This is a genomic window from Leptonema illini DSM 21528, from assembly GCF_000243335.1.
GTDB classification, from domain to species: domain Bacteria; phylum Spirochaetota; class Leptospiria; order Leptospirales; family Leptonemataceae; genus Leptonema; species Leptonema illini.
Map to the genome: position 1 here is coordinate 2703583 of NZ_JH597773.1, position 89300 is coordinate 2792882.

The 89300-nt window shown below is 54.5% G+C and carries 70 protein-coding genes (1 of these 70 running past the window's edge); 27 read left to right on the plus strand and 43 right to left on the minus strand.

Annotated elements, in window-relative coordinates; all coding sequences use genetic code 11:
- From amt to LEPIL_RS12420, 3 genes are all read right to left on the minus strand, one after another.
- A protein-coding gene (gene amt / locus LEPIL_RS12410) for an ammonium transporter (RefSeq protein WP_002772869.1) crosses the window boundary here: on the minus strand, positions 1 to 1542 show its 5' portion. 504 nt of this gene lie to the left of the window's left edge; the window shows 1542 of its 2046 coding nt (coding positions 1–1542); its start codon is at positions 1540 to 1542; its stop codon lies off the left edge, out of view.
- Positions 1543 to 1686: 144 nt separating this feature from the next.
- Entirely contained in the window at positions 1687 to 3129 is a 1443-nt protein-coding gene (gene glnA, locus LEPIL_RS12415) for a type I glutamate--ammonia ligase (protein WP_002772870.1), read from the minus strand.
- Between the two features lie 215 nt (positions 3130 to 3344).
- On the minus strand, positions 3345 to 3926 hold the full coding sequence (locus LEPIL_RS12420; RefSeq protein WP_002772871.1) for an LURP-one-related family protein: 582 nt from the start codon (positions 3924 to 3926) through the stop codon (positions 3345 to 3347).
- A 137-nt stretch (positions 3927 to 4063) separates the two neighbouring features.
- Between LEPIL_RS12420 and LEPIL_RS12425 the strand changes: the two genes are divergently transcribed.
- Positions 4064 to 4456: a CoA-binding protein gene (locus LEPIL_RS12425; RefSeq protein ID WP_143464781.1), complete on the plus strand. Its 393-nt coding sequence runs from the start codon at positions 4064 to 4066 to the stop codon at positions 4454 to 4456.
- A 91-nt stretch (positions 4457 to 4547) separates the two neighbouring features.
- Here LEPIL_RS12425 and LEPIL_RS12430 read toward each other — a convergent pair whose 3' ends face one another.
- Complete coding sequence (locus LEPIL_RS12430; protein WP_002772873.1) at positions 4548 to 6146, minus strand: hypothetical protein; 1599 nt, start codon at positions 6144 to 6146, stop codon at positions 4548 to 4550.
- Between the two features lie 115 nt (positions 6147 to 6261).
- The gene (locus tag LEPIL_RS12435) at positions 6262 to 7257 is read right to left on the minus strand and encodes a hypothetical protein (protein WP_002772874.1); all 996 of its coding nucleotides are present in this window, start codon (positions 7255 to 7257) and stop codon (positions 6262 to 6264) included.
- A 183-nt stretch (positions 7258 to 7440) separates the two neighbouring features.
- Here LEPIL_RS12435 and LEPIL_RS23485 point away from each other — a divergent pair, with 183 nt between their 5' ends.
- The 5 genes from LEPIL_RS23485 (at position 7441) to LEPIL_RS12455 (ending at position 14947) form a co-directional block, all read left to right on the plus strand.
- Positions 7441 to 7587 (plus strand): hypothetical protein, encoded by a 147-nt coding sequence (locus tag LEPIL_RS23485; protein WP_002772875.1) that lies wholly within the window; start codon positions 7441 to 7443, stop codon positions 7585 to 7587.
- Between the two features lie 61 nt (positions 7588 to 7648).
- Positions 7649 to 8421, plus strand: a protein-coding gene (locus LEPIL_RS23000) for an IS5 family transposase (protein WP_086004574.1) whose coding sequence is annotated in 2 segments (ribosomal slippage) — positions 7649 to 7997 and positions 7997 to 8421 — 774 coding nt in all. Because the reading frame shifts where the segments join, the coding sequence is not laid out codon by codon here.
- Positions 8418 to 9785 (plus strand): Lcl C-terminal domain-containing protein, encoded by a 1368-nt coding sequence (locus LEPIL_RS12445; protein WP_143464794.1) that lies wholly within the window; start codon positions 8418 to 8420, stop codon positions 9783 to 9785. Before LEPIL_RS23000 ends, LEPIL_RS12445 begins: the two co-directional genes overlap by 4 nt.
- Before the next feature lie 76 nt (positions 9786 to 9861).
- Positions 9862 to 12597, plus strand: coding sequence for a beta strand repeat-containing protein (locus tag LEPIL_RS12450; protein ID WP_281251507.1), 2736 nt, complete (start codon positions 9862 to 9864; stop codon positions 12595 to 12597).
- A gap of 196 nt (positions 12598 to 12793) precedes the next feature.
- Positions 12794 to 14947 (plus strand): ATP-dependent helicase, encoded by a 2154-nt coding sequence (locus LEPIL_RS12455; protein WP_002772878.1) that lies wholly within the window; start codon positions 12794 to 12796, stop codon positions 14945 to 14947.
- A 52-nt stretch (positions 14948 to 14999) separates the two neighbouring features.
- Here the strand turns inward: LEPIL_RS12455 and LEPIL_RS22145 are convergent, their stop codons facing one another.
- Positions 15000 to 15524, minus strand: a complete 525-nt coding sequence (locus LEPIL_RS22145; protein WP_002772879.1) for a PaaI family thioesterase — start codon at positions 15522 to 15524, stop codon at positions 15000 to 15002.
- A 36-nt stretch (positions 15525 to 15560) separates the two neighbouring features.
- On the minus strand, positions 15561 to 15974 hold the full coding sequence (locus LEPIL_RS12465) for a hypothetical protein (protein WP_002772880.1): 414 nt from the start codon (positions 15972 to 15974) through the stop codon (positions 15561 to 15563).
- Between the two features lie 182 nt (positions 15975 to 16156).
- Between LEPIL_RS12465 and LEPIL_RS22150 the strand changes: the two genes are divergently transcribed.
- From LEPIL_RS22150 to LEPIL_RS12500, 7 genes are read left to right on the plus strand one after another with little or no spacing between them, the layout of a single operon-like run.
- A complete protein-coding gene (locus tag LEPIL_RS22150) occupies positions 16157 to 16687 on the plus strand; it encodes a MarR family winged helix-turn-helix transcriptional regulator (protein WP_002772881.1) in 531 nt (176 codons plus the stop codon).
- 1 nt (position 16688) lies between these two features.
- Complete coding sequence (locus LEPIL_RS12475; RefSeq protein WP_002772882.1) at positions 16689 to 19796, plus strand: efflux RND transporter permease subunit; 3108 nt, start codon at positions 16689 to 16691, stop codon at positions 19794 to 19796.
- 1 nt (position 19797) lies between these two features.
- Positions 19798 to 20769, plus strand: coding sequence for an ABC transporter ATP-binding protein (locus LEPIL_RS12480; RefSeq protein ID WP_002772883.1), 972 nt, complete (start codon positions 19798 to 19800; stop codon positions 20767 to 20769).
- Between the two features lie 42 nt (positions 20770 to 20811).
- On the plus strand, positions 20812 to 21276 hold the full coding sequence (locus tag LEPIL_RS12485; protein WP_002772885.1) for a C40 family peptidase: 465 nt from the start codon (positions 20812 to 20814) through the stop codon (positions 21274 to 21276).
- A 46-nt stretch (positions 21277 to 21322) separates the two neighbouring features.
- Positions 21323 to 21772, plus strand: a complete 450-nt coding sequence (locus LEPIL_RS12490) for a RidA family protein (protein ID WP_002772887.1) — start codon at positions 21323 to 21325, stop codon at positions 21770 to 21772.
- Positions 21769 to 22371, plus strand: coding sequence for a hypothetical protein (locus tag LEPIL_RS12495; protein WP_002772888.1), 603 nt, complete (start codon positions 21769 to 21771; stop codon positions 22369 to 22371). The genes LEPIL_RS12490 and LEPIL_RS12495 overlap by 4 nt, the downstream gene beginning before the upstream one ends.
- Positions 22350 to 24416 (plus strand): hypothetical protein, encoded by a 2067-nt coding sequence (locus LEPIL_RS12500; RefSeq protein WP_002772891.1) that lies wholly within the window; start codon positions 22350 to 22352, stop codon positions 24414 to 24416. Before LEPIL_RS12495 ends, LEPIL_RS12500 begins: the two co-directional genes overlap by 22 nt.
- Before the next feature lie 53 nt (positions 24417 to 24469).
- Here the strand turns inward: LEPIL_RS12500 and LEPIL_RS12505 are convergent, their stop codons facing one another.
- Positions 24470 to 25108, minus strand: a complete 639-nt coding sequence (locus LEPIL_RS12505) for a histidine phosphatase family protein (RefSeq protein WP_002772892.1) — start codon at positions 25106 to 25108, stop codon at positions 24470 to 24472.
- Between the two features lie 332 nt (positions 25109 to 25440).
- Between LEPIL_RS12505 and LEPIL_RS12510 the strand changes: the two genes are divergently transcribed.
- Complete coding sequence (locus LEPIL_RS12510; protein ID WP_002772894.1) at positions 25441 to 26427, plus strand: Lcl C-terminal domain-containing protein; 987 nt, start codon at positions 25441 to 25443, stop codon at positions 26425 to 26427.
- A gap of 32 nt (positions 26428 to 26459) precedes the next feature.
- Here the strand turns inward: LEPIL_RS12510 and LEPIL_RS12515 are convergent, their stop codons facing one another.
- Both LEPIL_RS12515 and lpdA read right to left on the minus strand, forming a co-directional pair.
- Positions 26460 to 30503 carry a LamG-like jellyroll fold domain-containing protein gene (locus tag LEPIL_RS12515; RefSeq protein ID WP_002772895.1) on the minus strand — a complete coding sequence of 1348 codons (4044 nt, stop codon included), beginning with the start codon at positions 30501 to 30503 and terminating at the stop codon, positions 26460 to 26462.
- 243 nt (positions 30504 to 30746) lie between these two features.
- Positions 30747 to 32180: a dihydrolipoyl dehydrogenase gene (gene lpdA / locus LEPIL_RS12520; RefSeq protein WP_002772896.1), complete on the minus strand. Its 1434-nt coding sequence runs from the start codon at positions 32178 to 32180 to the stop codon at positions 30747 to 30749.
- A gap of 318 nt (positions 32181 to 32498) precedes the next feature.
- Between lpdA and LEPIL_RS12525 the strand changes: the two genes are divergently transcribed.
- From LEPIL_RS12525 to LEPIL_RS12535, 3 genes are read left to right on the plus strand one after another with little or no spacing between them, the layout of a single operon-like run.
- Positions 32499 to 34685, plus strand: coding sequence for a PP2C family protein-serine/threonine phosphatase (locus tag LEPIL_RS12525; protein ID WP_002772897.1), 2187 nt, complete (start codon positions 32499 to 32501; stop codon positions 34683 to 34685).
- Positions 34686 to 34727: 42 nt separating this feature from the next.
- Positions 34728 to 35609: a prolipoprotein diacylglyceryl transferase gene (gene lgt, locus LEPIL_RS12530; protein WP_002772898.1), complete on the plus strand. Its 882-nt coding sequence runs from the start codon at positions 34728 to 34730 to the stop codon at positions 35607 to 35609.
- Positions 35610 to 36899, plus strand: coding sequence for an aminotransferase class I/II-fold pyridoxal phosphate-dependent enzyme (locus tag LEPIL_RS12535; RefSeq protein ID WP_002772899.1), 1290 nt, complete (start codon positions 35610 to 35612; stop codon positions 36897 to 36899).
- Here LEPIL_RS12535 and LEPIL_RS12540 read toward each other — a convergent pair.
- The 12 genes from LEPIL_RS12540 to LEPIL_RS12595 form a co-directional block, all read right to left on the minus strand.
- Complete coding sequence (locus LEPIL_RS12540; protein ID WP_002772901.1) at positions 36866 to 38941, minus strand: putative bifunctional diguanylate cyclase/phosphodiesterase; 2076 nt, start codon at positions 38939 to 38941, stop codon at positions 36866 to 36868. The genes LEPIL_RS12535 and LEPIL_RS12540 overlap by 34 nt on opposite strands.
- 118 nt (positions 38942 to 39059) lie before the next feature.
- Positions 39060 to 39905, minus strand: a complete 846-nt coding sequence (locus LEPIL_RS12545) for a transglutaminase family protein (RefSeq protein ID WP_002772902.1) — start codon at positions 39903 to 39905, stop codon at positions 39060 to 39062.
- Positions 39898 to 42306 carry a circularly permuted type 2 ATP-grasp protein gene (locus tag LEPIL_RS12550; protein WP_002772903.1) on the minus strand — a complete coding sequence of 803 codons (2409 nt, stop codon included), beginning with the start codon at positions 42304 to 42306 and terminating at the stop codon, positions 39898 to 39900. The genes LEPIL_RS12545 and LEPIL_RS12550 overlap by 8 nt, the downstream gene beginning before the upstream one ends.
- A complete protein-coding gene (locus LEPIL_RS12555; protein WP_002772904.1) occupies positions 42303 to 44480 on the minus strand; it encodes a transglutaminase family protein in 2178 nt (725 codons plus the stop codon). The genes LEPIL_RS12550 and LEPIL_RS12555 overlap by 4 nt, the downstream gene beginning before the upstream one ends.
- A 1-nt stretch (position 44481) precedes the next feature.
- Positions 44482 to 45414: an alpha-E domain-containing protein gene (locus LEPIL_RS12560; RefSeq protein ID WP_002772905.1), complete on the minus strand. Its 933-nt coding sequence runs from the start codon at positions 45412 to 45414 to the stop codon at positions 44482 to 44484.
- On the minus strand, positions 45408 to 46844 hold the full coding sequence (locus LEPIL_RS12565; RefSeq protein ID WP_002772906.1) for a circularly permuted type 2 ATP-grasp protein: 1437 nt from the start codon (positions 46842 to 46844) through the stop codon (positions 45408 to 45410). Before LEPIL_RS12565 ends, LEPIL_RS12560 begins: the two co-directional genes overlap by 7 nt.
- A 119-nt stretch (positions 46845 to 46963) precedes the next feature.
- The gene (locus LEPIL_RS12570; protein WP_002772908.1) at positions 46964 to 47683 is read right to left on the minus strand and encodes a M24 family metallopeptidase; all 720 of its coding nucleotides are present in this window, start codon (positions 47681 to 47683) and stop codon (positions 46964 to 46966) included.
- A gap of 6 nt (positions 47684 to 47689) precedes the next feature.
- Positions 47690 to 48187 carry an Hsp20/alpha crystallin family protein gene (locus tag LEPIL_RS12575; RefSeq protein ID WP_002772909.1) on the minus strand — a complete coding sequence of 166 codons (498 nt, stop codon included), beginning with the start codon at positions 48185 to 48187 and terminating at the stop codon, positions 47690 to 47692.
- Positions 48188 to 48325: 138 nt separating this feature from the next.
- On the minus strand, positions 48326 to 49924 hold the full coding sequence (locus LEPIL_RS12580; RefSeq protein WP_211208645.1) for an Ig-like domain-containing protein: 1599 nt from the start codon (positions 49922 to 49924) through the stop codon (positions 48326 to 48328).
- A 203-nt stretch (positions 49925 to 50127) separates the two neighbouring features.
- Entirely contained in the window at positions 50128 to 51081 is a 954-nt protein-coding gene (gene corA / locus LEPIL_RS12585; protein WP_002772913.1) for a magnesium/cobalt transporter CorA, read from the minus strand.
- 39 nt (positions 51082 to 51120) lie between these two features.
- Positions 51121 to 52146 carry an SAM-dependent methyltransferase gene (locus LEPIL_RS12590; protein ID WP_002772915.1) on the minus strand — a complete coding sequence of 342 codons (1026 nt, stop codon included), beginning with the start codon at positions 52144 to 52146 and terminating at the stop codon, positions 51121 to 51123.
- Positions 52147 to 52241: 95 nt separating this feature from the next.
- Complete coding sequence (locus tag LEPIL_RS12595; RefSeq protein WP_002772916.1) at positions 52242 to 53060, minus strand: DUF1295 domain-containing protein; 819 nt, start codon at positions 53058 to 53060, stop codon at positions 52242 to 52244.
- A gap of 408 nt (positions 53061 to 53468) precedes the next feature.
- Between LEPIL_RS12595 and LEPIL_RS12600 the strand changes: the two genes are divergently transcribed.
- Positions 53469 to 54476 carry an IS5-like element ISLil2 family transposase gene (locus tag LEPIL_RS12600; protein WP_002769088.1) on the plus strand — a complete coding sequence of 336 codons (1008 nt, stop codon included), beginning with the start codon at positions 53469 to 53471 and terminating at the stop codon, positions 54474 to 54476.
- A gap of 756 nt (positions 54477 to 55232) precedes the next feature.
- Here the strand turns inward: LEPIL_RS12600 and LEPIL_RS23490 are convergent.
- Complete coding sequence (locus LEPIL_RS23490; protein WP_143464751.1) at positions 55233 to 55889, minus strand: hypothetical protein; 657 nt, start codon at positions 55887 to 55889, stop codon at positions 55233 to 55235.
- Positions 55876 to 56454: an NUDIX hydrolase gene (locus tag LEPIL_RS12615; protein WP_002772919.1), complete on the minus strand. Its 579-nt coding sequence runs from the start codon at positions 56452 to 56454 to the stop codon at positions 55876 to 55878. The genes LEPIL_RS23490 and LEPIL_RS12615 overlap by 14 nt, the downstream gene beginning before the upstream one ends.
- A gap of 137 nt (positions 56455 to 56591) precedes the next feature.
- On the opposite strand from LEPIL_RS12615, the gene LEPIL_RS12620 reads away from it, so the two are divergent.
- A complete protein-coding gene (locus LEPIL_RS12620) occupies positions 56592 to 56987 on the plus strand; it encodes a zf-TFIIB domain-containing protein (protein WP_002772920.1) in 396 nt (131 codons plus the stop codon).
- 91 nt (positions 56988 to 57078) lie between these two features.
- On the opposite strand, the gene LEPIL_RS12625 is transcribed toward LEPIL_RS12620, so the two are convergent.
- The 4 genes from LEPIL_RS12625 to LEPIL_RS12640 are packed head-to-tail and all read right to left on the minus strand — an operon-like array spanning position 57079 to position 62586.
- Positions 57079 to 59553, minus strand: a complete 2475-nt coding sequence (locus LEPIL_RS12625; protein ID WP_002772921.1) for a transglycosylase domain-containing protein — start codon at positions 59551 to 59553, stop codon at positions 57079 to 57081.
- A complete protein-coding gene (locus LEPIL_RS12630) occupies positions 59550 to 60881 on the minus strand; it encodes an oligosaccharide flippase family protein (protein WP_002772922.1) in 1332 nt (443 codons plus the stop codon). The genes LEPIL_RS12625 and LEPIL_RS12630 overlap by 4 nt, the downstream gene beginning before the upstream one ends.
- Positions 60878 to 61933, minus strand: coding sequence for a fructose-bisphosphatase class II (locus LEPIL_RS12635; RefSeq protein ID WP_078123466.1), 1056 nt, complete (start codon positions 61931 to 61933; stop codon positions 60878 to 60880). Before LEPIL_RS12635 ends, LEPIL_RS12630 begins: the two co-directional genes overlap by 4 nt.
- Complete coding sequence (locus tag LEPIL_RS12640; protein ID WP_002772924.1) at positions 61933 to 62586, minus strand: hypothetical protein; 654 nt, start codon at positions 62584 to 62586, stop codon at positions 61933 to 61935. Before LEPIL_RS12640 ends, LEPIL_RS12635 begins: the two co-directional genes overlap by 1 nt.
- A 66-nt stretch (positions 62587 to 62652) precedes the next feature.
- On the opposite strand from LEPIL_RS12640, the gene LEPIL_RS12645 reads away from it, so the two are divergent.
- Both LEPIL_RS12645 and LEPIL_RS12650 read left to right on the plus strand, forming a co-directional pair.
- Complete coding sequence (locus LEPIL_RS12645; protein WP_002772925.1) at positions 62653 to 63507, plus strand: lysophospholipid acyltransferase family protein; 855 nt, start codon at positions 62653 to 62655, stop codon at positions 63505 to 63507.
- Positions 63508 to 63538: 31 nt separating this feature from the next.
- Complete coding sequence (locus LEPIL_RS12650) at positions 63539 to 66070, plus strand: U32 family peptidase (RefSeq protein ID WP_143464750.1); 2532 nt, start codon at positions 63539 to 63541, stop codon at positions 66068 to 66070.
- 119 nt (positions 66071 to 66189) lie between these two features.
- Here LEPIL_RS12650 and LEPIL_RS12655 read toward each other — a convergent pair whose 3' ends face one another.
- Positions 66190 to 67020 carry a hypothetical protein gene (locus tag LEPIL_RS12655; RefSeq protein WP_002772927.1) on the minus strand — a complete coding sequence of 277 codons (831 nt, stop codon included), beginning with the start codon at positions 67018 to 67020 and terminating at the stop codon, positions 66190 to 66192.
- A gap of 100 nt (positions 67021 to 67120) precedes the next feature.
- Here LEPIL_RS12655 and LEPIL_RS22155 point away from each other — a divergent pair, with 100 nt between their 5' ends.
- A complete protein-coding gene (locus LEPIL_RS22155) occupies positions 67121 to 67921 on the plus strand; it encodes a hypothetical protein (RefSeq protein WP_002772928.1) in 801 nt (266 codons plus the stop codon).
- A 62-nt stretch (positions 67922 to 67983) separates the two neighbouring features.
- Here LEPIL_RS22155 and LEPIL_RS12665 read toward each other — a convergent pair whose 3' ends face one another.
- Both LEPIL_RS12665 and LEPIL_RS12670 read right to left on the minus strand, forming a co-directional pair.
- Positions 67984 to 68769, minus strand: a complete 786-nt coding sequence (locus LEPIL_RS12665; protein ID WP_157135072.1) for a hypothetical protein — start codon at positions 68767 to 68769, stop codon at positions 67984 to 67986.
- 111 nt (positions 68770 to 68880) lie between these two features.
- On the minus strand, positions 68881 to 69570 hold the full coding sequence (locus LEPIL_RS12670; RefSeq protein ID WP_157135073.1) for an SIMPL domain-containing protein: 690 nt from the start codon (positions 69568 to 69570) through the stop codon (positions 68881 to 68883).
- 127 nt (positions 69571 to 69697) lie between these two features.
- Between LEPIL_RS12670 and LEPIL_RS22160 the strand changes: the two genes are divergently transcribed.
- Entirely contained in the window at positions 69698 to 73372 is a 3675-nt protein-coding gene (locus tag LEPIL_RS22160) for a hypothetical protein (protein WP_002772931.1), read from the plus strand.
- A 75-nt stretch (positions 73373 to 73447) separates the two neighbouring features.
- Here the strand turns inward: LEPIL_RS22160 and LEPIL_RS12685 are convergent, their stop codons facing one another.
- A complete protein-coding gene (locus LEPIL_RS12685) occupies positions 73448 to 74275 on the minus strand; it encodes a hypothetical protein (RefSeq protein ID WP_002772932.1) in 828 nt (275 codons plus the stop codon).
- 495 nt (positions 74276 to 74770) lie between these two features.
- Here LEPIL_RS12685 and LEPIL_RS12690 point away from each other — a divergent pair, with 495 nt between their 5' ends.
- The 3 genes from LEPIL_RS12690 to LEPIL_RS12700 all read left to right on the plus strand — a co-directional run bounded on the left by LEPIL_RS12690 (position 74771) and on the right by LEPIL_RS12700 (position 77388).
- Positions 74771 to 75616 carry a flagellin N-terminal helical domain-containing protein gene (locus tag LEPIL_RS12690; protein WP_002772933.1) on the plus strand — a complete coding sequence of 282 codons (846 nt, stop codon included), beginning with the start codon at positions 74771 to 74773 and terminating at the stop codon, positions 75614 to 75616.
- A 142-nt stretch (positions 75617 to 75758) separates the two neighbouring features.
- On the plus strand, positions 75759 to 76604 hold the full coding sequence (locus LEPIL_RS12695; RefSeq protein ID WP_002772934.1) for a flagellin N-terminal helical domain-containing protein: 846 nt from the start codon (positions 75759 to 75761) through the stop codon (positions 76602 to 76604).
- A gap of 253 nt (positions 76605 to 76857) precedes the next feature.
- On the plus strand, positions 76858 to 77388 hold the full coding sequence (locus LEPIL_RS12700) for an LA_3696 family protein (RefSeq protein WP_245826888.1): 531 nt from the start codon (positions 76858 to 76860) through the stop codon (positions 77386 to 77388).
- 99 nt (positions 77389 to 77487) lie between these two features.
- Here LEPIL_RS12700 and LEPIL_RS23805 read toward each other — a convergent pair whose 3' ends face one another.
- The 11 genes from LEPIL_RS23805 to LEPIL_RS22165 form a co-directional block, all read right to left on the minus strand.
- Positions 77488 to 78216, minus strand: coding sequence for a TPM domain-containing protein (locus LEPIL_RS23805; RefSeq protein WP_078123465.1), 729 nt, complete (start codon positions 78214 to 78216; stop codon positions 77488 to 77490).
- A 5-nt stretch (positions 78217 to 78221) separates the two neighbouring features.
- Positions 78222 to 80162, minus strand: a complete 1941-nt coding sequence (locus LEPIL_RS12710; RefSeq protein ID WP_002772936.1) for an AAA domain-containing protein — start codon at positions 80160 to 80162, stop codon at positions 78222 to 78224.
- 40 nt (positions 80163 to 80202) lie between these two features.
- Entirely contained in the window at positions 80203 to 82206 is a 2004-nt protein-coding gene (gene asnB, locus LEPIL_RS12715) for an asparagine synthase (glutamine-hydrolyzing) (protein ID WP_002772938.1), read from the minus strand.
- Positions 82206 to 83297 (minus strand): aspartate/ornithine carbamoyltransferase family protein, encoded by a 1092-nt coding sequence (locus LEPIL_RS12720; RefSeq protein ID WP_002772940.1) that lies wholly within the window; start codon positions 83295 to 83297, stop codon positions 82206 to 82208. Before LEPIL_RS12720 ends, asnB begins: the two co-directional genes overlap by 1 nt.
- Positions 83298 to 83314: 17 nt before the next feature.
- Entirely contained in the window at positions 83315 to 83437 is a 123-nt protein-coding gene (locus tag LEPIL_RS24045; RefSeq protein WP_002772941.1) for a hypothetical protein, read from the minus strand.
- Positions 83427 to 84866: a sodium:solute symporter family protein gene (locus tag LEPIL_RS12725; RefSeq protein ID WP_143464752.1), complete on the minus strand. Its 1440-nt coding sequence runs from the start codon at positions 84864 to 84866 to the stop codon at positions 83427 to 83429. The genes LEPIL_RS24045 and LEPIL_RS12725 overlap by 11 nt, the downstream gene beginning before the upstream one ends.
- A gap of 20 nt (positions 84867 to 84886) precedes the next feature.
- A complete protein-coding gene (locus LEPIL_RS12730; RefSeq protein ID WP_002772943.1) occupies positions 84887 to 85318 on the minus strand; it encodes a hypothetical protein in 432 nt (143 codons plus the stop codon).
- Positions 85315 to 85635, minus strand: a complete 321-nt coding sequence (locus tag LEPIL_RS12735; protein WP_002772944.1) for a P-II family nitrogen regulator — start codon at positions 85633 to 85635, stop codon at positions 85315 to 85317. The genes LEPIL_RS12730 and LEPIL_RS12735 overlap by 4 nt, the downstream gene beginning before the upstream one ends.
- A gap of 261 nt (positions 85636 to 85896) precedes the next feature.
- Complete coding sequence (gene dinB, locus LEPIL_RS12740) at positions 85897 to 86961, minus strand: DNA polymerase IV (RefSeq protein WP_425435255.1); 1065 nt, start codon at positions 86959 to 86961, stop codon at positions 85897 to 85899.
- Positions 86962 to 86977: 16 nt separating this feature from the next.
- Positions 86978 to 88315, minus strand: a complete 1338-nt coding sequence (locus LEPIL_RS12745; RefSeq protein WP_002772946.1) for an MgtC/SapB family protein — start codon at positions 88313 to 88315, stop codon at positions 86978 to 86980.
- Positions 88308 to 88889: a helix-turn-helix transcriptional regulator gene (locus tag LEPIL_RS22165; protein WP_002772947.1), complete on the minus strand. Its 582-nt coding sequence runs from the start codon at positions 88887 to 88889 to the stop codon at positions 88308 to 88310. The genes LEPIL_RS12745 and LEPIL_RS22165 overlap by 8 nt, the downstream gene beginning before the upstream one ends.
- 164 nt (positions 88890 to 89053) lie before the next feature.
- Here LEPIL_RS22165 and LEPIL_RS23810 point away from each other — a divergent pair.
- Positions 89054 to 89300 (plus strand): hypothetical protein (locus LEPIL_RS23810; RefSeq protein WP_040918778.1); only part of this gene is annotated, 247 nt, incomplete at its 3' end.

Sequence of the window (89300 nt, forward strand, 5' to 3'; positions counted from 1 at the left end):
GAAGCCGACGATGTCGGCAAATAGCACCGTAGCGCTGCTGAAGCTGTTCGCGATAATACCGCTTCTCGACTTTAACTGCTCTGCAATCGTCGGAGGCAGGATATTCAAGAGCAGGCTTTCGGCCCGCTTATGCTCTTCCTGAGCCTTTTCATACGCCTTCCCGATTTCGAGACGAGCCTCTTCATTTTCCTGAAGCGTCGAACGTACGCGATGCAGAACCGAGTTATACATCTCGGCGATCTGGCCCACTTCAGTAAAGGGCTCGACCGGAACGCCGCTGCTCAGATCTCCGGAATGCTTCTGTTGCTCCATGACGACCAGAAGATCGACAAGATCGGTGGAGGCTCGATGCTCCGATATATTGAGGCCGGCTTTTTCATCTTCAAGCGTTACACGAAGCGGAAAGAAACGATCGATGCCCTTCAATAGCAGATAAGAAAACCCGAAGGCCCAGACTCCGATGGCGACGATACCGGTGAGCTGCACTGCGATCTGTTCAAGACGACCGAGTCCCGTTCCCAGAGCCGCAGCGTCGCCGAATAGACCGACGGCAAGCGTTCCCCATATGCCCGATATCAGGTGAACGGGAACGGCGCCTACGGCATCATCGATGCGAAGCCGTTCAAGCAGACTGATCGTCGGCATAACGAGAAGGCCGGCGACGGCCCCAACAAACAGAGCGGAGACCGGCGACAGAGCATGCGCTCCGGCGGTGACGGCGACTAAACCAGCCAGCGATCCGTTCAGCGGTGCCGTGGCCTCTGCGAATCCAAGGCGCAGCCAGGTGAGCAGCAACGACGTAACCAGGCCGGCGCCGAGGGCAAGCACGGTGTTCGCGATGATACCCGCGATGCGGACATCGAGAGCGAGCGTGCTGCCGCCGTTAAAACCGACCCAGCCCACCCAGAGGATGATCCCGCCAAGCATGGCCATCGGCAGGTTGCTACCGTTGATGATGCGCGGCGGTTGTCCCTCGACAAAGCGGCCCGAGCGAGGGCCTGTTACAAGCAGGGCGGCTAACGAAACCCATCCGCCGACGCTGTGCACGATCGTCGAGCCGGCGAAATCGACGAATCCGAGCGATTCAAGCCAGCCCGGCGTCGAAGGGCCGTAGGCGCTGCCCCAGGCCCAGTGACCGGCAAGAGGATAGATAACGCACGATATAAGGGCGGTCGTAATGATATAAGCCTGAAACCGAAAGCGTTCGGCGACGGCGCCCGAAACGATCGTTGCGGACGTGCCGGCAAAGGCAAGTTGAAAGACGAAGAAGGCCGGCGTCCACATATCAGAAGGCGACCAGGACAGTAAAAAGTGATCGGAGCCGAAAAGGCCTGCGACGGATGTTCCAAACATCAGGGCGAAGCCTGCCACCCAGAAGAAGATGGCGGCGACGCCAAAGTCGGTGATGTTCTTGATCGCGACGTTGATCGAGTTCTTGCTTCGCGTAAGACCCGATTCAATGGCGAGAAATCCGGCCTGCATGAGAAGAACAAGCCCGGCACTGATGAGAATCCAGAGTATATCTGCAGCGGATCGGTCCATCCTACCTCCTCTGCGCGATGCAGGAGCTATTTGCGGTATATAAGTTATCTCAAGAACCGACACGGATGTGGATTCTTAAGATAGCTTGAAAAGAAGCCGTTCTTATGGGCGAAAAAAAACCGGCCTTTCGGCCGGCTTTCTTGATCAGCAGTCGTAGTAGAGAACGAACTCGTAAGGGTGCGGTCTCATGTTCACGATATTCTCAACTTCGGCTCGTTTGTAAGAGATGTAGTTTTCGATGAAATCGTCGTCGAAAACGCCACCCACTTTCAGCCAGGCGTTATCCTGTTCGAGAGCGTCCAGAACCTTCGTGAGGTTAGCCGGAACAGAACGAATCTTCTTCTTCTGTTCTTCCGTCGCCTCATACAGGTTGAAGTCGGCCGGAGCGCCCGGGTCGATCTTATTCTGAATACCGTCAAGACCGGCGAGGATCATCGCAGCAAAAGCCATGTAGGGGTTCGCTGCCGGGTCCGGAGTACGGAACTCGATACGACGGGCCTTCTCGCCGTGAACGGCTACAGGGATACGGATCGAAGCGGAGCGGTTACGTGCCGAATAAACAAGCGATACAGGAGCTTCATATCCCGGAACAAGACGCTTGAAGGAGTTCGTCGTCGGGTTGGTGAAGGCCAGCAGCGCCGGTCCGTGGTGCAGAATACCGCCGATAAAGTACTTCGCCATCTCTGAAAGACCGGCATACCAATCGCCGGCGAACAGATTACGTCCGTCCTTCCACAGCGAGATATGCGTATGCATACCCGAACCGTTATCGCCGAACAGAGGCTTCGGCATAAACGTGGCCGAGTAGCCGTTCTTGCGAGCGACGTTCTTAACGACGTATTTAAAAAGCTGCACCTTATCGGCCTGCTTCAGCGACTCGTCAAGCTTGAAGTTGATCTCAGCCTGACCGGCTGCCGAAACCTCATGGTGATGACGCTCGGGCGGAATACCCATCTTGTTCAGCATCTCGGTCATCTCGGCGCGAAGATCCTGGAACTGATCGTTCGGAGGAAGCGGAAAGTAGCCTTCTTTCTTGCGCATCTTGAAGCCGAGGTTCGGGCTTTCTTCAGCGCCCATACGCCACTGAGCGTCCACAGCGTCGATGAAGTAGAAGCCCTGGTTCATCTCCTGATCGTAGCGGACGTCGCTGAATACGAAGAATTCCGCCTCGGGGCCCATATAACAGGTGTCGGTAAGGCCGGTTGATTTCATATGCTCAACAGCGCGGCGCAGGATCTGGCGCGGATCGCGGCTGTAGGTCTTCGGAACCTCGCCTTTTGCGCGAGCAGGCTCGTAGATGTCGGCGATTACAGCAAGCGTCTTATGCTCGAAAAAGGGGTCCACATAGGCGCTGGTCGGGTCCAGCTTGGCAAGCATGTCGGATTCGTTGATGGCCTTCCATCCGCGAATTGACGAACCGTCGAAACCGATACCATCGGTGAAAGCATCCACATCCATCGCATCGATGTGCATGGTTACGTGATGCATCATGCCCAGAATGTCAGTAAAACGAACGTCGACGTAGTCGATCTTGTTGTCTCTGCAATACTTCAGCAGAGCTTCGGGCGATGTAGGCAGTTTTTCCATTCCAATCTCCTTCGATCTACGCCCTGCGCAGATCCGATTTGTTATTCTTTTAGCAATATCTATGCCAGGGAATACGGGGAGAAATTGGCCTGGAAAGAGGCCTGAGGGAGGCAATCAGCGTACGAAATAAGCAAGATGCCTCAGCAGACCGGTCGATTGAAGGCCTGCAAGCTGGGTTTCCCCGAAAACCGCTCAGGCCTCCGGGGAAGTATCTATCAGGACTGTTGTTTGCCCTCGATGATCTGAAGCAGTACAACGGTGGCGATGCCAAGGCGTCGATCCAGCTTACCGGCCTGATCCATCGAGAAATCGATGCGGAAGGTCGGCACAAATGGGTTGAAGGTTTGCTTCAATGCTCCAACGATCGCATCGCCCACCTGAATATGGAAGGACTGCGGCACCAGAGCGCTTACAAATCGGCGAAAGAGCGCCATGACCATGCTGTCTTCCGTCACGGAACCGATAACCTGCTCCTGAGCATCAAGCAGCTCCCAGGAATCGCGAAGCAGGGACTTCAGGCCCTTGCGTCGGATGGTGCCCACGCGCTGATTCGTTGTGGCGTCAGTTACGTCATAAGAAGCGCTGAAGTCGATGACGCTACGAGCGCCAATATGAAGCAGCTCCTTGCTTGCCGATTCGTCAGAAAAAACGCGGATGTCTTCTTTCAGTTTGAAGGCCTTCTGCTTCACGAAAAAGAGCAGCTCTTTCTGCTCACCGTCAAAAATGCGGATCTCGCCGCCAAAAAGCTTCCAGAATTTCTTCCGGGCAAAGTATGTCGTCAGTTGATAGGGATTCATGCGATCATGACGCTTTCAGAGCGTCCGCGAATGCAAAGTCTTTTCTTCAGTCTTTCTGGAAAAAACGCGACATGCCGGGCGGCGACGGGACTCATTTCGCGCTGGCTACCCTCCGCTTTCCTCGCTTTGCTGACTCTATGGAACTCGATTTAGTATCACATCTTCGCAGCAACCCCGGCATCGCCCTTGTCGGCGCTACGAACGATTCGACAAAATACGGGAATATCATCTTTCGCGATCTGCGGAAGAAGAACTATACCGTGTATCCCGTCAACCCCCGGGCGACGACGGTGGAAGGCGAAGCGGCCTATAAGAATCTCGAAAGCCTGATCGCCGAAAAATCGGTCGGATTGGTCGTCTACGTCATTCCTCCGAAGCTCACGCTTGAAGGTCTGAAGATAGCCGAATCTCTCGGATTAAAGAAGGTATGGGTGCAGCCCGGCGCCGGCGACGAGACGGTGCGCGCCTATCTTGACGAGCATGGTTTTGAATACCTGATGGATGCCTGTGTGATGGTGCAGACGCGCTGACGCCCGCTCCGCGACAGGAAGAAAACAATTCGAGGGTGAAAAGGGAAAGAAAAAGCCGCCCTTTTGAGGGCGGCAGAGTGGAGCCGCAATTTCAGTATTTATAGACCATACGGACGAAAGTCTGACGGTCGTAGTTCTTTTCGCCGATCAGGTCGTTATCGGTAACGATCGTACCTGGAGCTACGACGCCGGCGAAGGAATCTGCCGTATAGGTATTGATACCGGACAGCTTGTTCGCCTTATAAGAGTCGCCGCTGCCGGCCTGGCCGGTGATGTGAGAGACGCCCATCGTAGCCGAGAAACGAGCGTTCGGGCTGTAGGTTACGCCGAACAGGGTTTTCGTGAAACGAGATCTGCCCTGATCGAAGTTGCGTATAGCGGTGGCGCTCAGGTTCCCATCAATACCGTTACCGGCCTTGATGTCTTCAATGATCATGCGCTCAGCCGTGTCCACACCGTTAGCCACTCCGATCCTTTCGTTCAAAGTGTTTGCTCCCGTTCCCGTCGAGTAACGAGCGACCAGGCCGAACTTTCCAAACGCTGCATGAGCGAACATGTAGTTCGCCTGACCGCGAGAATCTGCGGCACGAGCGTAGTTTGTCGTGAAGAACGTATCAAGGTCGGCGTTGTTATTCGGATCAAGATTTCCGACAGTGTCGTTAAACAAGAGGGCATCTGCACGACGATCGACCTTGATCACCGTTCCACCACCGACCGTCAGTTTCATGATATCGGTTTTGAAGTGCAGATCGACCTCTGTTCCATAGGCGTAGTCCTGGAGAGCCTTCTTCTGACCCGAGATCGCCGTGAACGTGCCGGCTACTGGATCGAAGGCCGTTACGTTGTCGTATTCTTTTCGCTGAACGCCGACAACGTTCTGAAAGCGAAACGGGAAGGCGATCGTCAGCAGGCCCTTGTCTTTCTCGTCTTTTGCAAGAGGAGTAAGGGAGATCATGCCATAAAGGTCAAGGCCGTAGGACTTTGAATCGCCATTGGCCACCGTTGAAAGGCTGGTCTGTCCTTTCGAAGAAAGGCCGTTACCGTTACCCGTTGATTTGTAGCTCTCGCCGTTACCGAGCAGCAGGTGCACGTTAAACAGCTTGTTCTGATGAATCAGAGCGACACCAAGGTCGGTGGAGCTGTTCACGCCGAGCTCTTCCCACATCGCCTTTCCGTCGTCATCCAGATAACGGTGTCCCCAGATGCTCTGAAGAGACGTTCCGGCCTGTCCGTCGACCGTCGGGATGTGCTGCTGGCCGATACGCAGGAAAGTGCCCTTTGCAATCGGAGCCTGGATGTAGGCATACTTGAGGAAGATCGCTGATGCGTTATTGGAAGCCTGGCTTCCCGTTTCGGAATCAAGTGTAATGCGATAGCCCCAGCCCTTCATCTCGCCTTCTTTTACGTCGCCGCGGATGTTCACATACGAGCGACCAACACGAAATCCGTTGGCGGTGTCGATTTCGCCGCTGGGCTTTTTGTCGGCCATCTCGTAGGCTCCCCAGATCTCGCCATCAACGCGAAAAAGGCTATTGGGTACCTTTTCGCCGTCCTTTTCAACCGGGTCGCCGGCCTTCTTATCGTTCCATTTTTCTTCATAGGCAGACAGTGACGATACGCCGAACAGCATGGAAGCTGCCGTAACAATCGCCGCCGTCGTGCGGAAAGATTTCGATTTGTTGAGAGACATTCGCTCTTACTCCTGTAATCAGTGAGGTTAAAACCTTTTGCGATTTCAGGATGATTATTTACGAGCGAAGGTTACGGAAATATGACAGCCGGGTGGCGATCCCGGAATTCGCAGGCTATTCGTTCAGCAGAAAATAAGAACTCCAGAGTCGCTCATTGAAAGCCGGCTTTCCCGCACACTGCACGTTAAGCGTGCTTTCATAGTTAAGAATGAACGGCTTTGCGAAGAAAGTGCGCAATATCCATCTCAGAAAAGGCGAAACGCTCTGTAGTATGTACATCCCACCTCGAAACTCGCCGCGACGGATTTCGTAGCTACAGCCCGACTCGCCTTTAATCTTCCACACGCGGGCAAGCACGTATCCGGAAAAGGGTTCCGTCTCTTCTGCCTCTGACGTCAGACTGACGATACGGTCTTCGCGACGATCCGCTCCATTTCCATAGTAGAGCTTGAGCTTATAACTCTTTTCTTTATCAAGATAGCCGGTCATCTGAAACTGGCCGGAAGGGCCGCGAAATAGATACAGCCGCTTTGCATATTCATGTGGAAGCGTATTGGCGATGATGGAGTCCATACTTGCAACGCCCGTCAGTTCCACCGTCTGGCCATCCATCTGCAACGTCAGTCGCGCCGGACTGCGTAGAATGGGCAGGCCTATGCGAAAGAACTCCACTCCGCGCAGCTTCCAGTCGGGCATGAGCATACCGCTGCTGCCGGGTTGAATCTCCAGCTGTACGTTCGCCTGATCGAATTCCGCCCGCGCCTCAACACGGCCGGCGTTCATTTTCAACTCTCCGCTTCTATTGCTCATACCAAACTGGCCGACAACGACTCGAAGCGATTCATCGGTATGTTCTCTTGTAAAGGAACGGCTCTGCCCCCCGGAGTAAACAAGCATTGAGATGCCGTTGTTCAGCGTTCCGGGACCTACATTGCTGATCATATAGATCAGATCAATATGATAGCCCTTCCCCGAAAAATTGATATTCCAGATTTGAACGTATCCATCATCTTTCAAAGGCTGGAAGGGCTGATATACAGAAGGGACGGCCTGGGCGAACAAGGGAACAGAAAGCAGTATCAGGCCAACAAAGACAATTTTGCGAATCATCTGCCCTCCTGCCGAGCGAGACTGAAGAGAAGCAAGGCTGACATGAATGTCAAGCGAATATCCGAACTTGATTCAGAACCGAGATACTTCTTGCTCGACTTTTCTTTTTCCGTGTTTAAGACGAACGGCAAAAAGCATTGACCGTTGCCAATCGAATCCGTCTACTCTATGAGAGCATCTGTCATGAGAAGATTCAAGATAATCCTGTCTGTGGCCATGCGCCTGGCCATTCCGGGCTCCATGCTGCTTGCCAGCCACTGCCTGCCGGCGCTTGATGCGCCTGATTCACAATCACAGCTTCTAGAAGCCATCTCAAATATAAACTACTGACAAGTACTTTTTGCTTGTACTGCCGAGGGGTTCGTACAAGGATAGCTCCTATAGGAGCTCTATCATGGATATCACAGATGCCCAATGGAAGATCATAAAGCCTCTTATCAAAGAACCAAAGCCACGAGAAGACGGGAGGGGACGGGAGAGAATTGATCCGCGAAGTATTCTAAATGGAATCTTGTGGATTTTGAAAACTGGAGCCCGCTGGCAGGATCTACCGGATAGGTATCCTTCCTATCAGAGTTGTCATCGTCGCTTTCAGGAGTGGACTCGTAACGGCACAATTGAAAAGATTCTCCTGGCTCTGGCGAGAGACCTTGAAGAACGTGGTGGAATTGACATTGAAGAGAGCTTCATAGACGGAACATTCGTTTCGGCTAAAAAAGGGGGCTCAAAATCGGGAAAACAAAGCGTGGCAAAGGGACCAAGATCATGGCAATGGCAGACGCTTCCGGTCTTCCTATCGCCTGCTGGATTGAAAGCGCTTCGCCACATGAAGTCACTCTCGTAGAGAAGACTATTGATCATAAGTTCACAAGAAAAACTCCTCGAAGGATTATCGGTGACCGAGCTTATGATTCCGATAAATTGGATAAACAACTTCGAAAGAGAAAAATCAAGATGATCGCCCCGCATAGACGGGGCCGGAAAAAGGAGAGCACACAGGATGGGCGGGAGCTGCGTCGATATAAACGCAGATGGAAGGTCGAAAGACTCTTTGCCTGGCTCCAGAATTTTCGCAGAATACTCAATCGATTCGAGAGGTACTGGGAGAACTACCTTTCGTTTGTCCGGTTAGGTTGTATCGTTATCCTCCTCAGGCATTTTTGAGATGGCTTGTAAACTCTTCACTGCTCTGTACAATAACGGGAAGCTGTAACTCATCGACAGGGATTACCTTTAACACTACATCGACGCGCTCCCTTTCGTTCGCGCAGGCGATGGATACGTCTGTCACTCCCACGCTACTTGCCGAGGCCTATGACGGGGCGACCTATAATACGATCCCTTCGGCGGGTTCACAAATCAGCTGGAGCGACGACAGAACTCTCCTGATTACGATTAGCTGGGGTCGGTTTCCCGAGCAGACAGATCTGCGGTTCACCGTGTCTGGACTTCTTGATTCGTCGGGCACCCCCGTCGCCGATGCAATCGATAATTTTACGGGGCCTGCGGCGAATCGCGTCTCTCCTGTCGTGGAAGCCGGACAGATGGCATGCTCTTATTTCGATGGAGCGGCCTGGGTGGCCGACGGCGCATGTGCGCAGGTGTATACAGTCGGCGATGCAAACTATCCTTTCGGCCAGGATTCTCACTATACGAACGTTCCTGTGGCCCGTAGCTATTCAGGACCGACCGCTCACGCAGTCTTCACGACGGACTATACGACGACGGATAACGTAACGGGCCTCGTATGGAAGACCTGTAACGAGGGAAAAACCGGCGCCGCATGCGCCGGTGTGGCCACCACGTATACATGGTACGATTCGATCAATGCCTGCAGCGGCTTAAACGCAGCCAATGCAGGATCGGGCTATGCCGGAAGAACCGACTGGCGATTGCCGACCATCCAAGAGTTAAAAAGCCTGCCGCATTACGGAGTTGCAGCCCCTTCCATCGAGGCAGCGTACTTCCCGGCAACCCAGTCAGCGAACCACTGGACGGCCACAACGAACGTCGCGAACATTGCCAATGCCTGGTTCGTGAGCTTCTCCACCGGCGGCTTCATCGATGCCACGGCGAAAACATCGGCCATGGCCGTTCGTTGTGTCTCGGGAAATCTACCGAATACGCGAAGCCTTACCGATAACGGCAACGGAACGATCACAGATAGCGCGACGGGGCTCATCTGGCAGAAGTGCAGCATGGGTCAGGCCAACGACGCCACCTGTAGCGGCGCCGTAACGACGGCTGCCTGGGCGGCGGCAATGTCTTATTGCGAGAATCTGACGCTTGGCGGACGATCGGACTGGAGGCTTCCTTCGGCGACTGAATTGCGCGGCCTTGTCGATGAAACCCGCTTCAACCCTGTCGTAAATCCCGTCTTCTTTCCATCAACTGCCGTAAGCTATTACAACACGGCAACATCAAGCACGACAGGACCGACTAGCATGGTATACATATCGATGGGCAGCGGTCGCATGAATGCCCAGAACAAGAACAGCCCGTACGCCGTTCGCTGTGTGACGAACTGAAAAACACGGAGTAAATGCTATGCAAAAATATTTTAAAAGCCTGGCAGAGTTGAAAAAAATTCGTCCTATCATGACGATGCTCTGGCGGAGTAAAAATAAATCCGTCGTTCTATCCGTTCGCAGGGTCCACAGATTCAATCCTGTGGCTGCGCTTTTTCATCTGTTCCCGATTCTTGCATTCGCTTCCCTGTCGGCTTGTCTTCCGACTCTTCAGAGCCCCGATTCTGGCGAAGCTCTCTTTCATCCCTCTTTGCTCTGCAATCTCACCGGGGATTGCGCCTCACATAACGGACTGTCCACGCCCGCGTTCACACCCGCTGCCGGTCTCTACAATTCATCTCAGAACGTGACAATCAGCTCAGCCAGCTCAGGCGTGCTTCTCTGCTATACGACGGACGGCTCTGATCCGACATGTGATACGACTCCGACCTGCACAACAGGAGCGGCCTATGCAGCTGCCATACCTGTGTCGGCTACGACGACGCTCAAGGCCATCGCCTGTAAGGCCGAGACGGCCAGCTCATCCATCCGCACCGGACTGTATACAATCGACACGACCGCACCGGGAGCGGTTGCGCCACTGAACGCCGTCGCCGGAGACACGCAGATTAATCTATCGTGGACGAACCCCGCAGACGCCGACCTCGCAGGTGTCCGTCTTCTAAGAAAGATAGGCGGATTCTCGGTTGATGAGAACGATGGTACGGTCGTTTACAACGGGCTTTCCACGACGGCCGTCAATACCGGACTGGTTAACGGAACGACATACTACTACACCGCCTTCGCCTATGATACGGCAGCGAATTTTTCGACCGGAACACAGGCATCTGCGACGCCGATGGCCGGAACGGCTAACGCTCCCTCTTACACTCCGGCTGCCGGGCTTTTTAATGCAGCACAGAACGTCGCAATATCATCGACGACGGCCTCAGTCACCATCTGCTACACGACCGACGGATCGGCCCCGGCCTGCGATGCGACGGCTACGTGCACCAATGGCTCAGCCTACGGCGGTCCCGTGGCCGTTTCGGCGACGACGACGCTGCGAGCGCTGGCCTGCCGTGTCGGCTACTTTAACTCAGGTATATCAGACGGGACCTTTTCTATCGATGTGACCGCACCCGGTAACGCCGCCTCTTTCGTGGCCACTCCCGGGAACGGATATGTCGATCTTTCCTGGACGAATCCGGGCGATGCTGATCTTGCCGGCGTTCGCATTCTCAGAAAGACCGGAGGTTATCCGACCGATGCGAACGATGCGGGGGCGACGATCGTTCACAGCGGCCCCGGTACGTCGGCAACGGATTCGGGATTGACCAACGGCACACAGTATTACTACGCCGCCTACGCCTATGACACGGCGGGCAATTTTGCATCGGGCGTGCAGGACACGGCAACTCCCGACATCCCCCCCGGTACAGGACTCTGGGCGCGCACCGTTACAGGAGGCGGCGGAGATAGCGAATTCACTGCAGTAGTATTTGATCCTGTAAGCAATGCCATTTACGCCGCAGGATACATCAAAGGATCCGGCGTCTTCGACTTCGGTAACGGAGTCACTATTAGCGGCTTTTCAGCAACGGGAACGCATCCGGTAATCGTGAAATATGCGTTAGACGGCTCGGCACTCTGGGCGCGCACCATAGTGTCGGGCCCTACTATGACATCGGCTCGATATCAGGCTCTCGCCGTTAACTCATCGGGCGACGTATTCGCGGCGGGAATGATACAACAGACGTCACCGGTGGATTTCGGAGGCGTTTCAGCAACGGGAATTGTGGCAGGAACCACGGCCGTCCTTGTAAAGTACGATTCCTCGGGAACGGTTCTCTGGGCAAGAACTCCCATCAGTGGAACGCAGTCGACGTCATTCGATGCGATCACGATAGACGCTTCGGATAACATCATGTTAACCGGCAACCAACAGTCCACATCCGCAGTGGATTACGGAGCGGGCGTGACCATAAGCGGAGGCACGACAAACGGCAACACACTCGTCGTAAAATATGATAACACCGGTATGCCGCTCTGGGGACGCACCACCCTCAGTGGAATGACTGCAAATCAATCGCGCGGCATCGCCGTTGATCCCATGACGGGAGATATCTACGTGGCCGGCTCGCAAATGGATACGGGCACCTATGATTATGGCGGCGGAGTCACGTTAACCGGCCTTTTTACGACATTCAATCTCTTTGTGTTACGTTATGACGCAGCGGGCTCTATTCAATGGGGCCGCACTACCGTTGCCGGACTGCAAAACACTATCTTCTACGGTGTCGCCGTCGACGCCTCCGGAAACGCCTGTGCCGTCGGTCAGCAGACAAACACCGTAACCTACGATTTTGGCGGCGTCACGTCGACAGGTGCCGGTACAGGCGCTAACTCTGCGCTTGTATGCTATAACTCCTCCGGCGTGCCCCTGTGGGCTCGTACCACAACAGTGGCCGGTGGAAGCAGCAGCCCCTTTAAATCCGTTACTATTGATTCTGCCGGCAATATACTGACGGCCGGCTATCAGTACGGCTCCGGATCATACAGCTATGGAGCGGGAGCCAGCGCAACGGGGTCATATATCGGATACAATCCGAACCTCGTTAAATATGACAGCGCGGGAACGCCTCTCTGGGCCCGGTCGACGATCGTCGGTGCGAACTCCAGCCAGTTTTATTCCGTTACGACGGACGGAACGAACCACGTCTACGCTGTGGGAGCACAGACAGGAGCTACGGGCTACACCTATAGCCCCGGCGTAACGGCGACAGGCGATCATACGGGCGTGAATGCGGTGATCGTGAAGTACAGTCCCTGATCCCGAGAAAGTTGTGGCCTCTATCATCCTGAGGCCACAATTGAGGGCTATCGCCAGTCCCGCAAAAAGGCTACCTGATCCTGTAAGGCGACATAATAATATTATTGTCACGTTACCCGAATCTTTCCATCAGGAACATCATCAGGAACATACTCTTTTCAGTTGACCTTGCCCGCCTTCTGTCCGCTGTGGAATTATGTCCCTTAATCCCCAGCAGGCCGAGGCCGTGATGCAGATTCACGGGCCGCTTCTCGTCTTTGCCGGGGCCGGAAGCGGCAAGACACGCGTCATCACGCACCGCATCCGCAACATGATCTACAAAGGGATCGCGCCCTCCTCGATTGTGGCCGTCAGTTTCACGTCCAAAAGCGCTAAAGAGATGCGCGAACGTCTGATCCACATGATGGGCCGCAAAGAAAGCCGCGGCATCGTTGTCTCTACATTTCATGCACTGGGCAACCGCATCCTGCAAGGTGATATTCGCCTGCTCGGATACAGAGATCCGTTTACGATTCTCGACGGCGACGATCAGTTGAGTATTTTCAGAGATCTCTATCGCTCGTTAAAGATGGATCCGGACGATGCGAAGAAGGAGGGAGCGGCCTTCCTCGTTTCTCTCTGCAAGAACTCGGGCATGTCGCCCGAGGAATGGGCGCTTCAAAGGGCGCTTCCGTTTAACGATCAGATTTTTCTTGAACTGTATACCGGCTATCATCGTACGCTGAAATCGCTGAACGCCGTTGATTTCGACGACCTCATCCTTCTGCCGCAAAAACTGTTTCGCGAACATCCGGAGGTACTCGAACGCTATCATCGACGTTTTCGATACTTTTTGATCGACGAGTTTCAGGATACGAACCCATCACAGTATTCGCTGCTGCTACAGCTTGCCGGCCATACGAGAAACCTCTGTGTCGTTGGCGACGACGATCAGTCCATCTACGGATGGCGAGGCGCCGACGTCGGCATCATCCGTAACTTCGAAAAAGACTTCCCAGAGGCGAAGACGATCCGGCTTGAGCTGAACTATCGTTCCACGCAGCAGATTTTAATGGCGGCTAACGCCGTCGTAAAAAACAACACAAAGCGCGTGCTCAAAGAGCTGAAACCGACGATTGCAGGCGGCGTGCCGTTGCGACTGATGCTTGCCGAGAACGAAGAGATGGAGGCGGAGCGAGTCGCTTCGGTTATCAAAGACAAGATCCTGCGTGAGAACCGCACGCCGGGTGACTTTGCCATTCTCTATAGAACGAACTTCCAGTCGCGCGCCTTCGAGCAGGAGCTGCGCAAACAAAATATTCCTCTGCACGTCGTCGGCGGCTATCGCTTCTTTGACCGCAAAGAAGTGAAAGATACCATCAGCTATCTGCGCGTTCTTGCAAACCCATCCGACGAGGTGAGTCTTCTGCGCGTCATCAATACTCCGAAGCGCGGCATCGGCGAGGGAACGATTAAGAAAATCGGCGAGTATATCGAAAGTCAGTCGGCGAAAGAAGGCCACCGCATTCCCTTCTACGAGGTTCTTCAGCGTATGGAAGGCGGTCCCGGTCTGATCGAGGGAATTCCGTCCAAACAGGCGGCGACGCTACATGAATTTAAAGAGCTGATCGAGCACTACCGGCGCGAATTCTCAAGAGCCCGGAAGATGGCGCCCGTTCTTGCCGCTCTGATTCGCGATCTTAAATTCGAGGCCGAGTTTTTACGAGAGGGCGATAACGATGCGGCGGCGAAGGCGCGCATGCTTAACCTTTCAGAGATCGTGAACATGCTTTCCTATTTCGAAGATCAGTGGGATGAATCGAAGCCGCCCGGCCTCTTTGATTTTCTCGCACGGATCAGCCTGCAGGCGTCGGATCAGGACGACGATAATCCGCGCGGACGCGTTCAGCTGCTTACGCTCCATCTGTCGAAAGGCCTTGAGTATAACGTCGTTTTCCTGAGCGGCATGAACGAGGGCATATTTCCGGCAGGACGATCGCTTTCGGAGGCGGGCGACCAGGACGAAGCTCTTGAAGAGGAGCGACGTCTGTGCTATGTGGGCATCACGCGGGCCCGGCAGGAACTCATACTGACGCATTCGCAGGTGCGGCGGCGCTTCGGCGAAGAAGAGGTGCTTGAACCCTCGCGCTTCCTGTCAGAGATTCCGCCGGAGCTGCTTGAAATCGACGAAGGCCCTTCTGAAGAAGAACTCGCCAGCAGAGAGAAGATGTTTCTCGACGACTTAAAGGCCATCTCGGCCGAGGCCGCTGAAGAAGCAGAAATCCGCGAAGCCGAGAAAGGCCGCGAGGCCGAAAACGAAGCGAACCGGCGCGAAGAAGAACGTGTGCGGGCCCTGCTTTACGGGAAATAAGGCCGCATTAAAAGCAAATGCCTCCCTCCGCCGCAGAAAGCCACACCGTGTGCTAACCTTTTTCAGATTGAAGAGCGGCAAAGGCGGCGCCGACGCCCTTGCCCTGACGTCGCAGCTCATGAAAATCATGAAAGACCCTGTATTCGTCGGGGATGTCGCCGAGACGGGCAAAGTCGATAATAAAGAACTCGCCACGGGCTCCGGTTAATACATTCCCTTCATCGTCAAAAAGCGACGATTCGGTGATGATGCGTCTTTTCTGTTTTTCGGCGACTGTCGATCTAACGGTATGCCTCTTCTTCAGCGGAACAGGCTTTCTATATTCCATATGCAGACGATGGGTAACGACGGTGAATCCGTTCAGCCAGGCGACAGAGCCCATGGCCTCGTCCATTAAAGTTGCAAGAAACCCACCGTGCACATGGTGCGGAGGCCCCTCGACCTTCTTGCCGGGATGAAAGCGAAACCAGAAGGTCTCATGCTTTTCATCATAGTATTGTTCGAGCTTCCTATCAAGAGAGAGAAGCAGCCGCGAAGGCGCAAACGGTAACGTGATGGCATCGGCAGGAATCTGCATATTGACATTTCAATCAATCTCCATGCCCGGTCCAGCCTATTCCGCCTGCTCGCGAAGCACAGACGCTACCAACGCCCATACGACTGTGCGCATCAACATCGCTCCGATACTTTTGACGGCTACAGTTCCATCCGTAAAGTAGATGAATACGAGAGCAAGCAAAACAACAGCGTGGGCAAGTGCAATAATGCCGGCGGGCCACGAAATCTTGAATCGCTTCCAGAGCCGAGCAAAGACGGATGAGAAACGAAACAGTACGGCGAGCAGGAAGGTCAAACCCGCGAAAGCGGCTACCACATTATAGGTAACCAACCAGCGTAGTACGATCTGCTCCGGCTGACTGGCGCCTGTCAGAACGGCCGTCCCCTCGAAGATTGTGGCAACGGAAATTAGAAGAGCCACGGCGACCACCACCCATCGGCTCCACTTTTGCAACGTATATGATTTCATGATGTTTTTCCTTATTAAGAGGTTTATCAGAAGCCAGACATGCGCTCCCGGGAACCGTCCTGCTCCTTTCTCGCCGACCTTCTATTCTTCGTTTTTTCTTGCCCGCCATTAAAATGTTGTCGAAAGATCGTTTATGGCCTAATATTTAGGTACCTAATCTTTTCTGTCAACAGGAAAACCATATGATGAAAGCGCCGTTGTTACTGCCGGGCGACCTGCTCATGAACCGCATCACCGGGAACGTTCTTATCGCGGGGCATGAGATATCGCCCGACACGATCGAACTGATGTTTCGAACGGCGTCGTTCACCGGACTTTTCTCTGCATATCTGGAGCGTCATTTTCAGCGTTACGGTCTCTCGCAGCCGGGCTTCATGCTACTGTTGCTTTTACATACGCAATCCGAGGAAACATGGACGGCCGCACGCCTCGCCGACACGCTCGGGGTTCGTGCGCCGACGATGACGGGCATCCTCGATACTTTACAGAAGCAGGGATTCATAGAGCGACAGCCCTCGCAGCACGATCGGCGAAAAAACAGCATCGTGCTCACATCGACGGGAAGAAAAAAGCTGAAGCGCATTCTGCCCGATCATTTTCGCCGTATTCAGGCCGCCTTCGGACGCCTTGCCACTCCGGAATTCAGGGAAAGCTGTCAGGCCGTCTTTTTGCAGCTCGAAGCGGCGGCGACCGAGCTTGCAGGGAATAACTGATATGCGCTCGCTGTTGACCTTCTTCCTGCAACGTCCGATGGTTGTGACGATCAGCATGCTGGCGCTACTGCTCATCGGTTTTCAATCGCTCGTCACATCACGTAAAGAGGGCTTTCCCGAGATCTCGCTCAATCGCATCGTCGTTCGCACGCTGTATCCTGGAGCCTCGGCCCGCGATGTAGAATCCGAGGTGACGGATTTGATCGAAGAAGAGCTTCAGGAGGTTGAAGGGATTAAAGAAATCCTTTCTTATTCAGAAGAGAACATATCGCGTATCGAGGTTAGAGGGAAAGAAGAACTGAAGCCCGAGCAATTCCGGCGGCTTTACTCCGACGTGGAGAATGCCATCGGTCGTATTGATGATCTTCCGGACGGTATTCGCGGACGTCCGGCGATCGATGATGTTACGACGGCCGATATTCCGATCCTTGAAATCGCCTACTCTGGTTCGCCCGACGCTCTTACCGTTTATCTTGAAGGCCTGGAACGCAGGCTGCGACGCATTCCCGGCGTTTCGGGCATTGATATCGCGGGCCTGCCCGATGAAGAGATCCATGTCTTGATCGATGCAGCGCTTGCCCGAAAACACCATGTCGATCTGCGCATGATATCGAAGGCGCTTGCTCAGCGTAACATTACCGGATCGGGAGGCATCCTCTACAATCCCGACGAAGAGCAGAAGATCACCATTTCGCAGGGGTTAGCATCGTTTGAAGAAATATTGAACACGCCGATTCTCGGCAACACGGACGGCTTTGATGTCAGACTGCGCGATGTCGCCCGTGTCGAAAGAGGCAGAGAAGACGTCAGGCTTATTGTGAGAAATAACGGTCAAAACGGCGCGATTCTGTCGGTCCGGAAGTCGGGTCAGGCCGATCTGCTTGATACGGTGGAAAGGGTTCATCGCTTGCTTGAGAGCGAAGAGTTACCCGACGGTGTAAGCCAATCCGTTCTTGTCGACCAGTCCACGTTGACGAGAGATCGTATCTCTCTTCTCGCCGGAAACGCAGCGATGGGATTCGTTCTTGTGCTGCTTGTTCTCATGTATTTCCTCGATCGTACGACTGCTCTCTGGACGGCCTTCGGAATTCCCGTCACTCTTCTGGGCATGATCGTTTTTCTGAAGTTCAACGATATCTCGATCAATCTGATCTCACTTGCCGGATTTATTATTCTAATCGGAATGCTTGTGGACGATGCCGTCGTCATAGCAGAACAATATCGCTCCAATCGCGAAAACGGTATGGAGCCGCGCGAGGCGGCCACTCAATCCGTCACGCGTATGTTCCTGCCGGTGCTTGCCAGCTCGGCGACGACGATGATCGCCTTTGCGCCTCTCTTTATGATAGGCGGATTCCCTGGAGCCTTTATCTGGACGATTCCGCTCATGATCATCGTAGGATTGACCATATCTCTGCTCGAAAGCTTCTTCTTTTTACCTGTTCACCTTGCTCATGCAAGGCAGAGGGCTCCGCGGCAGAATCGCCTCATGCCTCTGCTTGAAAGGCTTTATCGGCAGTCTCTGGAATTCTTTATACGGCATCGTTATCGGGCCATGGGCGTTTTTCTCCTGATGCTCGTAACATCTCTCGTCACGCTCAGGCTTTCGGTGCGAAAAGATCCGTTTCCGCAAGACGCGGCCGATACATTCTCGATTTCCATTACTCTGCCGGCCGGAGCGACGATCATGCAGGCACAGGCAGAGATGGAAAGCCTTGAGGCAATTTTGCGAGAAAGAATCGGGCCAGACCTCAAAGGAACGAGCATCCGCATTGGAACGCAGATAGAAGACTCTACCGTCGACCGCGGCGCACAGAGCAACCTCATCGTCGCCCTCGTCTATCTTATATCGTACGAAGAGCGGGACCGTACTGCCGAGACGATCATGAACGATCTGCACGATCCTCTTAAAGACCTGGCACGGAAAAACGGGATGCAGTATGCTCTCAATCTGAAACGCCTCGGCCCTCCGATGGGCCGGGCCATTGAGATTCGACTGCTTTCAGATGATGACGTTAGCCGAACGACAAAGGCCCGAGAGATCATGACCTATCTCGAAAGCATTCCCGGCGTTACTCATGTCGAGCTTGATGAACGTGAAGGACTTCGCGAGACCGAGCTCGTCCTCAATCAGGGATTACTCAGCGCAGCCGGGCTTCACAATCAGGATATCCTGACCTCGCTGCGCATAGCGCTCGATGGAACGATCGTTTCCCGTATTAGAGAAAGCGATATGGACATCCGCCTTAAACTCAATCGCAGGATTAATGAAAGCGGCGATTTCATCAAAAAGATTCCCGTGATTAACAGGCTTGGTATCGTCGTTCCTCTGGAGCGTTTTGTGACCGCCGGCGAAGGTCGATCGCCAGCCAGTATCACCCACGTCAACGCTATGCGTTCTACGACGGTTCTCGGCAATGTGGATAACCGAATCATATCGCCGACCGACATCATGGACATTGTAAATCAGAAGTTTTCTCGTGCCGATGGGGTGCTTCTTGAATTCTCGGGTCAGCCGGTCGAAACATCATTAATCTTCGCCGGTCTTAGCTCGGCCTCTGTCGTTGCTCTGATCGGCATCTATCTTATTATTGCGCTGATCTTCAATTCATATACGAAGCCTTTTATCATCCTGCTTTCTCTTCCGTTTATGGCCATCGGAATCGCCTTCGTATTGATCAGCCATGACGTTCCCGGGTCGATGATGGTCGGAGTAGCCGTCGTCGGTCTGATGGGCGTCGTCGTGAACGCATCGATCGTAATGGTCGATACGATCCTGACCGATACGCAAGCGGCCACACCGGGAGAGATTCCGGGCAAACAGATCGTGATCGAAGGAGCCGTCTCGCGTCTTCGTCCCATTGTGCTGACTACAGCGACGACGGTGCTTGGCGTGTTGCCAACCGGCTATGGAATCGGCGGATACGATCCCTTCCTGTCGCATATGTCCCTGGTGCTCGCCTACGGGCTCGGCTTTGCCACGATCATTATCCTGATTATTATACCGCTGCTTTTTATGATCGGAACGGACATCCGCGGAATGCTGGATAGACGAAAGAGGAACGCCTTTTCCTTCTTGACAGCTCTGTTTGATCGGAAAGCCTTCTGACGTGTCCCTTGTTCGCATTCGTAATCTGAATACATGGTTTCCCGTGCGCAGCGGCGTCTTTCGCAGACGAACAGGCTGGGTCTACGCGCTGAACCATATCGATCTGAACATCGAGCCGGGCGAGGTGCTTGCCCTTGTAGGCGAATCGGGTTGCGGCAAAAGTACGCTCGGCAATTCCCTGCTCGGCCTTGTTCCACCTACATCCGGCACGATTGAATTCGACGGCAAGGCCATCGACATCGGCAAACCTTCGTCCTGGAACGACATCCGCACCGAGCTTCAGATCATCTTTCAGGACCCCTATTCGTCGCTCAATCCGCGACATACGGTTTTTCAGATTCTCGCCGAGCCGCTTCTTCTGCATAAGCAGGCGACGCGAAAGAACGTGCGCGAAAAGGTCGCCGAGCTGCTCTCACTTGTCAGATTGCCGGTCGACAGCATGGATCGTTATCCGCATGCCTTTTCGGGCGGCCAGCGTCAGCGCATCGGCATCGCCCGCGCCATCGGACTGCGTCCGAAGCTGATCGTATGCGACGAGGTCAGTTCGGCGCTCGACGTTTCGGTACAGGCGCAGATCGTCGAGCTGTTGCTTGATCTGAAGAAGCAGTTCGCCCTTTCCCTCCTTTTTATAACGCATGACCTTTCGCTTGTGCGTCACATAGCCGATCGCGTCGTCGTCATGTATGCGGGGCGTATCGTCGAAATGGCTCCGGTAGAGAAGATCTTTCAGGCGCCGGCGCATCCGTATACTCGAGCGCTGCTCGATGCCATCCCCGTTCTTGACAGGAATAAAAAGCCCGGCCTGCTTGAGGGCGAGGTTCCATCTGCAACCGTGCAGCATACAGGATGTGTCTTTCAAAGCCGCTGCGCCTATGTCCAGGATCGTTGCCGCAGCGAACGCCCGCCGTCCGGAGACGTAGAAAAAAAAGAACGCGTCGCCTGTTTCTTCCCTCTAAAGACCGTCTCTGCTTGAGTCAGAGGCTTCTGCTGTCGATGCCTGATAAAGAGGACGAATATGACTGCGAAACAACGCCTGATCCTTATATGTGCGATTCTGTCTCTCGGAGTCGTCGCCGTCGCGGCCGAGCATAAAGATCGACGCATCACCGTCTATGACGGCACCGGCATCGTCGAGCTTGCCGATCAGTATATCGGAACGCCATATAAGTTAGGAGGCAATACGCCGGCCGGTTTTGATTGCTCGGGTTTTACAAGCTTCGTCTACAGCAAGGCCGGCTACAAGCTCAGCCGCACCGCCGACGGCCAGTTCGCCGAGCTGCGACCGATCAAGCAGCCCGAGATCGGTGATCTCGTCTTCTTTCGCATCTCGGGCGATCGGATCTCGCATGTGGGCATCTATGTCGGCGATCTGAAATTCATCCATGCTCCTTCCAGCGGTAAAACGGTCGAATACGCCGATATGCGCATCGCCTACTGGAAAACTCGCTACGCCGGAGCAAGGTCAGTATTTCAGGAATAATCCGAAAAACCCTTGAAAGCTACGGCGCAGAACCGATGCAGGATGCATGATTGCAAACAGGCTGCAGGCCCTTGGCCTCACCCTTCCCGAAGCTCCGCGTCCCGTCGCCGCCTATATTCCCGCGAAACGCAGCGGCGACATCGTCTACCTGAGCGGCCAGCTTCCCATGAAATCGGGCGAACTCATGTTGAAAGGACCGCTTCGCGGTGAGGCGCAGATCGCCGGGGCACAGGCGGCGATGAAGCAATGCTTCTTGAACGCTCTCGCCGCCGCCACATCGGTCGTCTCTCTTGAAGAGATCAAAGGCGTTCTGAGGCTGGCCGCCTTCGTGGCCTCTGCGCCCGAGTTCACGTCACAACATCTTGTCGCCAACGGCGCCTCAGAACTTGCGCTTGAAATCTTCGGCGATGCAGGCCGCCACTGTCGCACTGCCGTCGGCGTTCCCTGTCTGCCTCTTGATGCCGCCGTCGAGCTTGAGGTGCAGTTTCTTTTATGAGCAAAACGAGCACGGCACAATCCATGAATACCACCGCCACGCTGATAGATACGGCCGAAGAAAAGCCGTACGAAACGGCTCTGCGATTCCTGATGCGGTGGATAACGGTCAGCATCGTCGGATGGTTTCGCATCTTTTTGCGCATGGTGCGTTTCCATCTGCTTGTCGTGAGGTCCGTTTCGCCTCTGGTGCACGGCTTCATCATCGCCTCGATCGCTGTCGGAGTCCTGCCCGTCTTCGGATGGTTCCGCTATTCGATTTCGCTCGGCGAAACGGAAACCTTCGAGGTGACGACGAATCTCTGGTATCTCTTCTTTCTTCCAGGAGCCTCGTCTCTGCTGCTTATCTTTTATCCTTTCCAGAAGGCCTTTCAAATACAGACGGTACTCAGCGGCCTCATAGCGCTCCTGTATGTCGTCGCCTTCTTCTTCCCCGAAGGCCTGCATTACAACTTCAAACTACAGCCGCAACCGACTGTGTTTTATTTTGCGTATGCCGCCGCGCTCGCCCTGCACCTGACGCTCTGCGGAGTTCTCAAAAGACGCGAAAACGGAATCCTCTATAAGATACGCGAGCAATGGAAGATAAAGGCGGCATAACGGCGCAGGGTTATCCTCTGCTGAGCTTCGATCAGACGATTCGCTTTCTTTCCAATCCGAAAGCGTCGGATGTTCGCGCATCAGGCGACATATTCGAACACGGACGCCTGCTCAGCCTTATTTATGACTCCATTCAACGCCTGACCGAAGCGAACCGCGCTCGCGTCGAATCGTACTACCCCACCGATAAAGAGATTTACGAAGACATTCAGCTGCGCAAACGCGCCATCAGCGACCGGGCGCCCATGCCGCCTCACGGCGAGATGATGAAGGTATGCCTGATGATGGCCGAGCTGAATCCTCCTCCTTTCTATATTCTACGCGAATATGCCGTGATAGATAACCGGCTGCGCTTCATAACCAAGTTCGTCGCATCAACCGAGCATGAATCGGGCAACAGAGTATCGGACGGATTGCATCACGTGATCCATAATACGATCGCCACGATCAAGACGCATCTGATCGGAATGGACTTCAATCGTCCGCTTCAGGAAAAGATCGCCGTCTTTTCACGGCTTGAAGATCTGCCGGGTATCGTCCGTCTCGGTCGAATGGATCAGATCCTCTCTGACATCTATCTGCGCAAATCCGACATCGAGGCCCCCGAAGAGAAGGACGTGATTCGTCTGCAGAAGGTGAACCACTTTATTCGCGAGCATGTGTTTCGACCCGTTCTTGTCGAACTCACTAAAAGCAGGATTACAGTAAAGGTCGGATTGGACCCCCTTCGCAAGAGTACGGGAAGGCCTCTGCCCGACGTTATCCTTTTTAATAACCTGAATTCCATCCGCTTTCGTTCAAAGATGATCGTCGACCTGCTCGTTACGAAGCCCGTGCTCAAAGCCGTCGAGGCCGTGATGCCGCAGGGCTTCTCGGTGCTCGCCGAAAAGGACGACCGAGAAAAGATATCGCAGCTCGTCGCCGAAAAGGTCGTTGAGGCGGCAAAGACGCGTCTTGATCTGCCCGATGCCCTTGTAGAGATCTGCGCCGAACGCATCGCCCTTGACGCCTACATGAAGGACCTGGAAAAACAGGACCAGGTCGAGACCGACCGACAGGAGATGCAGAAGCTGCTTCAGCTTCTCAAGCAACAGAAAGGCGTCTTTCGCGCGAAAAGCGGACATCGACTCACCGTAAACGAACGCCTTCTTGATTTTCTTGTACGCGGGCTTTTCTCGGGCATCCTCATCGGAACGGAGCCCCCTTATGCCTTCGGGGCAAAGAACCTCTCGTCGAAGGATTTTCAATCCGTCTATCTGCTCTTGAAAGATAGAGAGGCGACGGCCCGCGCCATCGATCAGGCCGAAGAGCTGCATGAGAAAACGCAGGATGTCGTGCTGGTCAGGCTCATCGAGCAGATGACGGCATTCCATGAAAAGAGCGAGGCCGAGTTGAAAGAGATCATCGCTCCGGCCTATATCGAAAAGCTGCGGCGCCTCGTCGCCACCACGTATCTGCCGCAGCTTCCGCTCTTTCAGCGTCTGTGGCTAACCCTGAAAGGACGCCTTCCCGATTCGCGCATACAGAAGCGGCTCTGGGAGCAGTACGTCGCCCAATCGACCCGTCTGACATCGAAGCGCTCCGGTATTGCAGCCGCCGGAAAGACGCTCGAAGACGTGCAGGGCGGCCCCAGACAGAACAAGCTCGATGAGCGCATGCAGATCGTACTCGGGCGCATGGCCGATATCGCCGCCATGCTGTGGGAGAAGGGTCAGTTCCCCGATCGCAAGGCGATCATGACCTCGCTGCCGTCGCAGGAGGATCGCGCCGTCGCCGAGAGGCTGTTCGGCTTCATCAAGGCCGGAGCGGCCTCGACGCGCGACATTATAGAAATCCAGGTTCCGCACCGCGAGGCCATCTACGCCTCGCGCAGACATTTCGAGAATAACCTTTCGGCTCTTCGCGAGCGCTTTCAACGACGCATGGCCGACTTCGAAGGCCATGAAACGAAAGAAGGCGTTAAGCTTTCGATGAAGCATCGCACCGAAGAGAAAGAGGTCGTCCGCGCCATCGTGCAGACGTTGAACGGCATCGGCGCAGACTGAGCGCCCGGGCGTTAATAAGGTTTCGAATTGAGTCCGCTATGCACGCGTTCCGATCATTCCAGATGCGTACGGTCGTTCCAGCGCAGCATCTTCATCTTCGCTCCGTCATGCAACGAGCGAAAGTAGCATAACCCCGTATTCTCAAGCACGACGCGCACCGCATACTCTGACGGCAGCTCCAGTATAACCGAGGTCAGGCAGCGCAGGAAGTTGCCGTGTGAAACGACGACGATTCTGTAATCCCGCTGCGATGCCGCCGCATCGGCCAGCCGCGGCGCAAGATCAGACCAGAAGCCCGCCGCCCGCGCCACGACGTCGTCGATGCTCTCGCCGCCCGGATAGGCGTACGCAGGATCGTTCCGAAGCTGTTTCAAGATGCCAGGATCGACCTCGGGAATTAACCGCCCCTCAAGCTCACCGCAATGGATCTCTCGAATACGATCATCGAAGCGCACCTCGGGCAGAGCCGGCATGGACTCGCGAATCAGCGTGCTCGATTGCACGGCCCGGCCCTGGGGGGAGCAGATCCACTCGTCGACGCCTGCATAGTTCGGCCGGCCGGCCAGATAACGGCCGAGCCGCCGACACTGTTCTTCGCCCTGCTCCGTCAGCGCCGAGTCAAGGCTGCCCTGGATCTTCATGATGGAGTTGTATTCGGTCTCGCCGTGGCGAATCAGGCTCAGTTCAATCACAGGTCCGGTTTCGGGCTCAGGGGCAGCGGCTCAAGTGAAAAGCGGGAGGGGGGTGGTAGGTCGTCGAGCCGGGAATGACGATATAGATCCGTTCGGTAATTGATCGAATAAGAATTTTTTCCACGAAAAAAACGAAAGCCGCGAAAAAAGAAAAGGAGAGGGTATTCAAGAAGTATAGCGGCTCGCAGGCTGTCACAGCGGAGTACGGCTTTCCCTGCGATGTGTGGAAGGGTTCTCCGAAGCCGTACATCCGAAAACTCAAAAAAATGCTTCCCTTCCGGGGCGCCCGGGCATCCGTAGACAAAACTCGACCGCAATAATGGAGTTATTGTATGAGTCTGATTTCTACAAGACCACTGAAAATGATCCTTGCCTTATCGCTGATCCTGACCCTTGCCCGATGCCCGGGCGGAGACTCCTCTGATTCGTCGGCTGCTCTGCTTGGCCTTCTGGGCGGAGGGGGAAGCGGGGAGAACGCCGCCTCTCTGCCGAAATGTACGTCGGCCCTATGCCTGAACGGCAATGTCTCAGGCCTAATTTCGGGCGCCAGTCTCGTCATAGCAAATGGCGCAAAAACCTACACATTGCCCGAAAACGGCAGTTTCGGCCTGAACGCACAAACGGGTGACAACTATACGATTACGGTTCAGACGCAGCCGACAACGCTACGCTGCATCGTCACAAACGGGACGGGTACGGTTGGCGCTGTAAGTGTAAACAACGTCGTGGTTACATGCCCGATGGCCTATAAGAACAATCTCGTCTGGAATCGATGCTCGCACGGCCAGCAATGGAATGCCGAAGCTGGAGACTGTACGGGCACGGGAAATAGCGGGAATGGTTACGGAATCTTGAAAGTTCAGTACTGTTCAACGAACGATAACGCCTGCAATGATGCCGACGCCGCTGGTGAGATAGGTGTAAACGGCCATCTGAATGGTAATGGTTCCAGTTCGCTTTACAATGCCTGCAATAGTTTGAATCTCAACGGCGGTCTTTATGGACGCACAACTTGGAGAGTTCCCTGGAAAGATGAGCTAAAGAGCATTGTAAAATGCTCGAACGCAAAATCAACTCCACTGCCTGACGGTGAATTTTGTAACCTTCAATACCTCGTTCCGCAAATCGACGCGGCTTTATTCCCCAATACCGCGCATACGGCCCCCAATAGCTATGGGTACTGGTCAGCCTCAAGCTCCACCGCAGGCATTTCAGTATGGTTCACAAGTTTCGCCCATGGAACGACGACGACGGATAGCCAGGGCGTTCCCAAAACGAGTGCAAATCAAAACGTCCGCTGCGTTTCCACAGGCCCGTAATCGCTGTGACTCTCCTGCGTCGAGCTCGTAAATCATTGCTCGACGCAATAGAGATGCTTGGGTTGGTCGCAGCTTGAATTGTTCGAGTAATTCTGGCTCATCGAGGTCGCATCGGTGGCATTCGTAGCCCCCCATGCGCTTGATTGAACAGCACTCCCGTCTGTCCAGTTCTGGCATCGTTCATCCAAGCTGTCCAGCTGTTCCCAATACCCGCTGCCAATAAACAATCCAGTCCAGGTTGTCTGGGTGCCTGCTCCTATCGGGTTGCTCAACACACCAAACGGATAAATGCCAGCGGCATTCGTCTTCATGATCGGTTGATTGTCCGGCCTCACGTAAGTCACAAAGGGCTGCAAGCTCCAATCTCGACTCGAAAGTCGTGTCGGGTTTGCGCAGACAGTGCCGAATAAACATGGGAAGCGATTTGAATTATCCGCAAGCAGTGCCTTATATAGTTTCGAGTAATCTGGCCGCGTAGTATCTGCATTACAGATTGCATCCGCCCCGGCAATGCCGCCCAGATTTCCCGTATAAGCATCTACCGTCACAAAGATCTTCTTGTTCGGCTGCTGCACCATCGCCTGGATTTCAGCCAGGCTTAGCGCTCGGTTGTACAGACGCACCTCGTCGATCCCACCGTTCATATAATAGCCATCAACTCGGCGACCTATATAGAGCAGTCCGGTGCCCGGCGTTATCGTGGTAAGCGTACCTGTGCTCGAAATTTCATTTCCGTCGACGTAAAAACGCGTCGTTCCGCCACTTATAGTCGCGGCGACATGGGTGTATACATTCACAGGCATTGAAAAAGGAACACTGATAGCGTCAGTGCTCCCATTGCCCCATAGATACAGCACCATATTGCCGGCGATATTGTACAGTTCCAGAGAGAATCCTTTATCATCTGCGGTTTGCGTCGAAACAATCGTGAAAAAATCTCCAAAGCCCGGCAGCGTCGTGGGCTTAACCCAGGCCATCACCGTCATTGTGCCGCCGGGGTTGTGCACCGCGGAGTTCGGCGCAGACAGGAACTGGCTGCTTGCTCTCATAAAGCCGTACGCGCTGGCAGCAATACCGAAGCGATCGGTTGCAGGTACAGCCCCTCCTCCCGATGCGGTGAGCGGCTGATCCCAGCCCGAGCTATCCCACCATTCATCATCGGTGCCGTCTGCGCTATCGAGGGCATACCGGGCAATCAGGCCTGTCGGAACCTGCGTCGCCAGATAGCGGATCTGGCGATCCGGGAGAGAGGCGTTATAGATGCGGACGCCGTCCATGGCTACACCTTGTGCTGGCCCCAGCGCCCAGGACGTATTCGTCCCTGCATAGAGATTACCATTTGCCGTATTCAATGCGCCTGCGGCAACGGTTCCGATTGATTTTCCATTCAGAAATAAAGTAATGGTCGTTGAATTCGCCCTTAAACAGAGATGGCTCCATGTATAAAGCGGCAAACGTTGCCCGCTGGCTACATAGGGATTTGAAGGCACGCCTGCATTGACACCGGTATCGAGGATGTTGATCCCAAATCCGTCCGCAAAGCTGCCATAGCTGAGAACGATCTGTGGCGCGGCAAGCGTATACGGCTGAATCCAGCCGCACATCGTCCGCTCAGATGCGCCGAGTGGAAGTCCGGTCGATGGCGAATTCAACGTACCGTTTACACCAAAGCTCATCGCTCCGCTGCCGTCGCCGTCAACGCCTGTCGTCGTCGATGTTCCGCCGACCAGATTGATACCGCTTCGTGACGTATCTGCGTTGTAAGCGCCGCCGATCACATCATACTTGCGCACCAGTCCGCCCGTATTAAAGCCCGTCGCCGATTCATAGCACTGCACCGGATCGCAGGAGCTTGCCGCCGTATAGGCCATTTCCTTGCCTCCCGTATCGGTGACGGCGCTATTGCGAATGCGAATCTTATACGTCGCCTCGTACCACATATAGGCCGCATTCGGCGTCACGGTGAGCACGTTGTTGCTTACGCTTAACGATACGGGCAAACAGCTCGTAAAGTTGTTGTTAACGGGGATCACCGATGCGCCGCCGGCGTTGACCATTGAGATCTGGATGGCCTGCGAAGCGCATGACGTCGAAGAGTTGCTCGATACGGGCAGGTTGATGTTCTTATTAAAAGTAATCGTAAAGGGACCGGTTCCTTTATCAAATTCGAGCGTACCTGCATCGGCGTTCACCGAGGTCGAGGTAATCATGGGCGTACAGTCAAGGGCAAGAGCGACGCTTGTCGCGCCCATCGTTCCACTGGAAGCGGTTACCCAGGAGCAAGATTGATTCGGCGGCGTCGGAGTATTGAAGTTATAGCTCTGTCCGTTACCGACAAAGAACGAATACACACCGTTCCCGTTCACCGTCGTCGCCGGGTACGCTCCCGCTCCGTCAGGATCAAGCGTGAAGTTGCTCGCAGGTGAAACACCAAATCCCGTCACCGTAACGTTGATGGCCGCCGCCGGGGAGCAACTGATCGATACGCCTGTGACGTTCGCCCCCTGCATCGTTCCGTTTCCACTGACGGCGCAGAAAAGCGTATTGCCCGCAGCCTGAATCGGATTGGTCACAACGGCGACGTTATACGTCGATCCGCTGTTTACCGCATACAGGGCCGGGAATGAGAATGTCGTCGTCGATCCGCTGGAAGGAGCGGCGATCGTCTGATTGCTTGCCGGATCGCCGTTCAGTTGAACTACCATATCCTGCGAATAGCTGCCGGCCGTATAACCAGTAATCGTGCCCGAAACCGTGAAGCTGTTTGTCGTACAGGTAATCTCAACGCCAGTGATGTCTCCGGCGAGGTTCATGGATCCGCCGGTGATCTGATTGTTCCACACAAGCCCCATTGCATCTGTCGCACCGCTTGAGCCGATAGCACCGCCCGTTGTTCCTGCGTCGGTAAAGGCGCAGGTCTGCCAGGGATTCGTAGGGTTCAGGATACGGAGGTTATATGACGTTCCATAAGGAATGCCCGTCGAAGAGAAGGTCGCCCCGCTTACATTGATCGTTTGCGAGGCGCCACCCGTAACAGCAATACGCAGATTGCTACCCGCCAGGCCTATCACATTGCCCTTAATAAAATATGAATTCGGAGCGCAGTTCACAGGAACGCTGATATCGGCCGACGTTACGGTGCCTGTCGGCATGCCGATCGTACAGCTATGTCCGGTCGGCTGTGTTTGAATACCAACAGTGAAGGTATCGCCACTGCGAATTTTTGTGGCGAAGGGCGCAGAAACTCCGGTCGTCGTGATATTCAGGGTTTCCGTACCCGCCATCGTCGCCGGGTAAGCAGGCGGGCCGGCCTCTGCCGGATAGGTGGGGTAAGCACTTGTAAGAACGAGAGTACCGCTTGCAAGGCCCGTTACGTTAGCCCGTATGTTGTATCGATTGGTAACGCAAGAGGCCGAGATGCCGGGCACGACTCCAGGATACGATCCGCCATAAGTACCCGTTCCTCCTGTAACGTTACATGTTTGGTACGGATTGATCGGGTGGCTGCTCACTGTCACCGAATATCCTGGAGAGGTAGCCACAAGTGGAGTGCGGAAGGCAAAGTCCGTACTCCCGGATATCGGCCCGTTAATGGTCAGCGGGTCACCGCCATTGTTCAACAGAACAAGCCCCGTCCCCAGCAAACCGGCGGCTGGCACGGTCACTTTTACCGTTGCCGCATCGGCACAATTGACGTTAATACCCGAAACGTCGCCATTGCCAATCATCCCGCTTCCACCAACAACTTCGCAGAGCTGCGAGCCGCTACCATCCCGGGGGTGGGTCGTAATGACAACGTTGTAGCTGGAATCTGTGCGCAGACGAACAGGGAACATGAAATCGCTGGCTGGCGCGTTCAGTGTAACAGTATCACTATTGTTGGCAAGTACGAGTCCATTTAGAGTCAACCCGTTGACAACGCCCGAAACCGAATAAAGCGGGGGATTGATCGCGTCAAAAAGAAAGAATTCCGGAAGCTGGTCGATCAGATTCTTGCTGCATGAGGCGGCGAAGAGAAGCGGCAGCGCCAGCAGGCTCTGTAGAACGGCATTCTGAATGCTCCTTTTACTTCTCATAGGTGCAACTTCCGATATTATTGGTTGACAAATCGCGCCACTGGCTCCAGCCAACTCAAAAAACAAGAGTAGCCGCATTTTTTTTCAAAAAGCTTGCAGAAAATTCAAGAGACTGAACAGAAAACGAAAGAGTAAACAATCCCCAAAGAAGGCTTGTCCGTACAACTATCTCAACACCTGGTCGTTAATGAGACGGTTATACAGGCAGGTAAGGCGGGGTGGACCGTATCCAAGACGGTTCGGTTAGATATGTATAGCCTGTCCGATCGCCTCAGCCGCTGCCTCCATGATGCCCTCAGATAAAGTCGGATGAGCATGGATTGTGCGAGCAAGCGTATCGGCCAGCAGCTCGCCTTCGGCGGCTACAACGACCTCGCTCAGCATCTCGGTCGCATGCGATCCGATGATGTGGATGCCGAGCAGGCGATGATAGGCCTTATCGACGACGACCTTGACGAACCCTTCGCTTTCGCCCGACGCCCGTGCCCGACCCAGCGCCCGGAACGGAAAACGTCCGACGAGCACGTCATAGCCTCTTTCCTTCGCTTTCTTCTCAGTTAACCCGGCCGAGGCGACCTCGGGATGGCAGTAGGTACACGACGGAATCCAATCGTATTTCATGGGCTCGTACTCGATCTCGGGGCCCGTTTTGATGACGCCGCTTTCGCGCAGAGAAAGATATACGGCCTCGGCGGCATGAATCGCCTCATGTGAGGCGACGTGAGCGAGCGCCGGACCCGGGATGCAGTCACCGATCGCATAGATCGTCGGATTGCTCGACTGAAACGACCGATTCACACGAATGCGATCGCGATCAAGATCGACGTGCACGGCCTCAAGATTCAGCCGATCGGTATTAGCCGTGACTCCGGCGGCAAGAAGAAGGCGATCAAAGCTTTCGCGTCGCTCTTCGCCGGCCTGATCGGTGAAGACGACGTCGATGCCGCCTTCATGCGACGATGTCTGGCTGATGCGCGCCCCGGTATGGATAACGATGCCGCGGTCCCGGAATGTCTTTGTCAGCAGGGCGCTGATCTCTTCGTCTTCGATGGGCAGGATGGTCGGCAGGGCTTCAAGGATGGTCACCTCACTTCCCATCGAACGATAGAAGTCGGCGTATTCGATGCCGATCGCTCCGGCGCCGACGATGCAGAGGCGAGCCGGCCGCTCTTCAAGCAGCATGGCTTTTCTATAAGAAAGAATCCGATTCTCATCGATCTCGATGCCCGGAAGGCTTCGCGCTCGCGCGCCGACGGCGATGATAAAGCGACGGGCCTCGACGGTTTGATCGCCCTCCCCCTCGCGCGAAACGGAAATATGAGTCGAATCGATGAAGTTCGCATGTCCGCGGATAACGTCTATATTATTCTTGCGCATGAGATAGTCGACGCCCTTCGACATCTGATCAGCGACGCCTCTCGATCGCTGTATAATGGCGCCGAAATCGGCCTCCGCTCCCTGCACGCGAATGCCCGCCCGATCGGCAAAGCGGATCTTCTCGAACAGATGGGCGCTTTCAAGAAGGGCCTTCGTCGGAATACATCCCCAGTTCAGACAGACGCCGCCCAGGTTCTCGCGTTCCACAACGGCCGTCTTCAGGCCAAGCCTTGCTCCGCGAATCGCGGCAACATAACCGCCCGGACCTGCTCCGATAACGACAAGATCGTATTTCGACATGCTTTCCTCCGACGATAGAACCGGTTCCAAAACCCACGAGCGGTCTCCGGGCCGGTTCTTACAGATAGTATAGAAAATTGAGGATTGCCCGTCGGCGTAAATCCATTTTTTCAATCTGTTGCAGAAAAAATACATGTAGCATCTTTCATACAGACTACATACAGCCTGCATACGGCCAGAAGCGATCCGACAGTCAGGGCGGGCGCTGTAGACCGATGCGCGATTCAGCCGGTGCTCCGGGAGAACTGTGCTTTTACGCTTTTTCTTCGTCCGGTATTTTTTTTGAGTACAATCGATTCAAACGCTACCTACACAGGTATGCGATGGCTTATACCTGTGCTCCTCCTGACGGCCCCTCTTCAAGCGCAGAGCCTTGAAGGCTTGTGGCAATTTTCTTCGGATGGTCGGGCCTGGCAGTCGGTCAGGGTGCCGTCGAACCTGCATGGCCTCGTCGCCCCGAAAGAACGCCTGATCCTTCGACGCACGCTTAGCGTCGATACCGACGTAACAGGATGGCGCACGGGCATCGTTTCTGATGCGGCTCGCTTTTTCGCAAACGGTGTGGCGCTTAACGACCCCTCATCGCCGCCCACGTCGTATGATCGCAATCATATCTTGCGCATCGAGCCCGACGGCAGAAGGCTTGAGCTACGGATCGAGTTTCAACCATACTTCTCGCACGAATACGGCCTTCTGCGCGGAGATCCCGCCGTCGGCAACATCGAAGAGTTGCGCGACAGTTACACCATCGAACAGCTGCTTGTTCTACTGCTTCCTTTCGTGTTTATGCTCTTATCGTTCTATTATGCAGCGGCCTTCCTGCTTTTTCGAAGCGAGCGATCCGCCATCCCGCTTGCTCTCTTTCTCATGATACTTTCCATCTACCTTCTGCAACGCAGCGATCTCAAATACTCTTTACACGTCGATCTTCTACAACTGAAGCGCATTGAATATGTTTCGCTGATGCTGCTCCTGCCGACTCTTCTTCTCTTCTTTCATTTTCTTTTCAGGCGCCGCTGCGATCTGCGTCTGCGGTTTCGCAGGGCGATTCGCCGTATAACCTCTTTTATGGCCATCATATGCTCGGCCGCTCTCGTCGCTGCGGCCTTCTGGATTCTTTTTGAAGACGACATCCGCCTGTGGGATCGCTTCAATTCGCAGATCGTGCAGCCTGTGATCTGGCCGCTGCTTTTTCTTGTGATGGCGGTGCGGCTGATCGAGAACTGGCGCATCGGACGTCCGCTTATCATCGGCATCCTCATCGCTCTTACCGGAACGCTGCTCGATATAGCGAACCATCAGGAATGGATCAACACGCCACCGGCGGCGCCCGTTTCTCTGCTGGCCTTCGTCGGTGGGCTCGCTCTTTCGCAGGTCGAAAAATCGGTGCAGACTCGCAGAGAGCTTTCGCAGCTCAACGCCGACCTGGAGCGTCGCGTCGATCATCGTACGCGAGAGTATAAGAGAAGCCTTGCAGAGATCCGTACGTTAAAAGAACAGCAGGACGGAGATTATTATCTCACGTCTCTTGTGCTGCGACCGTTAAGCTGTCGCAATATGACGGGCGGGAACAGCCGTATGACATGGTCTTCGTTCACAAAACAGAAAAAGAGCTTCGCCTTTCGACACAACAGATCCGAGCTGGGCGGCGATATCAATATCGTCGAAACGGTGCGCCTTCGCGGACGCGAATACGTTGCCTTCTTGAATGCCGATGCGATGGGCAAGTCCATTCAGGGAGCGGGCGGCGCCGTCGTCATCGGCACCGTTCTTGGAGCGAGTCTGAGCCGCACAAAACGCCTGCCCGAGCTCTCTGCGTTATACCCCGAGGAGTGGCTGCGCAGATGCTACGAAGATCTGCAGAACGTCTTCTATTCGTTTAACGGCTCAATGATGGCATCGGCCGTACTGGGGCTCATCGATACGACGGCCGGATGCCTGTACCACTGGAACGCCGAGCATCCGCCTCTTGTTCTTGTTCGCGCCGGCACCGCCGACTATATTCATCCGTCTGGGATGCTCTATCGTCTTGGAGCCCCTCTGCCCGAACAGGAGCTGCGCGTGCACGTGTGTTCGCTTCGGCCGGGCGATGTGCTGTATGCAGGTACGGATGGGCGAGACGATCTTTCTATAGACGGTCGTATAGAATCTGATAGCGGTCGCTTTCTTCAAATCGTTACCGAACACGAAAACAGCAAGGCCGAGCTTTCGGCTCTGGTCGAACGCCTCGAAACGTTCGGCGCTCTCAGCGATGATCTTGCGCTTCTGCGTTTTGCCTTCACGGGCAAACAGCGCAGCCTTCCGGGAGTTCTGCGCCGGCAAGCGGCAACGCTGCTGCGTGAAAGACGCTGGAAGGAATCGCTGCCGACGCTCGAAAGCTATATCGAGCTGAACCCATCGGATGAACGATCGTTGCGAGTAGGCGTGCGCGTCGCCCGTCGCCTCGGACATCCGCTTGCCGAACGCTGGCATCGACGTCTGCGGCTGCGAGATTCGACGTCGTGAAAAGGAATGACGTCCTGATAAGCGACTTTTCTTCTGTACTTTATGGACGCATTCATTGGATGGTGGCAGGAACTGCCCACGCATATGGATCCGGTGCTTTTCTCGATCGGCTCCTTTGAACTGAAGTATTACGGATTGATGTATCTCGTCGCCTTTGTGCTGACCTATGTGCTCGCTCTCTATCGCACGAGAACGGAGTCGCGCTTCCCCTACAATTCGGATTTTCTGCAATCCTTCCTTACCTATCAGGTGCTCGGCGTCATTATCGGCGGTCGCGTCGGCTATGTAATTTTTTACAATCTGCCGTATTACCTCTCGCACCCTCTTGAGGCCTTTCTTCCGATCGCGATGGGCCCCGGCGGTATCGAGTTTCGCGGATTCGCCGGCATGTCGTACCACGGCGGCCTTCTGGGCGTTATTGTGGCCGGGTATCTCTTTACGAGAAAGTACAAGGTCTCGTTCGGAAACCTTGCCGACCTCTTCGCTCCGGTCGTACCGCTCGGTTATACATTCGGTCGTCTGGGGAACTTCATCAACGGAGAACTCTGGGGCCGCACGACGGAATCGGCGATCGGCATGATCTTTCCTGACGCTCCGGGCCTTGATCTGCGTCATGCCTCGCAGCTTTACGAAGGATTCTTCGAAGGCATCGTGCTCTTTTTGATTCTCTGGTCGATTCGACGTCGGGCCTTCCCCGAAGGTTCTATGATGCCGTTCTATATCTTCGGTTACGGCTTCTTTCGCTTCTTCATCGAGTTCTACAGAGAGCCCGACGAGCATCTGGGCTTCGTCCTTTTTTCATTGTCGATGGGGCAGCTGCTCTGTATTGCCATGATGATCGCAGCGATAGCCATCTTCATCTGGATGAAAAAGAACAATCCGATTCCCGATATCGCTCCGGTGAAGGCCGACAGGAAGAAGTAAATGCAGCGGCGATTCAGTCGCTTTGCCGATACCGTTCTCGGTGAGCCGGGCATCTTCCGGCTCATGGACGATCTCGACGCGGCGCTAACAGGATCGCAAAAACTGCATATGCTCGGCGGCGGCAATCCGGGTAACGTCGGGCCCGTTAGCGAATATTTCAGAAGGGCCTTTCTTCGTATCGGTGAAAGCGCCGACCACTTTGCCCGCGTCGCCGGCCGCTATGACGGGCCGGCAGGCAACACGCAGTTTCGCAAGGCGTTTGCTGCAAGCCTGAGCGCCATGTACGGATGGTCGTTAACCGAATCAAACGTAGTGCTCACACAGGGCAGTCAGAACGCCTTTTTTCTTCTGCTCAATCTTTTCAGCGGTCCTTTTCCCGACGGCCGGGGCCGTAAGATCCTCTTCGCCCTGTCGCCCGAGTACATCGGCTACGAGAACTCCGGGCTGCATGAAAACTCTCTTCTCGCCGTCCCTTCGAAAAAAATACCTCTTGGCGACGGCTTCTTCCGTTATACAATCGATATCGAGCGAATAACGCAGGCGTTACAGACAGGCAATATCGGAGCCATCTGCATATCACGTCCGTCGAACCCCACAGGCGGTATGCTTGAAGACGACGAGATGAAGAATCTTTCGTCTCTGGCCCGGCAGTTCGACGTACCTTTAATCGTCGACGGAGCCTATGGCGACCCTATGCCCGGCGTTGTCTATGGCAATGGTCGACCCTACTACGACGATAATACGATCTTTGTTTTGAGTCTTTCGAAGACGGGATTGCCGGGCATTCGCACGGGCATCATACTGGCACCGGCCGATGTCTGCTCCGTCCTTGAACGCATCCAGGCCGTGCAGCATCTTGCTCCCGGCGGATTGGGCCCCGCCCTCGTTCAGGAGGGCATTGCCGATGGTTCGTTTTTCAAGCTGTGTAAAGAGCATCTGCCCGTTTTTTACAGAGAAAGGCAGCGGCTCGCCATCGACACCCTATTCAATGAACTGGAACCCGACAGGGATGTTCAGATACACAGGCCCGATGGGGCCTTTTTCCTGTGGGCGGTATTCCCAAGGTTAACCATTTCCACTTCAGAACTCTATCTCGACTTAAAGAAGGCCGGAGTACTCGTCGTCCCGGGAAGCTATTACTATCCGGGTCTGCCCGATGACGATCGCCTATCGCCCGAGTGGGAAGGCCAGCGTTCGATTCGCATCAGCTACAGTCAGGACCTTTCGACGATTCAAGAGGGCCTTTCGATTCTCTGTCAGGTCGTTCGCGAGAAGAATTCAAGGGCCTGATGCTCTGGAACGGGCGGGCTGTAATAATACCCCTGTATACGGTCGCATCCGAGATCGGTCAGCACGCTTAACTGTCCTTCGGTTTCGACGCCTTCGGCGACGACGGTTAACTCAAGCGATTTCGCCATGCCGACGATCGACGCAAGCAGCCCGCGCTGACGCCGGTCCGTATCGATATGCTCGATAAAGGATCGGTCGATCTTCAGGCAATCCAGGGGGAATTCTTGTAGATACTTCAGGGATGAATAGCCCGTTCCAAAATCGTCGAGAGAGATAAGGAATCCTTCTTTGCGCAGTTGCAGAAGCACGTCCATCGTCGACGGAGTCATTTGCATGGCGATACTTTCCGTAATCTCAAGCTCTATCGAATGCGGCGGAATTCGATACCGATCACGCAGATCCATGACGTCGCTCAGAAAGTTCTTCTGATAAAACTGACGGCCCGATATATTCACGGAGAGCTTAAAGGCCTCTTTGCCCTGTTCCCGCCATCGCGCAACGGTAGCGAACGCATCTCGTAAAACGGTCGCGCCAAGCGGCAGGATCATTCCCGTCTCTTCGGCGATGGGAATGAAAAGTCCCGGAGAGATCATTCCCTTCTGAGGGTGATTCCAGCGTGCGAGACTTTCAAAACCGGCAAGCGAGCCTGTCGCCAGATCGATCTGCGGTTGAAAGAAGAGCTGAAATTGATTCTCGCGAAGAGCCCGACGCATCTCATTTTCAAGTAGCAAACGCTCGTGGCTGTAGACGTTTTGATCCGGATTATAAAAGACGAAGCAATTACGCCCCATCTCCTTTGCTCTATAAAGGGCGACGTCGGCATTCTTGATCAACGTCTCGGCATCAGCTCCGTCTTGCGGAAAGACGGCGACTCCGATCGACGTCGGAATATGGAGTTCATGTCCTTCGATCTCAAAGGGCTCGGCCATGAGTTCGATGATACGCTCCACCGTATGCATGATCTGTTCACCGTCTGAAAGGCCAGGCAGAAGTAAAACGAATTCATCACCTCCCGTGCGAGAAACCGTATCGTACTCGCGCAGAGAGGTTAACAGTCGATCGGCGGTGTGTTTCAAGAGACGATCGCCGATCGTATGGCCAAGAGTGTCATTGATGGATTTGAATCGATCAAGGTCGAGAAAAAGAACGGCGACCAGCTCCTGAGTGCGGCGAGCGCGAGAGATCGCCGAATACAGGCGATCGAGAAGAAGCGATCGGTTCGGCAATCCCGTCAGCGGATCGTGAAAGGCCTGATGAAGGATGGCCTCTTCGGCCTTCTTTCGAACCGATATATCTTCGGCCATGCCGATCAAAAGAGGCCTCTGTCCCGGAACATCGGGAAGCCGGGCCACATGCACGCGAACCCACAGGGGCTCGTCGCCCTGCTTTATATAGCGCTTCTCAAGGGAGTAGGACGGTATCTCGCCGCGCGAAAGGGCACGGACCAGCACCATCTCTTCTTCGATATCTTCAGGATGCGTGAAACGCGAAAGATGCGTTCCGGGCAGCTCATCTGGCGGAAGGTCGACCAGACGCGAAAAAGCGGCGTTCGCTTCCTGGATAACGCCATCTTCAGACGCGACGGCGATACCGAGAGGAGCGCGATCGATGACCATGGCCAGTCTCTCGCGACTGGAACGCAGCTCCTCTTCAAGGCGTATGCTCTCGGTTAAGTCTCTATCCGTTGAGATGAACCACTCGATCTCGTCTCTTTCATTCGTGATGGGCGCGATAATCTTCTCGCAGATAAGCAGAGATCCATCGCGGTGACGATTCTTCAGTATACCCCGGTACACCTTACCTGAAAGGATCGTCTGCCATAGATCATGATAGAAGGCGGCGTCATGCTCCCCTGACTGCAAGAAAGAGGGCGAACGACCGATCACCTCTTCGGCGCGATAACCGGTCATCTCTTCAAAGGCCTGATTGACGTAGACAAGTTCGCCGGCCGCATCGGTGATCATGTAGCTGATACCCGATTGGTCGACTACGGGGGCAAATACCCGAAAGAGACGAAAAAGCTGATCTTCTTCTTGCTGCATAACGAATGAGACAGCCTGTTATTTCATCAGACCAGATCGCGCTGTAAAGCCCTTTTCTATTCGTTTACTTTCGCTACACCTCCTCTGCTTGTTCCTGACGGGAAAAAAACTCGGATCATCACAGTCGAATCACGTCGACAGCGACATGCAGGGAAGGACGTCCTCCGCCGAAGACGATTCCTCGCATCGGTGAGACGTCGGTAAAATCACGCCCGACAGCCGTTTCGATATATTCATCAGTCCGTGCCTTTCCATTCGTCGGATCAAAATCAAACCATCCCTGCCCCGGCGCATAGATCGAGCACCAGGCATGCGTTGCATCGGCGCCAAGAAGACGCTGCTGACCCGGTGCCGGACGCGTCTCGATATAACCGCTTACATAACGAGCGGGAATTCCCGCCGAGCGGCAACAGGCGATCATCAGATGGGCAAAATCCTGGCAGACACCGGCGCGAAGGCGCAGCGTCTCGGGAACCGATGTGTGAATGGAAGTCACGCCGGGTTTATACTGGAAATTCCGACGTATGTACCGGCTCATCTCAAGACAACCGGCAAGCACGCCTTCGCGAAAGAACGGACGGGCAAATCGCGCCAGTGCACGACGGACGGGAACAAGCGGCGACGGAAGCAGGAACTCGCACAACTCCGCGTCATCATAAAGCCCTTCATATTCGCCGGGGTAACTCTCGCGCCCAGCCGGCGAAACCGGCGCCGTACGAACAAGACTGCGCGAATGTATCGTCAACGATCTGTGCTCTTCCATGACGGAGAAATGATATCGTTCGTTGCCGTGGAAATCGCGCCTCATCGCAATGTCAGACGGGCGAGGAAGGATTTCCAGCTCGGATGAAAGGCAGAGCTGGCCGTTCCGGTGCGCAGGGCGGATAACGGCCACATTGTAACATCGAGCGACGGTTTCGGAATACTCATAACGCGTTCTGTGATCGATACGAAATTCAGCCATCGCGAAACTCCACTGACATGGGACGTTCGCCGGCAGGAAAGTAAATCGTCGCAATACGGTCGGCAAGTTGTTCGATCTGAAGCTGTAGCGTCTGCAATGCGGCAAGCATGGTCGCCCGATCCTCCGTCGATGTCATCGGCAAACTAAGACGTTCAGCCATCTGATCAAGAGCAGAACGGGCAAGCCCGGCGGCCGGAAGGCGCAGGACGCATTCATGAATCCGCTGCAACTGCCAGATCAGCGATCGCGGGCTCCTCTCCTCAAAAAGAAGAAGCCTCAACACGGAATCCAGATCGATGACATTACCGAACCTTCGGCGATAGGTTATACGCAGGTCGCCGGCATTCAAAACGACCGAAGGTAGAGCCTCCTCCTTTTCATAGGAAAGAAGCTGTGCACACATCGAGAGGATGTGCAGCGCTCGCTCAATCCTCGAACCGACGTCGATAAAGGTCCAGCCGTCCTCTCGCGTCATTCCCTCTCGCAGAAGCCCCGACAGAGAGCCCAGAAGGATAATGCGATCCTGCACGAGCGAGAAAAGCGCCTCGCTGCCGCGCTGCTCGGGGTTAACGCGAAGACGGGCAATGACGGTACGAGCGTCATCCGAAAGATAGGATCGCAACGACCTACAGGTATTCAGGAAGGCCCGGTGTATCCAGGCCGGCCCCTGCTTCCACTGTCCGTCGCCCGTATAAATCCTCTGCAGATACTCAGATGAGGGCGGATGCGCCGGCGCTTCCGTATAACGCAACAGCAGAGCGAATACCGAGACGGCCTCGTCTGAGCCGAGATCTCCATTCTCATACTTGAGAACGGTGCGCCCGACTTCGCGAAACAGCCGGCTGGCATTCTCTGATCGCTCTGCATAACGTCCCATCCAGAAGAAGTCATCGGCGATTCGGTTGGGAATACGATTCTCGCGCCTGATTCGAGCCTCGGGCACGCTCTCCCCGAGAAGAGTGATGGCCCGAACCGGCTCGTCCGAAAGAATCCACAGATCCTTGCTTGCAGCTCCGCTCTGATTGGTGACGGCTCGCGAACTCAGATCGCTCGAAACCCTTACAAGTCCTCCGGGCATCACGCGAAATCCCGATTCCCCTGCCGTCGTGAAAAGACGAAACAGCGATCGAGCGGGCATGATCCGTGAATCATGAAAAACCGGCGAAGTAGAGCCTGGAAGAATCCGCTGCGCCACATATCGCTGCGGGCAGGTACGGATCTCTTGCAGAGAGAATTCTATATCCTCCGGGAATACGGGAGGGATCGTTCGGTCAGAAGACTTCACGACGTACTCACCGGGATTGTCGAAAAAGCGAGATCTATGTGCGGCATTGCCCAGCCATAGCGTCTCGGCATTCGGCAGAATTAAATCCTCCTTGAAGAAGAACCGGCACATGCGATTGAGATAAGGAAAAATATATCGGTCTTCAAGAACGGCTGAACCAACCGGATTCGCACAGCGTACATGCCCCGCCCGGATCGCCTCAAGAAGCCCCGGTACGCCCAGCAGCGAATCTCCGCGCAATTCCGTAGCGTCCAGATATTGATCTTCAACGCGACGCAACAGAACGTCGACTCGTTCGAGACCGTTAACCGTCCTCATGAAAAGATGCTGGTCTCTAACGATTAAATCCTCTCCCTGGACAAGCGGAAAATTCAGATACCCTGAAAGATAGGCATGCTCGAAATAAGTCTCGTTCTGCGGACCGGGCGTAAGCAGCGCAACAGATGGAGTATCGAGCGAATCACTGCGCCGACCGGGATTCTGTAAACTCGCCTTCAACGATCGAAAGTAGCCCGCCAACCGATGGACGTTGCTTTCACGATAGAGGCCGGCGAGTACCCGACTGAGAACGATGCGGTTTTCAAGCGCATATCCCGAACCTGACGGAGCCTGAATGCGGTCAGCCAGTACCTCGAAATCTCCCGCCCTGTTGCGCGCAAGATCGCTTGCAAAAAAGAAAAGCGCCGGTTCATCAGGAAAAAGCATTCCGTCGGCAGGACGCAGAAACCCGGGAGCCGAGAGGACCGCGGCGGGAGGAATCACTCCTTCTTTCAGCAGCCTTCTCTGGCCGTAAAGATCGCGCACGATGCGCTCGAAAAGCTCGGCCCTCTGTAAGAGTCCGCGCTCAAGCTTCATCCATTCATCGTTGCGCATAACGACGGGAAACAGATCAAGCTGCCAGGGACGCTCACCGCCGCGATCGTAAATAGTATAGGTTACGTCGTTCTCGCGAAGCAGCTGCTCCGCCTGCTCTTTTCTATGTTGCAGCTCAGGCATGCCCATACTCGAAAACGCTTCGACGATCGGCACGCTGGCCTCTCGAACATGGCCGTCCGGTAAGACGACCTCATCATACATACCGCTCACCGGGCGATACTGAAGGCGATCCACGATCATACATCCCGCCGCAGATCAAGCGTCGTCGGATAACGCAAGTCGATACGCTCGCTATATCCGTGCAGCTGGACGGAATGCACGCCGGCGCTGAAGCGGCCGGAATCCAGACGACAACCCGAAACGACTCTGCGGTTCCACAGGTCGTAGATATCGAAGTGCAGCGCAGAGGCACGGTCGTAGCGAACGCCCGCAACGGCATGACCGCGCTCCTCTACCGAAATCAACGGAACGCGAAGGGAGTTACAGAGAAGAACGTACCGATTCTCCCTTAAGGCCTGCACTCTGACCTCAAGGCGTCCCGAATTCGCCGAATGCAGGCACGGCTCCAACGCTTCGCGAAAAGATAGAGTCATTTCTTCGAACACCATCTCGCCTAACATCGGATACCTTCGATCAATAAGTGACGAGAACATTCCGGCATTCAGGCTGATTCCGAGTCGACTTAGCGTTTCCAGAATATCTTTCAGGTCCTGAGATGCAAAAAAAGGTAAAAGCGATCGATCATAGAGATCATCAGAGGATTGAAACCCATCCGATTCTTCATTCAGAAGAAGAATCAATACGGCGAGCATCAACAATCGCTGTAGTTGTGCCTCAACAGGCGTAAGGGCCGCACAGAGATCCTGCTCGATATACCCCGCATCGCCTGCCCCGAAAAGCCGATCAAGACGGACCCAGCCGGCGTTCAAAGCCGGTAAAAATTCACCGTAAAGAGCTTCAAGCGAGGCGGCCTCCGCTCTCTTCGCCCTCGCCGTCAGAATGACTAACTCCTGAATCCACAGAGGATGCAGCTCTCCAGGAAGAAACGAGGCCGATGTCGGGCCTGGACGATCCGCTCTCAAAAGATAAGACAGCGCAGGACGACTCTGCCAGAACCCGATCCATAAGGCGAGCAGATCCCTCTTCTGTAGAAACGGACTTTCTTCGCGAGTCGCAGAACCGATACGCAGACGATGCGGCCCGGGCATCGGAGCCAGTCCTTCCCGCTCTAAGAGCGAAAAGAGAGCGGCGGTTTTTTTCGCCGCATCGGAAAGCCCGAGGAAAAATGGCGTAGCTATTTCAAGCCGACCCTCGCTCTCGATAATGCCGAACCCTTTCTCTTCAATTGAATCGGAAGTGGAACCGGAAGAGTGCACAAACATACGCCGCTCCTCCTGTCGGACTTCTCCTTCAGGCAAGAAGAAATCCCGGATCATCGTCGCTATTCGATTCACGTCTCCAGCAGCAAAAGAAAAAGTCGATGCCGTCTGGATACGAAAGCCGGATCGACGAAGGCGGCGTTCAAGGTCCTCGGTCACCTGGTCAAGAGTTCGATCGATCTCACGCCCGCCTTCTGCGGCGCTTCCTTGCAAACGTTTCAGCTCATAATATTCGCTGAAGTCTGCGCTATCCAGAAGTTCCTTCTCAAACGGCAACGCCTCTTCTGGATGCAGGCAGCTGGACAGAGCAACGTAAGAATCGCCCGTCCAGCGATTGAGGGCAGGATCAAGGCCTAACCAACCCGCCTCGGGATGAAAGATATCAATCCAGGCCCGAAGCTCAGCCTTCGAATTATCGGTATCGAAACAATAACCGGAAACGAAGCGACACGGAAGACCGCACTTACGCAGCATGGCCAGTACAAGCTGAGCAATCTCTGAAGCCGATGCCTTTCCATCAGCGGCGATCTCTGCAAGATTTCGTATGCCGGGCCGCAACGGCAAAAATAACCGCATGCGCTCGCGCAAAAGTTGCGCACATTCACGCGGGAATTCAGGGTCAACGCACGGAAGCGAGATATCGTCCATCCATTCGGCGATCAGATCGGGTAACGCCTCTCCTATGACGGCAGATCCGAGTAATGGATCGGTCTTTTTTATCGTCCGGAACGCCCGCCTGCTCGCATCAAAGTCCTTAAATGGATCGACGTCCTCCACCCCTGCCACATCAAGAAGCAGGTCTACGGTTAACTGAAGTTCGGGCATCTCCTGTGCAAAATCGACACGAAGAATCGGATTCCCCTCGGCATCCGTATGTCTGTGCAGTCTGGACGGGGCCGGCTTTATATCGATGGCCTGCGAAAGGATGTTACGACTTGTAGCAAGCGGCAGGAGCCTGAATGTGGCTCCCGGAACATCGTGAATCCGATCGAAACGAAAAAAGACACGGTGCGTGAAGGCGTAGCGAATTCCCATGTCACTGATTCCGAAAAAAACGCTCTTCGATCGACAGACCCAGTCGATTCAGGCGAATCTGGATTTCATCAAGGTACTCATGCATTCCCGTCTGCAGTATCTCCTCCATTCGAGCATGATCGAGATCAGAAAGAAACTGCCTGACCATCGCCGTCGGCGTCGATGCATCTTCACCAACCCACGGCAGAGTGTCGCGTATCTCCTGAACGCAATGTCGCACGGAACGCGGAAAGTTGCGGTCGAAGAGCAAGAATTGTACGACGAAGCCGGGAGATACTTTAGAGAAAGAACGGTTAAACATCTCATGCGCGCTGGCAGATCGGAGCACCCACATCCATTGCACAAGATCGAGCGAGCTCCCCACATCGGCCGGGCCCGGCAAAAGAATGAAGTATTTCATATCAAGGATACGCGTCGTCTTGTCGGCTCGCTCAATATAGCGACCGAGCATGGTAAAATGCCATACCTCGTCGTGAGAAAGCGTCGCATCGGCCGTTCCGTAAAAAAGCAGGCAGGATTTCCGCACCTCTCGAAGAATTTCGACGAAGGCATCCATCGCATGCTCCGAAGGCAACTCAATTTCTCGCAGAGAAAGATAGAATTCGTTCAACACCTCCCACATATCGGTGGAAATATCTTCGCGAATCGTGCGGGCGTTCTCGCGTGCCCGGGCGACGCAAGACACGACGGAATTCGGGTTCTCACGATCGAAGACGAGAAAGCGAAGAACGTCCGCACGCTCTTTAGACGGATAACGAGAGGCGAAGGCGGCGGCGTCACCCGTCGTCTCGACGAGCGGAAACCACTGCCGCAGAAGCGGATCTTCGACATCTAACCCTTCCTGAAAATTCACGTCGATAAAGCGGGCATAGTTCTCAGCCCGCTCTATATAGCGACTCATCCAGTAAACGTTCTCGGCTACGCGACTCAGCATGCCACGTCTCCGGAAATCACCCATGTGTCCTTCGTTCCGCCGCCCTGCGACGAATTCACGACAAGCGATCCCCGGCGTAACGCGACCCGGGTCAGTCCGCCCGGCATCACATAGATATCGTCGCCATAGAGAATATAGGGACGGAAGTCCACATGCCTTCCCTCAAGCCCGCCATCGACAAGCGTCGGAATGCGCGAAAGCGCGAGTACCGGCTGAGCGATATAATGCTTCGGATCGTTTTTCACTTTCTCTTTAAAATCTGCGATTTCATCAGCGCCGGCCTGCGGTCCGATGAGCATGCCGTATCCGCCCGCTCCGTCCGTCGTCTTCACGACAAGCTCAGAGATATGGTCGAGTACGTAAGCAAGGTCCTTATTCCTGTAGCACAGATAAGTCGGAACGTTCGCCAGTATCGGCTCTTCGTTAAGATAGTAGCGAATGATGTCGGGCACAAAGGCGTAGATAGCCTTATCGTCGGCCACACCGGCGCCAGGTGCGTTCGCCAGGGTTATGCGTCCCTTTTTCCAGAGCTCAAAGATGCCTTTTACGCCAAGTATGGAATCGGGACGGAACGCTTCGGGATCAAGGAAGCGGTCATCGATACGACGGTAGATCACGTCAATGGGCTTGAGTCCCTTCGTCGTCTTCATGAAAAGACGATCATCGCGCACAACTAAATCGGGGCCTTCGACGAGCGAAATGCCCATCTTACGGGCCAGAAACGAATGCTCGTAGTAGGCGGAGTTAAAAGGCCCGGGCGTCATGACGGCCATGCCGGCATCAGACATCGTCGAAAACGAGGCCAGCATGTTCCGCAGTCGCTGCGGATAATCGAGAATCGGGCGGATGCTCAGTCGATCACTCAGTTCGGGTAACGTCCGCTGCAATATCTCGCGGTTCTCAAGCACATAAGAGACGCCCGACGGACAGCGCAGGTTATCCTCAAGCACTCGAAAGACGCCCTCGCCGTCTCGCACGAGGTCGACGCCGGTGATATGTACCCAGACGCCTCTGGGCGGCACAACGCCCTCGCACTGCGGCAGATAACCGCTGCTCGAATAGACGGCCTCTTCGGGGACGACTCCGTCTTTCAGAATCTTTTTCTCATTATAGATGTCGGTAATGAAAAGGTTGAGCGCCATAATACGCTGCTTCAATCCCCGCTCGATACTGCTCCATTCGTCGGAACGAATGATTCGCGGAATGATGTCGAAGGGGATGATGCGCTCCTGATCGGCCGGGTCGCCATACACCTGAAAGGTAATGCCGCGGTTAAAGTAGCTTCGCTCGGCCGTGCTCTTGCGGCGACGCAGCTCCTCGGTGCTCAAGAAATCCATCTTTTCTTTAAAAAGACGGTAGGAGGGCCGTATCTGGCCCGACTCCAGAAACATCTCGTCATAGAAGGATTCGGTTTTGTATTCGGTTAGCATGGCGCACCTCTGCCTCGAATACAGAGCAAAAGTGGTGCCAGGCAAATCTGCACAATCTGTCAGCAGAAGGCAGTTATCCGCCGAAACCGGACACGCAGGCGAAGCACCTTGCCCTTTTTTCAGGCAGATGCCGGCCCATCGACGAAGAGCTGCTCGAAAAAGGACCCCATCTGGCGCTCTTCGTCCACAAAGTGCATCTCGAGAATCCAGAACCGATGTTTACCGTTACGCATCGATCGAAGCGGATGCGGGTTCTCAGCACAGATGTACTGCACATCGTCCGACCCGTGCCACTTCACATGCGGAAAGGCGTCAACGAGATGCCCGGCGATGCGATTCCCGAACTGCCAGCCCGACTGTCGGGCGAGTTCGCAGGCTAAGGCAAAAAGCTCTGCTCCGGTTATCAGCGGATTTGCTCGAAAGGCCTCGGCGCAGCGATGCCAGGCCTGCTCGGTGTCGCTCTTTAGCCGGTGCTTTCGCTCATCGCCGCCGAAGACGTAGGTGCGACCCACATCGGCCTCGAATTCGATTTCGCCCTCAGCGGTGCGCTCGGCAAAAACGGGGCCCAGATCTATCCATGCGATGTCATCCTCCTGGATAACTCGATCGGGAGGGTTATGATCGTAGGGCAGGACGGAGTTCGGCCCGCTGCGAACGATGCGCTTATGCCAGTAGCGCTGCACGCCCATCTCTGTTCGGGCCAGATCAAAGATGGCCTGCGTCGCCTGCTCTTCGGTCTGGCCCGGTTTAAGAATCTGCCTTTGCTCTATCAAATCGAACAGCCTGATCGCATTCTGTTCCGCTGCGATCAGGCCATGTAGAGTATCAGAAGACGGCACAGGATTTCAGGCCTGCTTCACATCGACCTTCTTCGAAGGCTTCGTAGCGTCGGCCTTCTTCGGAAGCTGAACGGTGAGTATACCGTTTTTGAACGTCGCCTCGACCTTCGAAAAATCCACGGAGTCGGGCAGAGCAATCACACGCTTGAAGGCGCCATAGGCGCTTTCCATAAGATGGACGTCCTCTTTATCGCTCTTCTTCTCGAACTTCTTCTCGCCCTCGATGGTCAGGCGATCGTCGGCAACGGAAACCTCCACGTCTTTTGCCTCAAGGCCCGGAAGCTCGGCCTTCACGATAATCTGTTTTTCATCCTCTGAGACGTTTACGGCAGGCATGAACTTACGCATAAAGGTCTCGGCCTCGCCAAGGCCGCTCTGCATGCGCCCCATCAGCGGAGAAAAGAGTCGGTCCATCTCACGCTGCATGTTGTTAAAGTACTGCTCCATATCGCGTCGCATCAACTCAGAGCGGTCCTTCGCCCATTCGGGAATCAAATCCTTCATACAAATACCTCCCTACAAGCTATACAAGAAATGGTTCTTAACGGATTGCTTTCCCGTTTCTACATCAGAACGCGGGACGGATCAATTTCTTTTTTGCGAGGCAATCAGAATTTTTTTCGGATGCAGAAACGCTCGGTTTTAAGGCACGCAAGCTCCGTCATGCTCGTACGCTCCTACGCTTGTAAAGCCATCGGCGCCGGGGCGTGACGAGCCCCAGCCATCCTCAGCATAAAGGGGACCGGGGTGTCCGCCCTGTGTGAGCAAACAGGGAGAAGAATCCGTAAATCGAAAGTCGTTGCCAGCCGGATTCAAGAATGCCGGAGCAAGTCGGTAGTTCAACGTATAGCCCGCCGCCGTTAACGCTGCGATAGAAGTCAGATCAGAGGCCGTATCATAATCAAAGAGCACTACCGTGCAATTCCAGAGATTGTTTCGTTCAAGTTTCAATGAGGAAGCGGGAAGATAGTCCGCCTCATAAACACAGAAGCTGTTCGTGCCGCTGGCCTCAATATGGTTCGAAAAAACCTCCAGCTGCGAATCGACCTGAACTCCGATCGAAGTCGTCGTGCTTGCATTGCCTGCGATGATCGTATTGTGATAGATCTTGAGCAGCGTGCCTGTGCCGACAAGATTCATACCAACAGACTTAAGAACAGGGCCGCCGTACACCATATTGTTAACGATGAGCTTATTCGTCGTCGTCCCCGAAAGGGCGATGCCCGTTCCGATTGCAGCCGGATCGGTACCGCCATAGATGTAATTGCCGTTCACCGTCATGGGAGTATCGCCCGCGAGCAAAGCCGTCGCCGTATCCGGTGAATCTCCGCCTCTGATGATATTCAGTTCCACGGACGTCGCACAGGTGCCGTTCAAACGCAGGCCGATGCTCTGTGTGAAACCGCCGCCCCCTCTAATATGATTCATTTGAATCGTCGGGCATCCGCTAACGTCAAAGGCGATGCTTGTCGCCGAACCGGCGCCGCCCTGAACACGAAGCCCCTCGACGATCGTAGCGCTGCTTACCGTATTATCGGCAAAAAGCGTTATACATGGATCGACGCATCCCGAACGCTCGATGATTGAGTCGTAGTCCTTCGTGCGGCGTGCGGAAAACCCCGATTCGTAACTACCGAACAGGGAAACCTTTTCTTTCATCTGAATCGGCGACGATGCCGTGTAGGTACCCTCATGAATCAGGATGGCACAGGCGCCGGCACATCCGCTTAGGGCGTCGATAGCCGTCTGCAGATCGGGGATCGGCGTAGAGGCCGTCAGGCCGTCGTTCAGCGCCGAGGCGCCCTGACGTACGTAGCGCAGCGTCCCCGAATTAAAAACGCTCCATATGCGATACTGTGAGCCAACGGCAAGTGCATCGGGAGTTGCGCATCCGCTTACTTCGAAGTAGCGCTCCATGCCTGTCACCCAGGCGCCGGTGAACGTCACCGTATCGTTCGGATACACGGTTGTGCTCCAGGTCGCCGTTGCCGTACCGATCGATCCCGTCGTCGAACAGCTGCCTGTGTCCATAGTGCGATTGAATCTGATACGGATGGCATCGGTCGTTGCAAGAGCTCCGGATGGAGGAGTGAACGACAGGATAGCGGGTGCAGGAAAAGCCGTCGGCGGATCCGTCGGTGGCGTTGTTGGCGGAGCCGTCGTTTCTCCATCCTCCGTAAGACCAGCTTCAGAGAAAAGTCCGAATATCGAGCCATCTGGTGCGGAGGGCAATGATGGCAAACATGCCGCCAGAAAAAAAAGGGGCAGGCAAGCCGTCATAAAGAACAGAGAAAGACGTTGCTTCACATGGCACATTACATGAAAAATCGACATAAGTTCATTTGATCGCATGAACGGTTGACTCCAATGTCAGCCTGGCGCATCTTTTCAAAAAAGAAAGCACAAAGTGATGCCCGGAGAAACCTCTGCGTCGCAGGATTCGCTCAAAGCCAGCGGCGAAGCCGGAAGACCAGATAGGTCAACACCGAAGAGCCGATCATCAGAAACAGAGCAAACGGATAACCAAAGATCCACTCCAGCTCGGGCATAAAACGAAAGTTCATGCCATAGGCGCTTGCGATCAACGTCGGAGGCATAAAGATGATGGCAAGAACCGAGAAGATCTTGATGATGCGGTTCTGATCGAGATTGATCAGACCGAGCAGCGAATCCTGTAGATACTCCAGGCGATTGAAGTTAAACTCCGCATGCTGCCGCAGCGATTCGATATCTTTTAGAAGAATCTGCAGACGGGCATTACAATCGGGCGGGAACCACTCCGAGCGCAGCATGGAGAGCACGACGCGCTCTTTATCGATCACGCTTTCGGTGATGCGCATCGTCATCTCCTGAAGGCGGACGATATTGAGCAGCGACTCATCTTGCAGATTGCGATCGGCCGTTATCGTTCGCGCCGCCTTCGACGTTCGCTTCACGATGCTTTCGAGCAGGTCGGCGTCGAAATCCACGCGAAGCTCGAACAGGGCCACCGCGATATGGAATCCCGTATGATACGGACGCGGATTCAACCGGATGCGATGCTGCACCTCTGAAAAGGACCGCAGCTCGGTGAAGCGAGTCGTGATCAGGATGTTGTTTCGTATGATGAAGTTCACGCCGAAGGCGTGGTACTCTTCGTCGGACTGATAGAGGAAGTGCGAGTTCATAATGACCTGCTCTTCCATGTCGACGAAGCGCGAGCTCGACTCGATCTCTTCGGTCTGGCTCTGCGGCTGAAAAACCGCACCGCAATACGACGTAAGAAGCGAACGGTCGCCTTCGTCCGGATGAATGATATCGACCCAGAGCACCTTCTCGGGCTCGACAAACTGCAGAATAGAAAGCCTGTCGTCAAAGACGACGCCGGACTCCGACCTGTAGACGACGGTATGGGCCATTCTGCCGTTCTGCCGGCAGAATGCGCCCTGCCAATCCTTTCACGGCTTACGAAAAAGATAATGGCTGACGAACCATTCGCGACCGCGGTCGGTTCCGAAGAACTCGGCGACGGCGATAAAGAACAGACGCCAGCGCACGATCCACGTCAGGGCCTGATCGGCGCCGTAGGTTTCGGCAAAAAGCTCGGTGATGCGCTCTCGATGACGATCCATGTTTTCGAGCCAGTGTTCCGATGTTTGCTGATAGTGCGTGCCGTCCACATGCCACTGGCTCTCGATACGCAGATCTTTCTGAAAGAAAAGAAGCAGATCCTGCGAAGGCATGATTCCGCCGGCGAAGAAATACTTCGACATCCAGTCCGTTTCGTCGCGCACCTCGAACGGATAACAGAACTCACGATGGACGAAGATATGCACGAAGAGAAGGCCGCCCGGCTTCAGGAATCCGGCCACCTTTTTCAAGAGAAGATCGTAGTTGCGCATGTGCTCGAACATCTCGACAGAGACGACGCGATCGAACTTCTCGCGAATCGTGAAGTCGTTCATGTCGGCGGTGATCACCTTCACGTTCTTCAGTTTCAGCTGCCTGCAGCGCCCCTCGATATAACGTCGCTGAGTACGGGAGTTAGACACGGCCGTAATCTGAACGGAGGGCATCTTCTGCGCCAGATAGAGCGTAAACGATCCCCATCCGCAGCCGAGATCCAGCACCTTCATCTTTTCGCCGATACGGGCCCGCTCGATTGTCAGATCAAGCATACGCCGCTCGGCCTGTTCAAGAGAATCGCCTTTTTCGTAATAGCAGCAGCTGTACTTGCGATGCGGACCGAGCACAAGCTCGAAGAACTCCGTCGGCACCTCATAGTGCTGTTCGTTTGCCTCGCCTGTTTTGATGGCGATCGGGCTGACTCGCAGCTCTTCTACCATCTTCATCAGCCGGGCCCGCTGGCGCTGCGGATTCGGTTCGCGTTCTTCGCGAATCCGCTGTTTGTTCAAAAGATGCACGCCCCGGCGAAGCATCCAATCCGGAATCATATCTTTATTCAGTATGCCTTCAAAGTTCATACAGAGAGGACCTCATTAAGAATTACTTCACGAAGATTAAACTCACTAAAAATCATATCACTTTAATCCAACGCCTTCTGAAATCGTTAAGCGACTTATGCATTTAACGGTTTCTTCTTAAACCATGGAACAAAGACCGACGTCGTGCGCTGGTACTCTGCGTATGCCTCGCCCTTTGAACGCAGCGCCTGTTCTTCGGTGGCCGGAATGCCCGTTACCCGAAAGATAAAATACGACAGGATCAGGGCCGGCGCGAAGGCAAGCCATCCGAACGGAGCCGTCGCCGCAAAAAGGCCGACGCCAAGCCAGACGACGATCTCAAAGAAATAGTTCGGATGCCTTGAATAATACCAGAGGCCTTTATCGCATACCTTTCCGTGATTGGCCGGATCTTTCTTGAAGAGATGCAACTGCAAATCGGCCGTCGTCTCGCCCACCCATCCGACCAGGAAGAGGACAATGCCCATCCATTCTACGATGTGAATCTCATCCCACCACTCTACAGGCTGCGGATGCACACCTACGAGGAAATACGGGATGGAAAGCAGGACGACGGTAAGCGCCTGAAACTGATAGAAGGCGAAGAACTTCGCTCCGATATTCGTCCTCCACTTCTCGCGAAGGGCCGTATAACGCCCCTCCTCCGGAGCGCGAAAGATGCGCGTGAAGAAAAGATAGCTGCCAAGACGCCCGGCCCAGAGAAGCGACATCAACGTGATCAGCGCCGAACGCAGATCGGTATTGCCCAGATAATAGGTCGAGAGGGCGACAAGAGGAAAGCCGGCCGTCCAGCCCACGTCGACGATGGCCGCATTCTTCAGCGGAAAATGCAGAAGCCAGAGAGCAGACATGAGCAGAAAAACAAGCAATCCGGCGACGAGGATCAGATGGACAAGCACAGAGGTATCGAGCATATACTGAATATACGGGTCGGCCAGAAAAATGTCGAATCTTTTTTATTAAGATTGGACGGTTCTGGATGAGTGGAAGGAGCGGCGAAGGAGAGGAAAAATCGGGGGTTGAGCGGAAACAGGCTATGGACTGAAAGCTACGGAAGGCGGGCGAGTCGCTGCCCATCTGCAAGACGATACACAAGCGGTTCATAGGGCTCATGCTCCGCCTCGATGCGTATGCGGGCTCCGTTCGCCGCACGGTCAAGTCAAAAGGTTGCGGCACCCCGTAGAGGCATTTGAGAGAGCCGTGAGTTTCAGTAATCTGCCAGAGGCACTGGAGCATGAGGCCTTCGACTAACGAGATCGGGCTCAGGGCTTTGTTGTACTGAAAATGCTTGTACCCTGCAATGAGTCGTATAAACTGAACGCATGGCCCGGAAAAAAGCTGAAACACAGACCGAAGCAAAAGAGAAAACACGTTATCGTGTAAAGAACTGGCGGGAATATAACCAGGCCCTCGTGAACCGGGGAAGCCTGACCGTATGGATCTCAGATGATATCAGCACGACCTGGGCAGCGGAATACCGTCATAGAGGACGCGGCCATCAGCCTGTTTATTCGGACCAGGCAATTGAGTTCATGCTGACTCTCCGGGGCCTGTTCAAATTCCCTCTTCGCCAGACCACCGGTTTTGTAAGGTCGCTATTCACGATGCTAAAGCTGGATCTGCAAGTGCCCGATTATTCACAGGTTTGCAGAAGACAGGCGGGGATCAAGATGAAGCCGATCAATGCCTCAAAGGCTATGAAAAAAGGCGTGGATCTGGTTATGGATTCGACGGGGCTGAAAGTCTATGGCGACGGTGAATGGATGACCAGAAAGCATGGTCCCTCAAAACGTCGTACGTGGCGAAAACTGCATATCGGAATCGACGTTAATTCCGGCGAGATAGTTTATGCCGAGTTAACAAGCAATAATGAGGATAGCGGCGACAGCAAAGAAGCGGTAAAGGCGATGCGAGATTTGATTTCGTCAGGCGTGAAAATAAAGTCGTTCAGGGGCGACGGAGCCTATGATACTCATGCTGTTTACAATACCGCCCGCATCAACGGAATCAATGTGATCGTTCCACCCCGCGAACATGCAGTGACGCTCGATGAAAAGTATTCAAATGCGGAAAGGTTCAAGATATCCTGGCAGAGGGATGATACTATCAGGGCTGTGAGAGAGAAGACCCGAGCAGCATGGAAGAAGGAAAGCGACTATCATAAGCGATCACTCGTAGAAATGACTTTCTTTCGTTACAAAACAGTATTCGGAGAAAGGATGGCCGCTCGTAATTTCCCAAACCAGCAAGCCGAAGTTCTCTTGAGAAGCCGGTTGTTGAACAAGCTCAATCAGCTCGGCAAGCCCGTTTCTGTTCCGATAAAAACCTGAAGACTCAATGTTAAAACGACTGAGCATGGAAGTTCGCACTCTACTGACCGTTTCAATACAACAAAGCCGGGCCCCGGCGGCGCACGTTATGTCACATTGCGCCCGCCCCTGACACATTAATTTTCCCACTCAGCCCGATGCTCGCAGAACATCTATGAGCGAGGATTCCAACGGGTCAATACTCCCCTTCAAATCCTTTGCCTCACATATCAACCGATCAACCGGCCCAAGGAATAAGACACCGACATCATAACGGCGACGATGGCAAAAATCCAGATAGTGTATGAAATCCCAACAAGAAAAACTGCCTGCAGCTTTTTCACAAGCCCGGGCGAGAAAAGCATCTTCCCGAACAAAAATATGTTGATAAAGATGCTGCCGGCGAAGACATAATAATCCACCACATGACAGGAAAATTTCAACCCGAAATAAGTACACACACCAGAGAACAAGATATATGCGAGAAAAACGAAGACATAAACTCTTGATCGAGTATAGACCCCCTCATTCACTATCGTCACCATTCACTCCATGACAGCCTACTATCGCTGTCGGCGTCAAACATTGATCGATTATCTTCCGAAACTGGCACTTCAATTTTCCCACTCAGCCCGATGCTCGCACATCAGCCCCCCGTTAAAGCCGGTCCCGGTAATGAGGCACTCCCGCCGGCTAACGAATCGGGCTCCATTTTTCCAGAGGAACGATCATTCTCTTGCTCGTAACAGATCAAACAAGCATGTATTCGCTCTCCAATCAATCACAACCATAGCAATAGAGCTGGCCGCTGTTCCATTCATAAACGAAATACTCATACCGATCATGTGTGAACAATCCACCTTTCGGTATCAACCACCTCGCCGAAGATCCGTCTACCATAAGTCCTTCAATCCCTCCATCACCTGATTTATCACGGCGGGTTCGTACAAGCTCTTCTTCCCGGCCGGCGACTCTGATCGTGACGAAATCATCCGCTTCACCCTGCCCGTTGACTCTTGCCCTGACCTCAGCCATCAATCTTGAGCGGCAGAGGTATCTGTAGTGCACATCGTATGTTGGAGGAAAAGTGTCCTCTTGTGGATCGGCACCTGCCGGTATATATGGAGTTGCTACGGACTCAATACGCGCCTCACTTCCGGGGCAAGAAAAACCCAGCTCTGGTAATTCATATATACGTCGCATGGGACTGCTACAGGCCATAACAGAAGAACTCATGATCAGCAGGCCGATCCCTAAAGATTTCATATTCGCCCCCTTACGGAACAAGAACAGGCAATAGTGGTTTACGATCAACTTGAGAAGTAAAACCAGAAGTACAACAGAAGAATCAGAAAATAGTAGATACCCACACCGGCCAGCCCGAGCAGCATCGCTGAAAAAAGAAGCCTGGCTACATCTCTCATCTTCGCGCATCGGACCGCGTCGGATCACTGACGCCGGGCGGACACGAGTCAAAGAAGCCCACATGCGTCGTCGCCTGGTCGGGGCGGGCGACGTCTTCGAGATAGCTGTGCAGCGAGAACTGCACGGCCGAGAAGGCGATCTCATCCCACGGAATTTCGTCATGCAGAAAGAGCCGCGTCTCAAGCGTTTCGGTACCCGGATGAAAATCCAGATCGAGCAAACGGGCGAGAAAGAGCAGATAGACCTGATTGATATGCGGAATGCTGTAGACGGTCTGCAGTCGCAAAATCTCGACGCGCGCATTGGCCTCTTCGTGCGTTTCGCGCATGGCGCCTTCTTCGACGCGCTCGCCCAGCTCCATGAAGCCGGCGGGGATGGTCCACTTGCCGTAGCGCGGCTCGATGGCCCTCTTGCATAAAAGGATCTTTTCGTTCCAGACGGGCAGACAACCGACGATCATGCGCGGATTCTGGTAGTGGATCTCTCCGCAAGAGGGGCAGACATACCGCTCCATGGTGTCGCCGTCGGGCACCCGGACTTCAAGCGGTCCTCCACAGATGCTACAGTATTTCATGCGTATCTCTATATCGGGCAGTGCCCGAGCTTCGTGCAAGTAGAAAAAGGCTTTACTTCACCGAAGCGACGCCTCCTTTCTATAGGAGCTCGCCGGTCCGGCATCGGCCTTACGGAAAGCTGTGATCAGGTATTGATGTGTGGGATTATCTTGTTAGAATTCTGAAGGCCGAGGATGTGCCGCGAAGACCGTCGACGCCCGACGTTCCGCACGCTGCCGATGCGCCGCATGGCGTGCGCAGCAGCACGGAGGGCGAGCCGCAGGCCGCCGCGGAGTTCGAGGCCCTGCCGCATGCGACGGTTGAGGCGGCCTATTGCCCGCTCTGTCATGTGCGTATGCGCCACGAACGCTGGCATAACGCCGAGGCCTATCTATGTCCGGAGTGTAAAGGCGCCTTTTTAAGCGAGGCGGCGCTGAAAGAGCTGCTTGGCGCCATCGTCGATTTGCAGGGAGACGAAAAAGAACCGCTCATCTACACGCCCCACGGACTGCGCAAAGGCCCGGCCGAGCCGCATCGCTCCGACCAGGCGTGAACGTCGCCGATGGATGCTTACAGATACGGGCTCGCTGATGCGCTCTCGCAAAAACGCACTCTCTGATAGGCGATGCCCGGGTCCTGCTCGATCAGAATCCTGAATCGTCGATGGACGGAATGAGCTCGGGCGGACGCGGACGTTCCTGATGATCATGGTCCGAGCCGCCGCCTGAATGGATCTCACAGATCTCACGTGGCTCCGTGCCCGAGATGAAATACTCTTCGATCGTGTCAGAGCAGCTTGAGGCCGGCTTCTGTCCCGAGGCCTCGCATACCTTAGCACGAACGATGCCTGCGGGTAATTCATATGAGCGAGCGACCTTGCGGTTATACGTACGCTCCATATACTGACGCCAGGGCGGAGCGGACATAGATCCGCCGCTTGCGCCCGATCCCATGCTTTTATTGAAGTCGTAGGCGAACTGCACGACGGTGACGTTGTCGGGAATAAACCCGGCGAACCAGGCGCCCGAATAACGGTTCGTCGTGCCTGTTTTCCCGGCGACGGGCAGACCGGGGATGCGCGCTCCCGTTCCCGTCCCTTCGTTAACCGCATCTTGCAGAATCGACGTCATGATAAAGGCCGTCTCGGCTGACATGAGCTTCTGGCGTTTCGGGCCCTCACTCTGATAGAGCACCTCGCCGGTCTTCGATTCGATGCGCTCGATAAAATAAGGCTCGGCCTTGTAGCCTCCCGTCGGGAACATCGTATAAAGAGAGGCCATCTGTATCGGCGAGATATCCTGTGAACCAAGAGCGATCGACGCCTCACGCGGAAGCGATCCCTCGGGAGCGCCGAGCAGCTTTTCCATATACGGATTGATGGCCGAAGGACCGAGATGCACGTAGGCGTTGATGGCCCAGATGTTGCGCGAAAGCGTAAGCGCCTTACGCAGACGGATTGGACCGAGATAGCCGCTTCCGTAGTTCTCCGGTTCATACTCCGATAGATCTTCGGTCAGGAATTCGACAGGGGCATCTTCGAGAACGGTGGCCGCCGTCAGCGTCTTTGCTGCATCGGGATGCTCTCGCGTGTACTCAAGGCCGGCGGCATAGAGGATGGGTTTGAAGGAGCTGCCCGGCTGACGGGCCGACAGGAATCGCAAAAGCTGGTTGCCGGGCGTGAAGCCCGAGCCGCCGACAAGCGCTTCGATGGCGCCCGTTTGCGGATGAAGGCTTATTAGCGAGCCTTCGATATAGTCGATCTTCTCCTCGGGGTTATTCGTCTGTCGCGTAAGCGCACGCTCAAAGGCGCCGACGACGTTTGATTCGCCGGCCAGATAGCCGAGCAACACAAGGTCTTCGCTTGCCTCTTTCAGATACTTCATCTGCAAGTCGCGCTGCGCCCTTGTCATCTTCACTTTGAACGGAGCGATTCCAAAGAACTGTGAGAGAAGAGGCATCGCCTCGCCCAGTCGATCGTCGAAGACCTCGAACTTCGTGAAAGGCGATCTCGGAGCGACACGCGAGCGATTCACCTGCTTCAGCCAGTCATACATCGTCTTCTCGGCTACGGCCTGCTTGTCGACGCGCAGCGTCGTATAGATGCGGTATCCGGCGCGGTTCAGGTCCCGCTTGAATCGCTCGGGAAGCGCATGCACACGTAGATATTCGGTGGCGTAGGGAAAATCGTTACGCCTTCTTGAAAAGGAGCCTTCGTCTGGATAACGATTGAGAACGAGGAAATAGTTCTGGATGATGTCGTTGTATTCTTTCTCTGCCTGCTCGGGCGTGAGCACGCCCGTCTCTACAAGACGCCGGAATGTCACGCGGATCTTCTCCATCGACCTGCGCGGATATTTCAGCGGACTGAAATCGCGCGGACGCGTCGTCAGCGACGAAAGCACCGTCGCCTCGCCCCAGCTCAGATCGCGCACGGATTTATCGAAAAAAAACTGAGCGGCGGCCTCGACGCCGAGCGTTCCATGCCCGAGCGGAACCTCGTTAAAGTAGATCTCGAGCAGTTTATGCTTCGGATACTTGAGTTCCATCAACGTGGCCAGAGAAGCCTCGCGAGCCTTTCGCGCAAACGAGCGCTCCCGATCGAGGAAACGCAGACGGGCAGCCTGCTGTGTGATGGTGGAGGCGCCTTCTTTGATGCGCCCGGCTGCGAGGTTAACGAATACGGCTCGAATGATGCCTACAAAATCGACGCCGAAATGAGAGAAGAAGCGCGTATCCTCTGAGGCGATAAAGGCCGCTGCCACGGGCAGCTTTTCAAGATCGTCTTTTTCAAGATTGACGAGACGACGATTGAAGTTATAAAACTCTGCAAATTGAACCGGATTCCCCTGCGCATCGACGCCATAGACGATCGTCGGCTCTTCGTATCCTTCGTCGAGCCAGACCAGAACGGGATCGGCAAGCGTGAAGGTGATGAGCACGATCATCAGGGCGATCAAGGCGCCGACAAAGCCAAGAGCGCGAAACATCTCGTTGCCCGATGATCGATCGCCCGTTCCGAGCAGGCGCTCGATGCGACGATAGAGAACGGGAAAGAAAAGGCGGGAAAGCAATCCCACGCCTTCTGGCGGATTGAAAACACTTTCGCGATAGGCCTTCATGCGCTGTCTCTTCCGGTCAGGGCCGACGGGAAACTACCACGTCTGTAATAGTGCAGATAGCAGTAAACAAGAAAGATCCATCCCGGAAACTGCGAGAGCACCGATGAAATGGCCGCTCCCTTCGCTCCGTACAGCGGAATCAGAATCGAATTGATGACGATGCCGCCCAGCATACGAAGGCCCGCTTCGATGCCGATGATACGCGGCTGATCGAGGGCGAAGAGGGCGGTGCCGAGCGGAGCGAATAACAGACGCAGCATAAAGCCAGGATAAATAATAAAAAATAGCGCAACGGAGCCCGTGTATTCGTCGCCGAACCAGACGGGAATGAACCATGCAAAGAGCCAGAATCCAGGAAGAAGAAGGACGAGCGCCGGAGCAATGAAGGCGTACATCTTCTTGAAAAACGAGAAGTATTCGTCCTTCGTCGTAAACGTGGTGAACTTCGGAAGAAGAATGGACTGCATCGTCGCCAGAAGGATCAGGAATCCCTGCATCGGCATGCGGGCGGCGTTATACAGAGCGGCATCGGTCTGCTCCTGTAAGAGCAGCACCTCCATCCAGTCCGAGAGAATCGAGAAGAACGAGGCGAGCACAATCCAGCGATTGAAGTGCATCAATCGATCGATCCACGCCCGCACACGCTCCTTGCGTACGGGAGCGAATAAGAGCGAGGCGTCAAAGCTGCGAAAATAAAACGGCCAGGCAAGAAACGCTCCGGCCATGAAGGCATAGAGGACGTCGTCGATACGAAGCGTTCCGTCGTTCAGAAAATACAGGGCGAACAGAAGAACGATGCGAAGCGTGCCCGTCGTCGGAATCCAGAAGGTTAACGATCGGTAACGGCGAAACGAGACGAGAAGCGAATCGAAATACGAAAAGAAAGAAAGGCCAAGCGCCGAAAGCACGACATACGAACCCTGCACGATGTGGTCGGGCGCTCTGACGTCGGGAAAAAGCCCGCTGCGAAACGGTAGAAAGCCTTCGATCAGCCAGTATAAGAGTGCGACGCAGACGATAAGCCAGGCATATAGCTTCAACTTGAGCGAGGCCCTGATGATCTCAGCCGCCTCCTGCCTGTCGTTTGCAGCGGCCGCCGGCGCCAGATATCTTATAATGGAATACTGCAACCCTGCTTCCAGAATCGCCTGAAAGACGATGATGCGAGCGAAATACTGACCGTAAAGCCCATGCTCCTCGACGGTTAACATCCGGCCGACAAGGAAGGAGAAGATCAGCGAAGAAAGAGAATGATAGGAACGCGAGAAGAACAGTCCTCCGGCGCGGAGCACCTTGCGCGGAACAAGCCTTTCAATCGCCGCAATCATGCAAAGAACGGACGGCTGCTGCGCAGATCTCCGTTCTCCTGCTCGACGATTTCGACGGAGTTCATCGTCCAGACGACCGTCGATACGAGATGTCTCCAGCGCTGCACGTCCATATCCAGCATACGATTCTTCGGATTCCGTATCTTGATGCGGCGAACGCCGTCCAGCCAGACCGATGAATGGATGCCCGAAATCAGGAGTATGGCATCCTGCTCCACCCATTCATCCCGAGAGAGTGTGCGGCCGAGGATGCCGTATTTCTCGGCCTCCAGCTCGGTCTTTTCGTTATGCGGCTGCACTCTGCCGAGGAACTGGAAGCCCGACGCCTTCGCCATAAACGAAATGATAAGACCTTCGGGAGCGCCGAACGTTCCCCACATCATCGTATAACGCCCTTCTTTGCGACGGATGATCTCGGCGGCGGCAGAGATGCTGCCCGATTCGATCAGGGCCACTCCTGCTCCCATTTCGCGAATCTGTTCGATCAGCTCCTGATGACGCGGACGATCCTGAACGACGACGGTGATCTCAGATACGTGCGATTCAAGGGCATCGGCGACGATCGGCAGCAGTTCAGACGGCTTCATATCAAGCGAGATGCCCGATATGTCTTCCACTTCTTTAGGAAGAAGGATCTGCTCCATATAAGTGCCCGGAACGGGAACAATCGTCCCTTTGCGCGCCACCATAAGAACGCTCATCGAATCGGGAAGCCCGCGGGCGAAATTCGTCGTGCATTCCAGAGGATCGACGACGGCACAGAAGGGTTCGGTCGTTTCAACGGGCATGCCGAGCTTCTCGCCGGCATAGAGCATCGGAGCTTCGTCCTTCTCACCCTCGCCGATCAGGATCTCCGTTCGGTAGGGTAGATTATTCAGAGCGTCGCGCATAACCTCGACGGCATGGTAGTCGGCAAGATGGCGGTCGTTCTTCCCCGAATACTGTATAACCTCGCGAGCGACGAGATCGGTAACGCCCAGAAAGCGGTGGGCGATTTCATGCATGCCTTTCATAGAAGACGACCTTGATAGCGAATTTGACGACGAATTCATCAGCGATCTCCCTGCTCACGCAGCCAGTAGGTCAGCTCGTAGCCGGTGGGCAGCCCGAGATAGGAATACTGACGACGCTCGAAATAACGAAGAGGCAGACCAGCGTTCCCTCTATCATCAGACTCACGAATCAGAGTCATATCAAACGTCGCTCTCACATCTGAGCGAGGAATCATCGTATCGCCGTAAAGTTGAATGGCCGCGCCCCGGCTCTCTCCGCCGCGAAAGATGCGAAACGGATTTGCCGGAACGCCGGACTGGGCGTAATCAAGATGAACGTCAAGTTCGCTATCGTACCGATAGTCGATGGCAAAATCGACGGATTCACTCACGGGATCGCCGGTGGATTCGTTCTGCGAATGGTTCCGAGAAGCGGGGGACTCTGCCGATAGAAAGGTCACCGTATCGGTGCACTGCACGCGCTCCTTCTCGAAATCGGCCGTGCATCGCCGCCGCACTTCCGCCGTTGCCACAAGCGAATCAAAGGCGTTAAAAATAAGACGGCGGCCCTGAAAGTCGCCGACCAGCTCTCGCTCGACGACGAAAAAAGGCCCCTCAGCAATCCTGTTCGGATGAAAGAGGTTGCAAGAAACAGCCTGAGTGAATAGTGTCAATCCGATCAGGATGCGGAACGTAATGGAAGATCGAAGCACGTCCTCGTTAAATTCTGCTTCCTCATCCCGTAAAGAAAAATACCTCGTGTCCGTGCGGAGGAGAATATGAATCAAGAATCCGGTCTCGGCGTGGAATACCTCGAAGAAGAGAATCCCGAACGACTCTTTGCCCTGCCCTATGATACGATCCGTGAGGGATTGAAGCTCGTCATGGAGCAGACGATGCGCCTGCGCATCACCGGCGAAGAGAATATTCCCGAAACCGGCGGAGCGATCATCGTCTGCAATCATACGGATTATCTTGATGTGCCCATCCAGGCCGTTTCATCTCCTCGCAAGCTCCATTTTCTCGGGAAGGCCGAACTCTTTGAACCCGAGAAAGAATTGAAAGAATTTCTTGACAGCCTTCCTTTTGCCGAAGGCCCGCTTTCGGCGATCTTCAGGCCTCTAATCGAAGGCATCGCCAGTCTGTATGGCATCGTGCATCGCGAGGCTCTGAAACAGCTCGGCGGCATTCCCGTCGATCGAGATCATCGCGGGCCGACGGCACGAGAGACCCTGAAGTACTTTCAAGAGCTCGAAGAGTTTCTCATCGGCCTTCTCAAGCAGGGCGAGGTCCTTTCTATTTTCCCCGAAGGCACGCGTAGCCGCACCGGCATCATGGGTCCGTTCAAGCCTATGACGGCGGGTCTTGCCGTTAAGGCCGGCGTTCCGATCATCCCCTGCGGCATCAACGGCGCCTTTCGTCTCTCCACACCGGGCGCCCTTCTTTCCGGAGAGCTCTTTCGCCGTGAGATCTTTTTCAACGTCGGATCAGCCATCCACCCCGAGCAGTATCCTCAAGAAGACCCGAAACGGGCCGCGCGCATGATCACCGAAGATCTCGAGAAACAGGTCTTCGCCCTGAGCCAGCATGCGGAGCGACGTAAAGAAGGACGCCTGAAAACGGAGCCATCTTGACGCCGTGGCGCCCCGGCCTTTCTTTGAATCAGTGTCCGGTCGCCTTCCTGAACTTCTCGCTCCCGTCGCAGACCTCGCCATGGCCAGGGCTGCCATTGCCGGCCATGCCGATGCCATCTACGTAGGCTTCCCGGAATTCAACGCCCGGGGGCGATCCGCGCTGCTGACTGCGACAGAGCTGGACGAGATCATCACGCTCTGCCACCGTCACGGCCTGCATGTATATATTGCGCTGAACGTTCTTATCTTCGAGCACGAGTTCGATACGCTGGTCGGTCCGCTGACCGAGGTTCTTCAACTGCGTCCTGATGCCTTCATCCTGCAGGATGTTGCGATTGCGCGCTGGCTTGCCGAACTCGGCGTGCGTATTCATGCCTCAACGCAGATGACGATCGCCGACGCCGATTCGCTTGCCTTTTATTCGCAGCTCCCCTTCGCCCGGTTCGTGCTTGCTCGCGAAATGTCGCTCGATCGCATCAAACAGGCATCAGAAAAAGCGAAAGAGCTGCGGCGGGAGATCGAATGCTTTGTTCAGGGAGCGCTCTGCGTTTCCTATTCGGGGCAATGTCTCACGTCAGAATCGTTCGGCGGAGGATCGGCAAACCGCGGACGCTGCGCGCAGAGCTGTCGCTTTCTTTACGACGTCGTTGTCGACGGAAAGACCGTCGCCCGCAATCAATATGCCGTCTCGGCCCGCGACCTGAACGCCGCTCCTGTTCTCGACGCTCTGATCGACGCCGGCGTCGACTGTTTTAAGATCGAAGGACGCCTGAAAGAGCCGCAGTATGTTACGGCCTCCCTTCTCTATCATCGGAACCGAATGCAAGGCCAGCGACGCGACGATACTTCGACTGTACTGACTCCCGATCTTGCCTTTTCGCGACGCTCTTTTCCCGGATGGATCAGCGGCGTTAACCATCAAGAGCTTGTCGATGCGCAGATTCAATCGCATGTGGGCGAATTCATCGGTCCGGTCGTGCAGATCGGTCGTGACGCTATCGTCGTGCAAACAGGAAGCGACAACTCATCGGCAAGCAATTCTCAGAACGATATCATTCCCGGCGACGGCATCGCCATCGTAAACGCCGACGGTTCACGTACCGGAGCATCGGTGATGCAGAGAGACCGGGACGGCGATCTGATGACATTGAAATTTCGAAGAGGCGCTTCTCTGCAATCAATCACCGAAGGCAGTCGCGTCTTTCGAAATCATTCCGTGCAGTTCGAAAGGCATGCCCGCTCTCTTCTCAGCCGAGATCTTCCTGCCGTTCCCGTCGACGTCTCAGCCGTCGCACAGATCGGCCAGCCCCTGAGCGTCACCTTCACCACCGGTGACGGATGCAGCGTTACCGTTCAAAGCGACGCACCCTGCGTAAGGGCCGAGAAATCGCCTCTTTCAGAGGAACGACTCAAAGCAGAGTTAGGCGCTCTTTCGGGAACCGCCTACACCCTGCGAACGTTCCGCCTGCACGCAGATGCGCCCGTATTCCTGCATCAGCGGGAGTGGAAGAAATGCCGGCGGGAGGCCGTCGAGAGATTAGACCTTATTCGATCAGCTCACGCGCCGATAACCGAAGTCGACGTAGCGAATGCCCTGAGTCGCATTCGAGAACGCTCTGCGACAGCGCATACCGGCCCGTATGCCGCACATGCAATAGATCAACAGGGACAGGTAATCTCGGCGGCACCCTCCGCGAAAGGCGCCACCGCTGGCAGGCTTCATCTGCTTGTTCGCGATCCCGATCACGTAATTCTACTGAATGCAAGCGAGGTGGCATCGGTTACGCTCGATTTCGAGTACGGACGCCATTTACAGAAGAGCCTCGACATTCTGAAAGAGAAAGGCATTCGCACAGGCATCGCCACCTATCGTGTGATGGCCGACGGCGAGGATCTGAAGTTGATCGAAAAGCACCGCCCCGACGTCGTTCTCGTCCGTAACGCCGGCGCCCTGCACCGCCTGAAAGGTTATCCAGCAGAGCTTATCGGAGACTTCGGTCTGAACGTCGCAAATTCGATCTCGGCTGATTTCTTTCTGGATCAGGCCGGTCTGCAACGCATCGTTCCTTCTCTGGATCTGAACGCCGAAGAGCTTCTTCAGATGATCGAGAATGTCGACTACAGTCGCATCGAGATCATACTGCATCAACGCATCGCATCTTTTCACATGGAGTACTGTCTTTATGCGAAGTATCTGAGCAACGGCTCGGACTATCGCAGCTGCGGCATTCCCTGTCATTCTCACCGACTATCGCTCCGTGATCCGGAAGGAGAGCTTCATCCGGTTTATACGGATTTTGCCTGCCGCAATACGATGTATCGCTCAAAGCCGCAGAGTATGGCAGGTCATCTGCAAACTCTGATAAAAAAAGGAGTTCAAGATTTTCGCATCGATCTACTTGATGAGTCAAAAGAAGCGCTGCGCCATCTGCTTGACCGTTATACATCTGCACTTGCACATCCCGAAACGGGCCGCTCCCTGATTCGGGAAGAAGGCTGGAGCGAAGGCCAGCTGCGTCGTAACGAACGCAGCATCAAGCATCGCAAAGCGGCCAGGCGCTAACAGGCTGCTGAAAAAGCAGCCTGCTAATGGAATCAAGCGCCTGGCCTTAGAACCCGTCCCGGGCCCCCGGTTCTGAAACTCCGGAGGAATCTCTGGACCGATTCTTAAAAAGACTCATATCAGAAGTTCACGCCAAGAGCGAAAAGCGCTTCCTGTTCGGGCGTCGGAATCTTGAGTTTAACCGAGCTCAGGCTCGTTTCGAGACCCAGACCCGACTTCTTCGCCAGATTGTATTCGATTCGATTCAGGCCGCCCTGCACGACAAGAAAGCGAGTCTTATTCAGATTGAGACGCGCTCCGATACGGCCGCCATACTTGAAAGCGGTACAGGCGCTGACATTGGCGTTATCCACAGAACAGATACCCGCACCGGCGACGGCGCCGATATAAGGATCGACGTCCCCATCCGGATTCATGTGAAGATTGAACCCGACATCAAGCAACGTATGCTTTGATTGCATTCCTTTGCTGTCGAATATGTCGGGGCGCGACATATAGATGAGGCTCGCGAGAAGCTGTTGATCGGCAGGAAGAGCGGCAACATCCTGAACGATGTTTGCTACGTAATAGGTGCGCTCGATATCGCCGCAATTCTTCTGGCAGAGCTGTCGATTTTCCGTGTGCGAGAGTCCGACGGTAAAGCCCAGAACCTGACTGCTGCCGAGACGATGCTCGTATTCTCCGAAGACCTTTTTCTCGCGACCTTCATATTTTTTTGGCGAAATGCTTTCGACAGTGGCAAGATTCCGGATGGGGTCGTTCGATGGGAATACCTGGACTCCGCCCTGATACAACCTGTTGTAAACGTTAAAGGCAGTCGGATGCTCCGTGAACTGGTACAATCCTACACCGCCACCAAGGACGATCGAAGAAGGGCCCGCCGCAAAAAGAGGAGTGCCCAGAAATGCAAGAACGAGTATTCCTGCAAACCTGCTGATATTCTTTCTCATAGCATTCGTTTAGACGTGCTGCGAGCGATTCTGTCAATTTTTTTCGGTTGAATAGTAACAGGAGGCTTGAAAACCAGAGGTAATCGTTCAGGCCCTGACTATGGAAGGAAAGATGACGGAACGCGAGTTTTTTACGGCATTGCAGCAGACGGTCCGCGAAACAGGCGAGATCGGCGACGTCTTTCCCTGCATGGTTGAGTGGAATGTGCCGCGATTCTTATTGAGCCATCTCTGGCCCGACGCTCTTTCACAGTCCCCGACTCAAAAGATCACCGGCCTGCCTCTTTTCTGCTATGCTGCAAGCGAAACGGGGTGGAATCAGCGGATTCAGAATATTAAAAGCCGGGCCGAAAAGAACGGCGACGGATCTTTTACTCTTCACCTGAACAAGGCCTATGTGATGCAGGCCGAGACGATTCTGCTATTGCTTCGTCTTGCAGACGACTTCTGTCTGGCCATGATTCCCTTTTCAGATGCACAGAAAAGGTTCACACTGATGGAACGCGACGAGCCGCACACAGTCTTTAACGCGTCGAATGGAAACGCCGTTCTGCATTACAGGCTTTCTGGAACGGCAACGGTCGACTCCGGCAGAGTTCATTCGATAAAAGAACGAGCCTATTCGCTCTATGGCGTTCAGATCCCCGCTCGCGAAATCACAGGCCTTGCTCTGCTTGCCGTAGCGCTTGCCGACCATCATTCGTATAGCGGAATCGAAGATCGCCGACATTGGTTTCGCGAAGGCGAGACTCAGATTTTCGCTGCCCGGGAAAACAGGAGGTTGCAGAAACACGACATCTCGCTGGCCATTGAACTGATCGAGACCTTTGCAAAAAGCCCCATTGAAAAGCATTCTATTTGGGAGCAGTGGACGTCTCTGGCAGCTCTATGGAAACGTTAGTCGCCCCTTCGCGAGTTGACGGACATGGCATTCATAGCGCTATCAGGAAACCGGTCCATATCTCAAAAACGAAACCCGAGGCCGGCCATCAGATGCTTGTCGGGGACGGGTAATACGAGTTTTCCTCCACCGTCCTCGCCGGTTACGTTCATCTCGACTCTTTCAATCTCCGCCTGGGCGAGGAGAAAGAACCTGTTCGTCAGGTTTATCGCCATTCCCAGTCGCGCCCCGTACCTTCCGATATTGCAGGTCATCCCGGTGACGTTTTCCAGTGAACACGTTCCATAGCCGCCGAAAAGGCCGGCATAAGGATCAAGAAAAGAATCAGCCGACGCATGGTAGTTTAATCCGACATCAAGCGTCGTATAAGAGTAGCCGGACTCTCGAACGGAGAGAAGAGAGGGCAGCAAGAACAACATATAAAATCCGCTGGATGAGGAACTCAAATTCGCCGGCGTGAGTATCAGTTCATTGAAAGTCTTGTATATAAGAAGATCAGTCCAATCACCGCAATTCTTGATACACTTCTCCTTTATCTTTCCAAAGCCGGCGCCGACGGTCAGACCGAGGCTCTTTGAGTCGAAGAAAAGGCGTTCATACTGCAGCCTGCCGACACTACCGCTCCCTTCCCACACGGGAGGTTGCGCCAGGGAGACGTCAGACATCATCCTCACAGGATCGGCTGGGTCCGTCCATTGATCCGCCAGGTATTTATATGAAGCATAATATTCAGGATCACGATGCTCTGTAACACGATACTTTGCCCCGCCACCGAGAAGCGTAATAGAATTTCGAACGTCTTCTGCTATCAGTCCCTCAAAGGATACAAACACGGCGACAAAAATCAATGTAGCATGAGAAAATTTTTTACAAATATTCATATACAACCACCTGCGACAATACTTATCGAGACAATAACCGGTTTCAATCTAGCTATCGATAATTCGACAAATAGTCAATCAGTATTTAACCTGAAGCGTCACTCTCGCCGTCACCGTAGCATTCCCACCGACGACCGGCGTTTGAACCATGCGCATCTCTGTCTGCAGAATCGGGCCCGAGCCGCTTTCATCCACATGGATCTGCACGATTTCCTTTATGCTAAGATTCAATACGGAAAGCACGGTTTCGGCCTGAGTCTTCGCATCGCTGACGGCCCGACGCAAGGCCTCTTTGCGAGCTTTTTCGAGTTCAGCCAGTTCGGGAAGGAAAGTCAGTCGATCTATGCGACTGGCCCCTTCTTTTACGGCTCCGTCGATTACGGTACCGGCGTCCTCGGTCTTCACGCGAAAGACGACCGTGTTCACCGCCCTGTATTCGCGAATACCGACCTCTGAAGCAGAAGATAGTTTCGACGAGTCATAAATCGGCTGAAGCGAGATTCCCGTCGTCTGAAGATCCATGACCTTCTTCGACTTCAGAAACCGAACAAGTCGATCGCTCTCTTTTGCCGCCTCTCGATGAGCCTCGCCGGCGGTCTTCGCGTGCCTGTCGACGCCGAGACGTATCTCTGTATAAACGGTAGGCAGGCTGATCTCTCCCCGACCCGTAACATGAAGCAGCCGGGAAGGCTCCACGTTTTGAGCCAGAAGGGGTGAGCTGAGGAAAACCGCCGCGAAGGCGATGCAGAGAAGTTTTTTATAAGGCATGCTCATCTGACGTGAAATCCAGATAAGAGTTCGCTGAGAAGATGGATTTTCGGGTGTCTTCTGTCGCGAGCGATGTGGTTTGAAAACAATAATGGAAATTTCCCGACGACTCTCTGTTAACGAAACTATGCATTGCCTATCATATCACAAATCAGAGAAACTCATCGCCATCGGATGGTCGACCGGCCTGGTCGAAATCCGCCGCGTAGACGAACGGGACGGATCTGTGGCAGAGCGACTCACCTCGTCCTTCTTACATAAGAAGCCTGTTAAGTTCCTTTCTTTCATTAAAGACGATCGCTTTGTTTCCGTCGATGAAGACGGCCATATCGGCATCTGTGGCATACAGGACGGACAGCCCATCCACAGGGCAAAGGTCGGCGGAGAATACGTCGAGGCCGCCCTTTCTGCCGATCAGAAGACGCTCTTTCTTTTCAGCTACAGGGGCATCGAAGATACGAATACCTTCGCCCTGGATATCGAGAGCGGACGATTGACTTTCGGGCCCGACGTCGATGATCTTTCCGTCCGCTCGCAGGTCTTCGCCGTCGATTCGCATCGCGCCGCCTATCGTTTTTTGCATGAAGAGAAGCTCACCGGCGAGGCAGAAAAGGCCTCGGGCGATGATGAGCGCATTCGCGACGCCCTTGCTGTCGTAAATTTTCAAACAGGCGAAATTGAAACGATCCTTTTCGAAGACGGGCCCGAGTCTACATTTGGAGATCTTGCTCCGATGTCCATTGCGCCCGATTTCAGCGTTGGCGTTCGACCGGCGATTGGCAGCCCGCCTCCCATTGTCGCCGGTCCTGACGGCGCTGAATCCGTAGCATTGCAGGTCGAGCTCTTTGATCCTCAAAGCGGAAAGGTTATACGGCGCATCTCCGTATTTGGAACGGGGCTCGAGAGCAAAGCCGATAAAAAAATCCTGTCCAACCCTTCGTTTCGACCGGCGGAGTTCCGGGAGAAGATGGATTCTCTTCTGAAAAATATAAGCTCACTGCAGATTTCCGATGACGGCAAGCAGGTCTGGGTTGGCGGTCGTGGCGGCGTGGTACGCGCGGTCATGCTCGACGACGACCGACGCACAACATTGATCCGCCACGGACTTGCAGGAGAGCGTCAGGGCTTTACGCTGAACGACGTCTTCGATACCAATGTGCATAACAATCAGACCCTTGCCGTCAGCGCAACCGGTCGCTTTGTAGCCTTTGGCGTTCCAAATGATTTCTTTGCGCCCGGCAGTGTGGATCTTTTTTCAGAGACACCGATTGAACTCCAGCCCAGGATCGCCGACAGCCAGTCAGGAGTACGACCGAATTTCGTAGCTCTGCAGTCCGACGGGAACCATATAGCGATGAACGTGCGCGGCGAGACGGCGTTGATCTTTCCACTCGATGAACAAGAACCGCTGCTTTCTCTCGACGTGCCCTACGGCGATGAGCTGCTCGATGCAAGCATCTCTCCTTCAGGGAAGGAAATCATCTTATCTTACGGGGGCAGGAATTCGCTGCGCATACGCGAGACGCAAGGCGGCGAGGATTCCGAAGTCGGTTTTGCAATCGAAGAGCTGCCGCTGCCGCCTCACACCATGTTCGGCCAGCATATCGACGATGACCTTGTTGTCTTTGTGAATTCCCATGGGACTGTCGTTACCCTGCATGATGACACCTTTGCCGCCATCCGAAACGAAGACGAAGGTACGGATGAAGACGACGATGATGAGGACGATGAGGAATACGAGGATAACGAAGACGAAAGTGACTACGATGACGAAAGCGACGAAGATGAATACGATGATGACGAAGATGAGCCTGATGAGGAGGAAGATAGCGAAGAAGGGGACGAGTCACGCACGGAATGGAAGGTGCGGCAGATCGAAGGCTTTGCGCCACTCAGCATAGAAGGGAATTACGAGGGAGATTTCATCTACAGCGAACATTTCGAGCAACGGTACGATCTTTACGCAGCCGCAGTCGGCAGCATCGAGAACGATCACATCATCAGTACGCTCTCTGAGGATGGTCGCCTTGACATATATCGATTTAATCGCGAAACCATCGCCCCGCTTTATATGCATAGAGTCGCCGGATGGCCGAAGCGCATGTCGGGCAGCGGAGCACACATTGCGGTCTTCAACTCTGAAGGCGGTTCCGTCGAGGTCTTCAGGCTCGAACGCTCCGGGGCACAACGGCTGCTCTCCTTTCAGGAAAACGGGCTTCGCATCGCAGAGCTGAAAGACGACGGCAGCGCTCTTATTCTCTTCAACGAACTTACGGGTGTCGTCTCGGTTCTCGATATCGCGACCGGGAAAGAGCAAGCGACATTGCGCTATAACGGTCCTGCCATACATAGCGGGAACTATCATAGAAAATCGGGCAGGCTGCTCCTTGTGGAATCTGACGGAACGATGCTTATCGTTGACCCTCTCGTCGGCAGTCTGATCGAAAGCCTGCGGTTGGAGAAGATCGATGAGGATTGGTCTTTACGCAAAGCATCTCAATCTCTTGGTTCCCTACAGACCATCAACGAGAGCGTTACCCGTAGCTTCGCGGCCGAAGAGGCGCAGGCGAAAAAAGATGAAGAGGCGGCCCGGCGAAGAGAGATGTTCGGCCATACGGTGACTCTCAATGCCGACGAGAAGCCCGTTCGCAAACAGATCGAAAAGGCCATCGAGAAAATCAAAAAGATGAAAAAGAGCGACCATGCAAATCGGGCCGCTCTCTTCGATGAACTACTGGCACCTTTTGCCGACCTGAGCTACGAGTCCGTATCCTTTAATGATTCGACGAAGGTCGATATCGGCCGCTGCTTTACCATCCGCGGATGCGAACGGCGCGACCTGGCCGACATTTCCGGCGCCCTTGCAGATTTCGAACAGGGGCGAAGATTCCGCTACCCACTCGCAGTGGACGAGGTCCTCGAAACCTACGCCTTTCACGAGAAGAACGCACAGAAGACACTTGCGTTAGCCGATCGACTCTCGCTCGATTTTGAGGCAAAAAAAGGAATCGGCATCCGAAAATCAACGGGCGTCTACTGCTCGATTCTGCAGGCATATCTGCTTCAGAACGACGAAGCAGGCGCGCGCCGTACGGTTCGCTTTATCGTCGACGACTTACTTCCGTATCTCGAAGAAAAAGACGACAAACATCCTCTGCAAAGGGTGATGGATACGCTGAAGAAAGCAAAGATCCCTTTTGCATCTGAACTGCTTACGTCGGTTAAAGAAGCCTCCAAGCCGAAATCTCCCGAACGCGACGAAGAAAATTTCACGCGATTGAAAAATGCCCTGAGTCGAGCACAGTTTCTCATAAAAAACGAGAGATGGCAAGATGCCGGCGCCTTTCTCTCGGGCGTCCTCGCTCCGTATCGGGATCTGCGGTATGCCGATCGCGCCCTTTCCAGCGCCGAAACCGGTCGAATATCAGATCTGCTCGGTCTGCAGGCCGAGATACTTTTCCGATCGGCCGATTACGAGAAGGCTCTCGTATACGCCGAACGGGCGATCGAATTCCGAGAGGCGAAGTACTATGGCATGGCAATGGAATCATGCATCCGACTGGGGCGTTATGATCGCGTCATAGAACTGTTCGAGCATATGCGCCTCTGTCCGTTCAACTGGTCGTCTGAGTATTTCAGTCCGCTCGCAGAATCGGACTATGCGCACGCAATCGCGATGCATGCGATCGCCGCGGAAAAAACAGGCCGTCCGGATTTTCTGCCACTGTTAACCGAATTGTACGGCGAGCAATCTGAGGCCATAAAAGGTCAAATGGCTAACGATCTGTCCGCCACGCTTTAATCACAGGAGAACGCCGGTGACCGGGTAGATGCAGGAGAAATCCAGGCACTGCCCGTTCATCGTAGCGTCATCAAATCACTTCAGCCGAACTCCAAATGCCAGAGAGGCGACGGCATCACCATAATCCTTCTTATGGAAAAAAGTATGATCCTCCGTAGCGAGCTTCATCGATCCTACAACAACCTCGTGTCGCTTCATTTCCTGTCGGCCCCATTCCATCTCAGCTTGCACAAAGTAGGAATCCACCAGATGAAAACGAAGCCCGATCTGTAGGGCCAGACGACCTATGTTGCAGCTGGAGTCGGAGCTATCAAACCCGGGATAAGAACAGAAGCCGACTCCCAGACTGCCGCCGAAGTAAGGATCCAGACGGCTATCATACAATGGATGATAGGCGACGGCAGTTTCAAGCATCGTATAACGAATCGTAACCTCGGTCTTCTGCACAAGCGGTCGCTCAAGCGAAGAGAGCAGTATGAGCGGAAAGGGACCTTCTCCCGGAATACTCGCCCTGTATATATTGCCGATCTGACCGCAAGGGAACTGGCAGCTCTGACGATTTGACGCGAACCGTATTCCGGCCGAAATTGCGAGAGTGGGAACACTCTGAGGTGCAAATTCAATTTTCAAGAAGGAATGGCGGCTACGCCCCGTCCATTCCTGGGCCATTGCAGCCTCAACATCGGCAAGATCACGCAATTCGGCTAACTCCGGAGATATCGGATCCTGGTAGTGCTGTACCGACCGCACCATGTAGGATTCGAAGATGGTCAGCTGGTTGACATAGCGATAGGATCCGGCGCCATAACCGAATAATAGATGGGCGCGCCCGTGTTCAAAGAATGACTCGGCCATCAGGCTGAACGGCGTGATCATCATCACGAGAACCGAAAGATACTTCATAGATCTTTTTCTGCTCGTTAATTCCAGAGTCAATCACTCCGTCTCCTGTAGCGATGAGCTGCTCTCTAATAAAAGCGATTCATGGTGCTCCTGCTTTTTTCGCTAAAGCATTTTGCTCGGCTGCCGAAGAATGAGTGTGAGTCGGAAGACCCATTCCATCTGACAGCAGCCTCTCAAGGCCCTCAATCAGAACCGCGGAAAAATCCGCCCGGGGGAATTTTTTTCTCTTCCGGGCTAAAGGCGCGGTGCCCACCCTACGATAAACGAATCAGAGAAAAAGGATAGATACACGAACCTCAGAGGTCCGTGGTGCGTTCACATAGAAGAAAGAAGAACGTCACCGCCTTCGATTACACGACGAAGGAAAAGGACAGGCAGGGTTCGGGCGTTCACCGGTGAAAGCCGGCCGTCATGAGGACGGATGACGCACGGGCGAAGAGATTCGGCCGGACGTCGGGAGAAATCCCTGAGCGCTTCGTTTCAAGGAGGAAACGAATGATCATCAACCACAATATGAGCGCGATCAATTCGAATCGCGTTCTCAAATTCCAGCACTGGGAAGTCTCCAAAGACATGGAGAAACTCTCCTCGGGCATGCGGATCAACCGCGCAGGCGACGACGCCTCCGGTCTGGCCGTTTCCGAGAAGATGCGTGCCCAGATCAACGGCCTCCGTCAGGCAGAGCGTAACTCTGAAGACGGCATGTCGATGATCCAGACCGCAGAGGGTTATCTTTCAAGTCTCGCCGACATCATCCAGCGTATTCGTGTGCTCGCCGTACAGTCTTCGAACGGCATCTACAGCGCCTCGGATCGCCAGATGATACAGGTGGAGGTTTCGCAGCTTGTCGACGAGATCGATCGCATTGCCAGTCAGGCTGAGTTCAATAAAATGAGCATCCTGAAAGGCGAATTCGCGCGCGGCTCTCGCGTAAGTTCCATGTGGTTCCACATGGGGCCTAACCAGCATCAGCGCGAGCGGGTTTATATCCAGACGATGACGGCAATGTCACTCGGGCTCAAGCGTATGGACGGGAACACCGTTTCTCTTTCTACAGCTGAGCTTTCCAACAGCGCCATCGGAGACCTGGATGCCGCTCTGAACCAGATCAACAAGCAGCGTGCGGATCTTGGCGCTTATTATAACCGCCTCGAACACACTGCTAAAGGACTCATGAACGCCTACGAAAACGTTCAGGCGTCGGAGTCGCGGATCAGAGACGCTGATATGGCTGAGACGTCCGTAAGCTTCACGAAGAATCAGATTCTCGTGCAGTCAGGGACGGCGATGCTCGCTCAGGCGAACATCAGGCCTCAGACGGTTCTGCAGCTGCTCCGCTGAACAGGGATTGATACTCCTGCCTCTTAAGAGGCATTCTGAATAAGCGTCTTTCCACCGCCCGGGCGGCCGGTGTCGGCCGGGGGGAGGACGCAGGATGCATCCTCCGGCTCTTGCTTGCAAGAGCAGTGCAAAGGAGTGCAGGATGATTATCAATCACAACATGAGCGCGATTAACGCTAATCGCGTTCTCAAGTTCAACGTCTGGGACGTGGACCGCTCCATGGAAAAACTCGCCTCCGGGCTCCGGATCAACCGGGCTGGAGACGACGCTTCCGGGTTAGCCGTCTCAGAGAAAATGCGGGCGCAGATACAGGGACTGCGTCAGGCTGAGCGAAACGCCGAGGACGGGATGAGCTTCATCCAGACCGCGGAGGGCTATCTGCAGCAGACTGCAGATATCATTCATCGAATCCGCACGTTAGGCGTGCAGGCGGCGAACGGCATTTACAGTGCTCAGGATCGTCAGCTGATTCAGGTGGAGGTATCTCAGCTTGTTGACGAGGTGGACCGTATCGCCAGCCAGGCGGAGTTTAACCGGTTCGACCTGCTTCTGGGTCGTTTCTCGAAGACCTCGCGAAACGGCTCGATGTGGTTCCATATGGGACCGAATCAGAATCAGAGGGAGCGTGCCTTCATCGGTACGATGACCTCGACGTCTCTGGGGCTCCGCGGTGCGGATCGCAGAACGGTGAGCGTATCGACTCCGGGAGCCGCGAATGCGACGATCGGAGCGGCCGATAAAGCTCTGGATGTGATTCTGAGGCAGCGTGCCGATCTCGGAGCGTATTATAACCGCCTCGAGCACACGGCAAAGGGGCTGATGAACGCCTATGAAAACGTTCAGGCCTCGGAGTCGCGGATTCGGGACGCAGACATGGCCGAAGAGGTGGTGAGGCTGACGACGAAACAGATCCTCACCGAAAGCTCGACTGCCATGCTGGCCCATGCCGGCGTCCGACCACAGGGTGTATTGCAGCTCTTGCGATAACCTGTACCGGTCTCAAAAGCCCGGGGAAACCCGGGCTCTTTTCTTATCGGAGTCGTGATGCAATCCTTTAGACGAAAGACAGAAGAAAAAGGAAGTCACCCTGGAACCGGAATGATGCTCCAGAGCAGAAAAGACAGCTTTCCAAACCCTGGCAGGGCGCCTGCTCTCAAAGGAATGGGCTTCCTTTCATGAAGTCTCTTTTGTTGTAATTTATAGCCTTATAGCCATTTCCTGAGCTTCTTTCGGGATTTTTTTGAATCAGTTCGACTATCCAGAGACCTCCCTGAATACACAGGGAGGGTCTATGCCACATTTTATTAAATTGCCCGAAGAGGTTGCGGCGGTCTTTGGAGATGCCGCTCCAAAATTTGTTGACTTTCTTGCAACGACGTTCTCCATTCAGGGAGACGAGGTTGCTCACATGTCTGCGATTTCCTTTGAAAGAACGCTCGAGAAAGAGACATCAAGCATACGGCTCGAAATCGCCGAACTGCGCACCGACACGCAGACGGCCATCGCTGAACTCAGAACGGACACGCAGACCGCTATTGCCGATCTCAGAACGGAGACCATGACTGCCATTGCCGATCTCCGGACGGACACTCAGACCGCTATTACCGACCTTCGCTCTGAAATGAAGGCGGATTTTTCGGACATGCAAAAGCAGATATCTGGAATCCATAAAGACATCTCAGCACAGACAAAGTGGATTCTCGTCGGATTGGCGGCGGCGGTTACGCTCTATCCTATTGTCACGAGATTGGTCAGTCGTCTGTTTCCTTAAACGGCAGGACTGTCATCGCCCCGGCAAGACAGAGTCCGATATGTGCCTTTATGCTAAACATTAGCCTCTGCTCCAACCTATTCGCCGTCCTGGCCACCACTACCAGGAACCGCTCGATCCACCGCCGCCAAAGCTGCCTCCTCCTCCGGAAAATCCTGAAGAGCCCGACGAACTCGACCAGCCGCTTCCTCCTGAATATGAGACGTTACTGCTAACGCCTTCTGATATGCGTTTCAGTCCGGGGATTCTGGGCGCAAAGATGCGCAGGATCGGTACTCCGATAAGATAGAATCCGATCAGATACTTCCATTCGGCAAAGCCGAATATGACGAGAGGGAAAACCGTCCAGAAGATCAAAAGAAAAGGATACATGAAGCCAAAAGGCATCTCTTTATGAAATATCATCATAAACGTAAACACGCCTATAACAAACATGGAAAACGGACCGGCGATCCACTTGCCCTCGGGTACGCCGTCATAGGCCATCAATGCGTCCATTACCGGAACGGCCTCCACTTCGGGTAACTCTCCGCTTTCGATAGTCTTAGCGATCCGCTCAACGCCCGCCTCAATGCCCGATTCAAAGTCACCGCCGCGAAACTCAGGCAGGATCGTCTCGTCAAGGATGCGCCGACAGGAGGCGTCGGGCAGTATGCCTTCCAGTCCATAGCCGACTTCAATGCGAACCTTGCGATCGTCGACGGCTACAAGAAGAAGAATACCGTCATCGACATCTTTGCGGCCGAGCTTCCATGTCTCGGCCACGCGAAGCGAATACTCTTCGAGGATCTCGCCTTCAAGAGATTGTATCGTAAGGACGGCAAGCAGAGCCCCTACAGGTCAACGAGCGAGGCGAAAGGCTCTTCCCAGACGCTGAAGTACGAGCTCTCGCTCTGAGCGTAAGCAATCAGATCTGCATAAAAGGGATGCATGCTCAGCGTCGTACTATCGCCGACCAGAATCAATCGTCTTCGCGCCCGTGTCATGGCCACATTCGTGCGTCGCAGGTCTTTTAAGAATCCGATCTCAGCCTCTTCGTTATTTCTTGTAAACGAGACGCCGATCCAGTCGCGCTCCGCTCCTTGAAACGAGTCGACCGTATCGACTTCAATCGCCTGCCCTGTCGGAAGCGTGGCCACATCAGAACACAGGGAGCGCAGGAGATCGACCTGTGCCCTGTAAGGCGCTATCAGCGCGACGGATTCTGGATCGTCTTCGCCAAGCCGTAACATCCGTTCGACAATGCGAACAAGCAGCATCGCCTCAAAGCGATTGAAGCGGCTTTCGGAATCGGCATCCTGCTCCTCTGTGGCGTCGCTACCCGCCGTATCGACAAAGAGCAGCGACCCGGTAAGGCTAACCTCTGCTTCGGGCTTCATGCGCATGGGCGGGCGATTGAGCACTGAGTCGTGCGTAACAAGACGACCTTCATAGAAGCGTTGATTGGAAAAGCCGAGGATGACCGGCTGCATACGGTATTGTTCATTCAGGAAGAAAACGCGACCGGAATCTTTATGCCGCTCGATCATCTTCGCGAAAAGCGTTTCAGAGAGCGGCGAGGCAGGAAGGCGGATCAACGGGGCAAGCTGCTGATGATCCCCGGCCATGATGATGCGCTCGGGATTCTTCAAAAGAGGGATATAACAGGCCGGCTCAAGCGCCTGTGTTGCTTCGTCGATCACAACGGTGGTGAACCGCTTTTCCCGAATAGAGGGATGTGACGCTCCGGTTAACGTTGCGCAGACGACGGGCGTCCTTTCGATGATGTCGCCAAGCGCCGTCTTTTCCATCTCGCGGATCGTCTTCTGCAGCGCTCTGTATTCGGCAAAGAGAGACTCTCGTTCCGCTCGCTCGGCAGCGCCGAAGCTGCGACGGAAACGGCGGGCCTGCCGGAATAATTGCGCGGCCTCCGCACGGTATTTCGCAAGCAGCTTCGCCTCTGATCGCGACTCCATGCGGCCTTCCAGTGTGAGCGCCTGTGCTGCATCGTAGACGCGAGCCGGATGCCCGATACGCAGAACGGGTATGCCCTGCTCGTCGAGTTTCAATGCAAGCAGATCGACGGCAGCATTCGTCGCCGCGCATACGAGCACGCTTTCTTCGCGCCTGTAAAGGGCGGCGATCGCTGCAACAAGCGTCGTCGTCTTTCCGGTTCCAGGAGGACCATGAACGACGGCAAAGTCGGGCGTATTTAGTATGCCTGTAACGGCCTCGTCCTGCGATGCGTTTAACTCATTCGAACGGTGTGGCTCTGATTCTAAGGTAAGAGCCGAAAGCTCTGTATAACCAAGTAGCCGATCGCGCAGTCGGGCACGCTGCCCTTTCTCTCCTTTTTGATCTTCGGCCTCAAGCATCTGCTGTAAGGCGAAACGCATCTCGCGCCAGGTGAGATCCGGAAAGGACGCCTCAAGTCGTATCTTTCCTTCTTCAATCCAGTCCGGATAGTCGTCGACGACGACATCTATCGCCGCTGAGCTGATGCGTACGGCTATACCGTCGGTCACTTCGTCATCGCGAAACAGCTTCACCGGTGCGCCTTCTGTGATACGATGGCTCAGCGGATCATGCTCAAAACGCAATTTCCAGCGTCCGCCACGGTAGATGATCCCCTCTTGAAAACGAAGCGGATAAACGGCCAGCCCCTCCGCCTTTTTCTGTGCAAGGGAAAGACCTTTCATCAGATCGGCATGTTCGGCGCGCTCCGCCTTCTCCTCGTCAAGGAGCGCCGAGAGAACGGCCTGGAGCTCTTCGTTTGCAGTGGAATATCGAGCCACGATCCAGAGCGCGACGCCACCCTCTCCTGAAAAGAACGATTCAGCTGGCGGCCGGCGTCTGTTCCTTCTGCAAAGCCAGCCTCTTTGCCTTCGCCGGCAGATCAGAGGAAAGCAGGTTGCGCCTGAGGATCTGCACACCAAGCGCATGGTTCAGCAACGCATCGATACGAACAAGCTCTGCCTGATCTCCGGACGGATGTCGTCTGCGCCGTTCCAGCTCTCGAACTCCCTGCCGGTCAAGAAGACCGGCTTCTTCGATGGCCTCGTCAGAGAGGAAATCCGCTGCCAGATCGGAGAAGGCCCTGCTCTTTTCTTCGTTACGATGAGCCGGCGGGGCCATGAAGGCAAATTTCTCACGGTTATACAGCTCTTCGGGTAACAGGCCCTTCATCGCTTCGCGCAGGACATGCTTCTCGCGTCCTTCGCGAATCCGCAGATCGGGAGCGATCTGAAAGGCGACGGCGGCAAGGTTATGATCGAGAAAGGCCGGCCGAGCCTCCATACTGTGAGCCATGTCGACGCGATCGCCTCCCCACGTAAGGATCTGCCCTTCGAGCATCGTCTTGATCCACACATATTGAGCAATATCAAGCGGATGACGCCCTCGAATACGATCCGCTGATAGAGTCTCGGCGATTGCCCCGCCAGGATCGTATCCACGCAGACTTGCGCGAATCGTCGGATGCAGCAATGCCGGGACATCGGATCCGGCGGCAAGCCACGGCTGGAGCGAAGACGGCGTGAAGCCGCAGAGGGCGTTCAGGGCGGAGTTATCAATCTCGTTTTCAGAGAGCATGGCGCCGCGAAAAAGCGCATTGGATGACTGCAAACGCCTCTCATGATGCGAACCCGATGCCTGATCGGATCGCAGGAAGTAATCGCGACGAAAACCCGGATAACCAGCGAAAAGCTCATCAGAGCCCTCTCCCGTCAGAACGACCCGGTAGCCCTCATCGCGCACATGGCGGCTCATCAAGAATTTTGCGACGCCAAGCGTATTGTAGATAGTTCGTTCCGTATGCCAGTGTGTGTCGACGAAGGACGTATACAGGTCTTCGCCGCGCAACATCATAATATCCTGATCGGCTCCTGTAGAGGCCGCCATGCGCTTTGCAATGGGGCTCTCGTCATAACCGGCGTCATCGAAGCCGATCGTAAAAGCCTTCACAGGATCCTGACGGCAGGCGGCGGCAAGCCCCAGGATCGAGCAGGAATCGATACCGCCCGAGAGATAGCATCCGACGGGCACATCGGCGACTAACCTCGCCTGGATGGCGTCAAGTAGAGACGCACGCACGCGCTCGATGGCATCTTTTTCATCGGTAAAACGCCACTCGCCGGCAAGAGGAAAATCGGCATCCCAGTAGGTGTGCTGCTCGATATGAAAACCGCCATTGCGCTTTCGTCGCACCGCAAGGAATCGACCCGGCGGAACCTGACGGATGCCTGTGTACGGAGTCGTTCCCGGAACCTGAGTCTGCATGAGCTGGTGAAAAAGCCCTTCCTCTGAAAAGGAGCGTGGAACGTCAGGATGAGCGAAAATCCCTTTCATCTCTGACGAAAAGATAAGGCGATCCTGATCGGCATAATAATAGAGCGGCTTGATACCGAAACGATCACGGGCAAGAAACAGCGTATCGCTTCTGCGATCGAAAAGAGCGAAGGCAAACTCTCCCCTCAAGTATGAGAGAGTCCCCTCTATGCCATACCGTGGATACAGATGCAGCAGAATCTCTGAATCGCTTTTGGTGCGAAAGCGATCTCCGCGCGCGTAAAGATCGGCACGAATCTTTTGAAAGTCGTACAGTTCTCCGTTCACCGTGACGGCTATCTCTCCGTTAGCCGAAAGCAACGGCTGACGACTGCGCTCGTCCAGATCTATAATGGCCAGACGCGTATGTGCCATCCCGAGTCCGCGCTCATGGTCGACATGCCAGCCGTATCCGTCGGGGCCCCTATGTCTCTGAATGGCTACCATACCCGCCAGCGTCATCACGTCGGGTGATGCTCCGTCAGAGTTCCAGTATCCGGCGATTCCGCACATTATAATCCTCCTCGTGCCGATCCGGCATCGATCACTTCTCCAATCCTTTGCACAAGACATGTAAGAAGCGCCATGCGTACAAAAACGGCTCCTCGCGCCTGAGCGAAATACCAGTTATGCGACGTCCCGTCGAGATCGAAGGCAAGCTCCTCTCCGCGCGCAAGCGGATGCAGAATAATACTGCCCTTCTTGAGCGGCAGGTCCGCCGAAAGTCGCATATCGCCGGTTAACGTTTCGTAGGTGTCGCCCACCCATGCGATCGAGTTAATATAGATAACATCCAGGTTATTCAGAACCTGTCTCAAACGACGTTCACATCGGATCTTTAATCCGGCCTGCTCAAGCTCTTCCCGTTGCCCCTCTGAGAATATCTCGCGGTCAGGATGTATCACGACAACCTCTTCAATAGCGTAGTCGATAAGAGTAAGCATTAAGAGCAGGCTGCGTACCGTGCGCATGCGGCCCGGAGTTCCGATGATACCAATGCGAACCTTGCTTCGTATCGTGTGTCTGGAGGCAAGATCAGGCCGCCATTTCAGGATCGTATAAAGATCGGCAAGCGCCTGAGTAGGATGCTCATCGATTCCATTACCGGCGTTCACTATGGGAATACGCAACGAAGGCAGCATATCGTACACGGCTCCGGCATTGTTATCACGGAGAACCATCACGTCTCCGTAGTTGGAAAACATCTCGGCAACGTCTCGCAGACTTTCGCCTTTTGCTATACCCGTAGTGGCGGGGTCGGTGATCGACATGATATCGCCTCCAAGCCTGTGCCAGGCGCTTTCAAAAGAGATGCGCGTCCGCGTGCTTGGCTCGTAAAAGGCGCTGATCAATAATTTTCCGCCAAGCGGTCGGTGAAGCGGGACGGGTTGGCTTTCGTACATGGCAGCAAGGCGCAAGAGCTGAATGACCGTCTCATGCGAAAATTGACGGACCGAAACGATATGACGATTGGCGAGGTCCATCAGCGGAGCGGGATTCTCTTCGATCGCCTCCATCAATGCCACCGGCCGCTCGATACCGGTGACGCCGTCGCGTACACGAACCGGCTCTGTAAGCAATGGATGCAGTAATGCTGTATTCATAAGCGTACCTGATCCCCTTACCATATTTTTTTTCTGACATAGTCGACGACCCAGAGCAGTGCGAGCAATAGCGGAACAAGCGCACACAGGAACGATGCAGCGTACAGGATAACCTTAAAAGTCACTAAATCAAGAGTCATACTTTCCTCGTGAAAGCTCAAAGCGTCCTGGAAAAGCCACGCTCGCGGCCACAAGTACAAGCAGCGAAACGGCCGCTCCGAGCAGAGCCGAAACATAGAAGCCTACGATAAAATAACCGGCGAGACCGGCCACACTGCCCGCAACCATACTCAGACTGACGCCCGTAGCACTGGTACGTTCCCAGTACAGGCCGCCAAGAATCGGCCAGATCATGCTGGCCACGAACGGACCGGCGAAGTTGAGTATCTGCCCCATGCGCTCCAGGTCGGGCAGGCAGAGCAGCCAGACGACGAAGGCTAACCCCAGCAGCATAAAACGCGATGCCTTCAGTCTTTGCTCCGGAGTGGCCTGTGGCTTGAGATGCCGACGATATACGTCTTCAACAAGCAGATCCGTCGTCGCCGCAAGCAGCGAGTCCATGCTCGATGCAAGAGCGGCGAAAATGATGACAAAGATGAGTACGGCGCCGACCTCTCCGGCCAGATGAGCGGCGGCAAGCGGACCGACCATATCGGCACGCGGAACGTTCACCGCCATCGCCGGTGCGACAAAGGCAAGGTATCCGGCGACGACCGGTACCGGAACCCAGAACAATCCAGAAAGCAGATAGGCCTTCGCCCCTACTCCTTTACGAAAGGCAAACGCTCGACTCCACCAGACGTTAGAATGAAAGATCTCACCGATACCAAAGATGAGATTATTAAAAAGAAACATGAGAGCGGCGGGCAGTAACAGGTTCAAAAGCTGAGGCCGCTCGGTGAGCAGCGCGGCATGGGCCCGGTCCACCATATCGCCCGTGCTGATGCGATAACCGAGAAAGGCGATACCGCCGAGAATAATCAGGCTCTGAATAAAATCGGTAGCTATGACGGCGCGCAGACCTCCAAGCAGGGTGTACAGCGTACACACGCCCAGGATAACCGTCATGCCGATGCGGTATTCGATACCCGATAATGCCTGGATCAAAATACCGCCGGCCATGCCCAGGCTTACAAGCCATCCCATCGCATAAACAAGAGAGAAGAAAAGAAAGATGCGCCATGCCGTATGCCCGAATCGCATGCGCATAAAATCGCCGGCCGTACAGCCATCAGGCAACATCGCCCGTATGCGCTCGGCCATCGGTGCAAAGAGGATCAAACCGACGGCGCCGAGAGAATAACCGAATACGCCCAGAATGCCGAACTCATACGCGAACTGCGGAGCGACCATCGTAGTGTTAGCCGTCACCCAGGTAGCCATCGCCGTAGCCGTTCCAAGTGCCAGTCCGACATTGCGACCGGCAAGCATATGATCATCGATCGTCTTCGTCTTTCGCCCCAGCCACCATCCAAGCAATACCCAGAGTACACTGAACCCGAGCAGAAGCAGACCGGCCGTTTCGAATGAAAGAAAGAGCGTCGTTTCCTTGATTATACCCGTGGTCATGACAGCCGTAAATGCTGGCATCATGCTTCGCCTCCGCGCCGACTACGTAAACGCAACTCCCCGAAAAACAGAGCACCGGCACTGAGCATGAACAATACGAACCCACCCGAGAGCACAATCAAGCTACGACCGAGATCATGATGCCTGACCTCTACCGAGGTCTGGCCATATGATCCGGGTGAACCCGCCTCACTGATGCGAAACCGATAGATTCCATCCGGACGACCACTGATCACCGTTGACCGATCATGTCCGCGATAGACGGAGCGGCATCCGTCTGTCGAACATTCTTCAAGCAGATAGTCGCTGTCCTGAGTCGGAAGCATCGCTATAGCAGGCCCCCATGAGAGACGAAAAGAACCGGTCGTTGAAACGACATCAGGGGATTGCAATTCCGGTGCGGCATGAAGCGAGGCACTCAAAACCATGAACAGGATGAAAAGACGAATCAAAGCCTCACCTCACGTTCAACGGGGATAACGAGAACCCTCCCATCTCCCTCACCTGACTCCTGCCTTGATCCCGTCGAGCAGAGATTCTGGATAACCCTGATGACCCGTTCTACGGCCTCATCCTCTACAAGAAGCATCAACACCGTCCTTGTAACGAAATCCACCTCGAACACCGTACCTCTATAAAATTCCTGCACGTGAACCTCGCTCCATTCCTGTACAGGGAAGAAGCGCAACTCGCTCACGCCGAGCGCCAGCAGCTCTTTTTTCAGCTCTTCGAGCTTGAACGGACGTATGTATGCCTCAATTTTTTTCATAGCAAACAAGAAAGGAGATCACGGCCCGAGAGGGTCTAACCAGAAGGAAGATACAGGGAAAGAGTAACGAGCGAACGTTACAAAAAGAAGATAGGTGCAGACACCAGATCCCCGACCCGCGATTGTATTTCAGCGATTGAGGTCACAATACATGAGAAAGAAATATGAGTCAACCGGAAACGAGAAAAAAACGAACGCAATGTCAACCACATATAACAAAACAAAAAGTAATTTATTCCATTGCGTATTACATGGCATCGTTCAATCGAAAAGCTGCAACTGCGGATCATCTTCTGATATAAAACCATGCACACTCAATCCCAGGAGTCGCACCGGGCGCCCTTCTTCAAGAAGCTGCTCTAACAGGGATCGGCCCATCTGATGCAACGCATCCGCTGCCACGGGAATCGAAGAGCGCGTTTCGCTCTTCGAATGCGTTTCAAAATCGGCGTATTTTACTTTCACTGTAATCGTTCTGCCCGGCTTACCATGCCTTGCAAGGCGAAAGGACAGGCCCTCTGCAAGCTGACGTAATCTCTGCATGAGTTCAACGACATCGCTTACATCGGCCGAGAAAGTATCTTCGATGCCCACCGATTTGCGCTCCCGGAAAGGTATCACAGGCGCTTCGTCGATTCCGCGCACAAGTCGATAGAGATGCATTCCGCTTTTACCGAAAAGCGATACAAGCTCTGACAGGCTTCGTGATTTAAGATCGGCTCCCGTGAAGATGCCATGCTCCTTCATCTTTTTCTCGGTAACCTTGCCGACGCCGAAGAAATCGCCGACGGGCAGCGCTTCGAGGAAGGCGATCGCCTGATCTGGCAGGATGACGGTTAACCCATCCGGCTTGTTCATGCCCGAGGCGATCTTTGCAAGGAATTTTCCCGAGGCCACTCCGGCCGAAGCGGTGAGGCCCGTTTCTTCTTTAATGCGAGCCTTGATCTGTCGAGCTATGGTCACGGCATACGGTATCTGGAACTTATTCGAGGTTACATCGAGATAGGCCTCGTCGAGAGACAGAGGTTCGACAAGATCCGTATAGCTGACAAAGATCGCCCGGATCTGATCCGATACTTCTTTATACACGTCAAAGCGCGGAAAAACAAAAACGGCATCAGGACATAGTCGGTAGGCCTTCGAGCAGGCCATCGCAGATCGGATGCCGAATTTACGCGCCTCATAACTGGCCGTACATACGACAGAACGCGAATCGGGCGGTCCTCCGACGACGACGGGTCGACCGCGAAGATCGGGATCATCGCGCTGCTCGACGCTCGCATAAAAGGCGTCCATGTCGATATGAATGATCTTTCGCATTGACACACAGAGAAGAAACGCCTCACGATACAAAAAATGCCACAAGGGCCCCAGCCGCATAGAGCACCAGCGCCGGAGCCATGCGTCTTTTCATCGTCGGATGTGCCAGCGCAAGCACCATCGCCCCTTTCGTAACGGTATTTGTAAAGGCGGCGATCAATATGGCGCGCACAGCGACCGGGCCGAAATCGCCGTTCTGACCGGCAAGCTCCATCATTGACAGTACGACCGGATCGACATCGGTTAATGCCGACAGGGCCGATGCCGCATACACGCCGCTCTCGCCGAAAAGATCGCGGGCCACATGGGCGATAAAAGTCACCCCGCCGAACAGCAGACCGAATTTGATCGCCACACCCAGCTCGAACGGATTGGGGCGCTTCTTCGTAATGGTCGTCTGCGCGGTTTCACGGTCGCTCTTCCAGAGATAGAAGGCATAGATCAGACCCGGAAGCAAAAGCATGGTTAACGAAATCGTCAGACCGCCTATCAGCTCCGGACGCAACAGCACGACCAGTGCGACGATACGGACAACCATCACAGACCAGGAAAGAATGACGCCCATAGTAAGGCTGGTTGACAGCTCGGGTTCTGCGACGCTTCTTCGGGCGAAGCCGAGCGTGATCGCCGTGCTTGAAATCAGGCCTCCGATGATGCCCGTAAGCCCGATACCTGACTCCTCTCCGATCGCTTTCATGAGAACGTAGCTGACGAAGTTGATGGCCGATATCAGAACGACCATCAGCCATATCTTGTAGGGATTGAGATACTGCCAGTCACCCCAGCCGAAGTTCCGATCGGGCAGAAGCGGTAGAACGATGGCCGTGATGATGGCGAACTTCAACGTGGCGCTGATATCTTCGGGCTCGATTCGCACGATCATCCGGTTAATCCATTTCTTGATCGCGAGAATAAAGGCGATGCTGACCGTCACCGAGACCGCCAGCAAAAACATGCCCTGCATACACAGGCCGCCGATCAAAAAGGCAAGCATCGCCGTAATATAGGTCGTCGTGCCCGTCGTACCCGACAGATGCCACAGGACGTTTGAAGCGATCAAGAGAAGGGCCAGCGCTCCGAAAACGACGACGAACATCCATTCCATTCCGAGAGATTGACCGATGTATAACGAGATGGCGCCGAGCAGGCTGATAAGTGAAAACGTGCGCACGCCGGCGAAATGCCTTTCGGAAGAATCGAGCGAACGCTCTTCGCCGGCATCTAAAGCGGCATCGTCGGGCGTCGATTTCAGCTGATCGGGAAGAAGCGAAACGTTATGCGAAAGCTGGCGTTCAAGGCCGAGAAAAAGGCCCAGCGCAAGGGATAATCCGAAACGAATACTGAGATCGATCTCATTCATCGATATCCAGGATGTCGAGAAGAAAGAAGGCGGCAAGATCGTTTCGACCGGTCATGCCCGATTTCTCGTAAATGGAAAGACTCTGGTTGCGGATCGTCTTCTCGCTCTTGTTCAACCGAGCGGCTATCTCGCGAAAACTCAGCCCCTGGATGATCAGCCTGGCCGCCCTCTGTTCTTCGGGCGAAAAGCGCCAGCGCCCAAACTGATCGTTCATCGCACGGCGCAGCGTCTCGAAGGCATCGCGGTTTTCCTGTCTGTATCGTCGCAGCTCATCGGCCGTCTTCTGGGCCTCCCTGCGCGCCTCATCGGCCTCGGCTCGAATCCGCTCCATCTGCTCGCCGGCCCGACCCAGGGTGCGCCGATGCCGAAGCAGCAGAAATATGGCAAAGGCCGTAATCGACGTAACCATCACCGCCTCGGAAAGCTGGTGCAGGCTCAGCGTCTGCTCGGTGACCAGATGATACAAGACATCGTACAGATTAAGAAAGACAAGCGCCCCGACGAGAATCGCACCGGGACGGGAAAAAGGCCCGGCGGGCATAGGATTCAGACTCTGGTGTACGGGCTCGTCCATACGCACAGGGTCTGGCTCAGAGGCAGCGCGGCAAGTGTTTTCACCGGGGGCAGAAGGCTCTGAGTGCCTGAGGAGGGGCTTGGGTTAGTTCCGGGGAGGTCGCTTTTTTTCAATTTATTGAAAAATCCCGAGCGACTGTTGTCTGTGAATTGCGGAGGCCTGCCATGAAACACAAGATTTCCTCTATATTAGTATGCAGCCTGTTTTCTCTGGCCTCCTGCATGCAGGCCGAAAAGGTCTCGCTGGATACCTCGGGCGCTGAAGGCCTTCTTTTGAGCGGGCTCAGCATCGAGCTCGGGCTCTTTGGAGGCAGCGGGGGTGGTGGGGAGTCTGTCGAAAAACCTGAATCAATTCTGAATTCCCCTGGAAATTACCGGCCGGGTAGATTATCGGGGAGCATGGCACGCTACA

Coding starts and splice junctions, on each gene's coding strand:
- glnA (WP_002772870.1), bottom strand. CDS start 3,129: ATGGAAAAACTGCCTACATCGCCCGAAGCTCTGCTGAAGTATTGCAGA.
- LEPIL_RS12420 (WP_002772871.1), bottom strand. CDS start 3,926: ATGAATCCCTATCAACTGACGACATACTTTGCCCGGAAGAAATTCTGG.
- LEPIL_RS12425 (WP_143464781.1), top strand. CDS start 4,064: ATGGAACTCGATTTAGTATCACATCTTCGCAGCAACCCCGGCATCGCC.
- LEPIL_RS12430 (WP_002772873.1), bottom strand. CDS start 6,146: ATGTCTCTCAACAAATCGAAATCTTTCCGCACGACGGCGGCGATTGTT.
- LEPIL_RS12435 (WP_002772874.1), bottom strand. CDS start 7,257: ATGATTCGCAAAATTGTCTTTGTTGGCCTGATACTGCTTTCTGTTCCC.
- LEPIL_RS23485 (WP_002772875.1), top strand. CDS start 7,441: ATGAGAAGATTCAAGATAATCCTGTCTGTGGCCATGCGCCTGGCCATT.
- LEPIL_RS12450 (WP_281251507.1), top strand. CDS start 9,862: ATGCTCTGGCGGAGTAAAAATAAATCCGTCGTTCTATCCGTTCGCAGG.
- LEPIL_RS12455 (WP_002772878.1), top strand. CDS start 12,794: ATGTCCCTTAATCCCCAGCAGGCCGAGGCCGTGATGCAGATTCACGGG.
- LEPIL_RS22145 (WP_002772879.1), bottom strand. CDS start 15,524: ATGCAGATTCCTGCCGATGCCATCACGTTACCGTTTGCGCCTTCGCGG.
- LEPIL_RS12465 (WP_002772880.1), bottom strand. CDS start 15,974: ATGAAATCATATACGTTGCAAAAGTGGAGCCGATGGGTGGTGGTCGCC.
- LEPIL_RS22150 (WP_002772881.1), top strand. CDS start 16,157: ATGATGAAAGCGCCGTTGTTACTGCCGGGCGACCTGCTCATGAACCGC.
- LEPIL_RS12475 (WP_002772882.1), top strand. CDS start 16,689: ATGCGCTCGCTGTTGACCTTCTTCCTGCAACGTCCGATGGTTGTGACG.
- LEPIL_RS12485 (WP_002772885.1), top strand. CDS start 20,812: ATGACTGCGAAACAACGCCTGATCCTTATATGTGCGATTCTGTCTCTC.
- LEPIL_RS12490 (WP_002772887.1), top strand. CDS start 21,323: ATGATTGCAAACAGGCTGCAGGCCCTTGGCCTCACCCTTCCCGAAGCT.
- LEPIL_RS12495 (WP_002772888.1), top strand. CDS start 21,769: ATGAGCAAAACGAGCACGGCACAATCCATGAATACCACCGCCACGCTG.
- LEPIL_RS12500 (WP_002772891.1), top strand. CDS start 22,350: ATGGAAGATAAAGGCGGCATAACGGCGCAGGGTTATCCTCTGCTGAGC.
- LEPIL_RS12510 (WP_002772894.1), top strand. CDS start 25,441: ATGAGTCTGATTTCTACAAGACCACTGAAAATGATCCTTGCCTTATCG.
- LEPIL_RS12515 (WP_002772895.1), bottom strand. CDS start 30,503: ATGAGAAGTAAAAGGAGCATTCAGAATGCCGTTCTACAGAGCCTGCTG.
- lpdA (WP_002772896.1), bottom strand. CDS start 32,180: ATGTCGAAATACGATCTTGTCGTTATCGGAGCAGGTCCGGGCGGTTAT.
- LEPIL_RS12525 (WP_002772897.1), top strand. CDS start 32,499: ATGCGATGGCTTATACCTGTGCTCCTCCTGACGGCCCCTCTTCAAGCG.
- lgt (WP_002772898.1), top strand. CDS start 34,728: ATGGACGCATTCATTGGATGGTGGCAGGAACTGCCCACGCATATGGAT.
- LEPIL_RS12535 (WP_002772899.1), top strand. CDS start 35,610: ATGCAGCGGCGATTCAGTCGCTTTGCCGATACCGTTCTCGGTGAGCCG.
- LEPIL_RS12540 (WP_002772901.1), bottom strand. CDS start 38,941: ATGCAGCAAGAAGAAGATCAGCTTTTTCGTCTCTTTCGGGTATTTGCC.
- LEPIL_RS12545 (WP_002772902.1), bottom strand. CDS start 39,905: ATGGCTGAATTTCGTATCGATCACAGAACGCGTTATGAGTATTCCGAA.
- LEPIL_RS12550 (WP_002772903.1), bottom strand. CDS start 42,306: ATGATCGTGGATCGCCTTCAGTATCGCCCGGTGAGCGGTATGTATGAT.
- LEPIL_RS12555 (WP_002772904.1), bottom strand. CDS start 44,480: ATGGGAATTCGCTACGCCTTCACGCACCGTGTCTTTTTTCGTTTCGAT.
- LEPIL_RS12560 (WP_002772905.1), bottom strand. CDS start 45,414: ATGCTGAGTCGCGTAGCCGAGAACGTTTACTGGATGAGTCGCTATATA.
- LEPIL_RS12565 (WP_002772906.1), bottom strand. CDS start 46,844: ATGCTAACCGAATACAAAACCGAATCCTTCTATGACGAGATGTTTCTG.
- LEPIL_RS12575 (WP_002772909.1), bottom strand. CDS start 48,187: ATGAAGGATTTGATTCCCGAATGGGCGAAGGACCGCTCTGAGTTGATG.
- corA (WP_002772913.1), bottom strand. CDS start 51,081: ATGGCCCATACCGTCGTCTACAGGTCGGAGTCCGGCGTCGTCTTTGAC.
- LEPIL_RS12590 (WP_002772915.1), bottom strand. CDS start 52,146: ATGAACTTTGAAGGCATACTGAATAAAGATATGATTCCGGATTGGATG.
- LEPIL_RS12595 (WP_002772916.1), bottom strand. CDS start 53,060: ATGCTCGATACCTCTGTGCTTGTCCATCTGATCCTCGTCGCCGGATTG.
- LEPIL_RS12600 (WP_002769088.1), top strand. CDS start 53,469: ATGGCCCGGAAAAAAGCTGAAACACAGACCGAAGCAAAAGAGAAAACA.
- LEPIL_RS23490 (WP_143464751.1), bottom strand. CDS start 55,889: ATGCGCGAAGATGAGAGATGTAGCCAGGCTTCTTTTTTCAGCGATGCT.
- LEPIL_RS12615 (WP_002772919.1), bottom strand. CDS start 56,454: ATGAAATACTGTAGCATCTGTGGAGGACCGCTTGAAGTCCGGGTGCCC.
- LEPIL_RS12625 (WP_002772921.1), bottom strand. CDS start 59,553: ATGAAGGCCTATCGCGAAAGTGTTTTCAATCCGCCAGAAGGCGTGGGA.
- LEPIL_RS12630 (WP_002772922.1), bottom strand. CDS start 60,881: ATGATTGCGGCGATTGAAAGGCTTGTTCCGCGCAAGGTGCTCCGCGCC.
- LEPIL_RS12635 (WP_078123466.1), bottom strand. CDS start 61,933: ATGAATTCGTCGTCAAATTCGCTATCAAGGTCGTCTTCTATGAAAGGC.
- LEPIL_RS12645 (WP_002772925.1), top strand. CDS start 62,653: ATGAATCAAGAATCCGGTCTCGGCGTGGAATACCTCGAAGAAGAGAAT.
- LEPIL_RS12655 (WP_002772927.1), bottom strand. CDS start 67,020: ATGAGAAAGAATATCAGCAGGTTTGCAGGAATACTCGTTCTTGCATTT.
- LEPIL_RS22155 (WP_002772928.1), top strand. CDS start 67,121: ATGGAAGGAAAGATGACGGAACGCGAGTTTTTTACGGCATTGCAGCAG.
- LEPIL_RS12670 (WP_157135073.1), bottom strand. CDS start 69,570: ATGCCTTATAAAAAACTTCTCTGCATCGCCTTCGCGGCGGTTTTCCTC.
- LEPIL_RS22160 (WP_002772931.1), top strand. CDS start 69,698: ATGCATTGCCTATCATATCACAAATCAGAGAAACTCATCGCCATCGGA.
- LEPIL_RS12685 (WP_002772932.1), bottom strand. CDS start 74,275: ATGAAGTATCTTTCGGTTCTCGTGATGATGATCACGCCGTTCAGCCTG.
- LEPIL_RS12690 (WP_002772933.1), top strand. CDS start 74,771: ATGATCATCAACCACAATATGAGCGCGATCAATTCGAATCGCGTTCTC.
- LEPIL_RS12695 (WP_002772934.1), top strand. CDS start 75,759: ATGATTATCAATCACAACATGAGCGCGATTAACGCTAATCGCGTTCTC.
- asnB (WP_002772938.1), bottom strand. CDS start 82,206: ATGTGCGGAATCGCCGGATACTGGAACTCTGACGGAGCATCACCCGAC.
- LEPIL_RS12720 (WP_002772940.1), bottom strand. CDS start 83,297: ATGAATACAGCATTACTGCATCCATTGCTTACAGAGCCGGTTCGTGTA.
- LEPIL_RS24045 (WP_002772941.1), bottom strand. CDS start 83,437: ATGACTCTTGATTTAGTGACTTTTAAGGTTATCCTGTACGCTGCATCG.
- LEPIL_RS12725 (WP_143464752.1), bottom strand. CDS start 84,866: ATGACCACGGGTATAATCAAGGAAACGACGCTCTTTCTTTCATTCGAA.
- LEPIL_RS12735 (WP_002772944.1), bottom strand. CDS start 85,635: ATGAAAAAAATTGAGGCATACATACGTCCGTTCAAGCTCGAAGAGCTG.
- LEPIL_RS12745 (WP_002772946.1), bottom strand. CDS start 88,315: ATGAATGAGATCGATCTCAGTATTCGTTTCGGATTATCCCTTGCGCTG.
- LEPIL_RS22165 (WP_002772947.1), bottom strand. CDS start 88,889: ATGGACGAGCCCGTACACCAGAGTCTGAATCCTATGCCCGCCGGGCCT.